At 41.3% G+C, this 115343-nt stretch carries 97 protein-coding genes and 1 tRNA gene (2 of these 98 running past the window's edge); 54 read left to right on the forward strand and 44 right to left on the reverse strand.

The window, feature by feature from the left end; translation table 11 throughout:
• The 16 genes from ilvA to bla all read right to left on the reverse strand — a co-directional run.
• On the reverse strand, nt 1-67 hold the start of the coding sequence (gene ilvA, locus SNE25_RS07715; protein WP_321564519.1) for a threonine ammonia-lyase IlvA. Its footprint begins 1184 nt before the window's first position; only the first 67 of its 1251 coding nucleotides appear in the window; it begins with the start codon at nt 65-67; the stop codon falls past the left edge of the window.
• Between the two features lie 2 nt (nt 68-69).
• Nucleotides 70-1236: a 2-isopropylmalate synthase gene (locus SNE25_RS07720; protein ID WP_321564520.1), complete on the reverse strand. Its 1167-nt coding sequence runs from the start codon at nt 1234-1236 to the stop codon at nt 70-72.
• 102 nt (nt 1237-1338) lie between these two features.
• Nucleotides 1339-2091, reverse strand: coding sequence for a methyltransferase domain-containing protein (locus SNE25_RS07725; RefSeq protein ID WP_321564521.1), 753 nt, complete (start codon nt 2089-2091; stop codon nt 1339-1341).
• Nucleotides 2092-2164: 73 nt separating this feature from the next.
• Nucleotides 2165-3241: a 3-isopropylmalate dehydrogenase gene (gene leuB, locus SNE25_RS07730; protein ID WP_321564522.1), complete on the reverse strand. Its 1077-nt coding sequence runs from the start codon at nt 3239-3241 to the stop codon at nt 2165-2167.
• Between the two features lie 91 nt (nt 3242-3332).
• Nucleotides 3333-3926 (reverse strand): 3-isopropylmalate dehydratase small subunit, encoded by a 594-nt coding sequence (gene leuD / locus SNE25_RS07735; RefSeq protein WP_321564523.1) that lies wholly within the window; start codon nt 3924-3926, stop codon nt 3333-3335.
• Between the two features lie 99 nt (nt 3927-4025).
• The gene (leuC, locus tag SNE25_RS07740; protein WP_321564524.1) at nt 4026-5444 is read right to left on the reverse strand and encodes a 3-isopropylmalate dehydratase large subunit; all 1419 of its coding nucleotides are present in this window, start codon (nt 5442-5444) and stop codon (nt 4026-4028) included.
• A 99-nt stretch (nt 5445-5543) separates the two neighbouring features.
• Nucleotides 5544-6602, reverse strand: coding sequence for a ketol-acid reductoisomerase (gene ilvC / locus SNE25_RS07745; protein ID WP_321564525.1), 1059 nt, complete (start codon nt 6600-6602; stop codon nt 5544-5546).
• A gap of 114 nt (nt 6603-6716) precedes the next feature.
• Nucleotides 6717-7322 (reverse strand): acetolactate synthase small subunit, encoded by a 606-nt coding sequence (gene ilvN, locus SNE25_RS07750; RefSeq protein WP_321564526.1) that lies wholly within the window; start codon nt 7320-7322, stop codon nt 6717-6719.
• Nucleotides 7323-7352: 30 nt separating this feature from the next.
• Nucleotides 7353-9089, reverse strand: a complete 1737-nt coding sequence (ilvB, locus tag SNE25_RS07755) for a biosynthetic-type acetolactate synthase large subunit (protein WP_321564527.1) — start codon at nt 9087-9089, stop codon at nt 7353-7355.
• Nucleotides 9090-9203: 114 nt separating this feature from the next.
• Entirely contained in the window at nt 9204-10916 is a 1713-nt protein-coding gene (gene ilvD, locus SNE25_RS07760; RefSeq protein ID WP_321564528.1) for a dihydroxy-acid dehydratase, read from the reverse strand.
• A gap of 564 nt (nt 10917-11480) precedes the next feature.
• The gene (gene atpC / locus SNE25_RS07765; protein WP_321564529.1) at nt 11481-11735 is read right to left on the reverse strand and encodes an ATP synthase F1 subunit epsilon; all 255 of its coding nucleotides are present in this window, start codon (nt 11733-11735) and stop codon (nt 11481-11483) included.
• 83 nt (nt 11736-11818) lie between these two features.
• Entirely contained in the window at nt 11819-13324 is a 1506-nt protein-coding gene (atpD, locus tag SNE25_RS07770) for a F0F1 ATP synthase subunit beta (RefSeq protein ID WP_321564530.1), read from the reverse strand.
• 163 nt (nt 13325-13487) lie between these two features.
• Nucleotides 13488-14474: an NAD(P)H-quinone oxidoreductase gene (locus SNE25_RS07775; RefSeq protein WP_321564531.1), complete on the reverse strand. Its 987-nt coding sequence runs from the start codon at nt 14472-14474 to the stop codon at nt 13488-13490.
• A gap of 58 nt (nt 14475-14532) precedes the next feature.
• Nucleotides 14533-17409, reverse strand: coding sequence for a hypothetical protein (locus SNE25_RS07780; protein ID WP_321564532.1), 2877 nt, complete (start codon nt 17407-17409; stop codon nt 14533-14535).
• Nucleotides 17410-17603: 194 nt separating this feature from the next.
• Nucleotides 17604-20021 carry an ABC transporter permease gene (locus SNE25_RS07785; RefSeq protein WP_321564533.1) on the reverse strand — a complete coding sequence of 806 codons (2418 nt, stop codon included), beginning with the start codon at nt 20019-20021 and terminating at the stop codon, nt 17604-17606.
• Nucleotides 20022-20285: 264 nt separating this feature from the next.
• A complete protein-coding gene (bla, locus tag SNE25_RS07790) occupies nt 20286-21014 on the reverse strand; it encodes a subclass B1 metallo-beta-lactamase (RefSeq protein ID WP_321564534.1) in 729 nt (242 codons plus the stop codon).
• Between the two features lie 89 nt (nt 21015-21103).
• On the opposite strand from bla, the gene SNE25_RS07795 reads away from it, so the two are divergent.
• The 5 genes from SNE25_RS07795 to gap all read left to right on the forward strand — a co-directional run bounded on the left by SNE25_RS07795 (nt 21104) and on the right by gap (nt 24536).
• On the forward strand, nt 21104-21565 hold the full coding sequence (locus tag SNE25_RS07795; protein ID WP_321564535.1) for a peroxiredoxin: 462 nt from the start codon (nt 21104-21106) through the stop codon (nt 21563-21565).
• Nucleotides 21566-21624: 59 nt separating this feature from the next.
• Nucleotides 21625-21698 (forward strand) — tRNA-Arg (locus SNE25_RS07800).
• Between the two features lie 57 nt (nt 21699-21755).
• Complete coding sequence (locus SNE25_RS07805; protein WP_321564536.1) at nt 21756-22328, forward strand: adenylate kinase; 573 nt, start codon at nt 21756-21758, stop codon at nt 22326-22328.
• Between the two features lie 109 nt (nt 22329-22437).
• A complete protein-coding gene (gene obgE / locus SNE25_RS07810; RefSeq protein WP_321564537.1) occupies nt 22438-23436 on the forward strand; it encodes a GTPase ObgE in 999 nt (332 codons plus the stop codon).
• A 101-nt stretch (nt 23437-23537) separates the two neighbouring features.
• Nucleotides 23538-24536, forward strand: a complete 999-nt coding sequence (gene gap / locus SNE25_RS07815) for a type I glyceraldehyde-3-phosphate dehydrogenase (RefSeq protein ID WP_321564538.1) — start codon at nt 23538-23540, stop codon at nt 24534-24536.
• Between the two features lie 46 nt (nt 24537-24582).
• Here gap and SNE25_RS07820 read toward each other — a convergent pair whose 3' ends face one another.
• Nucleotides 24583-25236, reverse strand: coding sequence for a hypothetical protein (locus SNE25_RS07820; RefSeq protein ID WP_321564539.1), 654 nt, complete (start codon nt 25234-25236; stop codon nt 24583-24585).
• A gap of 205 nt (nt 25237-25441) precedes the next feature.
• Here SNE25_RS07820 and SNE25_RS07825 point away from each other — a divergent pair, with 205 nt between their 5' ends.
• Both SNE25_RS07825 and SNE25_RS07830 read left to right on the forward strand, forming a co-directional pair.
• Entirely contained in the window at nt 25442-25876 is a 435-nt protein-coding gene (locus tag SNE25_RS07825) for a GNAT family N-acetyltransferase (RefSeq protein ID WP_321564540.1), read from the forward strand.
• A 101-nt stretch (nt 25877-25977) separates the two neighbouring features.
• On the forward strand, nt 25978-27168 hold the full coding sequence (locus SNE25_RS07830) for a phosphoglycerate kinase (RefSeq protein ID WP_321564541.1): 1191 nt from the start codon (nt 25978-25980) through the stop codon (nt 27166-27168).
• 101 nt (nt 27169-27269) lie between these two features.
• Here SNE25_RS07830 and SNE25_RS07835 read toward each other — a convergent pair whose 3' ends face one another.
• Complete coding sequence (locus SNE25_RS07835) at nt 27270-28496, reverse strand: endo-beta-N-acetylglucosaminidase H (protein WP_321564542.1); 1227 nt, start codon at nt 28494-28496, stop codon at nt 27270-27272.
• Between the two features lie 353 nt (nt 28497-28849).
• On the opposite strand from SNE25_RS07835, the gene SNE25_RS07840 reads away from it, so the two are divergent.
• Both SNE25_RS07840 and SNE25_RS07845 read left to right on the forward strand, forming a co-directional pair.
• The gene (locus SNE25_RS07840; protein ID WP_321564543.1) at nt 28850-30718 is read left to right on the forward strand and encodes a CocE/NonD family hydrolase; all 1869 of its coding nucleotides are present in this window, start codon (nt 28850-28852) and stop codon (nt 30716-30718) included.
• Nucleotides 30719-30773: 55 nt separating this feature from the next.
• Nucleotides 30774-31190, forward strand: coding sequence for a hypothetical protein (locus tag SNE25_RS07845; RefSeq protein WP_321564544.1), 417 nt, complete (start codon nt 30774-30776; stop codon nt 31188-31190).
• A gap of 67 nt (nt 31191-31257) precedes the next feature.
• On the opposite strand, the gene SNE25_RS07850 is transcribed toward SNE25_RS07845, so the two are convergent.
• The gene (locus SNE25_RS07850; RefSeq protein WP_321564545.1) at nt 31258-31896 is read right to left on the reverse strand and encodes a hypothetical protein; all 639 of its coding nucleotides are present in this window, start codon (nt 31894-31896) and stop codon (nt 31258-31260) included.
• A gap of 112 nt (nt 31897-32008) precedes the next feature.
• Between SNE25_RS07850 and SNE25_RS07855 the strand changes: the two genes are divergently transcribed.
• Nucleotides 32009-32431: a ubiquitin family protein gene (locus SNE25_RS07855; RefSeq protein ID WP_321564546.1), complete on the forward strand. Its 423-nt coding sequence runs from the start codon at nt 32009-32011 to the stop codon at nt 32429-32431.
• Nucleotides 32432-32442: 11 nt separating this feature from the next.
• Here the strand turns inward: SNE25_RS07855 and SNE25_RS07860 are convergent, their stop codons facing one another.
• The 6 genes from SNE25_RS07860 to SNE25_RS07885 form a co-directional block, all read right to left on the reverse strand.
• Nucleotides 32443-33759: a polysaccharide deacetylase family protein gene (locus SNE25_RS07860; RefSeq protein ID WP_321564547.1), complete on the reverse strand. Its 1317-nt coding sequence runs from the start codon at nt 33757-33759 to the stop codon at nt 32443-32445.
• A 115-nt stretch (nt 33760-33874) separates the two neighbouring features.
• Nucleotides 33875-35635, reverse strand: coding sequence for an ATP-binding response regulator (locus tag SNE25_RS07865; RefSeq protein ID WP_321564548.1), 1761 nt, complete (start codon nt 35633-35635; stop codon nt 33875-33877).
• A 636-nt stretch (nt 35636-36271) separates the two neighbouring features.
• The gene (locus tag SNE25_RS07870) at nt 36272-37222 is read right to left on the reverse strand and encodes a hypothetical protein (RefSeq protein WP_321564549.1); all 951 of its coding nucleotides are present in this window, start codon (nt 37220-37222) and stop codon (nt 36272-36274) included.
• A gap of 172 nt (nt 37223-37394) precedes the next feature.
• Nucleotides 37395-41102: an ABC transporter permease gene (locus SNE25_RS07875; protein WP_321564550.1), complete on the reverse strand. Its 3708-nt coding sequence runs from the start codon at nt 41100-41102 to the stop codon at nt 37395-37397.
• Between the two features lie 274 nt (nt 41103-41376).
• A complete protein-coding gene (locus SNE25_RS07880) occupies nt 41377-41877 on the reverse strand; it encodes a hypothetical protein (RefSeq protein WP_321564551.1) in 501 nt (166 codons plus the stop codon).
• A gap of 92 nt (nt 41878-41969) precedes the next feature.
• Nucleotides 41970-42179 carry a hypothetical protein gene (locus SNE25_RS07885; RefSeq protein ID WP_321564552.1) on the reverse strand — a complete coding sequence of 70 codons (210 nt, stop codon included), beginning with the start codon at nt 42177-42179 and terminating at the stop codon, nt 41970-41972.
• Nucleotides 42180-42196: 17 nt separating this feature from the next.
• On the opposite strand from SNE25_RS07885, the gene SNE25_RS31830 reads away from it, so the two are divergent.
• The 18 genes from SNE25_RS31830 to SNE25_RS07970 all read left to right on the forward strand — a co-directional run bounded on the left by SNE25_RS31830 (nt 42197) and on the right by SNE25_RS07970 (nt 64854).
• Nucleotides 42197-42619 carry a Mov34/MPN/PAD-1 family protein gene (locus tag SNE25_RS31830; protein ID WP_407666996.1) on the forward strand — a complete coding sequence of 141 codons (423 nt, stop codon included), beginning with the start codon at nt 42197-42199 and terminating at the stop codon, nt 42617-42619.
• Between the two features lie 504 nt (nt 42620-43123).
• Nucleotides 43124-43588, forward strand: a complete 465-nt coding sequence (locus SNE25_RS07890) for a division/cell wall cluster transcriptional repressor MraZ (protein ID WP_321564553.1) — start codon at nt 43124-43126, stop codon at nt 43586-43588.
• Nucleotides 43581-44483 (forward strand): 16S rRNA (cytosine(1402)-N(4))-methyltransferase RsmH, encoded by a 903-nt coding sequence (rsmH, locus tag SNE25_RS07895; protein WP_321564554.1) that lies wholly within the window; start codon nt 43581-43583, stop codon nt 44481-44483. Before SNE25_RS07890 ends, rsmH begins: the two co-directional genes overlap by 8 nt.
• Nucleotides 44480-44896 (forward strand): FtsL-like putative cell division protein, encoded by a 417-nt coding sequence (locus tag SNE25_RS07900; RefSeq protein ID WP_321564555.1) that lies wholly within the window; start codon nt 44480-44482, stop codon nt 44894-44896. The genes rsmH and SNE25_RS07900 overlap by 4 nt, the downstream gene beginning before the upstream one ends.
• Nucleotides 44886-47000, forward strand: a complete 2115-nt coding sequence (locus tag SNE25_RS07905) for a penicillin-binding protein (RefSeq protein ID WP_321564556.1) — start codon at nt 44886-44888, stop codon at nt 46998-47000. The genes SNE25_RS07900 and SNE25_RS07905 overlap by 11 nt, the downstream gene beginning before the upstream one ends.
• Nucleotides 46997-48457 (forward strand): UDP-N-acetylmuramoyl-L-alanyl-D-glutamate--2,6-diaminopimelate ligase, encoded by a 1461-nt coding sequence (locus tag SNE25_RS07910; RefSeq protein ID WP_321564557.1) that lies wholly within the window; start codon nt 46997-46999, stop codon nt 48455-48457. The genes SNE25_RS07905 and SNE25_RS07910 overlap by 4 nt, the downstream gene beginning before the upstream one ends.
• Before the next feature lie 200 nt (nt 48458-48657).
• Nucleotides 48658-49899, forward strand: a complete 1242-nt coding sequence (mraY, locus tag SNE25_RS07915; protein WP_321564558.1) for a phospho-N-acetylmuramoyl-pentapeptide-transferase — start codon at nt 48658-48660, stop codon at nt 49897-49899.
• A 64-nt stretch (nt 49900-49963) separates the two neighbouring features.
• Nucleotides 49964-51340 (forward strand): UDP-N-acetylmuramoyl-L-alanine--D-glutamate ligase, encoded by a 1377-nt coding sequence (gene murD / locus SNE25_RS07920; protein ID WP_321564559.1) that lies wholly within the window; start codon nt 49964-49966, stop codon nt 51338-51340.
• Between the two features lie 86 nt (nt 51341-51426).
• Nucleotides 51427-52572 (forward strand): FtsW/RodA/SpoVE family cell cycle protein, encoded by a 1146-nt coding sequence (locus SNE25_RS07925; protein ID WP_321564560.1) that lies wholly within the window; start codon nt 51427-51429, stop codon nt 52570-52572.
• Nucleotides 52573-52636: 64 nt separating this feature from the next.
• Nucleotides 52637-53788: an undecaprenyldiphospho-muramoylpentapeptide beta-N-acetylglucosaminyltransferase gene (gene murG / locus SNE25_RS07930; protein WP_321564561.1), complete on the forward strand. Its 1152-nt coding sequence runs from the start codon at nt 52637-52639 to the stop codon at nt 53786-53788.
• A 53-nt stretch (nt 53789-53841) separates the two neighbouring features.
• Entirely contained in the window at nt 53842-55200 is a 1359-nt protein-coding gene (gene murC / locus SNE25_RS07935; RefSeq protein WP_321564562.1) for a UDP-N-acetylmuramate--L-alanine ligase, read from the forward strand.
• A complete protein-coding gene (locus tag SNE25_RS07940; protein WP_321564563.1) occupies nt 55193-56059 on the forward strand; it encodes a cell division protein FtsQ/DivIB in 867 nt (288 codons plus the stop codon). Before murC ends, SNE25_RS07940 begins: the two co-directional genes overlap by 8 nt.
• Before the next feature lie 4 nt (nt 56060-56063).
• The gene (gene ftsA, locus SNE25_RS07945; protein WP_321564564.1) at nt 56064-57407 is read left to right on the forward strand and encodes a cell division protein FtsA; all 1344 of its coding nucleotides are present in this window, start codon (nt 56064-56066) and stop codon (nt 57405-57407) included.
• 225 nt (nt 57408-57632) lie between these two features.
• A complete protein-coding gene (gene ftsZ, locus SNE25_RS07950; RefSeq protein ID WP_321564565.1) occupies nt 57633-59231 on the forward strand; it encodes a cell division protein FtsZ in 1599 nt (532 codons plus the stop codon).
• A 303-nt stretch (nt 59232-59534) separates the two neighbouring features.
• Nucleotides 59535-60779 carry an aminotransferase class I/II-fold pyridoxal phosphate-dependent enzyme gene (locus SNE25_RS07955; RefSeq protein ID WP_321564566.1) on the forward strand — a complete coding sequence of 415 codons (1245 nt, stop codon included), beginning with the start codon at nt 59535-59537 and terminating at the stop codon, nt 60777-60779.
• A 173-nt stretch (nt 60780-60952) separates the two neighbouring features.
• On the forward strand, nt 60953-62689 hold the full coding sequence (locus SNE25_RS07960; RefSeq protein ID WP_321564567.1) for a phospho-sugar mutase: 1737 nt from the start codon (nt 60953-60955) through the stop codon (nt 62687-62689).
• A 240-nt stretch (nt 62690-62929) separates the two neighbouring features.
• Entirely contained in the window at nt 62930-64363 is a 1434-nt protein-coding gene (locus SNE25_RS07965) for a glycoside hydrolase family 125 protein (protein WP_321564568.1), read from the forward strand.
• A 308-nt stretch (nt 64364-64671) separates the two neighbouring features.
• Complete coding sequence (locus SNE25_RS07970) at nt 64672-64854, forward strand: histone H1 (RefSeq protein ID WP_321564569.1); 183 nt, start codon at nt 64672-64674, stop codon at nt 64852-64854.
• Nucleotides 64855-64906: 52 nt separating this feature from the next.
• Here the strand turns inward: SNE25_RS07970 and dapA are convergent, their stop codons facing one another.
• The 3 genes from dapA to ligA form a co-directional block, all read right to left on the reverse strand.
• On the reverse strand, nt 64907-65782 hold the full coding sequence (dapA, locus tag SNE25_RS07975; protein ID WP_321564570.1) for a 4-hydroxy-tetrahydrodipicolinate synthase: 876 nt from the start codon (nt 65780-65782) through the stop codon (nt 64907-64909).
• A 180-nt stretch (nt 65783-65962) separates the two neighbouring features.
• On the reverse strand, nt 65963-68413 hold the full coding sequence (locus SNE25_RS07980; RefSeq protein ID WP_321564571.1) for a DUF5686 and carboxypeptidase regulatory-like domain-containing protein: 2451 nt from the start codon (nt 68411-68413) through the stop codon (nt 65963-65965).
• 533 nt (nt 68414-68946) lie between these two features.
• The gene (gene ligA, locus SNE25_RS07985) at nt 68947-70959 is read right to left on the reverse strand and encodes an NAD-dependent DNA ligase LigA (RefSeq protein WP_321564572.1); all 2013 of its coding nucleotides are present in this window, start codon (nt 70957-70959) and stop codon (nt 68947-68949) included.
• 212 nt (nt 70960-71171) lie between these two features.
• On the opposite strand from ligA, the gene SNE25_RS07990 reads away from it, so the two are divergent.
• Nucleotides 71172-71804: a TNT domain-containing protein gene (locus SNE25_RS07990; RefSeq protein ID WP_321564573.1), complete on the forward strand. Its 633-nt coding sequence runs from the start codon at nt 71172-71174 to the stop codon at nt 71802-71804.
• An 8-nt stretch (nt 71805-71812) separates the two neighbouring features.
• Nucleotides 71813-72175 (forward strand): hypothetical protein, encoded by a 363-nt coding sequence (locus SNE25_RS07995; protein ID WP_321564574.1) that lies wholly within the window; start codon nt 71813-71815, stop codon nt 72173-72175.
• A 73-nt stretch (nt 72176-72248) separates the two neighbouring features.
• On the opposite strand, the gene SNE25_RS08000 is transcribed toward SNE25_RS07995, so the two are convergent.
• Nucleotides 72249-72470 carry a hypothetical protein gene (locus SNE25_RS08000; protein WP_321564575.1) on the reverse strand — a complete coding sequence of 74 codons (222 nt, stop codon included), beginning with the start codon at nt 72468-72470 and terminating at the stop codon, nt 72249-72251.
• Nucleotides 72471-72643: 173 nt separating this feature from the next.
• Here SNE25_RS08000 and SNE25_RS08005 point away from each other — a divergent pair, with 173 nt between their 5' ends.
• Nucleotides 72644-72886 (forward strand): hypothetical protein, encoded by a 243-nt coding sequence (locus SNE25_RS08005; RefSeq protein ID WP_321564576.1) that lies wholly within the window; start codon nt 72644-72646, stop codon nt 72884-72886.
• Between the two features lie 141 nt (nt 72887-73027).
• On the opposite strand, the gene SNE25_RS08010 is transcribed toward SNE25_RS08005, so the two are convergent.
• Complete coding sequence (locus SNE25_RS08010) at nt 73028-74770, reverse strand: DUF885 domain-containing protein (RefSeq protein WP_321564577.1); 1743 nt, start codon at nt 74768-74770, stop codon at nt 73028-73030.
• A gap of 135 nt (nt 74771-74905) precedes the next feature.
• Here SNE25_RS08010 and SNE25_RS08015 point away from each other — a divergent pair, with 135 nt between their 5' ends.
• Nucleotides 74906-75391: a DinB family protein gene (locus SNE25_RS08015; protein ID WP_321564578.1), complete on the forward strand. Its 486-nt coding sequence runs from the start codon at nt 74906-74908 to the stop codon at nt 75389-75391.
• 77 nt (nt 75392-75468) lie between these two features.
• On the opposite strand, the gene SNE25_RS08020 is transcribed toward SNE25_RS08015, so the two are convergent.
• On the reverse strand, nt 75469-76773 hold the full coding sequence (locus tag SNE25_RS08020; RefSeq protein ID WP_321564579.1) for an alpha/beta fold hydrolase: 1305 nt from the start codon (nt 76771-76773) through the stop codon (nt 75469-75471).
• A gap of 365 nt (nt 76774-77138) precedes the next feature.
• Here SNE25_RS08020 and SNE25_RS08025 point away from each other — a divergent pair, with 365 nt between their 5' ends.
• Nucleotides 77139-79487, forward strand: coding sequence for a TonB-dependent receptor (locus tag SNE25_RS08025; protein WP_321564580.1), 2349 nt, complete (start codon nt 77139-77141; stop codon nt 79485-79487).
• Nucleotides 79488-79494: 7 nt separating this feature from the next.
• On the opposite strand, the gene SNE25_RS08030 is transcribed toward SNE25_RS08025, so the two are convergent.
• The 3 genes from SNE25_RS08030 to SNE25_RS08040 form a co-directional block, all read right to left on the reverse strand.
• The gene (locus tag SNE25_RS08030; protein WP_321564581.1) at nt 79495-79710 is read right to left on the reverse strand and encodes a KTSC domain-containing protein; all 216 of its coding nucleotides are present in this window, start codon (nt 79708-79710) and stop codon (nt 79495-79497) included.
• Between the two features lie 44 nt (nt 79711-79754).
• A complete protein-coding gene (locus SNE25_RS08035; protein ID WP_321564582.1) occupies nt 79755-80138 on the reverse strand; it encodes a DUF1634 domain-containing protein in 384 nt (127 codons plus the stop codon).
• A gap of 80 nt (nt 80139-80218) precedes the next feature.
• A complete protein-coding gene (locus SNE25_RS08040) occupies nt 80219-81055 on the reverse strand; it encodes a sulfite exporter TauE/SafE family protein (RefSeq protein WP_321566212.1) in 837 nt (278 codons plus the stop codon).
• 199 nt (nt 81056-81254) lie between these two features.
• Here SNE25_RS08040 and SNE25_RS08045 point away from each other — a divergent pair, with 199 nt between their 5' ends.
• The 5 genes from SNE25_RS08045 (at nt 81255) to SNE25_RS08065 (ending at nt 89328) form a co-directional block, all read left to right on the forward strand.
• Nucleotides 81255-83099: a UbiD family decarboxylase gene (locus SNE25_RS08045; protein WP_321564583.1), complete on the forward strand. Its 1845-nt coding sequence runs from the start codon at nt 81255-81257 to the stop codon at nt 83097-83099.
• Between the two features lie 111 nt (nt 83100-83210).
• A complete protein-coding gene (locus SNE25_RS08050; RefSeq protein WP_321564584.1) occupies nt 83211-85637 on the forward strand; it encodes a T9SS type B sorting domain-containing protein in 2427 nt (808 codons plus the stop codon).
• A 104-nt stretch (nt 85638-85741) separates the two neighbouring features.
• The gene (locus tag SNE25_RS08055) at nt 85742-86437 is read left to right on the forward strand and encodes a hypothetical protein (RefSeq protein WP_321564585.1); all 696 of its coding nucleotides are present in this window, start codon (nt 85742-85744) and stop codon (nt 86435-86437) included.
• A 158-nt stretch (nt 86438-86595) separates the two neighbouring features.
• A complete protein-coding gene (locus SNE25_RS08060; protein WP_321564586.1) occupies nt 86596-87975 on the forward strand; it encodes a M16 family metallopeptidase in 1380 nt (459 codons plus the stop codon).
• Between the two features lie 18 nt (nt 87976-87993).
• Nucleotides 87994-89328 (forward strand): M16 family metallopeptidase, encoded by a 1335-nt coding sequence (locus tag SNE25_RS08065; RefSeq protein WP_321564587.1) that lies wholly within the window; start codon nt 87994-87996, stop codon nt 89326-89328.
• A gap of 84 nt (nt 89329-89412) precedes the next feature.
• Here SNE25_RS08065 and SNE25_RS08070 read toward each other — a convergent pair whose 3' ends face one another.
• The 3 genes from SNE25_RS08070 to SNE25_RS08080 all read right to left on the reverse strand — a co-directional run bounded on the left by SNE25_RS08070 (nt 89413) and on the right by SNE25_RS08080 (nt 93021).
• The gene (locus tag SNE25_RS08070) at nt 89413-89994 is read right to left on the reverse strand and encodes a hypothetical protein (RefSeq protein ID WP_321564588.1); all 582 of its coding nucleotides are present in this window, start codon (nt 89992-89994) and stop codon (nt 89413-89415) included.
• Nucleotides 89995-90269: 275 nt separating this feature from the next.
• Nucleotides 90270-91370, reverse strand: a complete 1101-nt coding sequence (locus tag SNE25_RS08075) for an AI-2E family transporter (protein WP_321564589.1) — start codon at nt 91368-91370, stop codon at nt 90270-90272.
• Nucleotides 91371-91539: 169 nt separating this feature from the next.
• On the reverse strand, nt 91540-93021 hold the full coding sequence (locus tag SNE25_RS08080; protein ID WP_321564590.1) for a glycine--tRNA ligase: 1482 nt from the start codon (nt 93019-93021) through the stop codon (nt 91540-91542).
• A 151-nt stretch (nt 93022-93172) separates the two neighbouring features.
• On the opposite strand from SNE25_RS08080, the gene SNE25_RS08085 reads away from it, so the two are divergent.
• Complete coding sequence (locus SNE25_RS08085; RefSeq protein ID WP_321564591.1) at nt 93173-93838, forward strand: FAD-binding oxidoreductase; 666 nt, start codon at nt 93173-93175, stop codon at nt 93836-93838.
• Between the two features lie 252 nt (nt 93839-94090).
• Here the strand turns inward: SNE25_RS08085 and SNE25_RS08090 are convergent, their stop codons facing one another.
• Nucleotides 94091-95329: an acyltransferase family protein gene (locus SNE25_RS08090; RefSeq protein ID WP_321564592.1), complete on the reverse strand. Its 1239-nt coding sequence runs from the start codon at nt 95327-95329 to the stop codon at nt 94091-94093.
• Nucleotides 95330-95449: 120 nt separating this feature from the next.
• Between SNE25_RS08090 and SNE25_RS08095 the strand changes: the two genes are divergently transcribed.
• From SNE25_RS08095 to SNE25_RS08130, 8 genes are all read left to right on the forward strand, one after another.
• Nucleotides 95450-96160 carry an ATP-binding cassette domain-containing protein gene (locus SNE25_RS08095; protein ID WP_321564593.1) on the forward strand — a complete coding sequence of 237 codons (711 nt, stop codon included), beginning with the start codon at nt 95450-95452 and terminating at the stop codon, nt 96158-96160.
• 259 nt (nt 96161-96419) lie between these two features.
• The gene (locus tag SNE25_RS08100) at nt 96420-96926 is read left to right on the forward strand and encodes an outer membrane beta-barrel protein (protein ID WP_321564594.1); all 507 of its coding nucleotides are present in this window, start codon (nt 96420-96422) and stop codon (nt 96924-96926) included.
• A gap of 189 nt (nt 96927-97115) precedes the next feature.
• The gene (locus tag SNE25_RS08105) at nt 97116-97679 is read left to right on the forward strand and encodes a hypothetical protein (RefSeq protein ID WP_321564595.1); all 564 of its coding nucleotides are present in this window, start codon (nt 97116-97118) and stop codon (nt 97677-97679) included.
• A 64-nt stretch (nt 97680-97743) separates the two neighbouring features.
• Complete coding sequence (gene gldG, locus SNE25_RS08110; protein ID WP_321564596.1) at nt 97744-100197, forward strand: gliding motility-associated ABC transporter substrate-binding protein GldG; 2454 nt, start codon at nt 97744-97746, stop codon at nt 100195-100197.
• Nucleotides 100198-100230: 33 nt separating this feature from the next.
• Nucleotides 100231-101355, forward strand: a complete 1125-nt coding sequence (dnaN, locus tag SNE25_RS08115) for a DNA polymerase III subunit beta (protein WP_321564597.1) — start codon at nt 100231-100233, stop codon at nt 101353-101355.
• A 114-nt stretch (nt 101356-101469) separates the two neighbouring features.
• On the forward strand, nt 101470-102162 hold the full coding sequence (locus SNE25_RS08120; RefSeq protein WP_321564598.1) for a DUF4397 domain-containing protein: 693 nt from the start codon (nt 101470-101472) through the stop codon (nt 102160-102162).
• A gap of 11 nt (nt 102163-102173) precedes the next feature.
• Complete coding sequence (locus SNE25_RS08125; RefSeq protein WP_321564599.1) at nt 102174-102920, forward strand: DUF4397 domain-containing protein; 747 nt, start codon at nt 102174-102176, stop codon at nt 102918-102920.
• A gap of 45 nt (nt 102921-102965) precedes the next feature.
• Entirely contained in the window at nt 102966-103622 is a 657-nt protein-coding gene (locus SNE25_RS08130) for a DedA family protein (RefSeq protein WP_321564600.1), read from the forward strand.
• 97 nt (nt 103623-103719) lie between these two features.
• Here the strand turns inward: SNE25_RS08130 and SNE25_RS08135 are convergent, their stop codons facing one another.
• From SNE25_RS08135 to SNE25_RS08145, 3 genes are all read right to left on the reverse strand, one after another.
• A complete protein-coding gene (locus SNE25_RS08135) occupies nt 103720-103896 on the reverse strand; it encodes a hypothetical protein (RefSeq protein WP_321564601.1) in 177 nt (58 codons plus the stop codon).
• 43 nt (nt 103897-103939) lie between these two features.
• Entirely contained in the window at nt 103940-104323 is a 384-nt protein-coding gene (locus tag SNE25_RS08140; RefSeq protein WP_321564602.1) for a phospholipase C/P1 nuclease family protein, read from the reverse strand.
• Nucleotides 104324-104392: 69 nt separating this feature from the next.
• Complete coding sequence (locus SNE25_RS08145) at nt 104393-104641, reverse strand: phospholipase C/P1 nuclease family protein (protein WP_321564603.1); 249 nt, start codon at nt 104639-104641, stop codon at nt 104393-104395.
• Between the two features lie 125 nt (nt 104642-104766).
• On the opposite strand from SNE25_RS08145, the gene SNE25_RS08150 reads away from it, so the two are divergent.
• The 3 genes from SNE25_RS08150 to rpsT all read left to right on the forward strand — a co-directional run bounded on the left by SNE25_RS08150 (nt 104767) and on the right by rpsT (nt 106270).
• Entirely contained in the window at nt 104767-105435 is a 669-nt protein-coding gene (locus SNE25_RS08150; RefSeq protein WP_321564604.1) for an HAD family hydrolase, read from the forward strand.
• Nucleotide 105436: 1 nt separating this feature from the next.
• Nucleotides 105437-105763 carry a hypothetical protein gene (locus SNE25_RS08155; RefSeq protein WP_321564605.1) on the forward strand — a complete coding sequence of 109 codons (327 nt, stop codon included), beginning with the start codon at nt 105437-105439 and terminating at the stop codon, nt 105761-105763.
• 252 nt (nt 105764-106015) lie between these two features.
• Nucleotides 106016-106270: a 30S ribosomal protein S20 gene (gene rpsT, locus SNE25_RS08160; RefSeq protein WP_076374856.1), complete on the forward strand. Its 255-nt coding sequence runs from the start codon at nt 106016-106018 to the stop codon at nt 106268-106270.
• Between the two features lie 471 nt (nt 106271-106741).
• Here rpsT and SNE25_RS08165 read toward each other — a convergent pair whose 3' ends face one another.
• The 3 genes from SNE25_RS08165 to SNE25_RS31835 form a co-directional block, all read right to left on the reverse strand.
• A complete protein-coding gene (locus SNE25_RS08165) occupies nt 106742-108511 on the reverse strand; it encodes a hypothetical protein (RefSeq protein ID WP_321564606.1) in 1770 nt (589 codons plus the stop codon).
• Nucleotides 108512-108513: 2 nt separating this feature from the next.
• On the reverse strand, nt 108514-108849 hold the full coding sequence (locus tag SNE25_RS08170) for a hypothetical protein (RefSeq protein ID WP_321564607.1): 336 nt from the start codon (nt 108847-108849) through the stop codon (nt 108514-108516).
• Nucleotides 108850-109237: 388 nt separating this feature from the next.
• Nucleotides 109238-109456, reverse strand: coding sequence for a helix-turn-helix domain-containing protein (locus tag SNE25_RS31835; RefSeq protein WP_407666997.1), 219 nt, complete (start codon nt 109454-109456; stop codon nt 109238-109240).
• A gap of 595 nt (nt 109457-110051) precedes the next feature.
• On the opposite strand from SNE25_RS31835, the gene SNE25_RS08175 reads away from it, so the two are divergent.
• From SNE25_RS08175 to SNE25_RS08190, 4 genes are all read left to right on the forward strand, one after another.
• Entirely contained in the window at nt 110052-111671 is a 1620-nt protein-coding gene (locus SNE25_RS08175; RefSeq protein ID WP_321564608.1) for a hypothetical protein, read from the forward strand.
• Complete coding sequence (locus tag SNE25_RS08180; protein WP_321564609.1) at nt 111668-112906, forward strand: hypothetical protein; 1239 nt, start codon at nt 111668-111670, stop codon at nt 112904-112906. The genes SNE25_RS08175 and SNE25_RS08180 overlap by 4 nt, the downstream gene beginning before the upstream one ends.
• Before the next feature lie 297 nt (nt 112907-113203).
• Nucleotides 113204-114703, forward strand: a complete 1500-nt coding sequence (locus SNE25_RS08185) for a glycoside hydrolase family protein (protein WP_321564610.1) — start codon at nt 113204-113206, stop codon at nt 114701-114703.
• 136 nt (nt 114704-114839) lie between these two features.
• Nucleotides 114840-115343, forward strand: partial view of a GH92 family glycosyl hydrolase gene (locus tag SNE25_RS08190; RefSeq protein WP_321564611.1) — the 5' portion only. The gene runs 1746 nt beyond the window's last position; the window shows 504 of its 2250 coding nt (coding positions 1-504); it begins with the start codon at nt 114840-114842; its stop codon lies off the right edge, out of view.

Here is a 115343-nt window from a genome sequence, read left to right on the forward strand (position 1 = left end):
TTACAACACCCTTCAGTCGTTCATTTGCCGATTCAAAATCAAGCTGGTTTTTAGTTTCAGTTTCCATTATTAATTTTTTACCAGCTTATGCGCTACTAAACTCAACAAATCGTCGTCATTTATATCAAGTTTGGCATCTGCAAGCGTTAAAAAGTTGTTATACACCTCGGCCAGTTCTTCTTTGTTCAAGTTGATACCCAAACGTTCGAGGTGGAATTTGAGTGCGTGCCTGCCGCTGCGGGCAGTAAGTACAATGCTGGCGCTTGGGAAACCCACATCCTCGGGACGTATGATTTCATAGTTCTCCCTGTTTTTCAGGAAGCCGTCCTGGTGAATGCCAGAGCTGTGGGCAAATGCATTACTGCCTACAATGGCTTTATTGGGCTGTACCGGCATGCGCATTTGCGTGCTGATCATGCGGCTCAGTTCAAAAAAGTTTTTAGCATTAATGTTGGTATGTAAGCCAAGCACCTGGTGTGTTTTCAGGATCATGACCACCTCTTCAATAGAAGTATTACCCGCGCGTTCGCCAATACCGTTAATGGTACCTTCAATCTGGCGGGCACCATTTTGCAAGCCGGCTATAGAGTTGGCGGTAGCCAAACCCAAATCGTTATGGCAATGCACCGAAATAATGGCCTTATCGATATTTTTTACGTTTTCCTTCAGGAATTTGATCTTGCTACCATACTGATCGGGCAGGCAATAGCCATTGGTATCCGGAATATTTACCACGGTAGCACCGGCGGCAATTACGGCCTCCACCATTTTAGCTAAGAATTCCACGTCGGCGCGGCCGGCATCTTCTGCATAAAACTCAATATCTTCAACGGCACGTTTGGCATATTTAACAGCTTCAACGGCACGTTCCAGTATTTCTTCGCGTGTGCTGTTGAATTTATGCTTGATGTGCATATCTGATGAGCCAATACCGGTATGGATACGCGGACGTTTGGCATATTTCAGTGACTCGATGGCAGCGTCAATATCGCCCTTGTTGGCCCGGGTAAGGGCGCATACGGTAGGTTCTTTTACAGCCTTTGAAATTTCAACAACGCTGTTAAAATCGCCCGGACTTGAAACCGGGAAGCCTGCTTCAATAATATCCACGCCCAGCAGTTCAAGCTCTTTAGCTATCTCAATTTTTTCTGGGGTTGTTAACTGGCAACCCGGTACCTGCTCGCCATCGCGAAGCGTGGTATCAAAAACATAAACGCGGTTGGGATCGTGTAACATATCTTTTTAGTTTTTTAGTTGTACGTATTACGTTTTAAGTTTTACGTTATTCAATTATTTTAAGCTATTGCACGTAAAACGTATCACGTACAACATTTAACCTTATTTCACTGCCACAAACCTTAACCTTTTATAGTCAGCGTACCATTGGCCGCCTTCATTATAGTAGGGTTCAAGCTTTTGGGTTATTTCTGTCAATATCTGCTGTTTTTCATTTTCCGGAATCGTTTCCAGGTATTGCGCGCCAAACATGGTAACCCATTTAGCTACACCCTGATCGCCATCCCGCAAAGGTGTTTTACGGTCGTAATGAACAGCGTAGCTCACTTTGAAACCATGTTCTTCCAGTTTGGTAGTATACTCTCCGATTGACGGGAAGTACCACATTTTAGCATCAGCTTGTTCATGATAGCCATGGTTTTGCAGTACCAGTTGTGTGGCTTCAATTAAACGGGCAACATTGCCTTTACCTCCCATTTCGGCTACAAACCTGCCGCCATGTTTAAGGCTGTTGTAAACGCTGCGCATCATGCCGTTTTGATCCAGTATCCAATGCAGAGCCGCGTTCGAAAATACAGCGTCGTACGGGGTATCTGTAAAAAAGTCGACAGCATTTTCTACCACGAAATCAATTTCAGGGTACTTTGCTTTTGCCTGCGCAATCATATCAGGAGAAAGGTCGGTGCCTTTTACCTTAGCACCCTTATCCTTTATTTGCTGCGTTAAATGGCCGGTGCCGCAACCCAGGTCAAGTATATATTCGCCGGGTTTAGCATCCAATAATTCAAGCACCTCCTCACCGTATTGAAATACAAAGGCGTGCTTTTGGTCGTATAAATCAGCGTTCCATTTCATGTTCTTTCAGATTGCACCGATGTTTTTTGATTACACCGATTTATTTTTCCTGCACCCCTTTAGAGAAATGGGGTTACAAATACTCCAGCACCTTTTGGCCCATTGCCTTAGTGCCTAAAACTTTGCTCCTATCAGTATTGGCATCAGCAATATCACCGGTACGGTAACCTTCTTTTAACGCTTTGTCAATAGCCGAGGTTATAAGTTTGGCTTCTTCTTTTAATCCAAAACTGATCTCCAGCATTAAAGCAACCGACAATATTGATGCCAGCGGATTGGCTTTGTCCTGCCCAGCAATATCATGTGCCGAACCATGGATAGGCTCAAAGAACCCTGTACCATCGCCAATTGAGGCTGATGCAAGCATGCCCATAGAACCGGCAATTTGTGATGCCTCGTCGGTTAAAATATCGCCAAAAAGATTGGCGGTTAATACCACATCAAACTTTTTAGGATTTTTGACCAGCTGCATGGCTGCATTGTCAATAAACATGTGTTCAGTCTCCACATCAGGGTATTGCTTGGCTATTTCCTGTACCACCTCGCGCCACAGGCGTGATGCTTCCAGCACGTTTGCTTTATCAACAGAGCATAACCTTTTGCCACGTACACGGGCCGCCTCGTATGCTTTAATGGCAATGCGTTCAACTTCGTAGCGTGAATAAACCATCAGGTCGGATGCGGTATTGCGGTCTTCACTGCGTTTTTTCTCGCCGAAATAAACATCCCCCGTTAACTCGCGGAAGAAAAGAATATCGGTTCCTTTCAGTATTTCCGGTTTCAGGCTTGATGCATCCAGCAGTTCATCAAACAGCATGATAGGGCGCAGATTGGCATACAGGCCAAGCTCCTTACGTATTTTTAACAAACCCTGCTCCGGACGAACCTTTGCTGATGGATCATTATCATATTTAATATGGCCAATGGCACCAAATAAAATGGCATCGCTGGCTTTTGCTTTAGCAAGTGTTTCATCGGGTAGTGGGTTGCCGGTAACTTCAATGCCTGCATGACCCATCAGGGCTTCGTCAAAACTGAACTCGTGACCAAATTGCTGCCCTATCTTTTCCAGAACGGCCTTACCCCATGTAGTTACTTCGGTACCGATACCATCACCTGGTATTACTAATATGTGTTTTTTAAGTGCCATTTAGCCCCCTAACCCCCTAAAGGGGGAATTTTTTGATTGTGTTAGTTATTATTTTATTATTATCAGAACCTTTTGTTCCCCCTTCAGGCGGTTAGAGGGCTGAATTTTCAAATTGTTGTATTAATTCTTTTTTGCTCAGGATGTAATCAATATCATCGTAGCCATTTATTAAACAGGCTTTTTTATAAGGGTTAATCTCAAAGCTTTCCTGTTCGCCGGTAGCTGATATGATGATCAGCTGCTTTTCAAGATCGATCTCAATTTCAGCTTTATGATCGGCATAAACGGCATCAAATATTTTTTTCAGGAAATCGTCGCTCACCTGTACTGGTAAAAGACCGTTGTTGAGCGCGTTGCCTTTAAATATATCGGCAAAAAAGCTGCTTACTACGGCGTCGAAACCATAATCCGCAATGGCCCAGGCCGCATGTTCACGGCTACTGCCACAGCCAAAGTTTTTACCTGCCACCAGGACCTTGCCGCTGAAGGTAGGGTGATTAAGCACGAAATCTTCTTTCGGATTATCGTTCTCATCAAAACGCCAGTCGCGGAATAAGTTGTTGCCAAAACCTTCACGGGTGGTGGCTTTCAAAAAACGAGCGGGAATAATCTGATCCGTATCGATGTTCTCAATGGGAAGAGGCACTACGCTGGTTTGTATATGTTTGAATATTTTGGTTGCCATGTTATTTTCTTTTTGTCATTGCGAGGAACGAAGCAATCTCACGGTGCCGGATGTTGAATTTGCATGATGAGATTGCCACGCTACGCTCCCAATGACATATTAGCTAACTAACTCTTCTTCTTTCAGAAACGTTCTTATATCTGTAACCTTACCGGTAATGGCCGATGCCGCCGCGGTGAGTGGGCTGGCCAGGAAGGTGCGGGAATTTGGTCCCTGACGGCCTTCAAAATTACGGTTAGAGGTTGATACGCAATATTTACCTGCCGGTATTTTATCTTCGTTCATACCAAGGCAAGCGCTGCATCCTGGTTCGCGAAGCGGAAAGCCGGCGGCATCAAATATTTTGTCGAGCCCTTCGCGAATGGCTTGTTCCTGTACCTGTTTTGATCCCGGAACCACCCAAACGGTAACATTATCTGCCTTGTGTTTGCCTTTTACAAATTCGGCTACCTGGCGCAAATCCTCAATGCGTGAATTGGTACAGCTGCCTATGAAAACATAATCAATTGGTTTGCCCAATAGCTGCTCATCATCATGCAGGCCCATGTATTCCAGGGCTTTTTTGTATGATCCCTGTTCTTTTGCTTCAAACGAAGCCGTTTCAGGAACATGCTGTGTAACGCCAATACCCATACCGGGGTTTGTTCCGTAGGTGATCATTGGCTCAATATCTTCGGCTTTAAAGGATAATACTTCATCAAACTGCGCATCAGCGTCAGAGTATAAAGTTTTCCAGTAAGCTACTGCTTTGTCCCACTCTTCGCCTTTAGGGGCAAATTCGCGGCCTTTTACATATTCAATGGTTGTTTCATCCGGAGCAATCAAACCACAGCGTGCACCCATTTCAATACTCATGTTGCAGATGGTCATACGGCCTTCCATACTTAAAGAGCGAATGGTATGGCCGGCATATTCTACAGCATAACCCGTACCGCCAGCGGCAGAGATCTGTGAAATAATATAGAGGATGATGTCTTTAGCGCCTACACCTTTATGCAGTTTGCCGTTAACTTCAATCTTCATCCTTTTTGGGCGCGATTGCAGTAAACACTGGGTAGCCATTACCTGCTCAACCTGCGAGGTGCCTATGCCAAACGCTATGGCACCAAAGGCGCCATGTGTTGAAGTATGACTATCGCCGCAAACATAAGTACCACCGGGACGGGTAATACCCAGCTCGGGGCCTATTACGTGTACTATACCCTGAAAAGGGTGACCCAAGCCATACAGTTCAATACCAAATTCTTTACAGTTTTTGGTGAGCATATCAACCTGGTAGCGAGAAAGTTCTTCTTTGATGGGAAGGTGCTGATCAATTGTAGGAACGTTATGATCTGCAGTGGCCACTGTTTGTTTGGGCCTGAAAACCGGTAAACCTCTGTTGCGCAAACCATCAAATGCCTGCGGACTGGTTACCTCGTGTATGAAATGTGTGTCAATGTATAAAATATCAGGAAAACCCTCGTTGCTACTGACGACGTGTGCATCCCAAATTTTATCAAATAATGTTTGTCCCATGATAGTAATTTTTAGTATTCAGTTTTGAGTGATGAGTTTTGAAATAAGTAGTGAGCTCTGAAAGAACTCACTACTTTATACTCATAACTTAAAACTTTATTATGCTTCTACAACCTGGTTTTCAGGACGTAAGCTGCGTACAGTTTTACCTGCCTGCCATAATTCGCTTTCGCGTAATTCTTTCAGTTCTGCGTCTAATTTTTCGCGGTAATCAGGCTGGCTGTTTGAATCGATAGAACGTTGTGACTCTTTACCGGTAGCAACACTTTCGTATAATTCTTCAAATACTGGTTTAGTAGCGTCACGGAATTTTTTCCACCAATCCAAAGCGCCGCGTTGTGCAGTAGTTGAACAATTGGCGTACATCCAGTCCATACCGTTTTCTGCAACCAGTGGCATCAATGATTGAGTTAATTCTTCAACAGTTTCGTTAAAGGCCTCAGATGGAGAGTGGCCTTTGCTGCGCAATACATCATACTGTGCTGCAAAAATACCCTGGATACAACCCATCAGTGTACCACGCTCACCGGTTAAATCGCTGTAAACTTCTTTTTTGAAGTTAGTTTCAAACAGGTAACCGCTACCTACAGCAATACCTAATGAAATTACGCGCTCAAATGCTTTGCCAGTTGCATCCTGGAAAATTGCATAGCTTGAATTTAAGCCACGGCCTTGCAGGAACATACGGCGCAATGAAGTACCTGATCCTTTAGGGGCAACTAAAAATACGTCAACATCTGCAGGAGGAACGATACCGGTTTGCTCGTTAAAGGTGATACCAAAACCATGAGAAAAGTATAATGCTTTACCCGGGGTGAGGTGCTTTTTAACAGTTGGCCATAATGCGATCTGTGCTGCGTCACTTAATAAATAGCAAATAACAGTGCCTCTTTGTAAAGCTTCTTCAATTTCAAAAAGTGTTTCGCCGGGTACAAAGCCATCGCTTATTGCTTTATCCCATGTTTTAGTGCCTTTACGCTGACCAACAATTACATTGATGCCGTTGTCTTTTTGGTTTAATGCCTGACCAGGACCTTGAACGCCGTAGCCAATTACTGCTACAACTTCGTCTTTTAATACTTCCTGAGCCTTTGATAAAGGGAACTCTTCGCGGGTTACTACGTTTTCTTCAGTACCGCCGAAATTTAATTTTGCCATTGTTTTATTTTGTTTGATGATTCATGATTTCACCGATTTAAAGTGATTTCACTGATTTTATTTAAGGTTGTAATTTAATTATTCTCTAACTCTCCTATCAGGGAGTCGGGGGCTTTACATAGTAAATACCTTTTCGCCCTGGTTCAGATATTCGTTCTCAATAACATCTTCACCTGGTTCAAGTCTTTCAAACTCGCGCAGTTTGCGGTTAAAGCCATCGCTATCTTTAATAATGGCTACGCGCGCGCTGCGCACAAATTCAATGAGACCGTAAGGTTGTAGTATATTGATCAGGTTATCGGTTTCCTCACGGTGACCGGTGGTTTCAAATACGGTGTAATCTTTGCGGATCACTACAGCACGGGCTCCGTTCTCACGCAATAGACGCTCAACGCTTACCTTTTCGGCAATAACATCGGTTGATACCTTATATAACGCTAATTCCTGCCAAATAACATCCTCATTGGTATGATAATATGCTTTTAACACTTCAACCTGTTTTTCTATCTGGCGTACCAGTTTGCGTACCACTTCTTCCGATTCGGTAATTACAATATTAAAGCGATGAATTTTGTCTATCTCCGAAGGAGAGGTGTTCAGGCTTTCGATATTGATCTTACGGCGTGAAAATATAATAGCAATGCGGCTAAGCAAACCTATCTGGTTTTCGGTATAAACCGTGATGTTAAATTCCTGTTTTTCTATATCTTGATTACTCATGACTGCTAATTTAAAGGTGTTGGTCTGCGCTTATTTTAACCTGATTTCTGCTACGCTGCATCCTTGTGGTACCATCGGAAACACGTTGTTCTCTTTAGTTACCATTACTTCTAAAAGATATGATCCTTTAGTGCTCAGTAACTCGTTTATGGCATTTGGCAAATCAGTACGGTCATCAATCCTTTTGCCCGGAATGTTATAAGCTGATGCCAGGGTTACAAAGTCAGGGCTCTGGATGTCAACAAACGAATAACGACGTTCGTTAAACAACTCCTGCCATTGCCTAACCATACCCAGGAAACGATTGTTAAGGATGATGATCTTAACATCGATGCCAGACTGCATGATGGTTCCTAATTCCTGTAGCGTCATCTGGAAACCGCCATCGCCAATAATGGCAACCACTGTGCGGTCTTTTGCGCCAAACTTGGCACCTATAGCAGCTGGAAGAGCAAAGCCCATAGTGCCTAAACCACCACTGGTAACGTTACTGCGGGTGTTGTTGAATTTGGCATAGCGGCAGGCCACCATCTGGTGCTGACCTACGTCGGTTACTATAATAGCCTCGCCTTTGGTAATTTCATTTAACTGTTTAATAACCTCACCCATAGTCATTTCTGGCGTAGTAGGGTTAAGTTCATCATGAATTACGGCTTCAACCTCTTTTCGAGTGTATTCATTAAATGTGTTCAGCCAATCGGTATGCTGCTTTTCCTCTACAAGCTTGGTAAGCATAGGGAGGGTTTCTTTACAGTCGCCCCATACCGGTACGGTTGATTTTACGTTCTTGTCGATCTCGGCCGGGTCAATATCCAAATGAACTACTTTTGCCTGTTTCGCATATTTATCTAAACGGCCGGTTACACGGTCGTCAAAACGCATGCCTATAGCAATCAGCACATCGCACTCATTGGTTAATACGTTAGGGCCGTAGTTACCATGCATCCCGAGCATACCCACGTTTTGCGGATGATCTGTTGGTATAGCGCCGGCACCTAAAACAGTCCATGCCGCCGGAATACCACTTTTTTCAACAAAGGCCTTAAATTCCTGTTCGGCACTGCCCAGTATTACACCCTGGCCCCAGATAATAAATGGTTTTTTAGCCTGATTGATGAGTGCTGCTGCTTCTTCAACATATTGCGGGCGTACTATAGGTTTTGGCCTGTAGCTGCGGATATGATTACATGGCGTATAACCTTCAAAGTTGAATTTTTGTATCTGCGCGTTTTTGGTAATATCAATTAACACTGGACCGGGGCGACCACTTTTAGCTATATAGAAAGCTTTGGCAATAACCTCGGGAATTTCGTTGGCGTCAGTTACCTGGTAGTTCCATTTGGTTACCGGTGTGGTGATATTGATTACGTCGGTTTCCTGGAAAGCATCGGTACCTAAAAGATGCGCGAATACCTGACCGGTTATACATACCACTGGTGTACTGTCAATCTGTGCATCGGCCAAACCTGTTACCAGGTTAGTTGCACCCGGACCGCTGGTGGCGAACACAACACCAACTTTGCCTGATGTGCGGGCATAGCCCTGTCCTGCATGGATGCCACCCTGTTCGTGGCGGACCAGGATGTGGTTCAGTTTATCATTATAATCAAACAGAGCATCATAGATGGGCATGATAGCGCCACCCGGGTAGCCAAAGATGGTATCAACACCTTCAACAATTAATGCCTCCAATAATGCTACTGATCCTGAAACTTCTACCGCTGTTTTTGGAGCGGGTGTAGTGAGTGTTTCCTGTGCAACTTCCATAGTGTTGGGTATTATGTTGTATGTTTATTATGTTTACGTATAACGTTTTACGTGATACGTTTTTATTGTTATCTTTTTTACTTGCGTACAACGTAAAACGTTATACGTATAACCTTACGGCATTTCATCAGTAACGCAACCTTCTGCTGCATTACTTACTGTTTTAGCATATCTGTATAGCAGGCCTTTGCTTACTTTAAGCGCCGGCTGCTGCCATGCAGCCTTGCGGGCGGCAAATTCTTCATCACTCAGCTTAACATTGATAGTACGGTTAATGGCATCAATCTCAATACGATCTTCGTCTTTCACAAAAGCGATACCGCCGCCATCATAAGCTTCAGGCGTGATGTGACCGACGACGAAGCCATGAGTACCACCAGAGAAACGGCCATCTGTAATTAATGCTACTGAACTGCCCAGGCCTGCTCCAAATATGGCAGAGGTAGGTTTAAGCATTTCGGGCATACCTGGTGCGCCTTTTGGTCCAACGTTGCGAATAACCACAACATCGCCCTTTTTAACTCGGCCGCTTTGTATGCCTTGTATCAATTCAAATTCACCGTCGAACACACGGGCAGGACCTTCAAAGCTGGTACCTTCTTTACCGGTAATTTTGGCTACACTGCCACCTTCGGCAAGGTTTCCGTACAGTATTTGTAAGTGGCCGGTAGCTTTTATAGGATTCTCTACCGGAAGGATGATCTTCTGTGTATCAAAGCTCAGTTCAGGTACTTCTGCTAAGTTTTCAGCAATGGTTTTGCCGGTCACGGTAAGGCAGTCGCCGTGCAGCCAGCCCTGTGCAAGGCAATATTTCATTACAGCCGGAACACCGCCAATATGGTGCAAGTCTTCCATCATGTATTTACCGCTTGGCTTCATATCGGCCAATACGGGGATGCGGTTACTTACTGTCTGAAAATCGTCCTGCGTTACTTTAACGCCAACGCTTTTGGCCATTGCAATAAGGTGCAACACGGCGTTAGTCGATCCGCCCAAAACCATGATTACTACCATGGCATTCTCAAACGCCTTGCGGGTCATGATGTCCGATGGTTTTATATCGCGCTCAAGCAATACTTTTATCGCTTTACCTGCTGCAAGGCATTCTGCTTTCTTCTCGTCGCTTAAAGCTGGGTTTGATGATGAGTAAGGTAAGCTCATACCCAATGCCTCAATAGCTGCGGCCATTGTGTTGGCAGTATAAATACCGCCGCAAGCACCGGCGCTCGGACAGGCGTTTTTGATTACGCCCATAAAATCAACATCGTCTATTTGTCCGGCTATCTTTTTACCTAAAGCCTCGAAAGCAGATACAATATTCAGATCCTCACCTTTCCAGTGACCTGGTTTAATAGTGCCACCATATACCATGATAGACGGGCGGTTTAACCGGCCCATAGCCATGATAGAACCCGGCATATTTTTATCGCAGCCCGGCAGGGTAATTAAACCATCATAGTACTGTGCGCCTGTAACCGCTTCAATTGAGTCGGCAATAATATCGCGGCTCATTAATGAGTAGCGCATACCTTCGGTACCATTGCTCATGCCATCGCTTACACCAATAGTATGGAATATAAGGCCCACCAGATCCTCATCCCAGATACCCTGCTTAACCAGCTTAGCCAGATCGTTCAAGTGCATGTTGCAGGTATTACCATCGTAACCCATGCTTGCTACACCCACCTGTGCTTTTTTCATGTCATCGTCGGTTAAGCCAATGCCATAAAGCATAGCCTGTGCTGCAGGCTGGGTAGGATCTTGCGTAAAGGTTTTGCTATACTTGTTCAATTCTATAGCCGCTGTGGTATCTGATGATGAACTCATTTTGTTTTATATGATAGACTTATTTGTAAATAATTTTGCTTGTTGTCCTGGTTTATTCTAACTGTGCAAATCAGTATTTGTAAGGTAGATATAGCGACAAAGAATAACAATAGGGGCGTATAAATTTTTCAAAAAAGTATTTTATTCTTAAAAATTACATAAAAATAATTTTTAATTCTGTTTAAATTATAAATTTAAGAATAATATATTTTATAAAATAGACCAAAGTTCAAAACGGTATTCGGTACATATTTTATGCATGCATAGTAAGTTGCTGATTTTCTTCCTGAAACGGCCACTGCTGCAATAAAACTTTTAAAAAATCGGCCTGCCGTGCCTGTAATTTCCACTTAAAAAATGTCGCTTTGCTTTATATTATTTGCCTTGAAATTTATCTTCTGTTAATTTAAATAACTTTTAGGTGTGAGTCATTAAAAAACGAGTTCACTTTGTTCACTGGCTGCCGATCTTGTTCTTTGCATGAACATCCAAGGAAAAAAAGATCAAAAAAAAACGTCCGGGGATTTATACCCGGACGTTTTTATGAGATATTGGGGTATAAGGTTATTTGTGCTGAATACCTTCAGCCAGAATAATCACCTTATTGTTCAATACTTCAACAACACCGCCTTTAATATAAAAAACTTCCTCTTTAGCGGCACTGCCACCACGTACAGTAAGCTTACCGTCCTGTAAAGTAGAGATGATAGGCGCGTGGTTATTTAATATTTCAAATAATCCCAAAGCACCCGGAACGGTTACCGATGCGGCCTCGCCTTCGTATACTTTTTTATCGGGTGTAAGAATTTCTAAAGTCATTTTTGTTTAGATTCACGAGTTAAGAATCAAGATCTAAGATTAACTCCTTTGTCTTGATTCTTGTCTCTTATGTCTTGATTCTATTAAGCGTTAGCTTCAGCTAATAATTTTTTACCTTTTTCAATGGCATCTTCAATGCTGCCAACTAAGTTGAATGCAGCTTCAGGATATTCGTCAACTTCACCGTCCATGATCATGTTGAAGCCTTTGATGGTTTCTTTGATATCAACCAATACGCCTTTTAAGCCGGTAAATTGCTCGGCTACGTGGAACGGCTGAGAAAGGAAACGCTGAACACGACGGGCACGTGATACAACAAGTTTATCTTCTTCAGATAACTCGTCCATACCCAAAATAGCGATGATATCCTGTAGCTCTTTGTAACGTTGTAAGGTTTCTTTTACGCGTTGAGCAGTATTGTAGTGCTCGTCACCTAAAATAGCTGGGCTAAGGATACGTGAAGTTGAATCCAATGGATCCACCGCAGGATAGATACCTAACTCGGCAATTTTACGTGAAAGTACTGTAGTAGCATCTAAGTGGGCAAATGTTGTTGCCGGCGCAGGGTCAGTCAAGTCATCCGCAGGTACGTAAACAGCCTGTACAGATGTAATTGAACCACGTTTGGTTGAAGTAATACGTTCTTGCATGGTACCCATTTCAGTAGCCAGTGTTGGCTGGTAACCCACTGCTGATGGCATACGACCTAATAACGCCGATACTTCAGAACCTGCTTGTGTAAAGCGGAAAATGTTATCAATAAAGAAAAGGATATCACGACCTTTACCATCTTCTTCACCATCACGGAAGTACTCGGCAATGGTTAATCCTGATAATGCCACACGTGCACGTGCACCTGGAGGCTCGTTCATCTGACCGAACACGAAGGTTGCTTTTGAATCTTTCAAAGCTTCGTTATCCACTTTGCTTAAATCCCAACCGCCTTCTTCCATAGAGTGCATAAATGCATCACCATATTTTATAATGCCTGATTCAAGCATCTCACGTAAAAGGTCATTACCTTCACGTGTACGCTCTCCAACACCCGCAAATACCGATAAACCAGCATAAGCTTTAGCGATGTTGTTGATCAGTTCCTGGATCAATACTGTTTTACCAACACCAGCACCACCAAACAAACCAATTTTACCACCTTTTACGTAAGGCTCTAACAAGTCGATAACTTTGATACCTGTAAACAATACCTCAGTTTCGGTAGATAGATCTTCGAAACGTGGAGGGGTAGCGTGGATAGGGCGACCAGCGGATTTATCTAAATTGGTAATACCATCAATAGCATCACCAACTACGTTGAATACACGGCCTTTGATATTTTCGCCAACCGGCATTTTAATAGCTGCTTCGGTATCCAGAACTTTCATGCCACGTAGCAATCCGTCTGTTGAATCCATCGCGATCGCACGTACGCGATCTTCACCTAAATGCTGTTGAACTTCTAAAATGATTTTCTGGCCATTATCTTTCGTGATCTCTAACGCGTCATAAATTTTAGGAAGATGAGCGTCATCAGCGAAACTTACGTCAACTACCGGACCAATGATCCGTGATATTTTTCCAATGTTTGGCATATATAACCTGGTGTTTTTAAAGAATTTTCCTTTTTAATAACATCTTACGTATAAATACTAAGATGCTATTTCAGAGGCGCAAAGATAAAATTTCTGTTTAAATATTTAAACACTAAGGGCAACATTTTTGCATGATATTTTCTACACGTGTATTTTGCACAGTCTATTGCTCAAAACTGAGTATGATTTTGCCAATATGGGCGCTGCTTTCCATCAGTTCATGTGCTTTGCCGGCCTCGGCTGCCGGAAAAGTTGCGTGTATTATTGGTTTTATTGCTCCTGATGCCAGTAGTGGCCAAATGCTTTTTTGCAGCTTTTGAGCAATATTGCTTTTAAACGCGGTATCCCTGCCCCGCAAAGTCGAGCCGGTAATGGTCAGTCTTCTCATCATTAGCTGCGACAGATCAATCAGTGCATCCTTGCCATTCATGGCGTTGATCATCACCAGCCGGCCCTCAACCGCCAGTGATTTTATATTGCCGGGAGTGTAATCGCCGCCTATCATATCCAGTATCGCATCAACGCCATTGCCGCCGGTTAGCTGTTCAATTACCTGGGCAAAGTTTTCTTTTTTGTAGTTGATGGCTTTAACTGCTCCTAATTGCTCGCAAAAGTTGCATTTTTCATCAGAGCCTGCCGTTACATATACTTTATGGCCCAAAGCTTTGGCCATTTGTATGGCCGCTACCCCAATACCACTGGAGCCGCCGTGAACCAGCAGGGTTTCATTACCCTTTAAATTGCCACGGTCAAACACATTGCTCCAAACAGTAAAAAAGGTTTCAGGTAATGATGCAGCTTCTATAAATGACAATCCATCAGGAACCGCCAGGCACTGCCCTTCAGGAGCGCTGCAGTATTCGGCATAGCCGCCACCTGCCACGAGGGCGCAAACTTCGTCGCCAACCTTCCAGCGGGTAACATCTGCTCCCGTTTCAGCTATGACACCTGCTATTTCCAGCCCCGGAATATCCTGAACAACACCAGCGGGTGGCGGATATTTACCCTCGCGCTGTTTTACATCGGGTCGGTTTACACCAGCCGCCATAACTTTAACCAACACTTCGTTGGCTGCATACGCAGGTTTTGGCCTTTCGGCTAACTGCAAAACTGACGGTTCGCCAGGGCGGGTTATAACTACTGCTTTCATGAAACTAATTTATAGCAATTATAACCGCTTTGCGAACTTATATGTTTGCTCAAGAAGTTTATACCGCAGAAATAACAGATGCCCCGGCATTGTTTACCGTTATTCTCCATCGATGGCCGTCCGGAGACATTAAGATCAAGCCCTTACTGGGGTCAGTTATTTCAATGTCTTTATTGTCGGTTCGCTGCATGTAAATTTCATTAATGATGGAGTTCGTGGCATTCGCGGTTTTTGAGTAATTCAATACTGCTGGATCTTTGGTAAACACACCTTTGTTAACGGTAATGTTTTTATCTATAAGCAACATCGAATTTGTATTGGGATTATCACCAATCAGCCAAATTCCATCTATATAAATCTGTATTTCAGTGGTACTTAGAGTTCCATCAATATATTTTATAGCACTGTTGCCATAATCAATAGGAAGTAATGTTTCCCAAAAATTGTTTTTTTTTACATTAACGCCATTTATTGTAATGTTTTCAATCCGTACCTCTTTTGGAAGCTTCATCGCTATTGCTTCTGCGGCACAGTTAATAATTCTTATGTTATTAAGCTTAATATTTTTGAGGAGATTATCGGCTCCTTTTCTGTAAATTCCAATTCCATATCCGTAGCAATTGCTGATGGTAATATTATCAAGGCTAACATTATCAGTGTTTGCTAAAACTATAGCACACTCTCTGAACAAACGATCATCGTCCAGTGCTGTAGGGACTTTAAAAGCTTTAAAAGGGGCAAGATTTGAAGGTGGATTTGTGTTAATGTCAACAAGTTTGTATGATGCTGATTGACTATCATAAGAAAAATCATCAATTGTGTACTGGGAATAGATTGTATCAAATTCAGCGTTAATTACATTAACAGCTGATCCATCGATGTGGATTCCTCTGCAGATGCATTCTATTGACTTAATATTAGAGAATATAGTTTTATGCTGTATACTCATATAAGTTGAACTTTCACAGCCAAATCCCCCACCTTTTCCGAACTGTGAACTTTGGCGGAAATTTCCGCAATAATAAGCTTTGCAATTATCTATGAATACATCTGATCCCAGGAATTCGCCAAATCCAAAATCGGCACAGTAATAGGCATCACAATTAGTTACCCTGATTGAATTTCTCCAACCTGCAGATTTGGAATAGTCATTATAACGAAAAACGTCCCATTCGCCCGTTGGACCAAAATGCTCCCAATTTTGATATAGATTACCGCCAATATTAACACCGTTTTGAGTAGCCGCATTCCAAAATTGACAGTTATCAACCCAAATATCCCTAACAGATGCAAGTACTAATCCATGATCAAGTGAGTTAACAAAATTAACACCTGATATTTTTGCTCCGTTAACAAAAGACATTCTTACACAACTACCCCCATAATTATTGACATCTTTAACTACCCCGCCACCTGATTCCCAATGTGCGTAGTGAATCATGTTCTTATCCATATTTGAATCAAAAGTAGTATTGTGCCCAATAATTTCTATTTTTCCAAATGGTTCTAACTGGTTTAATGTTTCATTAATGAAATTAAAAACACCAATCCCTTGTTGGTTGTGATTCTCAGGTGTGGTTTTATTACCACCAGCATCCAATACGTAACCTGTCATGTTGGTTTTAACAGAATAGACATCAGTGAAAAAATCCAATGACAAATTACCACTTTGAACCATTACAATATTGCTTAATGCACATGATTTACCGGTTTCGGATGTGAAAACAACATGAAAAATTCTTCTGTTTCCGGCAGTATTATAAGTTTTACTGAGAACATTAAAAAGGGTTTCAAAAGCTGGATAATCATCCGTGTAAGTTGTTGAGGGATTCCTACCCTGTTTTGTAAAAGTATCAATTGTAACGCCTGTAACGCCAGTATCAACAGTTAATTCTTCTATTGTTCTGTTACCTGTTGTCCGGAGAATTATATATGGATATAAAGGATCAGAACCGCCTGTGCCCTGACCAATATATTGTATGTTAAAGAAAAAATTGAGCTTGGGGTGTCTCCATAAAGCCATCCTTACTTTTCTCATAACGGTGTCATTGGTCTCATCTGCAATTACAGGAACTGTAATTATCATTTTACGCTGTTCATCCGTTAGATCCGCATAATGATAATTATCATAAGTGTCCCCCTCGGTACGTGGTCTGTTCGCGATGTAGGGTACTTCCCCAAAATCAAACATAATGTTGCCCGAAGTTGTGCAGTTTGATGGAAATCTGATTTGTATTTCTGATTTAATTCCTGCGTCATAATCAAATTTGGCACCAAACCATTGCGGATAAATTTTTTCATTGACCGGCTCAAAAGTGAAGCGGTTGGAAGTTGAATTTAAAGGAATGGGAACAAATACTTGCTGATATTCACCAATATCAAATCTGCATTTATACCTGTTATTGGGGCTGTCAGCTTTAATATATGTTCCGGGTCCTATCTTGAAAGTAACATTGGGTATGAACCAATCATAAATAGTGCCTCCAATATTGTGCGCGAAAGGTAAGAATAAAACTTGCTGCCCAAGATTTGGATTTAGCTCTATGATGACTTCAGCATCTTCAAAAGCGGTGTGAACGACATTAAATAACGCAGAAAAAGCATTGTTTTTTCTTGTTGCGCTACCCGCATCAAAGTCATACATGTCAAAATTGAAATATAACTTTTGTAAGGAAACCGATAGTTTGGCAAATAAGTTTGTTCCCTGTAATCTTATTATATAACCATCATCTGCATACAATGTCCCGGGTGTTTCTACCTGAAAGTTTGTTTCGTAATCGGAAACGGTAACTGTACGGTAAACTATGTCGGCGAAGTTTCCGGTAATGACGTCGTAGTGATAAAACCTTTGATTTTTCTCGAGGGTAATTTTGTCTCCAGGTATTAAACCAGTAGCCACTTTCAAGGCCGAAAGTGTATCAAATTTGTAATCCATAGGTATTGGCTTTAAATTAAGATAAGTAATAAGTTAAATTTTATTCATTAAGACTAATAGGCTGACTTGTTAATTTTTAGTACCGACGAATTAAAATGCCGATAAATAAAGGTCCAAAAGACCTAAAATAGGTATTAGATGACACAGTAAAATTATCAATATCCTCCACGCGGTCAATCGGTGTTTTAACGGTATTACTCGCTCCTTAAACTATCCACCGGGTTACTCAGGGCAGCTTTTATTGATTGAGAACTTATGGTGATAAAGGCGATGATAATTGCACCAAGCCCGGCTACTGCTATAACCCACCACTGTATAGCCTCACGATATGCAAAACCCTGCAGCCATTTGTGCATAGCGTACCATGCCAGCGGCGAGGCTATAATGAAGGCAATACCCACCAGCCTGATAAAATCTGCCGAGAGCATACGCATGATGTTTGATACACTGGCCCCAAGTACCTTGCGGATGCCTATTTCTTTATTGCGTTGCTCTGCGGCGTAAGCAGCCAGGCTGAACAGGCCCAGGCAGGCAATAAATACGGCAAGTGTGGTGAAAATTAAAAATAGAGAACCAGTACGTTGTTCGGTACGATATGCGGAGTTAAAATCGTCATCCATGAATGAATACTCAAAATGCTGATTAGGCGATAGGGTGTTCCATTTATTTTGAATTTGGGCAATGTATGGCTTCAAATTGTTATCATTAAACCTTACACTAAGCGCGTTATTATTATTTTCGAGCAGTATTACTACCGGGGTAATGTTATCCCGCAGCGAGCTGAAATTAAAATCTTTTACTACGCCTATTATATGATATTGCTTAACACTGTTATTAGGGCCACCATCAGGGATATAGTATAACGTTTTGTTCAACGGATCTTTAGTAAAACCGAGCATTCGGGCGGCGGTTTCGTTAATGATCATTCCTAATGAATCTGTTGGCATCTGGCTGCTAAAATTGCGGCCTTTGGAAAGAGCCATACCCATAGTTTGCAGATAATCTTCATCAACCGGCCATATTTCTGTGAATAAAGCGTTCCGGGAGTTGGGCACTTTATTGGTAAAAACTGAGTTGGGCTGTCTGAGCCTTCCGGTAGGTATAAAGCCACTCAACGAGGCATTCGCAACTCCGCTGATCCCCTTAACTTGTTGTTTAAATAGCCGGGCATTACTTAGCCCAATGGTGTTTTTTACCACCAATACGTGGTTTCTGTCAAATCCAAGGTCTTTATTGCGGATGTAGTTTAGCTGATTATAAATCACCAGAGTACCGATCACTAAAAATATTGATATGGAAAACTGCATCACTACTAAAAAATTGCGAAAGCCCCCGCCTTTAAAACCGGTGGAGAGCCGCCCTTTTAATACCTTGATAGGTTCAAAACCAGAAAGATAAAATGCCGGGTATGAGCCTGCTACTACGCCTACTATTAACATGATGAGCAAAAGTGCAGGCAAAAGCCAGCTAAGTGTTTGTGCCGATATATTCAATTCTTTGCCAGATACCTGATTAAATAGCGGCAACAGCAACCAGGCAGCAACTAACGCTATCATCGTGGCAAAAAATGTAGTCAGTAAAGATTCAGCAAGAAACTGCAGTATCAGGTTTTTTCGTGATGAGCCTAATACTTTACGCACCCCCACCTCACGAGCCCTGTTTGCCGAACGTGCGGTAGATAGGTTCATGAAGTTGATGCAGGCTATCAGCAATATGAATAAAGCTATGGCCGAAAAAGTGTAAATATACTCCATGCTGCTGTTGGGCTCAAACTCATACTGGCGATTGGAAGTAAGGTGAATGCTGGTTAGCGGGGTTAAAGTAAGACTGATGGCGTTACCGCTTTTCTCAAAGTTTTTCCAGCTAAAGCCAGGTTGCTGTGCAAAATATTTGCGAAACAGGTTATTGACCTTTTTTTCAAACAGGTTGCCATTTGCCCCTGGTTTAAGTAAAGCATAGGTAGTAAAGCTAAAGCCGTTCCAGTTGTTGCCTTTGCTTGATTCAAGCGAAGGCATAGACATAAAGAAGTCAAAATTAAAGTGCGATTGCGAAGGGATATTGCGCAGCACCCCGGTTATTTTATAATTAACGTTGCTGTTTACCAGTGTAATGTAACGGCCTACTACCTGAATACTATTAAAATATTTTTTGGCAGCATTTTCGGTCAATACAATGGTGTTTGGTTCTTTTAGTGCTGTTTTGGGGTCGCCATCTATCATGGGCAGGGTAAAAACATCAAATATTCCGGCATCGCCATAAACCACCTTATTTTCGTTAACATATTCATTGCCCTTTTTAAAGCGGATTTCTGTCGCAGCAATCATTCTTACCGATCTTTCAACCTCAGGAAATTCGGCTTTGAGCGCTGCCGACAGGGGAGGAGGAGTTACTGCATAGGAGCTGCTATTGCCACCAAATTTAATATCGGCGTTCACCCGATAAATGCGATCAGCTTTTTGATTGAACCGGTCATAACTCAGCTCATCGACTACATAAAAAACAATAAGCAGGCAGGTAGCCAGTCCCGCGGCCAGCCCTAAAATATTAATAACCGTAACTCCTTTATTTTTCAAAAGGTTTTTAAACGCAATTTTGATAAAGTTTTTTAGCATGGCTGAAAAGGTTATTTTAACGGATTGGAATTACTGATGTATCTGACATAAGCTGTTGATAAACAGTTTACAACTAAATTAAATAATGCATCATTATTAATTTGTTAAATAAAGTTAAACCGTATCAGGACTATAATCATCATCTTAATGCAAACTGATTTTAGCAGATGATCAAGACAACACATCAGGCATATCAAATATAACTAAATTTTTAGTTATAAAATATAAATTAAAATATAGCTCCTGGAATTTATGATGAGCAAATTAACCGGGTTGCTTCACTATGCTTATAGTATGGCCAAACATCAGCATATCGCCCTGCCAGCCTTGGTGACCGGGGATAAGATATCTGATATTTTTAAAGCGGTTTTTAACCCGGGTTATTGATCCAGGCCATTCGGGAATGTTGGCATCGGCTGTGTAGCCGATGCTATTGGTTTCCATGCTTTTGATAAGGCAACCGCCAAACAGTACCTTACTTTGTGGCAGCCATACCACTATATTATCTTTAGTATGGCCCCCGCCCGGAAAAAAGGTTTGTACTGCTACGCCGCCGCCAACGTTAAAAACGGTGTCTTTACTAAAGGTAAATTCGGCTTGCTTGTTGCCATGTCGTTTAGCCAGTTGATTTGTTAACACAGTTGCATAGGTTTTCACGCCATTCTTTTTCAGCAAATCAAGACCAGCGGTGCGGTCACTGTGAAAATGGGTTGATATACAAAGTTTAATCTTTTGCTTGTAACGCCGTTGTAATGTGTCTACAAGCTGTTGTGTTTGGGCTTCGTCCCAGGGCGTATCAATAAGTATGATGCCGTTGGCAGTTACAATGTATAATCCGTTGGCCGGGAAAGGTGTTTTGTCATCGGGCAAACCATACGAAACATACACGTATACATTACCTGTTAAGTGGGTAGTGCTAATCTTAAAAGGTCGGGTTTGGGCTTTACCAAAAGTGGCGCACAGAACCAGCATGGCAGACAATATGAATTTCATAAGTTGAAAATATAGTAAACGAATTAATTACCCTGCAATTACTATGAATGCCTAGTATTTTATTTTTATTTGCAGAAAACAAGAAAGCTATGTCGTTACAACCAGGTCAGGAAGCCCCTCAATTCACTTTAGTATCATCAGCGTTAAAAAGTGTATCACTTGCCGATTTTAAGGGTCGTAAAGTAGTGTTGCATTTTTTTCCTTTCGCTTTTACCGGAGTTTGTACCACACAATTGTGCACCATGCGCGATAGTTTTGGCTATTATGATGGTTTAAATGCCACTATTTTAGGTATATCTGTGGACTCACCTTTTACACTGGCTAAGTTTAAAGAAGAGAATAATTACCAGTTTGATTTGCTATCTGATTTCAATAAAGAAGTATCATCTGCCTATGGCGCCATATATGATAATTTTGTAATGGGTTTAAAAGGGGTTTCAAAACGTGCCGCCTTTGTTATCGACGAAAACCAGCAAATCATTTACGCTGAGGTACTTGAGGTGGCTACAGATTTACCCAACTTTGAAGCAATTGCAGAAAAAGTAAAGTAATTGAGAAAAAGTTTGCAGTGGATATATAAAAATTCTATTTTTGCAGTCCGTTTCAAAAGGCACTCGTAGCTCAATTGGATAGAGCATCTGACTACGGATCAGAAGGTTAGGGGTTCGACTCCCTTCGAGTGCACAACTAACGTCAAGCCTTTCCGTGTTGTAACTGAAAGGCTTTTAATTTATTAGGAGCATGCTAAATCTGGTATTGTTTGGTCCTCCCGGAGCAGGGAAAGGGACTCAGTCGCAAAAGCTTATCGAAAAACATGGTTTAATCCACCTTTCAACAGGCGATCTTTTACGCGGCGAAATTTCACAGGGAACAGCGCTTGGTTTAGAAGCTAAGAAATTGATGGATGAGGGAATGCTGGTTCCTGACGAGGTGGTTATAGGTATGATCAGCAATAAGCTGGATGCCAATAAAGATGCCGAAGGATTTATTTTTGACGGTTTTCCGCGTACAGTTGCTCAGGCCGAGGCATTGGATAATTTGCTGAAAAGTAAGGAATCGGCCATATCCGGCATGATTGCGCTTGAAGTGAATGATGATGAACTGGAGCGCCGCCTTCTGGAGCGTGGCAAACAATCTGGTCGCCCGGATGATGCCAATCCGGAGGTGATCCGTAAACGTATTAAAGAATATAATGATAAAACGGCTCCTGTTGCCGGTTTCTACAAAAATCAGGAAAAGTTTAAAAGCATAAATGGTATAGGCTCAATTGACCAGATATATGGTGCTATTGATTCTGTTATCGAAGCATACTAACAGATTTCGGATTTGGGATTTTGGATTTTGGAATTGAGATTTTGGATTTTCAAGGATTCAAAATCAAAAAAATCCGAAATCGAATATCCGAAATCTCAAATCAAAGATAATGTCGCAGGGTTCCAATTTTGTTGATTATGTGAAAATCTGTTGCCGCTCGGGCCACGGAGGGGCTGGCTCTGCTCATTTACATCGTGATAAGTTTACAGCCAAAGGAGGCCCGGATGGGGGTGACGGCGGTCGCGGAGGGCACGTTATTGTAAAAGGTAATGCGCAATTATGGACACTGCTGCACCTTAAATTCCGTAAACACGTTATAGCTGGCGACGGAGAGTCGGGCGGAAGCTCACAAAAATCCGGCAAAACCGGCAGGGACGAAATACTGGAAGTGCCGCTGGGCACGATAGCCAAAAATGCCGAAACAGGAGAAATACTGTTTGAAATTACAACCGACGGCGAAACCAAGATATTAACCGATGGTGGCCGTGGCGGCCTGGGTAACTGGCATTTTAAAACGCCAACGCTGCAAACCCCCCGTTTTTCGCAACCAGGCGAAGATGGCAAGGAAGAATGGAACGTATTGGAACTGAAAATACTGGCCGATGTAGGCTTGGTAGGTTTCCCCAATGCTGGCAAATCAACCCTGCTTTCGGTTGTATCAGCAGCCAAGCCCGAGATAGCCGATTACGCTTTTACCACCATAGTACCAAACCTGGGTATTGTATCATATCGTAATAACCGCTCATTTGTAATGGCCGATATTCCCGGAATCATCGAGGGCGCATCACAAGGTAAGGGTTTAGGTTTCAGGTTTTTGAGGCATATTGAACGCAATTCAGTATTACTGTTCATGATACCTGCTGACACCACACGGACCATAAAACAGGAATACGATATATTGCTGAACGAACTGCAGCAATACAACCCGGAGCTGGTTCATAAACCACGGGTTTTGGCGGTCACCAAATCTGATATGCTTGACGATGAGCTGCAGGCCGAAATGAAAAAAGAACTGCCCGGGGGCATACCTGCTATATTCATATCTTCGGTGGCCCAAAAAAATATCGACGGCCTGAAAGATATGCTCTGGACCGAGATCAATAAATAAGCCGCTTTTTGTAATGCCTGCGTAGTATTAGGCATTCTAAATGATCTGTATCATAATTTACCCAACATCTTCATTAACTTTGAGTGTTTTAAAAACATATAATGAAGATTGCAATAAATGGATTTGGCCGTATAGGGCGCATTTTTTTAAGGAATATTTTAGCTAAACCCGGCATACAGGTTGTTGCCATCAATGACCTTACAGATACTCAAACGCTTGCTCATTTATTTAAATATGATTCCGTTCACCGCGGATTTAAGGGCTCTGTGACCTTTGACACTGATAGTCTTTTTATAAACGATCAGCAAATTAGGGTACTTGCCGAACGCGATCCAAAGTTATTACCCTGGAAAGCCATGGATATTGACCTTGTTATCGAATCGACCGGGAAATTCACTTCGAGGCAAGGTGCTGAATTGCACTTGACAGCCGGCGCCAAACAGGTAATCATTTCGGCTCCATCAACAGATAAAAGTGTTCCAACGGTGGTATTGGCCGTTAACGATGGCGAAGTTGATCTGCTTTCGCCCATATTATCAAATGCATCATGTACTACCAACAATGTGGCTGCCATGGTCAAGATCCTTGATGATAACTGGGGTATTATTGACGGATATATCACCACTGTGCACTCCATGACCGGCGACCAAAGCCTGCATGATGCCCCGCATAAAGACCTGCGCCGGGCAAGAGCGGCTTCTGCTTCCATTATTCCTACTACCACAGGCGCTGCCAAAGCCATAACTGCTATATTTCCGCACCTGGATGGAATGCTTGGTGGCGCGGGTATCCGGGTGCCTGTACTTAATGGCTCGTTAACTGATTTTACCTGCAGCCTTAAAAAATTACCAACTATTCAGGAAATTAACCTGGCATTTAAACAGGCCGCAGACGGGCCCATGAAAAATGTACTGGAGTATACCGAAGACCCAATCGTGTCAACAGATATATTGGATAATCCTCATAGCTGCATTTTTGATGCGCAGTTAACCTCTATTGTTGGTGGGCTGGTTAAGGTAGTAGGCTGGTATGATAATGAAATGGGCTACAGCAGCCGCCTGGCAGATCTGGTAGAAAAAATAGCCCGACTGAAAAATTAATCAGCCGGGCCATGAGATATGTGATATTGATTTAGTTGAATCTGCTTTAGTCTACCTTTACGTATGATAATGGTAAAGTAGTTTTAGTAGTATCATAATTTTTCTTGTCATATATGTATGATGAAAAAGTGATGCTATCTCTATCCGCTTTTAAAATATTTGTTTGAGCTTCAACGGCCAGCGGACGTTGCTTATAGGCTTTAAAGAAAATAAACACCCTCTCCAGACTTAGCTTTATCATGGCCTTGCCATCGACGTCAACGGTTGCTGCCGTTTTTATTTTAACGTTGTTCAGATTGTCGTCTACATAATCGGTTACATAATCACCATTTCCGTTTAATGCTGCATAATGAAAATTCGCAAGGCTTGATTTTGAAAAATCTTCCTTAAAGTGTACTGCTGATGAACTTTCATATTCTTCTTTATTAAGTATCAGATCTGCCTTTTCGGTGTATACTAAAAATAGCGTATCGTGACCAACAGCTGTATTCACCATTTGCGGGGCTATATCCAGCTTAACGGTAAACGGCGAGTTAGTAGCAGGGTTGGTAGTTGAAGGAGGGTTAGTATCTGTAGGAGGATTAGTGGTCTCGCTCTGATCACCTTTATCATCACCTGATGGTTTTGGGTTATATCTTTTTGATTCCGTACAGCCCGTAAATAGAGCCGCAATAAATATTAAGTATAAAAATTTGCGCATAAGTTTTAGATTGTATCGTATTAACTTCTGTTGCATTTGCAATAAATATGCCTTAGTTATAGGTATTTTGAATTGTTTTAGCTAAATACCTGCGTAAGTTTTAATTTCACAGCGGTTTTTATGAAATTATTATTGATTACTTTTATCCGCGTAGCGTAATAACACCCCCGTTTTGGGAAAAATATTTCCGCCCCGTTTTTTACTTATGATTAAATTTATAACTGTTGAAGACCTGTTACCCATACGCAACCAGGTATTACGGGAAGGCAGACTTACCTTAGAGGAATGCCGGTTCCCAACCGACAAAATTGAGAGCGCTTTCCATTTGGGATTTTATCAGGATAATGAATTAGCCTGTGTAGCTTCATTTCATCCGCAAAATTACGATGGCTTTGAGGGCAAGGCCTACCAGTTAAGGGGCATGGCCACAACAGAACAATACCGCGGTAGGGGTTTTGGTAACCAGCTGGTAAATTTTGCCCTGGTTTACCTGCGCGGGCAAAAAGCCAATTACGTGTGGTGTAATGCACGTAAAAAAGCAGTAGCATTTTATCACCATGCTGGTTTTGAGATAATTTCACCAGAGTTTGAAGTGCCTGGTATAGGACCTCATTACGTGATGTATGTTAAAATAAGATGAAATTTAGTGCTGTTTTAAACACCTTTTTCACTTTTTCGTTAAGAATTAAGAATAAAATGTTGAATTTGCGTGCCTTACAGTAAATGACCCATATAAATTATATGAAAACAGTAGATCAAATTAGTTTTGCAGGCAAAAAAGCCCTTATCCGGGTTGATTTTAATGTGCCTTTGGATGAGAATTACAATATTACTGACGATAACCGGATGACCGCCGCGTTACCAACTATAAAAAAGATTTTAAAAGATGGCGGTAAAGTTATCCTGATGTCGCACCTGGGCAGGCCGAAAGGTGGTCCGGAAGAAAAATATTCTTTAAAACATTTGATACCTCACTTATCCGACCTGTTGGGTCAGCAGGTTGAATTTGCGGATGACTGCATCGGTCAGGAAGCAATTGATAAATCAAAGGAGCTTGAAAAAGGCGAGGTGCTTTTATTAGAAAACCTGCGTTTTTATAAAGAAGAAGAAAAAGGTGATGTAGCATTTGCCGAAAAGCTTTCAAAGCTGGGCGATGTATACGTGAACGATGCCTTTGGTACCGCACACCGCGCACATGCTTCAACAGCTGTTATTGCCCAATTTTTTCCTGAAGCAAAGGTTTTCGGTTACCTGATGGCTGCTGAATTAAACAATGCTGAAAAAATCCTGAACGGCGCTGCAAAACCTTTTACCGCTATTATGGGTGGCTCAAAGGTTTCTGATAAGATTGAATTGATAGAAAAACTGCTGGATAAGGTTGATAACCTGATTATTGGCGGCGGTATGGCATATACATTTGCCAAGGCAGACGGTGGTAACATTGGCACTTCATTGGTTGAAGCTGATAAGCTTGACCTGGCCATCAGCCTGAAACAAAAAGCTAAAGACAAAGGTGTAAAATTATACCTGCCGGTTGATAACGTTATTGCTGATGCATTTGCTAATGATGCCAAAACCGGTGTTGCCAAAACCGGCGAAATCCCTGACAACTGGATGGGATTAGATATCGGCCCAGAAACAGTAAAATTGTTCAGCAAGGTGGTTGAAGAATCAAAAACCATTTTGTGGAACGGCCCAATGGGCGTTTTTGAAATGGAAACATTTTTAGTAGGTACCAAAGCCGTTGCTGAAGCTGTAGTTGCTGCAACTGAAAAAGGCGCGTTCTCATTGATTGGAGGTGGTGATTCTGCAGCTGCAGTTGCCAAATTTAACCTTACTGCCGATGTAAGCTATGTATCAACAGGCGGCGGCGCTTTACTGGAATATATGGAAGGTAAAGAATTGCCAGGCGTAAAAGCGATTAACGACTAATCATTCTGACACTAAATAAAACAAAAGAGCCTCCCTTAACGGAGGCTCTTTTGTTTTAACCAAGGCTTATAGTGTTATTGAAATTTATAACTACTATAACTTTATTGTATTTTAACCGATGTTACCACATCGTTCGCGCTTGGGAACAAGGTTGTAAAGTTGGCTGTATTGGAGGTACGTACCCATGATGAACCGCCAAAGCTGTCGTTTTTGTACATGGTTACTGTCCACCCCGTAGGTATTTTTACTGATGATGCCCAGTTGTCTATAAAGCCATAAGCCTGTAATTGTGCCAGGGTGTAATTACCCTTCGGAATAGAAGCGGTTACTGTTCCTCCATAATTGGCATCCTGGTAAAAGGTAACCCCGGTGGCCGGTGGTGTGGTGCCGCCGGTATAAACTGTTGAAGTTCCGTAAAGCTTATTAGAAACACTTGTTAAATAAGTGTGCACATCGGTATTTGGCAAGTTGTAGTACAGGTAAATACCATAGGCGTTATTTACAGTTTGTGTAGCCAGTGACGCTGCGGTTGTGGAGCTGGTGCTCTGAATATCAATTGCTGCAGGGCCAAGGTTGCTTTTTGCCAAGCCCGGAACATTCGGTACCGAGTAAGAGCCGTAAATGGCATTCCAACTGTAATCAACTTTTGAGCCCACGGTAACACCGTTAAAGCTTAATCTTGATGATGCCGGACCGTAAAAGTAAAAAGATATGAGCTTGGTTGGCATCAGCTGGCGCAGCGCGGTCACCAGGTATACAAATGAGCTCGAGTTTGGCTGTCCCGTTCCGTTATTGCCATAATCGGCATATTCGTCATCAAAGTCGATACCATCAAGTCCGTAAGTGGTAACGGCATTGCTTAACAGCTGCGCGAAATCCTGCGCGGCTGCCTGGCTTGGGAAATTGCTAATACCGGCACCCTGATGATTTCCTAAGATAGACAGCATCACCTTAATGCCTTTTGCCTGTAACGGCTGAATATAGGTTGATGCATTGCTTAGTACATTAGTTACTTGTGGATTAAAAAACAGCTCAGCCTTTTGGGTGGTAGTATTGTAGTTTATGTTAGCTGCAAAAATTATAGCAACATCAAATAGTTGCTGCCCTGTTGACAGGGTGTAATTGCCTACGTTGCGTATATCGTTATTATTTACCTCCACATAGCAAACCCCTTTCGGGCCGCTTACACCAATGGCATTGGTGCCTAATTTTGATTTGGTATTATTATCTGCCTGAGGCGCCGGGGCCAGGTCTTTTTTACAGGCTGCAGTAAACATCAGGCCAATGCCCAATATAGCAAGGGGTATTTTGTTAAATTGTAATCTCATAAAGTTTTTTGAATTTGGTTAATAATTTTTTTCAGTGGTTAAATAAGCAGTTTGATTTATCCATAGGCAGAGGGGATTGATTTAAGGGGGTTAATCATTCAGTGAGAGATATCTTATTTAAACAGAAGTAAGATTTGCTGGAATTTATGAAGGCGTAATATTGGTTTAAAGGTTTAGATATCTACTTATACGGAAGTACTAATCCTATAGGTTACAGATTATTACGGTTGTTTAAAAAAATTATCTTCAAACTTAAAACCTCCTGTTGTGATCATAAGGCATTTAGTTTTAATGGTGTGGGTTTGCCTCTTTTATTTTATTCAGGTACATTTAAGGCTTGATTGACATTTAGAATGAAAAGAACTTTACTCGCCGGTATATTACTGATCGTGGTAGTGGTAAGTGCCTATGCCCAACCTAAAGCAACGGACGCTGATTACATAAAAGCTAATTATCAGAAATACGAATACCAGATACCGATGCGCGACGGTAAAAAACTGTTTACCTCGGTGTATGTGCCCAAAGACAAATCAAAGAAATACCCCATAATGATGGATAGAACACCTTACAGCGTTGCACCTTATGGGGGCGATGCTTATAAGGGCAGCCTGGGGCCATCATCGTTATTTACGCATGACGGATTTATTTTTGTTTACCAGGATGTTCGCGGCCGGTGGATGAGTGAGGGTATTTACGAAGAAATGACCCCTGAAAAAGAAGTTCACAAGACTAAAAACGATGTAGATGAAGGTACGGATACATATGATACCATTAACTGGCTGCTGAAAAACCTGCCAAATAACAATGGTAAAGTGGGCGTGTGGGGGATATCTTATCCGGGTTTTTATACCACCACGGCGTTACTTAGCCGCCACCCGGCATTGGTAGCGGCTTCGCCGCAGGCGCCCATTGCCGATTTGTACCGTGATGATGCTTTTCATAACGGCGCGTTTATGCTGGTGGCCAATTTTGGTTTTTATCCCTTCTTTACCAATAGGCAGGACGATAAGCCTACGCAACGGCATGCGCCTGAGTTTGACCCTGGTACCGAAGATGGTTATGATTTTTTCATGAAAATGGGTTCGGTTAAAAACTCCAACGACAAGTATTATAAAGATACTATACGTCTGTGGAACGAAATGCTTGATCACCCGAATTATGATCAGCATTGGAAAGACAGGAATGTGCTTTATCACCTGCATGATATTAAAACCGCTGTGTTGGTTACCGGTGGCTGGTATGATGCCGAGGATTTATACGGTGCCATAAATACCTATAAAACGTTGGTTAAGGAAAATCCAAAAACGCCGGTTTATTTTGCTATGGGTCCCTGGGTGCATGGTGGCTGGTCGCGCGGGGATGGAGATCATTTAGGCGACGTTGATTTTGACGGCCCGACAGGCCCTTTCTATCGTGAAAAAATTGAGTTTGCCTTTTTTAGCCATTACCTGAAAGGCACCGAACTTGATCTGGCTCCCATATCAACCTTTGAAACAGGTATTAACAGCTGGAAAACCTACAATACCTGGCCGCCGAAAGAGGCAGCCGAAAAGAACTTATATCTGCTGCGGGGCGGTAAGCTATCATTTGATGAACCTGCCACCGCGACAGATAGTTTTGACGAATTTGTATCAGACCCTAATAAACCGGTACCATTCATCAACAGCATTGACATGGATATGAAGCGTGAATATATGACCGGCGACCAGCGTTTTGCCGCTCAAAGGCCCGACGTGCTAACCTATGCCACCGATGTGCTGGATAAAGACGTTACTATTGCCGGTAATATCTGGGCTAATTTGAAAGTATCAACCAGCGGTACCGATGCTGATTGGGTGGTAAAGGTTATTGATGTATATCCCGATTCGGCAAAAAACAATAAGTGGACAGGCAAGGATGTGTACCTGTCGGGTTACCAGCAGATGGTACGCAGCGAGGCAATGCGGGGCAAGTTTCGGAATGGTTTTGATAAGCCCGAGGCTTTTGTGCCGGGAAAGGTAACCCCGGTAAACTTTGAATTGCAGGATGTGCTGCATACCTTTAAAAAAGGCCATCGTTTAATGGTGCAGGTGCAAAGCACCTGGTTCCCGCTTATTGACCGTAACACACAGCAGTTTCAGGATATTATGAAGGCAAAGGATACCGATTTTAAAAAGGCTACCCATCGGGTTTACACTTCAAAGGATAACGCAAGTTTTTTAAAGGTGAGGGTGATGGAATGATACATTGTAGCATTTAAGCCGCATTAATCGTAAATTGGTACAAAAACCTATATCTATGAAAAAGTGTATTTTGTTTCTGTTGATTATTGCCTGTTCGGCATGCAGTAAAAAAAGCCATCAGGCAGCTCCCTGCAACCCTGGTATGTGCACTATGATGTTTACTACCATAGGCATTCATTTTGTTGACAAAACCGGTAAAGACGCAGTAATAAAAGATTTCAAAGCTGTAAATCTCAGAACAAATAAAAATATCAAAACTGAACCCATCGGCGGCCCGGGGAGTAACGCAAGTTTTCATGTTATAGCTACTGATGGTAATATGAAGGAATTTACCAATGAGGGCGATGATGTAAAAATAACCGCTACAGATTCTGTAACCAATCAAACCAAATCGGTTATTGTAAAATTAGCAGGTGGTTGTGCCTGTCATATATCTAAACTGTCAGGGCCGGATACGCTGGCTTTTGATTAATATATGTGATTTAACCCCAGGAATGAGTTAAGAAATGATCCCTGCTTCCGGGCTAAATATTGTTGAATTACTGTTTAATTTTTATTGGGGTATCAACAATCACATGTGTTGGCTTGGCAGCGTTGCGTTTAGTGTATGTTGATGCTATTTGTAAAATGGCAGCCCCCGTTAAACCTATTAAACAAACTATAATATTTAAGCCTATAATAATTTTTTTGGTATAGCTGTACCCGGTTTTAGGTTTTTCTGACAGGTTTTCTTTGAAGTCGGCCCAATAGGATTTGTATCCTACATTCAACAGGTCTTCCTCAAGGTGAATTATTTCGCGCTCCCAAATATATTCCGCCACATATTTGTTATACCTGGCATTATCCTTACTGATCTTTTTATTGGAATAATTAGTAATTATACAGGAGCATATGACCAGAACAATGAATACTACCCAGCCAAGAATGGTAATGGGAGTAAGATCATCAATTACATTATTGTAAACACCGGCAATTAAACCCGTATAAATAATTGCTACGCTGGTTATTAATGTTTGAAAAATTGAAATAGCATCCTTTTTATGATTGAGCTCTGAAGTATGGTAAGCCCGCATACCCTGAAAAGCTTCGGCTTTGTTTGCTTCATGCACGCGCAAATCGGCCTTTAACGTTATGCCTGTGAAGGTGACGGGTGCGGGATTCTTTTTCCAGAAAGACATGGTTGGTGTTTAACTACCTGAAAATAAGTGTTTTTATTGAAAAATGCAATTGTTGTTAAAGTTTCTGTAGCGTTTAAAAATCAGATTCCGTAATTGATATAAAACCTTGATTATGATAAAGAAAGTACCTCTCCTGCTTTTAATAATTGCCTGTATTTCGGCATGCAGTAGTAACAAACAAAAAAACGGGTGCGGGACACAAACCTGCACGACCGAATATGCTTATATCGGAATTGCTTTTAAGGATAAGCAGAATAAACCCGCGCAGGTTAAAGATATTAAAATGATTAATTTACGTACAAATAAACCTTTAGCCCCCGTAAAATACCCTCCAAATGTTGATATTTTCACAGGATACATATACATAGCCGCAGATGAAAACATCAAGGATTTTTCTACTGACGGAGATGATGTAAGCATAACTGCCACCAGTTCAGAAACAAATCAAACCAAAACCGCTGTTTTAAAAATTGCCGGCGGATGCAGTTGTCATATATCAAAAAAATCAGGCCCTGATACTGTAACCTTTGATTAATAGTCGGGGCGTTAAGCTCCTGTTAAAACAAGCGGCAAGCCATTGGCATTAATCTGGTACAAAGTATAGGTTCCCTTGTTGTCGGTTGCGGTAGTAACCGTTTGTTTTTTACCGCCCTGTACGGCAGTCGCTTTTTTCCAGCCGGCAGGTACATAGGTTTTAAGCGTAAGCGGAACAGTATAAAAAACTTTATTAAGCGGATGGCTAACTTTTACAGTTACTTTATTGCCGCTTAAACTGCTTTGCACTTTAGCGCTTTGTCTTTCGCGCATGTATTTGGTTACATCGCCAAAGGTGGCTACCCAAAGTTTGTCCTGGTGGGTTTTAATATAGCTAAAGTATTCGTCAAGCTCCTGATGAGGTAAGGCCTCCCAGCCAATACCATCAACACCATGATGGGTAAGCACCAGCCAGGTATCATGCCTGTTCATAGTGGTATCAACCCAGGCTTTCATCATGGATAGGGGTGTTTTTGTAGTTGCCCCTCGTTGATATTGCACATACTCTTTGTCGGTATTGCCTGGAGTATCCTTGTTGCCGCGGCTGATTTCTTTTAACCATGGTTCGGGCATGCGGTTACGCAGGGCCGGATAAACTTTGGCCAGGTACGCCACCGCCCGTTCATTCTCGGTACCAAATGGGCCTTCGGCACTGAAAGTGTATTTTAGCCCCAAATGATTTAAAACATCAAGACGGCTTTTTTGGGCCTCATACATCAGGTTGGTTTCGTCAAGAGCGGCCAGACGGGGATGGGTTACCATGTGGCTGGCAAACTCATGCATTCCCGGGGCGGCATAAGTTTTAACTTGGGCCCAGGTGGTGCCATGTGAGTCTCTGTATTCATCATTATGCTGTATACCAGGTTTGAACTCGCCGGCGCGTACTTTGGCATAGCATTCGTCAATGGCCTTATAGGCAGCGTCGGTTTTGCCGGCGTCTATCAATGATCCGGCTTTGTAATGATAATCAAGAGGACCGATCAGGCCGAGATAACCTGCGGCCGAAGCGCGCTCAAAAAAATTATCTTTATTGGTTGGTATGGTAGCTGTTTCCTTAATAATGTCCTTTACAGGCCGGCCAATAAACTTACCCTGATATTGTGAGCCTGGTATCTGCCCGGTGATGATAAAAAAAGTAGCAGGCAGTTTCAGCCTGTTCAATAATGGTAATGCCACCTTAAACTGGTTAATGGAGCCATCGTCCCAGGTGATGGATACCGCGCCATTACGGCCGTATTGCCAGCGGGTTATCTGGGTTTGGCCCGGCTGGGCATTAACAAAGGTTATGGTAAGCAAAGTAACCATAGCCAACAGGAGTAGCTTTTTCATTATAAAAGAGGTTTATGTAGCTAATATAATGAGACTATGAATACATTGATAGCATTAATTACTTTGTAACGAAATAGTTAGGAAAATAAAAGCCCAAGGCCAATAATAGCTGCCTTTATCCGGCATTATCTGCAAGGAAAGGGTAGTTTAGAAGTTGTTTTTGAATACTTGACAATAATTCCACCGGCTGGAAAGGTTTTGACAGGCAATCGGCAAAACCGCTTTCAATCAGGTCTGCCAGCATTTTCTCATCTACCAGCGAAGCGGTAAAGGCTATAACAGGCATTGCGGGGTACAATTTTTTTACTTCAAATATGGCAGTGTAACCGTTCATTACCGGCATTTCCAGATCCATTAAAATAATGTGGTATGCCTGATCCTTTTTTAGCTCATCAAGCGCTTCTTGTCCGTTATATACACAGGTAATATTGGCTTTAAAATCCGACAAGCATTTCTTTGCCACCATCATATTGATCTGATTATCTTCTACCAGTAAAACTCTTATTCCTGTTAAAGAATCATCTGTTTTGGCCTGCACTGCTAAAGGTTGTTCCAGCTTGCCGGCATTGTTAAATTTAATATCGAAACTAAAGGTACTGCCAATTCCCCTTTCACTAACAAGGTTAAGTTTACTGTTCATTAATTCTAACAGCCTTACACATATAGTAAGTCCTAATCCTGTTCCATTCAGGTTTCTGGTGGCAGGGTCATAAACCTGCCAAAAGCTATCAAATATTTTAACCTGATCCTCTTCACTAATGCCAATACCGGTATCCTTAACGCTAAAAATTACCTCTGTAAATTGTTCATTTTGGCTTTTACGCACGGCCCTTAGTTCAATATAACCGCTATCGGTAAATTTTATAGCATTTGAAAGCAGGTTATTAAATATTTGTATAAGGCGCAAATCATCGGCAAGTACCAGTTTGTCCAGGCCATTGTCTATCTCTATTTTTAAGTTCAGTCCTTTTTCCCGGGAAAGTGCGGTAAAGGGCATGCCTGCATTTAGTAAAAGTTGCCGCAGGTTAAGCTCAACAGGATGAATCTCGAGCTTGTTGGCTTCTATCTTATTAAAATCAAGAATATTGTTCACCTGGTGCAGCATGTGGTCTGAGCAATATTTTAGTACCTGTATATACTCTTCATGCTGTGAAGGGGTATGGTCTTGTTTAAGCAGGTTTATTACGCCAATTATTCCATTTAAAGGTGTACGCAGTTCATGCCCCATGGTAGCCAAAAACTGGGTTCTTGTATCAATTACCCGTTGACTTTGTTCCATAAGTTCATTGATGTATTTCTTCTCAAAAAAAATGTAGGCTACGGCAAATACAATAGTCGAAAAAATGGCGACCACCCGGTTAACAAGGGCCAGTTTACCTATCTGATCGGGGCTAAAATCCTGCAATGGTGTTACGTATACGCCAATAAGGGTGCAAATACCTGCCGATATTATAATAATGGAAATGTATATAAATGATTCGCGGTATTTGGTTTGTTTCAGATCAACTATAATAGGCACAGCAGTAAGCATAGGGAAAAAATACAGGAACTGCTCGGATTGCAAACCTTCAATAGCCGCCGAAATAATTAATAAACTGCATATCAGGAATATGATTGAAATGGTAAGGTTTTTAATTACATCGTTATATTTTAATAAAATGAACATCAAAATGGCGAAACAAAAACAGGCCACCAGAAAGGATGAAACATACAGGCCGATATAAGAATCATAAATAGAAATGCCAATACCGGTAAATAAAGCTGCTAGGCCAAGTTGATATGACCTTTTAGGAACCTGCTTCATATCAAACAGCGGATTCAGGTGCTTGTCATCATCCTTTATCAGTTTATGGTATTTATCGGTAACGTTTTGCATCTATCTAACCCGCGAATGATTTACTCCTGTAATAAACTTTGTAAAACCTACAAAAGTACTTAACGCTTTAATTAATGCCTAAATAAAGATTGGGATGAGTATTTAATTAGGCTGGATATGCTTATAATGCTAAAAATAGCTTTTAATACTTTCAGAGACGGTTACAATTATTGTTCAATTAGTTACACATAAAATCTGAAGGCTGTATAAAACCATTTGTTTTATGTAAAATATTGTAAAGTCATGTTTAGGTATTAAACTTCTGAGTCGGTTCAAACAAAATGTGAATTTCAAAAAATTGCCTTTTACGCTGAAATCGTCGTTTATATACGATGTAGTCAACTTTTTGACCGTTTATGTGGTTCAAACAAATTGTGAATTTTTACAATTTGCGATATTTTTTATGTAATTATATGATTATTATATAATTGAGGTGTATTTTAAGTCACTCCTAATATTATCATGTCAATTATGAATAACCTTACTATAAAAAATCATTCGAACTTTGAAATCTGGGAGCATCATGTATTGTTTAAAATAAATTATGTCATCTTGTTTAAAACAAATAATGTCTTTTATTATTTATCGTTGTATCCAACCATTATTCGGGAGATTGAAAAAAAGTTAGTCTTTATTTTAAGGCTTTGCTTTTCCCTCAACGTGAATATTTATTAGGCTTGTGTGAGGCATATTTAACGTTTTTCCTGGAATTACCTGCAAATAATATTTAAGATAACTATTCATAACATCCTGTGATTCATGAATATAACTTTCCCTGAGTGACTCACCCAGAAAGGCAATTAAGGGTTCTCCATAATACATTTGCCCTTTCTCATCAACATATACAGAAAATGAATAATAAAAATTTGCGTATGCTTTATTGATAGTAATATTAAAGGTTGGATTAAAGTAATCATCAGAGGTATCGAAATTATTCAAGAGATTTCCTTCCGCTTTCCATTTTTCTACATTTACCGACGGACTCTTACTTATAAACGCAACTGGTTGTCTTGCCGCAAAAGCCTTTTTTAAGTCGCTATTAGCTTTAGTTACTAATGATTTGATAAACAAACTGTCTTTTCGACTTGCATGCCTAAGTGTAATTATATCACTTCGAAGCACATTTTTCACATAATTATCAGCGTAAAAGGTCATATAAATTCCAGCGCCTCTAATATCGACACTATCATTTTGGGCTTTAAGCATTTCCAGCACGAGGCTGTCTTTACTCATCTTTTTTACTTTTAGCCAGGTTCTGGCGGTGTTAAAAACAGAATCATACCCCCGTGTTAGCGGAAAATTCAAAAAGCGTTTTTTACCGGGGCTATATATACTTACCGAATCATCCGAAACAAAATTTACTTTCCATTGAGGTTCTAACTGATAACCATACTCACTAAATGAAAGACCATTTTTTTGGCGACGATTTATCTCAGTGTAGCTAATCCCTTCTATTGATTTAAAAGAGATCAGATCCTTTTCACCATTATGCTTAACTATATTAGGATTATTATTGCTGCAGCCAATAATTATAGTGGCATAGACCAATAATAGCGTAAACACGAAGGCTATTATATTTTGCTTCATAACAGTGTTTTAAATAAGATATAATATTATTTTTTGATCTATAGAGAAGCCGGTCCCGTGATGGATGGTTTTGGGGAACTGCATGTTTATGATAGGTTTGATCTTTAGGACTTTAAAATATTATATCCTTTAACAAAAGCCATGTAAGCATGATTACCCTCATCTTACCAATTTATTCATTTCGCAAACTGTTTACCGGGTTTGCCATACCAGCCCTAATGGTTCGGAAACTTAAGGTAAATAATCCTGTTAGCAGCATCCCTGCGCCACTGATAATAAATACCCACCAGCTAATAGCTACGTGGTCGGCAAAGCCTTCCATCCATTTATTTACAGCATACCATGCAATCGGTGTTACTATGACAAAGGCGAGTAAAATAAGCGATATCAGTTCGGTTGATAGCAGGGTTACTATTTGAGTAACGCTCGCACCAAATACCTTACGTATGCCAATTTCCTTTGTCCGTTGATTGGTGGTGTAAATGGCAAGGCCTAATAGTCCCAGGCAGCTAATCAATATCGATAAACCCGTTGCCCAGCTGAGCAGGGTTGATGTGTGTTGTTCCTGATCGTAGAATCTAGCTATCATATCATCATAAAAAAAGCAATTTAAGTCGAAATCATCGTCGGGATAAGCCTTCTTCCAAGCCTTTCCCATATTTGCAATTGCGGTTTTCCACTCATTACCGCCTGCGGTTTCAGGTTTCAAACTAACATGTAACGTCATCATTGGCCCAGGGATCGGACTGCCCGATGTTATGATTGATGGATAAATGGCGGAATGCAACGACCGCTGATTAAAGTCGGCAACAACGCCAATAATATTTAAATTCCGGCCTTTAATTGCAAACCAGCTCAACTGCTTTCCGATAGCATCATTCGGGTTATTAAATCCTAATAATTTAGCGTAAGTATTGTTAATGATAATGGCTTTCCCAGTGTCGGCTTCGGTTATGTTTCTGCCGGCAAGCAATTTTAGTTGGTATATTTTGATGTAGTTTTCATCACCAGACTTAACTATCACTTCTTCTGTTGTTATTTGTTTTTTTCCATCGTCATAAGTAATGCGTGTCCTATTAAATCCATCAGCTGAAGGTGGGTCATTACCCAAACCCACAAGGGCAACCTGGGGCATCGACCTAAGTTCGTTCAGCAGTATCTGGTTACTGCTGGCTTTACTGGTTTGCCAGGGCGTATTGATAACCAAAATGGCATCCTTTTTAAACCCGAGGTTTTTATGTAAGGCGTAATAAATTTGTTGGCTTACCAAAATGGTAGCCATTATAAAAAATTGGGCTACAACAAACTGCGAAACCGTAAGCGATTTACGGAGCCACGCGTTTCGCGTTTTATTGCTATTGCCCTGCACCTGATTTTTTAGTACCGATGCCGGCTTATAGCTCGATAACACAATTGCGGGATAAAAACCCGACAAAATACTGATTACAATAGTTAAAATCAGCAGGAAGAGTATGACATCCGGCCTTAGTATATTGGCATGAATATCCGGGGATATTACCTTGGCAAACATTTTTAAAATAATTGGCGCAAGCAACATCGATATGCAAACCGCAAAGCATGTTATAATAAATGTTTCGCCTAAAAACTGAACCACTAATTGTATCCGGCTGCTGCCCAGTGTTTTGAGTATCCCAATTTCTTTTGCTCTTTGGGCGGCCTGGGCGGTAGTTAAATTTACATAATTGATACATGCCAGCAATAACAAAAAAATAGCGCTGGCCAATAATCCGTAAAGTGTTGTTTTGTTGGCTGGCGATGAGAAATTAAAAATATTATAGTCTGGATTGAAATGAATATCCTCCAATGGCTGCAAGGCCAGATTCACGATGGGGGCAGGCACTTTTGTTTCGGCTGGCGGCGTATGATGTTTCCTGAAAATAGTATTGCTCTGTTTTACAACCCCGGCTGCCGGGGTTCGCCGCGTGAGCTTTACAATAACCTGCGAGCCAGAATTGATTCTACCCCAATTGTCTATAGACAGATCAGCGGCTAAACGTTTATCAGTTGTGGCGGTACTAAAGGAAATAAAGTCGTGAAAGGTAAAGTCGCTATTTTCGGTAAACGTTTCAACTACGCCGCTAACCGTTGTCTTAAGGGTATCATAAGTAACTACTTTACCAATCATTTCATGATAGGATAATGAGGGGAAGTAACGCTTGGCTTGTTGGGATGTTAATACTACCTGATTGGGTGCATCAAGGGCGTGTTTTGATGAGCCTGCAAGCCATTTATAATTAAAAATTTTAAAATATTGCTGATCGGCAAGTGTTATTCTGTCTGGGTCTTTAAAGCGCTTTTGCGCACTTTTATCTTTGTCTGCATAAACAAAATGAGGCGACAGCGTACGTAGTGGCGTGATCTCCTCTATTCCGGTGGCCTGGCTTTTAATCGCCTCAGCCAGTGGGCCGGGTACGCCACTCGAATAGTTTATGTGTCCCTGAAATGACATGTTCATCACAACGCGGTAAATCCGGTCGCTGTCCTTATGAAATTTATCAAACGTAAAATCGTAGTGTACCACAAAGTAAATGGCCAGGAAAGCGCTTATACCGATGGATAAACCGATAATGTTTATCAGTGTAAATAACCTATGTTTCCAAAATCCGCGGAATGCAATTCTAAAAAAGTTTTTTGTCATAAAGGTGCCGGTTAATTTTTTGTGCGTCCACCCCGTGAGGTTTACATGGTTCAATATTAGCGGCATCGGTTTGGTAAAACCTCTCAAGTTATAAGATGGGAGAACTTTTTGAAGGTTGTTTTTGTACTCCAAAGGGGTTTTACCTGTAAATTGCTTAAAAATACGATGAAAGCTGCTTTGTGAATTAAAGCCTGACTCATACGCAAGACCAAGCAGCGTGATATGATCATAAGATGGCTCCTGCATTTTGAGCGCAACCTCGCGAACACGATATTCATTGATGAAATCATTAAAGCTTTTTTTGAAAACTGTATTAATAATCCGGGATACTTCATGGGTATGCAATCCAAGTTTTTGAGCAAGAGAGCTTAGGCTTAATTCTGCATCCCGGTAGTACCCTTTTTCCTTTATTTCCATTTTTAACCAGGAGCCTTTTTGCTTCAGATCTGCCGGTAATAATGGCTTTACGGTAGTATCCGTCTTCTCAAAAGTTTCTGCTTTTAAATGGCTCTTTGCAGCAATCCAAATGATCAGGGATATAAAAAGGAGGTACAAAGGAAAATAATACTGTTCCCCTGATTTATCATGGTAAAAAAAATAGTTAACAGCTGTAAAAGGTATCCATAGTAACCATAGCATACTGAATGCGTTAAGTGAGCGATCCAACCATAGCAGCTCGTTCCGATAGCGATCGCCTCCATTAAATTTCAACCCACGGTAAAAGCTTCCTATTTGCCTATGCGCCAGGTAAAGGTAAATTGTGACCGAAACAAACGCCAGTAATTGGAATACCGGATTCAGTTGCTGAAAGGCCGGCGTTTCATAAGTAGCTGCACCGGTATTTATACTATCCCTAACTTCCAATGCCTGGGCACCCAATTCCAGCAGCAACGGACTAAAATGCAGCAGATCTTTAGATCGGAATTTATATTCCGGCCGAGTTATTTTAAGCACGTAAGAGAAAATAAGAGGGCCAAAAGCAAGCGAAAATTGCAGCGGCAGCCGGCTCCAATTAGTAATGTAAGTTGACAGCCCGATGTCTATGCCCAATATCCGGACTATCCACAAAACAATCGTAACTATTGCCAGGGCTAAAAACCGGTTTGCAGCCAGGTTTGTCCTTTTGGTGAACCATAAAAGCAGGATAAAGGTGAGCGCGATAAAGATCGTACCAAAAAGAGCCAGGTCGCAGGTATTGATATGGAAAGTATATGTATCCATTTGAAATATTAAAACGAGATCGCTCTTACAAACTTATAACTTATTGATATGTAAAAATCATATTGAATAATTATTAATATTTACAAATTTTATTGTAAATTATTTAAATAAGGCTCAAAAATGAAGAGTTTTATGAGATTAGTTATTTGAAAATCAATTAATTTGTTTTATCTTATACAATTGACGACACGACACTTCGTGGATAGGTTATGTTTCAAAGCAAGTGATTGCGATAAAGAGAAACCTTTCCTGACCTCACGTAACCTCGAATGACTTATTTTTTCGCTTCTGCAGGAACAAAACGAAATCTGCTTCTTTTAAAATCGATATTAGTATTAGGGTCAAAATAGTTTCTTCCTAAATAGCTCAATATCCTGCCCGATCCCATGATCAATGTATCGCCTTTATGCAACAGTACGATTGGATTGGAGTTCCAGATTGTTTCGTTTCCGTCACTTTTAAAGTTATAGTCTGCAAATAGGGTGTCACCTTTAAATGTACCGTTAACGATGTTGCCATCTGTAGATTTGCTAACCGCCATTGGATTACTTTCATAATAACTTATAAGAAGATGGCCCGTAGCCTTGCCGTAAGAATTAATTGAAAGGGTCAGGCTGGCACTATCTTTTTTAAATAGTGCCGTATATTTCTTATTTCCAGTTTTCAATTTACTGATATTAATAGTTGTGTGCTGCTCGTTTTGGCCACAACTAAATACGGATAACTGGACTAATAAGAATACCTGCAAAATAATGAGACGGTGTATTGTTTTCATTTAGATTTATATTTCGATATTGGTAAATATACGGAATATAATTCCAATTAATTAAAATTAACAAAATATAATTTCGATGTGTTCCAGGCAAATTATTTCATTCCCCGGGTGGTTTTAAAAGTAATAACAAACGCTTCCGGGCGCTCCAGGAATAAATAATAATATATATTAAAGGCCATACTGCCGGTTAGTAGTTGTTCTTTGCTAGTTTCTATGTCACCATCTGTTGGTACATACTTAAAAAGCGCTTTTTCAATACTATCAATAGGATGGTGATTAATGGCAATTACTTCATCCCCCAAATGTATGCTCGCATCGCTTGTGCTTCACGCAGCCCCGAGATATTTTAGAAAAATTCACTCAGTATAACCGTAAAGATCCCGAGGCCGGCGGAATATTGTTAGGGAAGATTATTAATGATGAAATCAATATTTTAAAGGTTTCAGTCCCGACATCGCTGGATAGAGCATCACGTACAAACTTTGAACGGAACAAGGTCAGCGCGCAAATTATTTTGGATTACGAATTTTATAATAGTAATGGTCAGTTGACCTATTTAGGCGAGTGGCATACACACCCTGAACGATACCCAACTCCATCGTATACTGATTTGCATATGCTGAAGGATCAGTTTAAAAACAATAAACTTCATACTAATTTTCTTTTATTGGTCATCAAGGGTACAGAAGGGTTATATATTCGCTTATTAGATAAAGATGGATATTATGAGTGCAAAGTATAGTTGTCGTTTACTAAGTGTGTTCTGTTTTTCTTAAAGTTTAATTTTTTGAAAGGCAATACCTCATAACAAACATTGAAGAAGCATCGCTATCTTTCATAACAGCGAAGTTCCCTGTTCGCTACACCAGTAAAGTGCTTTCACGGCATAAATTCTCCCTCGTACCTCAGTTCGATTTATTCCATGTCACCGGACAGCCTCGCTACACGTTTGGGATTGGTTGCTTAACGAAAGAATGGCAGATTATACGATATTTTAAAAAAGAGGTCACAATTCGCTTTTTCATATTTGTTTGGCAATAATTCTGATTTTTTTTGACGCGACTCACATCAAAGAAAATTTCTTTTGTTTGACGCGACTCAACTTTCCCGGTAATCAGTAACCATCTGGTTTACCCGTATAGCAGAGGCACCCAAAAGAATGTTGAAAACTTTTTGGTGGTAAAAAGTGGTAGAAAGTGGTAAAAGTACTTTACTTTTACCTATTGAATTATGCCATAGACTGAAAATGCCTTATTTAACCGGAAATTTTGAATGCAAGCTGGATCCTAAATCAAGGATGATGATACCTGCTGGGCTCAAAAAAAAGCTTCCGGAAATTGAAACAGAGGGCATTGTGATCAATTGTGGCTTTAAAAACAACCTCGTTATCTATACTAAATCCCAATGGGATAAAAGGCTGGATGAACTGGGTAAACTTAATGAATTTGACGAAGATAGCGCTGACTTTATAAGGTATTTTACCAGTGGGGCTACAGAACTTACACTTGATGCTGCCGGGAGGGTTTTAATACCTAAGTTTTTACTGGAGCATGCGGGTATTAAATCAGATGTGATGTTAACCTGCCAGTTGAATAAGGTTGAAGTTTGGGATGCGGAAGTATATAAGTCTACCTACCTTAAAATGCCAAAAGATTTTGCGGCATTGGCACAAAAGGTATTAGGAAGTAAAGCAGGGAGGGGAGATGAGTGAGTATCACGTACCGGTAATGTTGCAGGAATGCATTGATGGCCTTAACATTCAAAAGGATGGCACCTACGTGGATGTGACTTTTGGCGGGGGTGGACATTCGCGCGAGATATTAAAGCATTTGGGTGATAAGGGTACTCTGGTAGCTTTTGATCAGGATGCAGACGCTCAGCAGAATTTAATTGATGATGAGCGTTTTGTTTTTGTTGACCAGAATTTCCGCTATCTCAAGAACTTTTGCCGTTTACACGGGGCTATCCCGGCCGATGGCATACTAGCAGATCTGGGTGTTTCGTCCTATCAGTTTGATCAGGCCGAACGGGGGTTCTCCATTCGTTTTGATGCCGAACTTGATATGAGGATGAATCAATTGGGTGAGCTTACCGCTAAGGATGTGGTAAATAATTATACTGCTGCCGAACTGCACCGCATTTTTGGTATTTACGGTGAAATACAAAACGCTAAATCACTGGCCGAAACTATTGTGACCGCACGTTTGAACGCGCCGATAGTGACCATTGCCGATCTGAAAAATGCGATAAGCAACCGTATTCCTAAGGGTAAAGAAAATAAATACCTGGCACAGGTATTCCAGGCATTACGTATAGAGGTTAACCAGGAGCTGGAAGCCCTGAAAGATTTTTTAACCCAATCGGCCGAAGTATTGGCTGTTGGTGGCAGGCTGGTGGTAATGTCATACCATTCGCTTGAAGACAGGCTGGTTAAAAATTTTATAGCCAAGGGTAAGTTCAGCGGAGAGCTGGAAAAAGACTTATATGGTAATGATAACAGGCCGTTTGACGCCATAAGCCGCGGGGCTATAACAGCATCAGCAGATGAAATAAGTAATAATAACAGGGCACGGAGCGCTAAATTAAGAATAGCTGTAAAAAAATGACAAATCGTTTGCGTACAGAAATTCGGGAGGATGAAGAAGCGGAAGAAAATCTTATCGTTGAGGAAAAACCAGTAAGGGAAATTCCTGATAATTTTTTCACCCAGCTTTTCACCAAAGGCATTCTCTCAACAGAGCGGGCTACCAGTGCGCTGCCATTTGTGCTATACCTGGCTTTGCTGGGTATGATATACATAGCTAATATGCACCTGGCCGAGAAAACGATACGTGACATTGATGATCTGAATAAAGAAGTAAAAGAACGGGGCTGGGATTATAAAACAGCAAAAGCCGACATGGCTTTTAAAAGCACATTAACAGAGGTAGCCAAACGTGCCGATACCCTTGGGGTGAGGCAATCGGTTGAGCCTCCTCAAAAAATAACAGTAGAGGAGGAAGTACGGGATGGGAATTAGAACCAACATTCTGCTGCGGGTGTATATCGCTTTCGGGCTAATATTGTTATTTGCGTTTGCTGTTGTGGTGCAGCTTTGTCGTGTACAGTTTGTGCAGGGTGAAAAATGGAAAGCCATGGCTGTGAGTATGTCTGCGCAATACAGGGATGTTGAGGCGGCACGCGGCAATATTTTTTCTGTTGACGGCAGTTTGTTGGCCACATCAGTACCGGAGTATGAGCTGCACATGGATATGCTGGCAGGTGGTATAGCTGAAGATAGCGTTTTTAATGATAATATTGATTTGCTTGCGGCAAACCTGTCAAAAATGTATGGCGACAGGTCGGCCCGCGAATACTCCAGGATATTGCGCGATGCACGCAGAGAGGGCTCACGTTACCAGCTTTTACGTCGCAGGGTATCTTATCAGGAATTGAAAAAGATAAAAGAGTTTCCGATGTTTAAAAACAGGAAAACAAAAAACTGTTTAATAGTACTGCAGCAGAATAAGCGTATACGGCCTTTCCGCTCACTAGCCGCACGTACCATTGGTTATAAAAATGAGAATGTTAAAAATCCTGTTGGCCTTGAAGGGGCCTATTCGTCTTATATCAATGGCGAAAACGGAAGGCGTTTAATGCAGCGCATACCCGGAGGTATCTGGATGCCCGTGAATAATGACGATGATGAGATAGCAGCAAAAGACGGCGCCGATATTATATCAACCATCAACGTGAATTTTCAGGATGTAGCCCAGGATGCCCTTAAAAAGCAACTTATAAAAAGTGAGGCCGACCATGGTTGTGTGGTGCTGATGGAAGTATCAACCGGTGAGATTCGCGCTATTGCCAATTTTACCCGTAACAAAGACGGCGATTACGAGGAGAAAATGAACTACGCCATCAGTAATGCCATTGATCCGGGTTCAACTTTTAAGCTGGCTTCGTACATGACACTGCTTGATCAGCATAAAATTGATACCAGTAGTATTATAAATGCCGATGGAGGGAGATATAAATTTCCGAAAGGGCCAACCATTACCGATACCGAACACGACAATTACGAAATGAGCGTTAAACGCGCCTTTGAAGAATCCTCAAACGTAGCAGCGGCCAAACTGGTTACCAGATATTATAGTGGTAACCCTTGGGAGTATATCAATAAGCTTTACAGCTATCATTTAAATGAGAAACTGGATCTGCAAATTGCCGGCGAAGGCAAACCAGTAATCAAGAACCCATCAAACCGTAGCTGGAATAAAAACTATACCCTGCCCGAAATGGCCTATGGCTACGAAATGAACCTTACACCGTTGCAAATGCTGGCTTATTATAATTCGGTGGCTAACAATGGTAAAATGATAGCGCCCATTTTTGTGCGGGAGATACGCCGGCTGGGTAATCCTATTGAGCAGTTTCAGGCCCGGGTAATTAATGAAAAAGTATGTTCAGATGCTACATTGGGTAAAGTAAGAGGGATGCTTGAAGGGGTAGTGCTCAACGGTACCGGAAAAAACGTGATCAAAAACAACCTGTATAGTGTGGCCGGTAAGACCGGTACTGCACAGATTGCCGACGGAAGAAAAGGCTACACCGCTCATAAAACATACCAGGCCTCATTCTGCGGATATTTTCCGGCAGATCATCCTAAATACTCCATGATTGTGGTGATCAATAATCCAACTGATGGTGTTTACCTGGCAGCTAAAGTAGCTGGTCCGGTTTTCAGGGAAGTAGCAGACAGGGTTTATGCCAATGATATGGAGATAAACCAGACCCCGGCAACACACCTGGTAGGTAATACAAGCCTGCCAAAAGTGAAGCAGGGTAATTTAAAGGCACTAAAAAGAGTTTATACCAAATTGGGCGTAAAGCCATTGTACGCATCGGCAAATGCCCGGGGCAATGGGATTGATACCAGTAACGGTATTCCTTTTGAAGAAGTGAAATATAAAAACGGTACGGTTCCGGCAGTAACCGGAATGGGGCTTAGTGATGCCTTATATGTTTTAGGAAATGCAGGTTATAAAGTAACGGTACGCGGCAGTGGTACGGTAACTACACAATCGGTTACCGGCGGCAGTTTAATACCAAAGGGTTCACGCATAACAATAGAACTGGAATGAAGTATTTAAGCGAAATATTGGATGGGCTGGCCTTCACCGAATTGCAGGGAAGCGCCGATGTGGAAATTACTTCCGTAACTTTTGATTCGCGGCAGGTAAAGCCCGGATCATTGTTTGTTGCTGTTAAGGGTACATTGGTTGATGGACATGATTATATTGATCAGGCCATTAAAAACGGTGCTATTGCTGTTATTTGCGAAGAGCTGCCAGCTCGTACAGCAGCGGAGGTCGACTTTCTGATGGTAGCCGATTCGGGCAAAGCGTTAAGTATTGTTGCTGCTAACTTCCATGATAATCCGTCCAAGCAATTAAAATTGGTTGGGGTAACCGGTACTAACGGTAAAACTACGGTTGCAACCTTGCTTTACCAATTATTTCGCGACCTGGGTTACAAATGCGGGTTACTTTCAACCGTCGAAAATCAAATCAATGATAAGGTAATTCCATCTACGCATACCACTCCCGATCCTATCGAACTTAACCGTTTGCTGGACGAAATGGTGGCGCAGGGCTGCGACTATTGTTTTATGGAAGTGAGCTCACACGCGGTTGCACAGCACCGTATTGCTAACCTGCATTTTTCGGGGGGTATATTCACTAATCTTACACATGATCATTTAGATTATCATAAAACATTTGACAGCTATCTGAAAGCCAAGAAAGCGTTTTTTGATGGTTTGCCTAAAAGCGCGTTTGCACTTACCAATACTGATGATAAAAACGGCAACGTGATGCTGCAAAATACGCAGGCCCACAAAAAATCATACGGACTTAAAACCATGGCCGATTATAAGGCTCGTATACTGGAAAACCAGTTTGGTGGCCTGCTGCTGCATATTGATAACGAAGAGGTATGGTTTAAAATGGTAGGCACGTTTAACGCCTACAATTTATTGGCAGTTTATGCTACCGCCATGTTATTGGAACAGGATAAGGCAAAGGTATTAACCAGCCTGAGCAAGTTAACAGGTGCTGAAGGTCGTTTTGAATATATAGTTGCCCCTAACAAGGTAATAGGTATAGTTGACTATGCCCACACGCCTGATGCGGTACAAAACGTGCTGAGCACAATTCATGATATACGCAAGGGTAATGAAAAGGTAATAACCGTAATTGGTTGTGGTGGCGACAGGGATAAAACCAAACGCCCTATTATGGCACGTGTGGCCAGCGAGTCAAGTGATAAGGTGATATTAACTTCTGATAATCCCCGTTCGGAAGACCCCTCACAGATTATAAAGGATATGGAAGAAGGGGTGGACCCAGCCTTTAAAAGGCACACGGTAAGTATAATTGACAGGCGAGAGGCTATTAAAACAGCTTGTATGTTGGCTAACCCTGGTGACATCATTTTAGTAGCCGGCAAAGGCCACGAAAAATACCAGGAAATAAACGGAGTGAAAAATCACTTTGATGATATGGAGGAATTGGAGAAACAGTTTAAAGATATGTTGTAGATGTGAAGATTTAAGGATTTGTAAAATCAAGCGATCCTCTAAATCAAGTATCACGCAATACATCAACCAGTTAGAATAAAATATAAAATATAATAAATAGAGAAGAAACAATAAAAATAGAATCGTACAGTGCCAATTTCAAATACGTACATCAGCTTATCTGCACATTTGGAATCTGCACATCAGCACATTGAAAAAAGATGTTATACTACCTGTTTACATATTTAAGTAAAAACTACAGCATTCCGGGCGTGGGGGTATTTCAATATATCACGTTCCGTACTGCTTTGGCTGTTATAACATCGTTGGTGATCACTACGGTGTACGGACGCCGGCTTATCGATTACCTGCGTTTTAAACAGGTTGGCGAAACCGTAAGGAACCTGGGACTTGAAGGGCAAATGCAAAAATCAGGTACACCTACAATGGGTGGTATCATTATTTTACTGGGCATATTGGTGCCGACGTTATTGTTTGCCAAGCTGAGTAATGTATATGTTATTTTAATGCTAATTACAACGGTGTGGCTGGGTGCTATTGGTTTTTTAGATGATTATATCAAGGTATTCAGAAAAAATAAAGAGGGATTAGCCGGCAGGTTTAAGATCATTGGGCAGGTTGGGCTTTCACTCATTATCGGCTGGACAATGTATTTCAATACCGACATCGTGATCAGGCAGGAAGTAAGATTGCCGGTAAAGGTTGATGCCCCCGTCGAGTTCCATATGAAAAAGAACGTGCCGGTTTATACACAGGATGTGCGATCAACCAAGACTACCTTGCCTTTTTATAAAAATAATGAATTTGATTATGCCAAGGTACTCAGGTTTTTAGGCCAGGGATACGAGCAATACGCATTGGTTGTTTTCCTGTTTTTTGCTATCGTGATCATCACTTTTATATCAAACGGGGCCAATATTACTGATGGTATCGACGGGCTTGCTACAGGTACATCTGCAATTATAGGTATTACGCTGGCTATACTGGCCTATGTATCAGGTAATATAGCAATGGCCGATTATCTGAACATTATGTTCATACCTAACTCAGGCGAGCTCGTGATTTTTGCCGGTGCTTTTGTTGGGGCATGTGTGGGCTTTTTATGGTACAATTCGTACCCGGCACAAGTGTTCATGGGCGATACGGGCAGTTTGGCTATAGGAGGCATTATAGCAGTATTTGCTATCATGATACGTAAAGAATTGTTGCTCCCTGTGTTGTGCGGTGTGTTTTTGATCGAAAATATATCGGTTATTATGCAGGTAGGCTGGTTTAAATACACCAAGAAAAAATCAGGCGAGGGCCGCAGGATATTTTTAATGGCGCCACTGCATCACCATTATCAAAAGAAGGGTTTTCATGAAGCAAAAATTGTAACCCGGTTTTGGATCATTGGGATTTTGCTGGCCATTATAACGATAATAACATTGAAGTTGAGATAGGGCAAGTATCAAGTAGTTAGTATCAATCATCAAGATAAAGCGTATAGAAAAGGAAATAAGTGCAATGAACCAACAGGAACATAAAACTCAAAACTCATCACTCGCAACTCAGCGTTTAGCCATTCTTGGCGCGGGCGAAAGTGGTGTGGGTGCTGCATTCCTTGCTCAGCAGCAGGGCTATGATGTTTTTGTGTCAGACTTTGATGTCATTGCAGATCATTACAAAAAACAGCTGCAGGATTGGAATATCCGTTTTGAAGAGAATCAGCATACAGAGGCAGAGATATTGAGCGCTGTTGAAGTAATTAAAAGTCCGGGGATACCTGAAAAGGCGCCGATTGTTAAAAAACTAAGAGAAAAAGGCATTCCTGTTATATCAGAGATAGAATTTGCCGGTAGGTATTGCGATGCCAAAATTATAGGTATTACCGGTTCAAACGGAAAAACAACAACAACAAGCTTAACCTACCATATCCTCAAAAACGGGGGATTAAACGTGGGCCTGGCGGGCAACATTGGTAAAAGCTTTGCTTACCAGGTAGCCACCGAAAAATTTGAATATTATGTGCTGGAGCTAAGCAGCTTTATGCTGGATGACATGTACCGGTTTAAGGTAGACATTGCTGTTTTGCTCAATATAACGCCTGACCATTTAGACAGGTATGATTATAAGCTGGAAAACTACGCGGCGTCAAAATTCCGCGTTACGCAAAATCAAACAGCGGCCGATTATTTTATTTATTGTGCCGATGATCCGGAAACCATAAAGGGTATGGCCGGGCGCAGTTTTGAGGCGCAGCAATTACCATTTTCAATAGAAACTAAGATTAAACCGGGAGCATATCTCGAAAACGACAATATTGTCATAAACACACATCAAGAACATTTTCAAATGTCAATTAAAGAACTGGCCCTGCAGGGTAAGCACAACATTTACAACTCCATGGCATCAGGTATTGTAGCAAAGGTGCTCGAATTGCGCAATGAATCGATGAGGGAGAGTATGGGCAACTTTAAAAATATCGAGCACAGGCTGGAGTCAGTTGGTAAAATATCCGGCATTAGTTTCATCAATGATTCTAAAGCCACCAACGTTAACTCAACCTGGTACGCGCTCGAAAGCATGACTACCGATGTGGTTCTGATTTTGGGTGGTGTCGACAAGGGTAACGATTATAGCATGCTTAAGGAGCTTGTGAAGCAAAAAGTAAAAGCTATTGTGTGCCTGGGCAAGGATAACAAGCGTATTCACGATGCTTTTGAAGATGATGTGGAAGTAATTGTGAACACAGGGTCGGCGCAGGAAGCTGCTCAGGTAGCATTTCATCTGGCCGAAAAAGGCGACACCGTGTTGCTGTCACCGGCTTGTGCCAGCTTCGACCTGTTTAAAAACTATGAAGATCGTGGCAATCAGTTTAAGGCTGCGGTAAGGGAATTGTAAAGGATGTGCAGATGATCGGAAAATTGAATTAATGAACACTAAATAAAAAGTCTCACCCTTTAGGGGGAGATTTAGAGGGGGCTATAATGCATAAGATACTCAGTAATACAAAAGGCGATCGCTGGATATGGCTCATAGTCATATTGCTTTCGGTTATATCCTTGTTGGCTGTGTACAGCTCAACCGGTACGCTGGCCTATAAACGTGGTGTCGGGGTAGAATCCATCCTGATGAAACACCTGGCTATGGTGGTGGGGGGTATTGCGCTCATGTATATTTCACACAAGCTCGACTATCGTTACTATGCTGGTATTTCCAAGATCATGATGATTGTGACCATACCGTTATTGTTATACACGCTGGTATTTGGTAGTCACATTAATAATGCCAGCCGGTGGATCAATATCCCGGTAATCGGTCTTAGTTTCCAGACATCGGATCTGGCCAAACTGGCGCTTATTACTTACCTGGCACGTACCCTGTCGCGTAAGCAGGAAAACATTAAGGATGTAAAAGAATCATTTTTGCCTATTATGGGTTCGGTTTGTTTGGTGTTTATACTGATCGCGCTGGCCAACCTTTCAACCGCGCTGATGTTGTTTGGCGTAAGCATTTTACTGCTCATTATAGGGCGTATCAGTATTAAGCAGATAGCGGTGGTTTGCGGCGCAGGTTTTGTATTGTTATTGTGTGTGTTGTTTTTAGGTCCACGCAGGCACATGTATGCTACGCGCGTGAGTACGTTCCTGCATCCGGATCAGGCTAAACCCGATAAGTCGTTCCAGTCTGATCATGCCAAGATAGCCATTGCCAGCGGAGGACTTTTTGGTAAGGGACCAGGAAATAGTACTGAAAGAAATTACCTGCCTGAATCATACTCCGATGAAATATACGCCATTATTATTGAGGAGTATGGACTGGTAGGAGGTATTGCCCTGGTCGGTATTTATTTGTTTTTATTATACAGGTGTATAAAAATTGTGACGAGGGCGCCAAAGGCATTTGGGGCATTACTGGCCTGTGGTTTAAGTTTTAGCTTAACCATACAGGCGTTTGCCAATATGGCTGTGGCAGTTGGCTTAGGCCCGGTAACAGGTGTTCCCCTACCGTTTGTAAGTATGGGGGGTACATCGCTTTTGTTTACCAGCGTGGCTTTTGGCATCATATTGTCGGTAAGCAGAGATATTGAAGAACCCAGGAAAGTAGTGGTGGGAGAGATAAGGACGGCGTAAGAGCCCCCAGCCCCCTGAAGGGGAACTATGGTAGAATGAAAAAATGAAAGATAAAAGCAAGAATATGAAAGAGACCAATCAAAAGCACCCCCTTCAGGGGGTGGGGGGGGCTCGTCGTATTATCATAAGTGGTGGCGGAACAGGAGGACATATCTTCCCGGCCATTGCTATTGCCAATGCTTTAAAAAATATTGATCCGGCTATCGAGATACTGTTTGTTGGTGCCAACGGGCGCATGGAAATGGAAAAAGTACCTGCGGCCGGTTATAAGATCATTGGTTTGGACATTCAAGGTATACAGCGTAAATCGGTTTGGAAAAACGTAATGTTCCCCGTTAAGTTGATTAATAGTGTACGCAAGGCCATTAAAATCATTAGGGACTTTAAGCCCGATGCCGCCGTTGGTGTGGGTGGGTATGCTTCGGGCCCTTTATTGTACGCCGCATCATTAAAAAATATACCATACCTCATACAGGAACAAAACTCTTATGCGGGTATTACCAATAAATGGCTGGGGAAAAACGCAAAAAAAATATGTGTAGCTTTTGATGGTATGGAGCAGTTTTTTCCTGCCAATAAGATCATCAAAACCGGCAATCCTATCCGCCGCGACGCGGTGAATGTTGCAGGTAAACATATGCAAGCGCTGGAACTGTTTAAGCTGTCGGCATTTAAAAAAACCATACTGGTAGTAGGTGGCAGCTTGGGCGCACGTACATTAAATAACAGCATAGCGGCAGGTTTGGATAAGCTCATTGCAGCCGATGTGCAGGTACTATGGCAAACCGGTAAGTTTTATTATAAACAGATCATCGAAAAACTGGGCGAGGATCACCACCCGGATGTGAAGATCAGGGAGTTTTTAACCCGTATGGACCTGGCTTACGCGGCAGCCGACGTGATTATATCAAGGGCTGGTGCAGGTACCATTGCGGAGTTGTGCATGGTTAAAAAGCCTGTGATCCTGGTGCCTTCGCCAAATGTTGCCGAAGATCACCAGACCAAGAACGCGCTGGCGCTGGTGCAGGAAGAGGCAGCCGCGTTTTTAGCCGACAGGGATGCCGAAGAAAAACTGGTTGACAGAGTGCTTGAATTATTAAACGATCGGGATTTACAAAAGAAACTGGGCACTAATATTGGTAAAATGGCCATGCCAAATGCCGATGAAGTTATTGCACAGGAGCTATTAAAAATAACAATAAACAACAACAATTAAAATTATGGTCCTCCTTCTCCCCAAAGGGGAGGGCCTTTTTTAAAACAAAAAAAATGGAACTTAGCAACATACAAAGGGTTTACCTTATTGGTATAGGCGGCATCGGGATGAGCGGCCTGGCCCGTTATTTCCATCATTTAGGTTGTATTGTTTGCGGTTATGATAAAACCTCTACGGATCTGACAAACGATCTGCACAATGAGGGTATTCAAACTATTTTTGACGACCGGGTAGATTGGATCCCCATGAGCTTTCAAAAACCATGCAGTGATACCCTCATCATTTATACACCGGCAGTTCCTAAAGATTCGGCCATCTTTAATTATTTCAAAAATAAAGGTTTTGAGTTATTTAAGCGCTCACAAGTTTTAGGCTTGATTAGCAAAAGCTCATTCACTATTGCTGTTGCCGGTACACATGGTAAAACCACCACTTCAAGTATGGTAGCGCATATCCTGAAAGATTCGGGCAATGATCCTTCTGCATTTTTGGGTGGCATTGCATCCAACTATCAGAGCAATGTGCTGTACGGTAAAAGTAACGTAATGGTAGTTGAGGCTGATGAGTATGATCGCTCGTTCCTGACGCTATATCCTGATGTGGCTATTATTACTTCTATGGATGCCGACCACCTGGACATTTACGGCGATCATGAGCATTTAACCGAGTCGTTCAAGCTATTCGCTTCACAAATAAAAAGCGGAGGTACACTGGTGCACAAAAAGGGCCTGCCGTTGGATACCGGTTATACCTACGCGCTTAATGATAGCTCGGCCGATGCTCATGCGGCAAATATCCATATAACAGATGGCGACTTTTATTTTGATTTTATAAATGCCGATCTATCTATCCCGAATATAAAAATGGGGATAGCCGGTACGCACAACGTAGAGAACGCTGTTGCCGCTATAGAAGCTGTTTTAAGGCTTGACGTAAGCGCCGACGCTATAAAGAGTGCGCTGGCATCATTCAGAGGAGTTAAGCGCAGGTTTGAGTATATCGTGAAAACACCACAGCATATTTATATAGATGATTATGCCCACCATCCCGAAGAATTGAGGGCATGTATATCATCCATAAAGAAACTGTACCCGGGTAAAAAGCTGACCACTATTTTTCAGCCCCATTTATATACCCGCACACGTGATTTTGCCGATGGCTTTGCCGAAGTACTGAGCATGGTTGATGAACTTATTATGTTGGATATATACCCGGCACGTGAGCTGCCTATTGAAGGGGTTAACTCAGATATGCTGCTGAACAGGATGACACTGCAAAACAAACGTAAACTGAACAAACAGGAAGCGCTTGATGCTGTGAAAAATGAAAAGCCCGAACTGCTTTTAACTGTTGGGGCGGGAGATATTGACACATTGGTACACCCATTAAAAGAGATATTAAGTAATGGATAAGAAACTCCTTTGGAAGCGCCTTTTGATCGGTTTTGCCTGGGTAATTTGCCTGGGTGGCCTCATTGCGCTTATGAGTTTCATTGAAGTAAAAAAGGCCGGTGTTATTTGTAAGGCCGTAAAAGTAAATATACCGGGCAGCCAGTACTTTATTGACAAGCAAGAGGTTGACCAGATATTGCAAACCACAAGCCACACCCTGATAGGCCGAAAACTTGAAAATATCAACATCCAGGACCTCGAAAACAAACTAAAGGCAAATCCATTTATTGAGTTTGCTAAGGTTTATACCGAAATGGATGGTGTGCTAAGAGTTGAGGTAAGCCAGCGTCAGCCCATACTGCGTATCATGAACCGGTATGATATGGATTTTTATGTAGACCAACATGGGTTGAAAATTCCGCTGTCGCCAAACTTTACCGCAAGGGTACTGGTAGCTAATGGCTTTATTGAAGAATTATTTGCCAACCATGTGGACTCATTGCATACTAAACTGGCTAAAGATTTATACGTGACGGCTGATTTTATACGTAAAGATTCGTTATGGGATGCCCAGGTGGCGCAGCTGTATGTAAATAAAGACCGGGAAATTGAACTGATACCCCGGGTGGGCAATCAACGGGTGCTGATAGGCAATGCCGACTCATTACAGGTTAAGTTTTCAAACCTGCTGGCATTTTATAAAAATGTACTGCCACAGGTGGGCTGGAATAAATACCGCATGATTAATATAAAATATACTGGTCAGGTGGTTGGTATTAAAAATGAAAATATGAAAGCAGATTCAATTAAGGCAAGCAAAGCGGCAAGCCAGGATCAGGATTCTGCGAAAATGGAAAAAGACACATCTCAAATTAATTAGGAATATGGACAAAAGCTCAACTCAAGACAAAAGTTCGCCAATTGTAGTAGGATTGGATATCGGGACTACCAAAATATGCGCCATTGTTGGTCGCAGGAGCAAGAATGGGAAAATTGAGGTATTAGGAATTGGCAAGGCCGAATCTGCGGGTGTTACCCGTGGAATGGTATCAAATATAGATAAAACAGTGCAGGGTATAACCCAGGCGGTTGATGTGGCCGGCGCACAGTCAAATGTTGACATTAAGGTAGTGTTTGTAGGTATAGCGGGCCAGCATATCAAGAGCTTGCAGCACCGGGGTTTGATAACCCGTCGTGACCTGCAATCAGAAATTGGCCGCAAGGATATTGATAAGCTGATTGAAGATATGTATAACCTGGTAATGCCTCCGGGCGAAGAGATCATTCACGTATTACCGCAGGAGTTTACGGTAGATAACGAGCCGGGAATTAAAGACCCTATAGGTATGGCAGGTGTTAGGCTTGAAGCCAACTTTCATATCATATCGGGCCAGGTTACGGCTATAAAAAATATTGTGAAATGTGTAAATAAGGCCAGTTTAGATAGTCAGGACCTGATACTGGAACCATTGGCTTCTTCTGAATCTGTTTTGAGCGAAGAAGAAAAAGAAGCCGGTGTGGTATTGGTTGATATTGGTGGTGGTACTACAGATGTGGCTATTTTCCATGAAGGTATTATACGCCATACCGCAGTGATCCCGTTTGGTGGTAATAGCGTAACTGAAGATATACGCGAAGGTTGTTCTGTAATGCGCAACATTGCCGAGCAGTTGAAAGTGCGTTTTGGATCGGCCCTGGCAGATGAGAATAAAGAGAACGAAATTGTTTGTGTACCCGGTTTACGAGGCCGCGAACCCAAAGAGATTTCGGTAAAGAATCTCGCATATGTAATACAGGCCCGTATGGAAGAAATTGTAGAACATGTGTACTACGAAATTAAATCATCAGGCTATGAGAAAAAGCTGATAGCTGGTATAGTAATTACTGGTGGCGGCGCTCAGTTAAAGCATTTGCGTCAGTTGGTGGAATTTGTTACTGGCCTTGATTGTCGCGTAGGTTACCCTACCGAGCATTTAGCCAAAAACGAGGTGCTGCCAAAAAATATTTACGAAGAGCTGCAAAGCCCAACTTTTGCCACCGGTATAGGTTTGCTTATAAAAGGTATTCAGAAAACAGAGTACATGGGTGCGGCATTGGGCTCGGAAGCAAAAGCAGAGAAACCGAAGTACGAACCTAAAACGAAAGAAGGTGGATTATTTGACAGGTTACTGAAAAAGAGTATCACCTTTATTAAGGACGATATAAATGATGAGGATTTTTTAAAGTAGTTTTTAAGTAACAAGTAGTTAGCATCAAGTATTAAGACAGTTAGTGGTTTTCAAAAATCTTGCTACTCGGTACTAACTACCTGATACCAAAACATAATAATTATTCACAAAAACCAACTTTTCCACATTATAGACATTTGTGGAAAACCTTTGTGGAAAAAGTACTATTATTACGTTGGTAAAATCTAAAATTGGTTGAATCACATATAGCTGAAAACGAAGATTATGCAGTTTGAGATGTTAAAAGAAAAATCGTCAATCATCAAAGTAATTGGTGTTGGCGGTGGCGGCGGTAACGCGGTAAACCATATGTACAGGCAGGGAATAACCGGTGTTGACTTTATAATTTGCAACACTGATGCCCAGGCGTTAGAGTTGAGTCCTATACCTAACAAGGTACAATTAGGCGCCAGCTTAACTGAAGGAATGGGTGCCGGTTCAATACCCGAGGTAGGCAAAAACTCAGCTATTGAAAATATAGATGATATTAAGCAAATGCTGGGCGTAAATACCAAAATGCTGTTCATTACAGCTGGTATGGGTGGCGGTACCGGTACAGGTGCCAGCCCCATAATTGCCAAAGCGGCGCGTGAAATGGATATATTAACGGTTGGTATTATAACCACTCCATTTTCATTTGAAGGTAAACGCCGTAAAATGCAGGCTGATGCCGGTTTGGAAGAATTGAAAAAATATGTCGATTCGTTCCTGGTAATATCAAACGACAGGCTTCGCCAGATATTTGGGAACTTAACCATGAGTTCGGCATTTGCGCAGGCCGATAATATATTAACCACTGCCGCCAAGGGTATTGCCGAGATCATAACCTTACCAGGTTATATCAACGTTGACTTTAAGGACGTGCGCACTGTAATGAAAGACAGCGGCGTGTCCATCATGGGCAGCTGCACTGCCGAAGGAGAGAGCCGTGCTTTAAAGGCTGTTGAAGGCGCGCTGGCATCACCGCTGTTAAAGGATAATGAAATTGAAGGTGCACGTTATATATTACTGAACATTAGCTCCGGAACCCGCGAGGTAACCATGGATGAAGTAAGTGTTATTACCGATTACATACAGGAAGAGGCCGGTTTGGCTGCCGATTTGATATGGGGTAACTGCGTTGATGAAAACCTGGGCGACCAATTATCTGTAACCATCATCGCTACCGGTTTCCAAACTAAGGACGAGCGCGAAAAAGAGAACAACAACAAAAAGATCATATCTATGCTGGAGCCAGAGGCTAAACCTTTGGTAAAACCGGTAAATGAATTTATTAATCCGGTAAAAGCTAACGCCGCAGCCGAACCTTACATTAAACAAAAGGATGAGCCAAAACAAACCGGCTTGTTTGATATGTTTGCCCGCTCCGAAGAAAAGGAAGAGGTAGTAATGCGGTATAACCTGGACGAAGAGGAAGCTGAAGAAGAAAATGAGCCGGATACCGCGGGTTTCACCTTTAAAATGAGCGAACCTGAGTCGTATGCGCCGGTTAAAGAAGAAAGAATGCCCGAACCACCGGCACCGGCTCCAGAGCCAGAACCGGTAATTGGCGCCGATGATCATAAAACAAATGAATCAATTGAGGAGCAGCTGAAAAAATCGCGTGAGCGTATCATGCGCCTTAAAGATCTGAGCATGAAACTGCGCAGCGGCAACATACAAGAACTTGAAAACGTGCCGGCTTATAAGCGTAAAGAGATAGCATTACAGGAAACCCCGCAATCTGACGAAAGCCAGATCTCCAGGTTTAGCCTGATGCCTGATAACGAAGGCAATACTGAGATCCGCAAAAACAATTCGTTTTTGCATGATAATGCGGATTAGTGTGGAGGGCCAGGACTGTTAGACTTAAGAATCAAGAAACAAAACCACAACAATAAAGACAGGAAAGTTATCATGAGAAAAATCTTAGATAGCTTTCCTGTTTTTGTTTAAAGTGAATGGTATTTCTAAAAGCCGTGATTCTTTTATCTGATAATCTTGTTTCTTTATCCTGATTCTTGATTCTAATAGTCTTGAATCTTTCCCATAAGTTATAAGCTATTCTAAAAAGTTATAGCTATTGTTGCAAGCAGGATAAACGGCTATATTTGTATTTTTAATAACTATCTAAAAAAGCGTACAATTTTGGATTTATTTGATAAAATAACAAAAAGTTTGGGTGGCCCTATCGGTCAGCACCAAAAATGGTCACATGGTTATTTTTCATTTCCTAAGCTGGAAGGGGAGATCGGGCCGCATATGCAGTTTAATGGCAAAGATCATTTGATCTGGAGCCTGAACAATTACCTGGGTTTGGCCAATCATCCCGAAGTAAGGCAAGCCGATGCACAGGCTGCAGCCGATTATGGAATGGCTTATCCTATGGGCGCCCGCATGATGTCTGGTAACTCTGTGCATCACGAAGAGCTGGAGAACAACCTGGCTACTTTTGTGGGTAAACAAGCCGCTTTTTTACTGAACTATGGTTATCAGGGCATGGTATCAATCATTGATTCGCTGGTTGACAGGAATGACGTGATTGTATATGATGCCGAATCGCATGCATGTATTATTGATGGTGTGCGCTTGCATATGGGTAAACGCTTTGTTTACCAGCACAATGATCTCGAAAGCTGCGAAAAGCAACTGGAACGCGCTACCCGTTTAGCCGAACAAACCGGCGGCGGCATATTGCTGATTACCGAAGGGGTTTTTGGCATGTCGGGCGTACAGGGCAAACTGAAAGAGATTGTTGAACTTAAAAAGAAATTTGATTTCCGTTTACTGGTTGATGATGCGCATGGTTTTGGTACCATGGGTAAAACAGGCGCCGGTACCCACGAGGAGCAAGGTTGTATTGATGGTGTGGATGTGTACTTTGGTACTTTCGCAAAATCAATGGCTGGCATTGGCGCTTTTGTGGCTGCCGATGAACAGATAATTCATTTCCTGCGTTATAATATGCGCTCGCAAACATTTGCAAAAGCTTTGCCTATGCCAATGGTAATGGGGCTAAAAAAGCGTTTTGAACTGCTAAAATCAAAACCTGAGCTGCGCGAGAAACTTTGGTTAATCGCAACCACACTGCAAAAAGGTTTAAAAGAACGTGGTTTTGATTTAGGTATGAGCAATAGCATGGTTACCCCGGTATTTTTAAAAGGCGACCTGTACGAGGCTACCAGCCTTACCCGCGACCTGCGCGAGAACTATGGTATATTTTGCTCCATAGTAATTTACCCGGTTATTCCTAAAGGCTTAATTGTACTGCGTATAATACCTACCGCCGCTCATTCGTTGGACGACGTACAACGCACCCTTGATGCTTATAGCGAAATGGCTGAGAAACTGAAAGCAGGTTATTACAAAGAAAATAAACTGGAGATAGCATAATTGCTATACACTAATAAAAAAGAAAGGTCCCAATTTTTGGGGCCTTTCTTTTTTAATGATATTTGGTGAAAAAGCCTCAGAATATTTTATTGTTCAATTGTGCTCACACTTTTTATTACCATATTTGTTATCAAACAGACTTAGACAATTTCATCTATTAATATAATATAAGCATGCAAGAATTAGACCCCTCCGTTCTACAGAAAGTAAACACATGGCTTCATGGAAATTACGACGCTGATGTTAAACAGCAAATTCAAAAACTGCTTGACGATAAAGCGTATACAGAATTAACCGATTCCTTTTACCGGGATCTTGAATTTGGAACTGGTGGTCTGCGTGGTATCATGGGACCAGGCTCAAACCGTATTAACAAGTACACCATTGGTGCTGCTACCCAGGGTTTGGCAAACTATCTGAAAAAAACATATCCCGGCGAAAAAATTAAGGTGGCTATTGCACACGACAGCCGTAACAATGCCGATTTTTTTGCGACCACTACTGCCGAGGTTTTTTCGGCAAATGGTATTCATGTGTATTATTTTGAAGCTCTGCGACCTACGCCGGAGCTTTCTTTCGCGGTGCGCCACTTGGGTTGCAAAAGCGGTGTAATGCTTACTGCATCGCATAACCCGAAGGAGTATAATGGTTATAAAGCTTATGGTGCCGATGGTGGCCAGTTTGTTGCACCGCATGATAAGGCCGTAATGGACGAAGTAGCCGCCATCAGCAGTATCGACGAGGTGAAGTTTAATCGCGTTGATGAAAATATTGAGGTAATTGGTAAGGAGATCGATGAGCTTTACCTGACTGAGATCACGAAACTTTCCGTATCGCCCGAAGCTATCAAAAGGCAAAAGGATCTTAAGGTTGTTTACTCCCCAATTCACGGTACCGGCATTACCCTTACGCCAAAAGCGCTGGAGCTTTTCGGTTTTGAAAACGTGATCCTGGTTGATGAACAAACTACGCCAGATGGTAATTTTCCGACCGTAGTATATCCCAACCCCGAAGAAAAAGAAGCTTTAACACTGGCTCTTAAAAAAGCGCAGGAAGTGGATGCCGACCTGGTACTGGCAACTGACCCGGATGCCGACCGTGTGGGTATTGCGGTTAAAAACACCGAAAACGAATTTATATTGCTTAACGGAAACCAAACCGGGAGCATGCTCATCAATTACCTGTTAACTGCCTGGCAGGATAAAGGTAAACTTACCGGTAAGGAATATATTGTTAAAACCATTGTAACCTCAAACCTGATTGATGCTATAGCGAAAGCCAAAAATGTTACCTGTTTTAATACATTGACAGGCTTTAAATATATTGGCGAACTGATGACTCAATTACAAGGTAAGCAAACCTTTATAGGCGGTGGTGAAGAAAGCTACGGTTACCTGGTAGGCGAGCTGGTACGTGATAAGGATGCCGTTGTTTCAAGCGCGTTCATTGCCGAAATGACTGCCTATTATAAAGATAAAGGCAGCAGCCTTTTTGAAGCTCTGATTGATACTTATGTACAATATGGTTTCTACAAAGAAAAGCTTATCTCTATTACCAAAAAAGGAAAAACCGGTGCCGAAGAGATTGTGGCGATGATGGAAAAATTCAGGACCAACCCGCCAACTACACTGGGTGGTTCGAAGGTGATTACTTTAAAAGATTACGAAAAACGAATAGAAACTGATCTGAACACCAACACTACCAAGGCTATCGAACTGCCAACATCTGATGTGCTGCAATTTATAACCGAAGATGGCAGCATTATTTCTGCCCGTCCATCAGGCACTGAGCCAAAAATTAAATTCTATTGCAGTGTGAACGGAAAGCTGGCCAGTAAAGAAGCTTATCAGGAAACAGATAAGCAACTGGAGGCAAAAATTGACGGTATTATGAAAGACCTGGGAGTTTAAACATATCTCCGGTATAAAACAAAAAGGCGTTCCGAAAGATCGCCTTTTTGTTGTTTTTGAACTTTTCTGGTGCCATCATGCTGAGCGTCGTCGAAGCATGGTGCATGGGCCTCTACACACGATCCTTCGACAAGCTCAGGATGACGGCCGGCCCTGCTAAAACCTTTTAAAAATAAATTTTAATATCTTTCGGATAACCAAAGCCTTTTATATTTTTACAGTTACCATTAACAAATCTGTATGCTTACCAGAAGACACTTTATAAAATTAAACGGCATTGCAACTGCGGGCCTGAGCCTTGGGCTTACGCCATCGTTGTTTGCCAGTACTTTACCTGCATTTGAAAGCCAGCGACCAAAACTGGCCGACCGTAAATTCACCAGCAAAGCGGTAGAGGCCATTATACAAAAAGTAAAAAAGGATATTAAAGATCCGGAACTTGCCTGGCTTTTTGAAAACTGCTATCCAAATACCCTGGATACTACAGTGAACTATTCAGAAGAGGGCGGTAAGCCTGATACCTTTGTAATTACAGGCGATATTAACGCCATGTGGATGCGCGATTCATCAGCGCAGGTTTGGCCCTATCTTCCGCTCATCAAGACAGATCCGGCGCTTAAAAAGCTTATCCAGGGGGTGCTGAGCCGCCAGGCGAAATGTGTGCAGATTGATCCTTATGCCAATGCCTTTAACCAGGGGCCGACCGGCAGCGAATGGGATACCGACCGCACCGATATGAAGCCCGAGCTGCATGAACGCAAATGGGAAATAGATTCATTATGCTACCCGGTAAGGCTTGCCTATAACTATTGGAAAATAAGCGGCGACACTGGATTCTTTGATCAAAGTTGGCAAAAGGCAGGTAAAATTATACTGAATACTTTTAAAGAACAGCAGCGCAAAGAAGGAAAAGGACCTTATCATTTTCAACGTAAAACCGAAACCGCATCAGATACTGCCCCTAACAGGGGGTATGGTAACCCGGTTAAGCCAGTTGGGTTAATCTGCTCCATATTCCGCCCTTCGGATGATGCAACTATTTATCCGTTCCTTATCCCGTCAAATTATTTTGCGGTTACCAGCCTCAACCAGATGGCCGAAATGTATGCTACCATCGGTAATGATAACACTACGGCGGCCGCCTGCAAAGCGCTGGCAACTGAGGTTGACGCTGCGCTGAAAAAATACGCGGTGGCACAGCACCCGAAATATGGCCAAATTTTGGCTTTTGAGGTTGACGGATACGGTAACCAGCTTTTTATGGACGATTCAAACGTGCCGAGCCTGCTGGCGCTGCCATATCTCGACTCCTTGCCGGTAACTGATGTGCTGTACCAAAACACGCGCAAGTTTGTTTTAAGTGAGGATAATCCATACTTCTTCAAAGGCAAAATAGCCGAAGGCATTGGCGGCCCACATGTGGGTATAGGTTATATATGGCCTATGGCTATTATTATGCGTGGATTAACATCAAATAACAAGGATGAGATTACAGAATGCCTTAAAATGTTAAAAACCACACATGCAGGTACGGGCTTTATGCATGAGTCGTTTAATAAGGATAACGCATCTGACTTTACACGTAAGTGGTTTGCATGGGCCAATACTTTATTTGGAGAACTGATTATAAAAATACATCAGCATTACCCCGATATATTGCAAAAAACCATTTAATAGGTTTTAATATATGAATATTGTTGAAATGTGATTTATTTAAGTTTAAAATATATGAAATATTATTTTTAAATAAGTTATTTAATTTATTGTAATTATTAATAAAATATTATTGAAAGTATTTTTAAACTTAATGTTTTTAATATGATATAACTTGATAGTAAATACTGTTAAAGCTTGTAAAATGTGGAAAAAAAGCACTTTTAAGGCAGTATTTTTTTACTTCAAAAATTTTTAATTAAAAAAAAACATTATAGATTAGCTTAAATTAAAACAATAAACCTCAATAATTTAAAAGGAGTAATTAAATGAAAAAATTTACTGAAGTAAAAGAGCTCGTAGCATCTTTGGAAGCTGACGCCGACAAATTCTACAACAAAGGAAACAGCGCTGCCGGAACCCGTGTTCGTAAAGGCATGCAAGATCTTAAAAACCTGGCACAGGCTATCCGTCTGGAAGTGCAGGAAGCGAAAAATAAAGAAGTTAAGTAAGATTTTTCTTATTCCAATAAAAAACCCGGTTAGTGATAACCGGGTTTTTTATTTAAAACTTTTTTGTTTCCTGTATAATGAGCTCTTCGGTGGCGGCGCTTACAGGCACCAGCGGCAGCCGTAAATGATCGCCGCAAACACTCAGATGTTTTAATGAGCATTTAGCGCCGGCAGGGTTACCCTCAACAAACATAAGCCTTGTAAATTCAATAAGACTGGAGTGTATTTTTTGAGCTGCTTTATAATCGTTGTTAAGCAGCAACTGTACCATTACCGATAGTGGTTTGGGTAAAGCATTGCCAATAACCGAAATTACCCCCACAGCTCCCAGCGCCATCATAGGCAGGGTAACCGGATCGTCGCCAGAAATTACCAAAAATTCTTCCGGTTTATCGCGCATCAGTTGGTTAAACAAGTCGAAATTACCCGAAGCTTCCTTAATGCCTATGATATTCTTAAAATCGCGGGCCAAACGAACGGTAGTAGCTGCACTTACAGTGCTGCCTGTACGGCTTGGTACGTTATATAAAATTATAGGAAGCGGTGTAGCCTGCGCTATAGCTTTATAGTGCTGGTAAATACCCTCCTGGGTTGGCTTATTATAATGCGGGCTTGATGATAGTATAGCATCATAATCGGCAACGTCAAATTCTTTTACTTGTTCAACTACCTCATGAGTATTATTACCACCTATACCGGCAACCAGTGTTACGCGCTTATTTACAATCTTTGCTGTAAATTCCCACACTTGCTTTCGTTCGCTGGCATTCAATGTGGCGCTCTCGCCTGTTGTACCTAATGATACAAGGTATTGCACCCCGCCATCAATCAAATGTTCAATAAGATTTTTTAAACCTTCGAAGTCAATTTGCCCATCCGCCTGAAAAGGGGTCACCATGGCTACCCCTGTTCCGTAAAATTTATTCATGATTAAAATTAAAGGATGCTAATATAGTGAGATAGTATCAAGTAGCCGGTATCAAGTATCAAGATTTTGAAAATAGTATCGAATAGCCAGTATCGGGTAGCAAGATTTTAGTATCCGCGGTAATAGAATTTCCTGTTACCGATAGTGGAGAACGAAGCTGGTCTTGATACTAAAATCTTGTTAAAAATTAATCCCGAGTCTGAAAGCTGAATTTACTTTGCTGCCACTATTATATGATATGCCGTACATGGCCCTGATGTTGATGTATTGTAGCCCAAAGCCCAGCTCGGTATAGTTTTTTAGGGTGGGGGTGTACAGGTAGTTAATATTAATAATTTCCTGTAGCTTAAACTTTCGGATGATGGGTATTTTATTGGTGATAAAGCCCATGAAGTTATGCTCAAGGTGCGCTTCGAGGTATTTATCGGGCGTGCTGAAATTATAATAATCTAAAAGCAGGAACCGGTTGATGCCGGGTGTATAGGCCAATAATTGGTTGCCGTTAAATTGTTTATAATCCGGATAGAACAGCTTGTTGTTATTTAAAAACTTGCCTGCACCAACAAAGAATGATGTTTTGCCATAAAAGCCCATATCAATGGCCGATTTTGATACATCAAAGCTCAGCAAATCATAATCAACATCAGACCCAAATACGTTTTTGATCCCCTTTACATAGTTTATACCGATGGTAGGGTATTTAGAAGGCAGGTACCGCCGGCCCGATGGATAAGTCTCATATTTATTGCTAAAATCATAACTGCCGCGCAAACCTACCCTAAAAGATTGATTTTCGGGGAACAGCGGAACATCCTGATCAGGCACCAGCGGATTGTTGGACGTGAACTGGTGATTTTGCGGACTAAAGAAACTATAAGTAGTTGAGTTAGATAATGGTCTGCGGTTGGCCCATTCGGCATATATACTGCCCTGCAAACCACCCGTTACCCGGCCCGATAGAGACGCCGATGCGAATTGCTTTTGATACAGTTTTTGATAATTCTGCCTTTCAAACAAAGTGTACAAGGAATTTACAAGTGTTGATACCGGTTGCTGATTGTTCAGATCTGTAATGTCTGAGCCGCCCGTTAGGTTTAGTGTAAACCGTTTTATGGGAATGGCTACCCCGGCTGTTCCGTTAAGTAAATGATTGGAAAAGCCGTAGCGCACCTTGCCGTTTACAACAAGGTAACGGTGATCAACGGTATCAACCATTTTACTGTATGATGCGCCGTAATTAATGGCAAATCCCTCAATCGTATTATAAAGCATTGAGCCGAGCAATCCGTCGTAATGGTATGATTCCTTTTTGTAGCGGTTACGGGTATTCATCCCGGTTAACAGCAAATCGGTTAATTTTATTTTGTTGTTTGCCTTATCCAGCGAATCGAGGTAGGCTTTCGACTGTCGTTTTATAGCCAGTTTCTCTTTATTCCTATAATCAGTTTTTTCCTCCTCCGTAAGCGGTATTGGCCGCTCCTGGTTCCAATATACCGAATCTTTGTTCACCCCTTTGTCTATGTGCAGTACCTCCGCAAAGTTTGTTTTGCCAAAATCGGGATTAAGATCATAGTTTTTGTACATCAGAATATAATACCCGCCAACCTTAAAGCCCAGCAGGCCACCGGTAAATTCAAACTTAATATTGGCCGGCATCCAGGCCTTGTTATTTACAGGGTAAAACTGCTGGTTTACCTTCAGGGTATCAACAAAATTAATATTCGCTTTTTTGGTGATGTAAAGCTGCAGTCCCGAAAGTCGCCAGCTGTCTTCCAGTATATAAATGTAACCTTCAAAACACGGGTCGTGGGCACGTTTTGGGCTCACCTGTATCTTGTTAATGGTTTCACCGTTTTCAACGGATATCCCCATCCATTTATAGTTGTAATAAAATAGGGCATTATCAGCAATGGGCGACACCAGGGGCCGGTTACTTAACCCATCCCACGTTTCAAAGTTTTCATAAAAGTTAACGGCCATATCCGAGGCACGGTTAAAGCTGAACGCCTGGTTGTTCCCCGATACCTTTGACGATACCTGAACTTCGTGTACCTTATCAGGCCTGATAAAGCTGTATTTTGACTCAGATTCTGATAGGTAAACTATTCCGGTGCGGTTAGAGTCGAGCCCGGCTTCATTTGTAGTTTTCTGCACATCAAAAATCAGGAATTTCTTAGGGGCGGCCAGCAGCTTTTGCAGACCCTTGATGTAGATGTCGCAGGTATAGGCGTTAACCTCGTTTAAATAGGTTTTTCGTTTTTTAATGGCTTTACGGATAATAGCATAAGCAGGATCTTCGCCGCCTGCACGTATGGATATGGCCTTTAATTGGTAGGTTTCTGTTTGAAGTGATATGTTTATTACCTCGCTGCTTGTAAGCTCAATATGGCGGCTTTGCTGACTATAGCCTACAGCCTTATATTGCAAATCATAAGTTCCTGTAGCTACCTGGAGCTGATACACGCCCTCGCTATTGGCAGATACGCCTTTAGTGGTGTTTTTTATATAAACGGATGCAAAGGGGACAGGTTTATTGTTTTCATCGGTTATTTTGCCGCTGACACTAATTTGCTGGGCAAACACGTGGGTACCCGATATACAAATCAGGATAAACAATAAGGTAGACTTCATTTAGCAGATGGTTTATGCTAAGATGGCGCATATCTGCTAAATGTTACAATGGAAATTTGTTAAATAGTGTGAAATTGAATCGGATATTCATCAATTTACGCCAAAAACTGAATACAAAAGACACAAGAAAACGATGCTTTTGATCAGGATGCTTTTTGTGGATTTTTAGCGTTGCCGAGCGGTGGGTGTGTTTTATTTTTTAAGTTCCAGTCGTCGATATTAACTAATCCAGCTTTAGTTTTGTAATGCGATTTATCATTTGGGCATCGTACCGCAAAAGCTCCTTTTATTTGCTCAATTACAGGCCTTGAGCCGCATTCTTTGCAAGGTTCACAAAAAATGTTTGCCTGTATTGCGATGAAACGTGCCATTTAATACTATTTAATGATTAGGTATAATTAAAATAAACTCACAAAATTGGTAAGTAATATAACGCAGAGATAGCTAATCAGTTTTTAATTTGTCGAATAAAAACACGGATAAATGTACATATTTTTTATAAACCCAATTATCTTTTGATGAATTTTAAAAAATTAATAAATCATAGCCAGTAGTTCTTCATCGCTAATGATCGGGATGTTTAGTTTTTGAGCTTTTTCCAATTTAGCCGGTCCCATGTTATCACCAGCAACCAGGTAATTTAATTTTGCCGATATGCTGCTTAATATTTTACCACCATTTAGCTCAATCAGGTCTTTCAACTCATCACGCGAAAATTTTTCAAATACACCTGATATGATAAAACTTTGACCTGTTAATTTTTCGCTGGCCAGCTTAACTTCTTTTTCCTCAGCTACAAATTGAAGGCCCAATTCTTTTAGTTTTTCAATTTCCTGCCGGTGTTTTTCGTTGCTGAAATACTCAGTTATACTTTGGGCAATGCGTTCGCCAATTTCTTCGGCGGCTGTCAGCTCTTCCTGGGTAGCAGCCATCAGGTGGTCTATGGTTTTAAAGTGCATAGCCAGTTTTTTTGCAACCGTTTCGCCTATATAACGTATACCCAAGCCAAACAGCACTTTTTCAAACGGCATTTGTTTTGACTTTTCAATACCATCGAGCATGTTGGTAATAGACTTATCACCAAAACGTTCCATTTGTTTTAATTCTTCGGCGCGGTCATGGAGTTTATAAATGTCACTGATATGCCTGATGTATCCACGAGTGTATAAGGCTTCAATGGTTTCATCGCCCAGGCCATCAATGTTCATGGCTTTACGGCCTATAAAATGTTGCATTTTACCTACTATTTGCGGACGGCAGCCTTCATCATTTGGGCAATAAAATGCGGCTTCACCTTCTTTACGCTCAAGATGAGTATTGCAAACAGGGCAGGTGGTTCGATATACTATAGGTAAGCTTTCTGACTTTCTTTTATCAGGATTTACGCTGATGATCTTTGGAATGATCTCACCGCCTTTTTCAACAAAAACGGTATCCCCCTCATGTAAATCGAGCCTGAGGATCTCGTTGGCATTGTGCAGGGTAGCGCGTTTTACTGTAGTGCCTGCCAGTAACACTGGTTTTAAATTGGCAACCGGAGTTACAGCACCGGTACGGCCCACCTGGTAGCTTACGCTAATCAGTTCGGTTTCAACGCGTTCGGCTTTGAATTTATAAGATATGGCCCAGCGCGGCGATTTGGCAGTGAAGCCGAGCTCCTGCTGTTGCGAGTAGTTATTTATTTTTATTACTATACCATCAATATCATAACTCAAATCAAACCTGTCTTTATCCCACTTGGCTATAAATTGTAATACTTCATCAATGGTGCCACACAGGCGGCTGTGGTCGTTAACATGGAAGCCCCAGGTTTTAACAGCTTGCAGACTTTCCCAATGGGTTTTAAATAATGGTTTCTCGGTATATAAAAAATAAAGGAAGCAGTCAAGCGGGCGCCGGGCCACCTCAGCCGAATCCTGCATTTTTATGGTACCAGAGGCAAAGTTACGCGGATTGGCATAAGCAACCTCTCCGTTCTCCAAACGTTCGTTGTTGAGGCGCTCAAAGGCTTTGCGGTGCATAAAAACTTCGCCGCGAATATCAAAATAGTCAGGATAGTTGCCTTCATGCAGGCGTTTGGGTATGGTGTTAATGGTGCGTACATTGGTCGTAACCTCATCACCCTGTACACCATCGCCGCGGGTAACTGCACGTACCAGTTTACCTTGCTCGTAAGTTAAACTCATTGACAAGCCATCAAACTTAAGTTCACAAACGTATTCAAAATTATCGCCTATGGCCTTGCGGATGCGCTGGTCAAATTCAAGCAGTTCCTGCTCGTTATAAGTATTGCCTAATGATAACATGGGCCAGCGGTGCCTCACCGTTACAAATTCCTTGGTGATATCACCACCTACTTTTTGGGTTGGCGAATCGGGATCGGCAAACTCAGGGAATTCCCTTTCGAGCTTGTTCAGTTGTTCCAGTTTCTTGTCGAAATCAAAATCGGAAATGGTAGGCATGGCCAGCACATAATAATTGTAATTGTGCTGTTTTAATTCGGTGGTTAATGCCTGGATTTGTTTTTTAGCTTCGGCTGCTGACATAAGTGCGAAGTTAAGAAATTACTTTATTTGATACTTTAATCGGAGAGGTATTAATGTTATGATGTTATTAGCTTATTAAGAAATTGTGAGTTGCGAATTGGTAAGTATAAACGAACAGAACGAATTAACTATAGCTTAAAAATAAATTCCGAATTTCGTTTTGCGAAAAGTATTTCTCGTGTTATTTTTACCGAACTTAAACCAATGACAAAATGAAACAACTCAAAGTTCTGCTATTAGCAGTGTTGTTTGTCCCTTTCCTGGCAAAGGCTCAACAACAGCAATCAAAAACAACACATCATCATTCAGCAAGTTCAAAACATCATGCAAAAAGCAATGGCCTTGTAAGGGGAGTGACTTTTAATGATTTTAAAGCATCAGTATCGGACTTTGCCGACAGTACCAAAAAATTGCTTGCAGATACGGCCTGGAAGCTTTGGAAGCAAGAAAGATGGGGCGAACTCGAAAAGTTTTTTACAGCTAATAACCTTAATGGCGGATGGCCTCCGAACCGTGGTGCGGTAAATTTAAAAATAGTTGTTCTGAAAGCCGGCCTGGAAATTGATCGTTATGGAGGTTACTATGACGCCGATAGCGTTTTTCAGGATAAAGGAACTTTTGTGTCGTTAAAATCGGTACCTTTTCCGCAGCGGGCATTACCTGATAAAACCCTGAGTTCACCTTACCGGGTTTACAAGGTTTTAAAACCAATTCCGAATGTAAGGGAAGGTAAAATTATTCCGTGGTTTAGTAAACCAGGCTTAGGTATCCAGGATGAATTACCTTATACGGTTAATGATCTGAAAAAAGAAGGTTATATTGAAGAAGAAAAAGTAAATAAATAAAGGGCAGGATGATCGAAAAATATGTAAAAGGAAAGTCATTGATCTTTGATGGGTCGCAAGCAGAAATTTTAAACAGGGCTTTTGATCCGGACATAAAAGTAGATATTGAAGGGGCTATAACATTTAATGACTTTGCCAATAACAATTTTGAGGATCTGCGTCAGATCATTGATGGTCATGATTTTGAAACCATTGTATCAACAGGCAATTTTACTACCGATGGCGGATTTCTGAATTTATACAGGGGTAGTGATAACTTAAGATTATACTTTTGCACCAGGAACAATATAGTTATTGTTTTTGCTTTTGGTGAGTTTCAGCCCACCCGATACAAGCTTTATATTGAAGGCGCCTGGGTAATCGGTTCTTGAAAAAATTAAGAGATTGAACAAATAAATAATCCCTGGCAGGCAAAACCTTCAGGGATTATTTATTTGTAATCATTTATTTATCGGTGGTAACAGATTCATTTACCACACTCATTGGGAAGGTAATGCCTCCAGGCACTTTGGTATTGTCTTTTATTTCAACTGTGCCGCTGATCATCTGTTTCGTTTTTGATTCGCTGATCCACCCCGTAGCTATATTATAAGTACCGCCTTTGGTTAAGTGTAAGGTAGGTTTTAGTTTTTGCCCCTGGCAAACGGTACATAAGGTTAATAGCAAAAAAGGTTAAATATGTATTTCATAGCATAATTATTGCAGGCTAAAGGTATTATAATATTTACACCAAAAAATGCATTAAAACATAACAATTAATTAAAAGTTATTTCGTTAACTTTATAGTAATCAATGCTCTTGGTATTAATTAATATATTTTAACTACGGAGGCGTGTTTTATGTTACGGCAAATAGCATTTATACCACAACACCAGTTTCATGTGTTGATCAATTTTAAGGATGATGAACGTATTTTAGCAATTGTACCCAACGAGGCAGGGAGATTCCGCGTGATTGATCAGGGTAAGGTTATTGCCGAAGTTGATTATAATAATGAACACCATTTTATTTGTTGCCGGGGCGAATTGGATGATAATATAATTGTCCAGCTCGAATACCAGATAAAAAATCGTTACGCATAATAGTAAATAAGACTTTGATAGTTCATGGGTAGTGGGCTTATGGTTCATAGTCCATGGGTTTTGTTACTCATGGGCTATCTCTTTTTATGAGTATTAGTTATTCCCTCCGATTGTCATTTTAATCAAAAAGAAAATCTTGTATTAATTTTTACTCGCGGGTGGCTTAGCCAGCATGGCCTCTTTTATAAATTTAACCGGTGCGCTTCCATAGCTTAAAAACTTTTCGTTAAACTCTTTTAATTTAAACTTATCGCCCATTTTCGTTTTGTAAGCATCGCGCAAGTCAATGATCTCTTTATAGCCGGTGTAGTAACTGGTTAACTGTACACTGCTTACGCTTACTCTTTTCCACTTACCTTCGGCTTCGGCCTGTTGCTGAAAAGCCTCGGTAGTGAGCATCTTAATAGCTTCATCTTTAGTCATGTTACCGTTGTGCACGCTATAATCTAATATGGTATTACAAACCGAGCGCAGGTGCCATTTATACCACATCAGTCGCATTTCGGGCTCTTTATTACCGTAGCCGCTGTCGAGCATCATTTCTTCTGCATATACGGCCCAACCCTCGTTCATGGCACCATTACCAAACACCGATTTAATAATGCTTGGCGCTTTATTGGCATACACACCCTGTACATAGTGTCCTGGTATAGCCTCATGAATGCTTAGTATTTGTATAATGTACTGATTGTATTCGCGCAAGTAACTTTCGGCCTTTGCCGGGCTCCATCCGGCTAAACTGCCTACGTTATAATAGGAATTTCCGCCTTTATCATACGGGCCAGGGCCGCTCATAGAGGCACCGGCAACTCCAGCCATGTATCCGGGTTCCTTACGTATAATTAATGGTTTTGAGGGATCAAGGGTAAGCAGGTCCTTAGCTTTCACAAAAGCATTAAGCTTAGGAATAAGTTGCACAATGGCCGATTGAAACTCGTCTGGTTTAACATGTTTGGACGACAAGGTGTCAATCATGGCGCTAATGAGTCCAAGAGTATCTGTTGGGATAGTTCTATTGCCAAAGTATTTTGGCCATAACTGGCGGCTTATTTTAGCCATTTGACCATGCAGGTATTTTTTGCGCTGAACTGCGGTATTATAAACCTGTTGCGCGGAATTTGCCGCTACTATCTCATATTTGAATTTATCTTCATACAAATCCTTACCCAATCTGAAGCTGCGCGGATGATCATTCTTTAATGCTTTTAACCAATCGGCATAACCTTTAATGGCCTGAGCGCACTGGGCGGCCCTGTCGGTCATTAATTTTTTTTCGGCTTTAGGAATATCTGTTTTCTTTAATGAATCGGCAAAATCTTTCTCAATCACATCCAGTCCGCCCAGATTTTGTTCAATGGCCAGACTCGTAAGCTCGGCAACCGGGTTTTTTATTTGTTTTTCGGCATCTTTATAATAAAGCGGAACATTGGCCATTCGCTGATAAAAATTACGCAGGCGCTTGGTCAGGGGAGCATAGTGTTCGTTCAGGATATAAGCAAAGGTACTTATCACGTTGTATGATGAAGGGTCCCACTCGTAGGCTTTTAGCCGCTCAATTTGCCATTGAGAATAATCGAGCTGGTTTTGCATTATTTTATAATCTATACGGTTACCTTCGTTTAGTGTATTAGCTTCAAAACGGCTCAGTGAATCTACTTGCACCTTTATGAATTCTATCATTTTCTGGCGGCTTTGTTCATTGGGGATATACAGCAGGCTGTCGTATTTATGATAGCCTACAGAAGTTGCCCAATCCGGGTCTAATTTCCATAAAGCATCAAGGAAAGAATTTTCATAAATAGCGAACGCTGCATCGTCTTTACCCATTAACGGTCCACTGCCGCTCCCTCCCATATCTTTTTTGCAGGCAGTTAAAAAAGCCATGAAAATTATAACGGCCAAAGCCATCTTTATGAATATATTTTTTATCACGTGTTTAATGAGATTATAATACCGATAAACTTAAAACATTTAAGGCATATAAATCAAACCATAGATTAATTTGTTACTTTATTTACTATGAAAACACAGTATAACGAACACGAAATTTTAATAGATGAACTGGTACACCTGCTAAACGGTGGTAATGCCCATGCCGATTTAACAAGAGCATTAGATGGCTTGCCGTCTAACTTGCGAGGAGTTAAACCCGATAAGTTGCCTTATAGCATTTGGCAGTTGGTTGAGCATATCCGTATTGCACAATGGGACATGCTGGAGTTTTGTAAAGATGGAAGTCATGAATCGCCCAACTGGCCTGATGATTACTGGCCAAAGGAAACCAGCCCTACAAGTGACGAGGCATGGAATAAATCAGTTAGGCAAATAAACAAGGATACCGATGAGTTGATGGGTTTAGCAAAAACTGGTAACCTGTTTGAAAAAATACCACATGGCGATGGGCAAACTATTTTGCGTGAGATTTTGCAGGCGGCAGATCATAATGCCTATCATCTTGCCGAAATTATCATGGTCAGGAGACTGCTTGATGCCTGGAATAATTAAAAAAAACGGATAGGCCATTAGGAGATTATTCAATTGTTCTGCTCCTGGTCTGTTTTTATTTGATTATATTTCTTGTGCTATTTTTCCTTGTTTAAGAAGCTTATAAGGGCTTTTACAAACTCGGGTTTAAGTGGCAGGTCGGGTTGATTATAGGTAGCTATATTCGCAGCCTTATCTGCAGGTGCCTCTTTTAAAACGTGGTTCATGCCGGGTATTATGGCAAGCACGGCGTCTGACTTTGCTTTCTTTAATTTGTCGGCATCAGCAACGGTAACCTGAAGGTCGGTAGTGCCCTGTACAATTAAAATGGGGATCTTTATTTTTTTGATTTCGCGAGTGGGATTATATCTAAACCAGGACATCAGGTACTTTTGTACGCTTGGCCTGGCAACTGAATACAAGGCCGGATCAATGTTATCTGTTGTTTTACCTCGTTTTAGGCTATCGAGCATTCGGTTAAAACCATCAGCAATCCATTGTGGCTGCGATTTCATTTGTTCGGTCATGATTTTATCGGCCGAGTCGCCTGCGCCAGCTACAGATATAAATGCTTTTATGGGTTGCTCATAAGCGGCCATCATGCCTATTAACGAGCCTTCGCTATGACCCAATATGATGATCTTTGAAAATCGCTGGTCGTCATTCAATAAATTAATCAGACCAACCGCGTCCTCAATATAATCTTCAAAGCGCAGCTCACTTTCTTTGGTTGAACTTACGCTCTGGCCAACAAGGCGCTTGTCATAACGCAACGAAGCAAAACCATTTTTACCCAATTCATTGGCTATCATCTTATATGTATTGGCAGATAGCCCCAGTTTAGGGCTATTACCATCGCGGTCGGTTGGGCCTGAGCCCGCAATAATCATAACAACAGGTATTTTGCCGTTGACATTTTTAGGCATGGCCAGTGTTCCAGCTATGGAGCCCGATAAGGTTTTTAATGATACCGGTGATTCTGTTATTGAGGGATCAGTTGGTAAAGTTGAAACAGCTGACTCGGTAGTTTTTGCAGGCGCCTGGTAAGGTTTTAAAAGCAAACCTGTAAATTGGTTTTTTGAGTTTACGGATAGGTTCAATAAAAAGGTGTTTTTCTGAAAAGTAGCTTTGTAATAGGCAAGTGGAGCCTCATATTTCATGAAATCGGCATCCACTAAATTGCCAAGCTGTTCTTTTAATTGTATAGTGGTACTCTTGAAATTATCGGCAGGTAGGGCGGCCTTCATTTCAGGGCTAAACATATTGTAGATGCTATCGGGCTGGTTATTGTTGTACAATTGTTTAAACTTGTTTAAAGCGGTAATATAATTAGCCGGTTCTGACTGGGCATTTATTTTTGTTGCAAAGCAGATGGTAAGGATAAAAAGGCTTAATTTCTTCATATTTATGGCTCTCAAAATGATACAGTGATCCGTTGGGCCGAAATTAAATAAAATTGATTGCTTTTGCTTTAATTGAATTTACAAATGCATCATGGCGTTTTATACATATATAAATGCCGAATTAAATAAATTAAGGTCGGGTTAACAGTTATTATTATATATCGTAAATTGTCAATACGTATTTATTTGTTTTCTATATATTGTTACTATATTGCGTTACAATTTCAAATCGGAAAATATAAGTTTTTCTATACTAACTATTAATGAGGGTTTTATTCGGGAGCTTGTTCTCAGTGCTTTTGACTGGGATGTGTTGTTTTTCATTTGCGCAAACAAAACCTTCGGCAATTCAGGGTAAAGTTTTGATGGAAAATAATGAAGCTGCTGAGGCTGCTACTGTTGTTTTACTCAAAGCTGCCGACTCATCAGTGGTAAGATCAAGCCTGGCCAACAAAAACGGCGTGTTTGACTTTACCGGTATCACTGCCGATACTTATCTGCTTTTAGCTACAAGCATAGGCTGCAACAAAGTTTATTCAGGACCATATAAAGTTTTGAATGGCCAAAGTGTAATTGCCCCAAACATGTTCCTGAAACTAATTAACAACCAGTTGCAAGAGATTAAAGTGGTAGCGCGAAGGCCCTATATTGAAGTAAAACCCGGAAAAATAGTCCTTAACATGCAAACCAGCATAACTGCTGAGGGAAATTCAGTGTACGATGTGCTGAGGCAATCGCCGGGAGTGCATGTAAACAGCGGCAACGACGCCCTGATTATCAGTGGCCGGCAGCCTGCTTTGATAACTATTGACGGAAAACCTACAAACTTAACCGGAGATGACCTGGTAAATTTGCTGCGCGGTATGCAAAGCAATAATATTGATCAGATAGAGATGATTACCAGCCCATCGGCAAAATATGATGCATCGGGTGGTGGCATTATAAATATTATACAAAAAAAGGGAACCAATATAGGTACCAACGGAACTTTTACTGCCGGAGCAGGTTATGGAAAATATTATAAAAGCCGGGCCGGTGTTATTTTTAATAACCGTACTGATAAGCTCAATGTATTTGGCAATTACACTTTTGAAGGTAATAAAACTAATCGCTACATTAACACCAACAGAAATATTAAGTATAATGATACTTTAAGTAATTATAATGTTGATTATAATAATATTCAAAAATCATTTATACACAACTTTAAATTGGGGGCCGACTACGCTATATCTCCCAAGCAAACCATTGGTTTTTTGGTAAGCGGCATTTTTCGGCAAGATGACTTTCTGAAGGATAATAATTTGAAAATATCAAATCAGAACAGGCTCGATTCGGTGATTATCGCTAAGTCTGACCTTGATCGGGGCACCAGTTTTTTAAATTACAATATCAATTATAATGGGCTGCTTGATAAGAGCGGTAAAAATCTGTCGGCCGATGTGAACTATTCAACATATAATCGCCACTCGGACGAGTATATAACCAATAATTTTTATACCCCTACAGGTGCCCGATATCGCGATTCGTTGCAACTGGAGAATCTTTCCCCTTCAGATATTCGTATCTGGACTTCAAAAATAGATTATGTAAACCCTTTGTCAAAAACGGCAAGGCTGGAAACAGGAGTAAAATATAACCATATACAAAGTAATAATAATTTGATATTTGGCCCGTTGGTGAATAGTGTTTACCAGGCTGATCCTAATTATACCAATCGCTTTATATATACCGAAATTGTAAGCGCGGGTTACTTAAATTATATTAATAAAATAGGGAAGTTTGATATTACCGCCGGCTTACGGGCCGAAAAAACAAATTCAAAGGGGCGCTCAATAGGTATAGCGGGAGCGCCATCTGTAACAAACCAAAATAGTTACTTTAACTTATTTCCGCAGGCACAGCTAAATTATCAGCTTAATAAAAAAAATGCATTTAGCTTAAGCTATAACCGGGGCATACACCGGCCGGACTACCAGGATATTAATTCATTTTTATATTATACTGATCTTTATGATTATGTGTCTGGTAACCCCAATCTAAAACCAGAGTACACCAGCGCTGTACAATTATCACATACCTATAACGATACCTTTATAAGCACATTGTATTATAATGTTACTAATGATGCTTATGATTTTCCGGTATATGAGCAAAATGATTCCTCTAAAGTTAATATAACCATTCGTAGAAATTTTGGCAGGATATTCGTTTACGGGGCTACTTTTTACGCCCCCGTACAGTTTAATAGCTGGTGGAATGCCAGCTTTAACCTGGATGCCTCGTATCAGCGTTACGTTGCTTACGCGGTAAATGGAAATTTTAACAAAGGGATGCAGGATATTATTTTTAATACTACACAGAATTTTACACTGAACAGTACCATTTTAGCCGAGCTCTCCGGAAGGTACGAGTCCCCAACCTTGTATGGTGTTAACCAGATCAGGCAAAGCTATACTGTGAACGCGGGTATTAGTAAACAAATTTTTAATAAGCGGGGCAGCTTAAAATTGAACGTTATTGATATTTTTAATACCGATCGCGAACGATACAGGATACTATATCAGAATGTTGACCTCTCCGGTCTAAATAAAAGAGAAACCCGCAGAGTGATGCTTAATTTTACCTATCGTTTTGGAAAATCATCAATTAAATCGGCCAGTAAACATAATACCGGTAGCGATGATGAGGTAAGAAGAACCGGCAACCAATAATATTTAGTTACATAATGCGAAGCTCCGGATACCTGCCTTTAATTTTGGTGACAAAATAGTGGCCCAATGATTCGGAATTCATGAATTTTTTGTAGGCCCTTGACGTAAAGCCAAAGTATTGCCACACTCCGCCGCTATCCCTGAATTCTACTTCTAAAATTTTGGCCGAGGGATCATAGCCTAAGCTATTTAATGCCGATGACTCTACCATACGCCTTTGCATACAATATTATAATATATGCAAAGTGAAAATTGTTTTAAAAATATTTAACCTGCATGACCACTAAGCATGCTTGCTGTAATAATAAGTAAAACAAACAGCGTAATACCGGTGTATAGATAGTCTTTCTCGAGTAAAAATCCGATGGCAGAAAATACTACCCTTACTACTGGCGTAGCAATTAATAAAACTATGCCTGCCTGTATAATGGCTCGTCCTCTTAAGGCAATAATGCCATTGAATATTCCGGAAGCATTGTGAACAAAATCGGGGATGCCATTAAAAGTAGCATAGTTAGCTGGTGTATGTCCGTGCCTGTACAAGTAAATTACACCACCAATAAAAATAATGATCATGGACAGCAATACACCAAGGCGTAATATCCACCCGATAACTATCTGCATATCAGTATCTTTAAAGTTCTTGTTCATTAGCGTTATTTGGGTTAATTAATAATCATGTTTTTATTCATATCACTCACCAATTAATTAACGACACCAGTGAACACTAATTATATTTTTCCAATAAAGCCGTTATATATCATTTGCGATGCCAGGAAGGTTACTACAACAGCAAATACCCATCGCAACCAGCCTGATGAAGTGGCGTGCACCAATATTTTCGACCCGCTTAATGCGCCAAATAAAACACCTATAGCCACTGGCATTGACAAGCCCGGGTCAATATAACCACGCTGCAGGTAAACAACCGCACTGGCTGCTGCAGTAACGCCTATCATAAAATTACTGGTTGTTGTTGATACTTTGAAGGGAATACGCATAACGGTATCCATAGCCAATACTTTTAAGGCTCCCGACCCTATGCCCAGCAATCCTGATATAACACCGGCAAAAAGCATCATGAAAAAGCCACCACCAACATTTTTTACACTGTAGGTTACTGCCCCGTTAACGGTTGGATAACTGCTATTCAGTTTTAATTTTTCGGCCAGCTTATTTTTTTCCTGGTTTATTTGTTCTGCTTTTTTAACTAATGAAAGAATGGCCGACATAATAAGGATTATACCAAATAAAATAGCTATGAAATTTGTTGGTATATAAACGGCTATTAAGGCGCCTACCATTGCACCCGCGGTAGTGGCAATCTCCAGGAACATGCCCAGCCTTATATTGGTAATACCTTCTTTTACATATGCGGCTGCAGAGCCTGATGAGGTAGCGATAACCGAAACGAGTGATGCGCCAATAGCGTAATGAATGTCAACCCTTAATACCAAAGTTAACAGCGGAATAATAACAAAACCACCGCCTAAGCCCGTTAATGAACCCAATAAGCCCGCGAAATACGAGCCTATAAATATGATAAGCGTAAATACAATCACCGACATCATTAACAGCCAACTTGAATTGCTAAAGTAGCAATAATTTGTTCATTGGTTTACCTGTTCAGTAGTTTATTGGTCTTTAATAAACAAAACCGGCTTCGGACGGATGTATTAACCGGCAAGCATATCTGTTATATGTCAATTATACTAATGAACCAGCATCATCCGTAACCTGATAAATCAAATATTCTTACTTTCGTGCATGGGTTATAAAAGTTTACAGGCTTGTATTGCCGATCTTGAAAAGAATGGTCACCTGGTACGCATTAAGGACGAAGTTGATCCTTACTTGCAAATGGCCGCGATTCATTTGCGCGTATTTGAAAACCAGGGCCCGGCCATACTTTTTGAAAATATTAAGGGCAGTAAATTCCCGGCGATATCTAATTTATTTGGTACGCTTGAGCGGTCTAAGTTTATTTTCAGAGATACGCTCGACAAGATTAAAACATTGGTTGAACTCAAGAACGACCCCCTTAAGGCCATAAAACATCCGTTTAAATATGCAAATGTAGGCCTTACAGCCCTATCGGCACTACCTATGAAGAGTAGAGCCGGCGCTCCGGTTAATTTTGGGCGTTGCAAAATAAGCGATATCCCACAAATAGTGAATTGGCCAATGGATGGCGGCCCTTTTGTAACTATGCCACAGGTATATACCGAAGATGCAGATAAACCCGGTATTATGAATGCCAATCTGGGCATGTATCGAATACAACTGGCCGGCAATGATTATATTTTAAATCAGGAAATTGGCTTGCATTATCAAATACATCGCGGTATTGGCGTACATCAAACAAAAGCAAATGCCAGGGGATTGCCCTTAAAGGTGAGCATATTTGTGGGCGGCCCGCCGTCGCACCCGGTTGCGGCAGTAATGCCTCTGCCTGAAGGCCTGTCAGAAATGACATTTGCCGGGGCCCTGGGTAACCGGCGCTTTCGCTATTTTTATGACGATGAAGGTTTTTGCATTTCGGCAGATGCTGATTTTGTGATTACCGGAACAGTAATGCCTCATGACAATAAGCCCGAGGGGCCTTTTGGCGATCATCTGGGTTATTACAGTCTGATACACCCTTTTCCGCTGTTAAAAGTTCATAATGTTTATCACCGTAAAGATGCGGTATGGTCATTCACGGTAGTTGGTCGCCCGCCGCAGGAAGATACAAGTTTTGGGGCGCTTATTCATGAAATCAGCGGGGCAGCTATTCCAAAAGAGATACCTGGCTTACATGCCGTTAATGCTGTTGATGCGGCCGGTGTGCACCCATTGTTATTTGCCATAGGTAGCGAACGTTATACGCCTTATATCCAGGAGCGCAAGCCACAGGAGATACTGACCATTGCCAATCATATATTAGGTAAGAGCCAGCTGAGTTTGGCAAAATACCTGTTAATTGCCGCTAAAGAAGACGACCAAAGTTTAGATGTAAATAACATCCCGGTATTTTTAAATCATATCCTGCAACGGGTTGATTTTACCCGCGATCTGCATTTTTATACCCGTACCACCATTGACACACTTGATTACAGCGGCAGCGGACTAAATTCGGGCAGCAAAGTTGCTATTACCGTTGCCGGTGATATTAAACGCGAATTATGGGCTGAACTACCATCATGGTTTGATTTGCCGAGGCCGGTTAACAATTACAAAATAGCCCTGCCCGGTGTGCTCATGGTAGAGGTTCCGAAACATATAAACCATAAGGATATTGATAACATTGTAAGCATTATAGAATACCGGCTTAAGGAAGAAGAAGATGATCTGAATGGCCTTGCGTTAATTGTGCTATGTGATGATGCAGGCTTCGCTGCCGAAAACGTAAATAATTTTGTTTGGGTAACCTTTACCCGCAGTAACCCATCGCACGATATTTATGGCATTGGCAGCTTTACCGAGCATAAGCATTGGGGATGTACCGGGCCACTTATTATCGATGCCCGTATAAAGCCGCACCACGCCCCCGTATTAGAAAAAGATCCCGAAGTTGAAAAATCGGTTGATAAAATGGGAGCAAAGGGCGCCGCCCTGCACGGCATTATTTAAAAAGTAATCGATTATATATATATATTTAATTGGTTGAAAATATTTTTAATTGGTTGAAAATATTAGGGACCAATGAGGTAATAATTATATTTACCACATAATATTTAACCCTTGCCTTACCTTATTACATTCCCTTTTAAAAAGGGAGCACTTCTTGTATTTATATTAGTCTTTTTTTCTTTTGTTAAAGGATATGGGCAGCAATTTTATGTTGCAGCATACGGCGTTCCTCTGCAACGTGTTACCTTAACTCCAAATGGTCCCGTATCGGTATCAGTTGGAGGGTGTGGGGCCAATGATTTTTTTTCGATAGCCATATTGGGCAATAAGCTATATTATAGTAATGCTTCTTCGATGTTCGTTGGTGATATAACGGGGGGAGATTCTCCTACAATTACCAATTGTACTTTTTTAGGGGCTGCTGATTTTGGCAATGCACTTACTGTTGACAAACAAGGTATTTTATACTACGCAAGAGGTAACCTATTGTATTCATTTAATCCAACTAACAAAAAAAATGTTTTTATAGGAGCTATGCCTTATACGGCACAGGGGGATCTGGTGTTTTATAATAACGAACTATATATGGCTGCAGCTGAGGGTATAGCTAAAATAAATTTAGCAAATGTTGCGCTTAGTAAACTTTGGGTATCTATACCCAATGAAAGCATTTACAGTTTAACAGCCACATCAGTAAACGGTGTTATTAAGGTATATGCTTTTACTGAATATCCTGTAAGGCAAATTTATGAACTTGATATGCAGAAAAGGGTTATTAAAGCAATTGTAGGTGTTTTACCGTATCAAACTCTGGATGCCGCAAGTGATTCGGAAGCAGGTGCTGTGAAGTATATCGAGATTGATCATGTAAAAATAAGTCAGGAATGTGATGTGTTTAATAAAGGTCGAGTTGAGATTGTTGCTAAGCCACATATCAATAATTACAAATATACTTTAAACACGGGGCAAATTAATCAAACAGGTATTTTCGATAACTTAAGTCCTGGTAATTATACAGTGACTATTAGGTCAAATGGTACGGAACCCCCCAATCCGGTTAATTTTAACGTCCCTGATTATAGTATTGGTAATCCGGTTATAATTCCCGAAATAAAAAATCCTGTTTGCTCGATTAAGGGAAATATTAAGCTTAGTGCAGGAACAGCAAGTGCCACACACCGTATTAGGTTTAATGATCAGATATATGATTTTGATCATACCTTTACTGATTTGTTAGCAGGTACATACCATTTTACCATACTTAATGAAAATGGCTGCGTTACTGATGAAAAGGATTATACACTAACGCAGGGTTACTGCCCTCAAATATCCATTACCAATATACTCATCCAGCCAGAATGTGATATTTTCAATCGTGGAAATGTAAAAGTATCTACTGCTCCTCATGCCGCTAATTACAAATACACTTTAAATGGGATAACTAATACTACGGGCGTTTTTGATAATCTGTTTCCTGGTAATTATGTCTTAACTGTATCATCAGATGGTATCGAAGAACCTATTAGTGAGGATGTCGTAGTACCTGATTATTCAAACAATAGTCCAACAGTAACTTTTATTACGATTAATCCATTGTGCGATATTAAAGGTTCTATTAAACTCGATGCCGGTGCAGCTAACACATCCTACAAAATAAGATACAATGGCCAGGTTTTTGGCTTTGACCATACTTTTAACGGTTTAAATCCAGGGAGTTACCACTTCACCATTTTAAGGCCAAACGGATGCATAGCCGATGAAAAAGATTATATCCTGCAGCAGGATGATTGCCCGCCAATAATTATTAATAATGTAGAGGTGCAGGCTGAATGTAATGCTTACGGACAAGCCAGTGTGAAAGTAATTACCCAAAATCATCCGGACACCTATACCTATACCTTAAATAACGTGAGTAATAATACCGGGATATTTAATTTTTTAACACCCGGCACTTATACGGTGACAGTTAGTTCATCGGGCGGTGATCATAAAGAACAGCAGGTAACGGTTCCTGATTTTACTTTAAATAAACCTCACTTAACTTATAAAGTTAAAGCAGCCGTATGCACACTGCTTGGCGAAATAAAGTTTAGTGTAAATGGAAATGGCGAAGGTGCAGTGAAAGTAAGGCACAACAATGGCTTTTTTTCAATAAGTGAAACTATTAAAGGCTTAACTCCGGGTGCTAATCACTTTACAATACTTAACCAGCAGGATTGTATTTTAGATGAGATCGATGTTAATGTAACGCAGGATAAATGCGAACCTGTAGTGTTTCCTAATGCTTTTACGCCTAACGGAGATGGCATAAATGATCTTTTCAGGCCCAACCAGGAAAGTAACCCGCTTAACTTTAAGCTTTATATATATAATCGTTGGGGTAGCCTGATGTTTCAGTCTCAAAGTATCTATAACGGATGGGATGGTACGGAAAAAGGCAATCAGGTTCCTTTTGGTGTTTATTATTGGATTGCTACCTATAATATGCCCGATGGTAAAAGTGCACGTCAAAACGGAACAGTTACACTAATCAGGTAAAACAAATTTTTTTCGTGATTCGGATGATCAATCAAAACAGCCAATCCAGAAAAAATCAGCATAATCAACGCAATCATCCAAATCAACGGTTAACTTTGCGGCGTATGAAGAATTTTCTGTTTTGTTTTATAATAATGATGGTGGCCTTTGGCTGTACAAAAAAAGAGGTGCCGCATTACACCATATCAAGGGTGGTTAAAAGCGATACGGCGAGTAAGCTTACCGTTAACATTAACGGTCGCTTAAGCCAGGCCGACCTGTTAAGCATCACTTCTAAAATTAAGGCTGATAGCTCTGCATTGCCAAACCTGCAGCTTTGCTACTTGCTGCCAGGCCATAACGATAAAAGTACTGCCGCGAATAATTTTTATGCTATAGCTAAGTATCCCAATACCGCTGTGGTAACCATGCAGGATACCCTGAAAGATGCCGACGGAAACGTGGTACGACTAAAAATTAAGGGTTTATCTGATAAAGCGGCGAAGGAACTACTGGCTTTAAATCCCAAAGAAATACAAGGGAAAAATATCCTGGGGCGGTTCGTTGACGATAATAACCAAACTGTTATTATTCCTTTTACCGAACCCAATGATCCTAAGAAAGAACTTTACATTATTGAGCTGGATTCCACAGGTAAAGTAGTTTCGGCAACGGTACCGATGCTTGATAATAAAGATGGGGTAGAAAAATGGGTAGTGTCCCATCGTGGCGATTATTGTACCTTAAAAGATAGTGTACTAACCCAATATTCTATCGACGATTTGGGCTTACCTTATAATAGTATTAAATCGGGTATTTAATACTATTAACCTTTTTATAGTGAACAGGCAGAGGTGTAAATGTGCGAAAATCACTTTACGGTTAATCCTGTGCTAAAAAACGAATTAAGGCGGATTAAAACATTCACGTTTTATAGAATATACCGATATATTTATAGTGTTTAAAATATTATAAGTATATGACCCGAAACTTTACCAAAATTTTAGCACTAAGTGTTGCGGGGGTATTTAGCTTTTGCTGTGCAATTGCGCAACCCCACCTACCGGAAGGTTATTTCTGGAAAAAGCTTTCAAACGGATTGGAAGTTGTAGTTATTGAAAACAGCAAGGTGCCACTGGCAACCATTGAAATTGCTGTAAAAAACGGTGCGTACACGGAAGGGCCTGAATATAGCGGCCTGTCGCATCTTTTTGAACACATGTTTTTTAAGGCGAATAAAGACTATCCAAATCAGGAAGCCTTTTTAAAACGTACACAGGAGTTGGGTGCCATCTGGAACGGTACAACCGATGTGGAAAGGGTTAATTACTTTTTCACCTTTGACAGAGACAGCCTTAAAGCCGGTTTAAAGTTTATGAATGCGGCCATCCGTTTTCCAATATACCGTGAAGAGGATATGAAAAAGGAACGCCCTGTGGTAGATGGCGAGTTTCAGCGGGCCGAAAGCGATCCGGGTTTCCAGTTGTGGTATGGTATACAACAAAAACTTTGGGGCGATTTGATTACCCGCAAAAATCCTATCGGGATTCATGAGGTGATCAATACGGCTACGCCCGAGAAGATGATGATCATCAAGGATAAATATTATTTCCCTAATAACAGCTTGCTTACCATTTGCGGCGACGTAAAGCACGATGCGGCCTTCGCCCTTGCCGAAAGTATATTTGGCGACTGGGCTAGCAGTGGCTTTAATCCTCATGAAAAATACCCTATACCTCCATTTAAACCACTGACTAAGAGCGAATATTTTGTAAAAGAAAGCACTATAGCGCAAACGCCGTATATGCAGCTCTCATGGCAGGGGCCTTCGTACTTAACAGATTCGGCATCAACTATCGCTGCTGATGTGTTTTCAACCATATTGGGTTTGAATTCATCTAAATTACAACAGGCACTGGTTGATAAGGGCCTGGCAAGTGGTGTTTATGTAAGCTACACCACCAGCCGTTATGTTGGTCCGGTTGATGTTACTGTTGTACCAAATCCCAATAAGCTAAAGGAATGTTACGATGAATTGATGAACCAGGTAAGCCAGTGGGCCAAACCCGATTACTTTACCGACGATCAGTTAAAGGACGCCAAAGCTATTTTACTGCGCAACAGTATCCATCAAAAGGAAAAGCCATCTTCATTGGCCAGCCAGATGAGTTACCAGTGGTGCAGTACCTCGCTTGATTTTTATACTAACCTTGATGGTAATTACCAGAAAATTACAAGGGATGATATTCAAAAATATCTGAACACTTATATAATTGGTAAGCCTTACGCGGCAGGTATTATTATAGCACCAGAGTTAAGTAAACAACAAAATGTAGCTTCATTTTTTGTAGCTAAGTAAATTTAAATCTTATCAACGATGAAGAAATATGTGTTCACCCTGCTGATTGCAGCGGCGATAGGAAATATAAAAACAGTACAGGCACAAAATAAAGCTTATGAAACCACTGTTGATGGTGTGAAGGTAATTGTGCAGCCAAGCGGCAATGATATAGTAGAGATACAAACTATTATAAAGGGCGGCGTGCAAAACTACAGTGCCGCAAAAATGGGTATCGAATCAATGGCTATTAACGCACTCACAGAGTGCGGAACGTTAAAACACGATAAAAACAGCTTTAAAGACCAGTTAGACAAAGTAAGTGCTACTGTTTATGGTACCAGCAATAAAAATTATTCAGTTTTAAGAATGAATTGCATTAAAGGCGACTTTGATGTGGTTTGGCCTTTGTATGTGGAAGCGTTAACTCAGCCTAAGTTTGATGCTAAAGAGTTTGCCCGCATAAAACAGGATGCGATAAACAATATAAAACAAGCTGATTCACAGCCTGATAACGCTATTGATAAATATGCTGATAAAACCGCATTTGCAAACCGCGATTATGCTAAAGACCCAAATGGTACGGTTGATATAGTTTCTAAACTAACTCCCGAAGAAACTAAAGCTTATTATCAATCAATATTGACCAGATCACGTATGGTGATTGTGATAGTGGCTGATTTAGACAAAGCAGTTATTGAAGCTAAAGTTAAGGCTATGTTGGGCGGCATTAAGCAAGGCGCGCCGTTTGAGTTTAAAAAATCATTCTTCAGGGTATATAAAAATTCATTCAATGCCGAATCAAGAGATCTGGCTACCAACTATGTAGAAGGCATTACCAGCGGCCCACAGCCGGGGACAGCCGATTTTGACGCCTTTAATGTGGCCATGCGCATTTTTGCTAATCGCCATTTTTTAGATGTACGCACCAATAATGGTTTGTCATATGCGCCACAAGCGTGGTTTAGCGTTGGACAAACATCAGTTGCCAAGTTTTCGGTATCAACAACCCAGCCCGATAAATATATTGCCGTATTTGATAAACTGGTTGACAAAATTAAATCTGAAGGATTTAAAGCCGACGAGGTTGCCAACATGAAGATTACTTATCTTACCGGTTTTTATTACAAAAACGAAACCAACAGTGCGCAGGCATCATCTATAGCCTCAAATGAAGTGTTATTTAATAACTGGAGACGTTCGTTAACGCTGGTTGATGATGTTAAAAAACTAACGCTTGAACAGGTAAGTGATGCTTTCCGTAAGTATATCAACAACATCGTTTGGGTTTACCAGGGCGATCCTAAAAAAGTGAACCAGATATTGTATATCAACGGCACTTTAAACAAAGGCGATAACCCGGTAAGTCATTAATATTTGATATTTCAGGCTTAAAACGAGTGGAAATTAAAAAGGCCAGGTGCATAGCGCCTGGCCTTTCCCGTGAAAAATGAACATTTATTTCATGTCGCTTTTTACTTTATTGGCCGTACTTTGCCCTGGCAAATATATCTGGAAACCGAAGTTAAGCGTAAGGCTGTGCTGATACGCTGAACTGCCAAAACCAACAACCCCGTTGTATTTTAACAGCGCTTCCAAACCTATGCTTGGTGTTACAAAGTAGGCAAATCCAGGCCCAAAACCTAATTCCAGCCCATTTGTTGAACCGCCCGGGCCACGCAGATTTTGACCACCAAGACCAACGTTCGCTTCGCCAAATATGCGACCGTGTTTTAATACTTCAACATCCGACCCTGTATAATAACGGCCCAGTGCGCCAATACCATATCTTACATCTGATCCGGTACCTTTTTCGGTAGAGATGCCAAAACGACCGTATGCACCCAACGCGACGTTATCTTTTACAAACCACGCTGCTTTTGGTGTAATATCGGCAGTGAAAGTACTTGGGCTGTTTAAACCCAGTGAAAGGTTGCCTATATCGCCTCCCATCAAAACGTTACCTTTTTGAATTTGCGCGCTCGCGGTAAACCCAAATCCAATACATGCCAGAATGGCTAATAGTGTAAACTTTTTCATAGTCTTTTTTTAATGTTTAACCTTTGGTGTATTTAATAAGTATTATTAGCAACAATAGGTGTGCCATTGGAAATAAAATATCGTTTAATGTAATTATTTTCCATTTGAGAATTTGTTTAATTTGCTGACAATAAAATGTTTACAGTAATTATGATCAAATACTAAGAATATTTTATTATAAATGAATGCCGTGGCTAATTAGCTATATACACAGAAGTTTTGTATACAAAATAGCTATATCTGTATATTATGATGAGGTTTTAAATGGATGAAAGTTATTTAGGAGGCAATACAGCTTTTTTCCTGCGCCCCCATATTTCCCCCTTATATTGGGTTGGTACAGTGTCGCCAAGGAGTTTACCCCAGGGTTTCAGGTTATCTATACGGTCAAAAATGATCTTGAGTACTGCTATGAACGGTATAGACAAGAACATGCCCGATAATCCCCACAACATGTTACCCAAAAGCACCACTACAATTGATATAAGCGCATTTATCTGCACCTTGGATGATACAATACGGGGTACCAATATGTTATTATCAATAAACTGAATGATGAGATAAGCCAAAATAACCCCTAATTGGGTCGAATAACCATCTTTAGTAACGGTAGCCATGAGCACAGGCAGCGCTATGGCAATAATACCGCCAATATAAGGTAGCAGGTTCAATATAGCGCCGATAACACCTATCAGGATGCCATACTTTACACCAAGCAGCATCAGGGCTGTTGAATTGAGTATGGCTACAATAACCATTTCTATTAATAAACCTTGTATATAGCTTTGTATGGCCATTTTAGTTTCCTTTAACACCTCAGCCACCTGTTTAGAATTTTCCTCAGAAAATATTTCGAAAAGGAAATTAAGGATCAGGGTTTTGTAAAACAGGATTAAAAAGACGTACACTGGTACTACAAATATTAACCCGAATGTTCCCAGCACAGAGCCCAGTGTGCGGCCTACCAGGGCCTGACTGTTATTCATAGCATCCTTGATCATTTGGTTTTGCTTTTCGATAGATAAATTGAATGTGGAGGCAACCCATTCTTTAACGGTAACAAACAATTCCCCGAACTTTTTCTGCAGCATAGGCAACGAATCGCCGAACTGAATGATTTGTGTAGAAAGGAAATAGAATAGCCCTGCCAGGGCCACGGCCCCAATGAACATGGTGATAATAATAGCCAGTATTTTAGGTGTCTTTTTGCTAAGCAGCCAGTTACAGATAGGGTTCAGCAAAATCGCAATAAAAGCGGCAAATGCAAGCGGTATCAATACATCGGCTAATTGAGCGAAAACGTAAACCAGCAAAATAAGCCCAAACAGGATTACAGTATTTTTCAAATAAAAGGGGTACTCTTTAACAGCAGGCATTGACTGGGAATTTAGATTTAACATTAAGGAGTAAAAGACGGAATTGTTTTAATAGTCAATATTCCTCCTTTTTAGAGGGTAAAAAGGCCATCAAAACTATCCTAAAATAGCAAAAAAGCCCACAATTTTGCGGGCTTTTTTGCTATTTTAACAATTATTGCTTCAATTTTTACTTCAATAAGTTTCTCCAGCTAACAAAGTCGCTAATGATCTTATCAAGTTGATCGGCCGGTACACGTTCCTGCTCCATGCTGTCGCGGTGGCGGATGGTAACGGTGTTGTCTTCCAGGGTTTGGTGGTCAACCGTAATGCAGAATGGGGTACCGATGGCATCCTGCCGACGGTAGCGTTTGCCAATAGCGTCTTTTTCTTCGTACTGAATATTAAAATCGATTTTTAGGCGGTCCATAATTTCGCGTGCTTTTTCGGGCAAGCCATCTTTTTTGGTAAGCGGGAAAATAGCGGCCTTAACCGGGGCAAGGCAGGGGTGCAGGCGCAGTACGGTGCGGCTGTCCTGTTTCTCCTCGGTGCTCAGGTCTTCTTCTTCATAAGCATTGATCATGGTGAGCAGGAACATCCTGTCTAAACCAATGGAAGTCTCAATTACGTAAGGAATATAGTTTCCGTAAGGCTTATTGGTATCCGGATCAAGTTCAGGATCAAAATACTGCATTTTTTTACCTGAGTACTGCTGGTGCTGGCTCAAATCGAAATCCGTGCGGCTGTGTATGCCTTCTACTTCCTTAAAGCCAAACGGAAATTCAAATTCAATATCATAAGCAGCATCGGCATAATGTGCCAGCTTGGTATGTTCGTGGTAGCGGTATTTGGCAGCATCGGTACCCAGGGCAAGGTGCCATTTCAGCCGGGTTTCTTTCCACCGGTTAAACCACTCTTTTTGTGTACCCGGGCGAACAAAGAATTGCATCTCCATTTGTTCAAACTCACGCATACGGATAATAAACTGGCGCGCAATTACCTCGTTACGGAATGCTTTACCAATTTGCGCTATACCGAACGGAATTTTCATCCTGCCCGATTTTTGTACGTTCAGGTAGTTTACAAAAATACCCTGGGCTGTTTCAGGGCGCAGGTATATGGTATCGGCATCATCAGCAACGGCGCCCATCTGGGTGCTGAACATCAGGTTAAACTGACGTACGTCGGTCCAGTTGCGGGTACCGCTTATAGGGTCGGCTATTTCATGCTCAATGATCAGTTCTTTCAGGCGCGGCAGGTCTTCAGCTTTTAGCGCTTCGTCCATGTCGTGCTGCAATTGCTCCGCTTTATCCGTTTTTCCGTCCTTATCGTAACGGTCAATCTTATCTTCCAGCAGCTGATCGGCGCGGTAACGTTTTTTGGAGTCCTTATTATCGATCATCGGGTCGCTGAAACCATCAACGTGCCCGCTGGCCTTCCATATTTTAGGGTGCATAAATATGGCCGAATCAATGCCGACAATGTTATCATTCATTTGCACCATGGCTTTCCACCAGTAGGTTTTGATGTTGTTCTTTAATTCGGCGCCAAATTGTCCGTAATCATAAACAGCGCTTAAACCATCATATATCTCGCTCGAAGGGAAAACAAAGCCATACTCTTTGGCATGTGATATAACATTTTTAAAAAGTTCGTCGGTTGATTTGCTCATAATAGCTGCAAAGATACAATTTAGGCGGAAAGGATAAAGGGGAAAGGATAAAGGTATAAAAGCTAAAATATAATGCTTAAATTACGTTAGTTAAAACCAAAAGGCCTATTATTCAATTACTACTAAAAAACCAATTATTATCGCAGTAACCATGGAACAGATTGTTAGAATATTGGATATACACAACGTTACCCACAACGTAAAGCAGTTTATTATTGAAAAACCCGATGATTTTACCTTTACACCGGGGCAGGCAACCGAAATATCTATCAATCAGCCGGAATGGGCCGATAAAAGGAACCCTTTCACCTTTACCAATTTTACCGACGACCATTTTCTGCAATTCACCATTAAAATATATACCGACCACGAAGGGGTTACCAATCACCTTGGCGAGCTGAACGTTTGCGATGAGCTCATTCTGCGGGAACCCTGGGGAACCATTGAATATAAAGGCCCGGGATACTTTATTGCCGGCGGCGCGGGCATTACTCCCTTTATCGCGATACTTAGGCAGCTTAACCGCGAGGGTGTTTTGGCTGATAATAAACTATTCTTCTCCAATAAAACCGATGAGGATATTATCCTGGCCGATGAGTTGAAAAGCATGCTGGGCGAAAACGCCCATTTTGTAATAAGCAATCAAAAAGATAGTGTGCACGACCAGCGCCGTATTAATGAGGAGTTTTTAAAGGCCGAAGTGAAAGATTTCAGCAAGCACTTTTATGTTTGCGGCCCCGATGCCATGGTTGCTGAACTAACCGAAATTTTAACAAAGCTTGGCGCTAATGCTGATGCGGTTGTTTTTGAAAGATAAGGGGGTAATTCTGAGCGACGCAAAAAAACTATTCACCCCGAAAGCTTATCTGCTGACCGGGAAGAAAAATAGGAAAACTATGTCATTGCGAGGAGGAGCAACGAAGCTATCGCGAACATTACAGAGTGACCCCGTGCAGAAGACTCACCCGATCTGCGCCTCGCTGAATCATCCTCCCTTCGCTTTCGGCGCAAAGAGGGTTGGCGGTCATAATCTGCATCCAACCGGAGAAAAGTTTTTGGTATATTTTACTCACACCCTGATAAATATTTTACGCCTATACATCCAGTAAAGTATGAGCCACAGGCAGAGCAACGTCAGGCTACCGCTCACAATAGTGCTGTAAGCCACTCCAAATAACCGATCATAGTGCTGCCCCAGATGTACATGCAGGTTATCGCTGATATATCGCCTTAAGCCACCGTCGGCCATTACATAGGCAGCAATAGAATTGGCGCCTATTACCGTGAGGAAGAAAAATGGTTTTTTGTAATGTTTCAGGTCAACCAGCCAATAGCAGAAAGCCAGAAAGACAAAACATATTCCGCCGCTAAAAATCACCCATGCGGGTGTCCAAATCCTTTTTACAATAGGGTTGATATTAGTAAGCTGTAACACTAATCCCAATGCCATGAGGATTAACCCGGCGATAATAAAGTATTTCAATTTTTCTTTATCTGTCCGGCTATCCCTCAAAACGCCACCTGCCAATAGCCCTAATATCATGGTACCTAAGGTGGGGATAAAGCTTAGGGTTGAATAACCGCCTCCATTAAACAGGAAGGGGCTGCTGCGCGGAAATAAATTCAGGAACCAGCGGTCTGCGGCCCAGGCCAGGTTTGTATTTTTATTCCAATGGGCGGCAAACCCATGCAGGTTATGTTCCCAGTTGGGAGATACGCCCGCCGTTGTATAATCAAAGCCGGCCTTGGGCAGGGGATAAAGGGCAAACGCCAGCCAGTATCCTACCAAAATGATTACCAATACGCCAAGCTGCACTTTTGGTCGGCAAAAACCTATCATTACCAGAAAAGTATAGCCCATACCAATTTGCGTAAGGGTGTCTTCAAAAGTGAAATTAGTACCATCCGCACCCAATGACCTTAAAAAGAAGCCGAGGAAGATCAGGATCAGCGACCGGCGCAAGGTATGGTTAAGGAGTGTATTGAAGGTAGCACCCTTGTTTTTTCTGGTGGCGATGGAAAACGGAAGTACCACACCAACCAAAAATGTAAAAGAGGGCTGGATCATGTCATGGAGACTTAGCCATGTCCAGGGCACATGCGATTGGTTAAAGGCTAAAATTTGCCAGAATTGATTGTCGGGAAGCGCGGCTGCTACATTTTGAAAAGATAATACTTCTGCCATCATCAACAGCATAACCAGGCCCCGGTAAACATCAACCGAAGCAATTCTGCCGGCAGGTATTTGAGGATTCACGGCTGCTGCTGCCGAAGGCAGGTTGGTGGCTGCAATAGTACCTTTTTCCATGTTGAAATTTAATGCCTTTAAAATAGTGTTTTTTACTTGTATTGTAGTATGGTTCAACTGGTTTTGAAGACATCGGATATTTCTTTCTCAAATCTCATATCTAAAATCTATTTTTACCGCATGAGTATCCGGGTACAGGCATTAACAAAACTTTACGGCCAGCAAAAGGCGGTTGACGGCATTAGCTTTAGCGCCGAACCGGGGGTGCTCGGTTTCCTGGGACCCAATGGAGCGGGTAAGTCGACCACCATGAAAATACTCACTTGCTTTATTCCGCAAACGTCGGGCACGGCATCGGTATGCGGATTTGACGTGATTGCACAACCGCTGGATGTACGCAGGCACATAGGCTATCTGCCCGAAAGTAACCCACTTTATCCGGACATGTATGTAAAGGAGTCGTTGGGCTTTATTGCAGGTATCCACAAAATTCATGAGCCTGAAAAACGCATTGCTACCATTATTGAGCAAACCGGCCTTGGGCCTGAGCAGCATAAAAAGATAGGGCAGTTATCAAAAGGGTACCGCCAAAGGGTAGGACTGGCGCAGGCTATACTGCACAACCCAGACGTACTGATACTGGACGAACCTACCTCCGGGCTCGACCCTAACCAGCTGATCGGTATCCGCCAGTTGATCCTCGATCTGGGTAAAACCAAAACCATCATCCTGTCAACCCACATTATGCAGGAAGTGGAGGCGGTTTGCAACAGGGTAATTATTATTAACAAAGGCAAAATAGCAGCCGATGATACCCTGCAGGGCCTGCGCCAAAAAAATAACAATAACACGCTGGAACAGATATTTATCTCGCTTACCGGGAGTAATTAATATTTTCCATATTAAAAATAATCTGTTGGCTTTGCCAAGCCTAATTATCATTTACCGTATTAAATAAGCGATAGGCCCCGTATGAGCGTTTGGGGGATTATTTATTTCCATCTATTGATTCATTGTGTCGATATTATTAAAAAAAAATATTGCGCATATATGTAACGTTTTGCAATATCAGGCGTCTATATGCTCAACAAAACCACATTGCGGGAAGGGCCCGTTATGTTTTATTGAAAATCACAACAATCTAATCATTATGAAAAAATTACTATTAGTTTTAGCCATTGTAGGTGGCACAGCGTTCTCTAGTTTCGCACAATCATCCGGCCCAGCCGATGCGCCAAAATTCAGTGTAGGGGTTGAAGCAGGCTTACCAATTGGTAACATTAAAAACGGTTATAACTTTGTTATAGGGGGCTCTCTTAAATATGAGCTTCCTATTGCAGAGAGTACCATGTTTACCATTTCAGCTGGCTATAATTCTTTTTTAGCGAAAAGCGAATTTAAGGATATAGGTGGGGAGTCTGCCGGCTTTATTCCCGTAAAAGCTGGTATTAAATATTATTTAAACCAGGGCTTCTTTGCTGAGGGGCAATTGGGTGCTGCATTTGGTACCAAAAGCGGCGAAGGTACTGCATTTGCTTATTCACCGGGTATAGGCTATACATTTGACGGCGGTTTTGAAGCAGGCGTTCGTTACGAAGGTTGGTCACATGACGGCACCGTTAGCCAAATCGGCCTGCGTTTAGCTTACCGTTTCTAAGAATAATAATTTTTAAGTAAAGGCCCGGGGATAATATCTCCGGGTTTTTCTATTTATAATAATGTTGTTAATAAGTGTTAAATAAGTATATCAGAAATAATATCAGGTAAAAATATACGTCAATACTGCAAACGGGAAAAGTAGTGGTACCCTGCTCTCCCGTCAATTTAACTTTACACAACATTAAACATGAAAAAAACCTTATTGGTACTGGCCGCAGTATGCGGTACAGCCTGGAGCAGCTTTGCCCAAACAACAACAACTACATCATCTTCGTCATCCTCACCTGCAGACCATGCTCATTTTAGCACGGGGCTTGATGGCGGTGTAACTTTAGGGGGTATCAGACCCTATTCAAAAGCCATCGCAGGCGCGTCTGTACAATATGAAATGCCTATTGCTACAAATACTTTATTCACCGCATCGGCAGGTTATAGCTATTTATTATTTACCGATGCAAAAAAGCGACTGGTGAGGGCCTTTGATGATCCTAAATCAGGCGCCAGTTTTATACCTATGAAAGTTGGCCTTAAGTATTATGTTAGCAATGGCTTTTTTGTAGAGGGCCAGGCCGGTGTTGTATTCGCCCTTAAAAGTAAATCGGCAAATGCCAATTATGATACGGCTTTTGCGTGGTCGGGTGGTGCAGGTTATACGTTCAAAAATGGCCTCGAATTGAGCGCCCGGTATGAAAACTGGTCAAACAGTGGTGTTATAAGCCAGGCTGCCTCACGGGTGGCTTATCGTTTCTAAAAGTAAATTATAATAAAGCCTGCAGGTAATGCCTCCGGGCTTTTTACTTAAATGATCTTTTGCTTTGGCGCAGGAATATTGTAATTTCGGCGCTCAACACCTGATAAAAGCAGTGCTAAGCATCCTCAAAAAAGAAATAAACTCCTACCTCAGTTCGCTGGTGGCTTACGTGGTTATAGGTGTATTTTTATTGGTGCTGGGTTTGTTTTTATGGGTATTCCCCGATTCGAGCATTTTAGATTATGGTTATGCCGGGCTGGAAAGCCTTTTCAGCACCGCGCCTTACCTGTTCATGTTCCTGATACCGGCCATTACCATGCGCTCACTGGCCGAGGAACGAAAAGAGGGCACGTTTGAGCTCCTGTTTACCCGCCCCCTTACCGACTGGCAAATAGTATTGGGCAAATATTTTGCAAGTGTACTGCTGGTGCTCTTCGCCTTGCTGCCTACGCTGTTTTACTATTTTTCGGTAAGTACACTGGGTACGCCGCAGGGTAATATTGATACCGGCGCGGTTATAGGCTCGTACATCGGTTTGTTTTTATTAGGGATGGCCTTTACCGCTATTGGTTTGTTTGCCTCATCGGTAACCAAAAACCAGATCATCGCTTTCACCATAGCAGTTTTCCTGTGTTTCTTTTTTTATAGCGGATTCGATTCTTTGAGTCAACTGTTGTCGTTACAGGACCTTGGCCTGCAAAACCTGGGTATTACAGAACACTATGAATCTGTGAGCCGTGGCGTGCTCGACACCCGCGATCTGGCCTATTTTATTATTGTTACCGGTTTATTCATCGGACTTACACTGTTTGTAATTAGCAGCCAGCGTAAAAGAAAGCTGTTTACTGCTACTATGCTTGGATATATAGGCGGGTTAGTATTTATAGCCCTGCTTTCAGGCATTGCTTTTACCCGTTTTGATTTTACTTCCGAAAAACGATATACTATATCGCCCATCAGCAGGCAGATTATGGATGGTTTGAATGAGCCGGTAAAGGTTACCGTTTACCTGCAAGGGAACGGTTTTCCTGGAGATTTGAAACACTTGCAAAATGCTACAAAGGATATGTTAGCTGATTTGAAATCATATAGTCATGCCAGGTTGCAATTTGAATTTGTGGATTTGTTAGCTTCTCTTAAAAATCTTTCTCCAGCATTACAAAAACAGACCTATGAAGACATGGCGTTTAAGGGGATATTGGGAGAAGAAAAAAGTTGGAAAACTGAAGATGGAGTGTCTCAAAAATTAATATTTCCGGAAGCACTTGTAAAATCTGGCGATAAGGAGATAGTAGTTAATTTAATCCAAACAAGGATTGGCCTTTCTTATACAGAGCAGCTTAATAACTCTATCCAAAACCTTGAATACGCGTTTTCATCGGCTATAAAGAAAGCTACCACTGGCGGCAAACCGCAAATTGGCTTTACCGAAGGACATAACGAGTTAACCGATCTGCAGCTGAATGATGCCATGAAGTCCCTCGCAGATGGATACGAGGTTGGTCGCGTTAACCTGAATAGTATTCCGTTTGATAGCCTGCAGAAAATAAAACTGCTGGTGATCCCCAAACCGGATAAAAAGTTTACCGAGCTGGAAAAATTCAAGCTCGATCAATATATCATGCGTGGCGGCCGGGTAATATGGACAATTGACCAGGTAAATGCCGAGTTGGACAGCCTTCGCGGGCATGGCGGCGAGCAGTTAGCTTTCCCCAAGCAATTAAACCTCGACGATCAGCTTTTCCGTTACGGCATTCGCATAAATTATGATTTGATTGCCGATATGAACTGCTCGCAAATACCGGTAAGCACCGGCAGTATGGGCGGGCAGGCACAGATACAAATGCTGCCCTGGCTGTTTTACCCGGTATTTATCCCCATGTCAAAACACCCGGTGGTTAAAAATCTGGATGGCATCAGCAGCGAATTTGTGAGTACTATTGATTTACTCGAAACCAAAAACATTAAAAAAACGGTGTTGCTCACTTCATCGCCTTATAATAATAAGATAACAGCCCCGCATATACTATCGTTACAGGCATTGGAACAGGAGCCTAATCCCAAAGATTTTCAAAGTACACCAAAAACCGTTGGCGCATTGCTGGAAGGCAAATTTATATCCAACTGGCGCAACCGGCCCCTGCCCGAAGGTTTAACCGAACAAGTAACTATTCAACCTGAAAGCAAGCCTACCAAAATGATTGTGATAAGCGATGGTGATGTTTTTAAAAACCAGGTGGCTACAGATGGTTCGCCATACCCGCTGGGATATGACCATTATACACGTCAAACCTTTGGTAATAAAAACCTGCTGCTCAACATTGCCGATTACATGACCGACGACTCTGGCCTGATTGCCCTGCGTACCAAAGAGATAAAAATGCGGTTGCTTAGCCGCGCCCGTATCCGGAATGAAAAAATGTACTGGCAGCTGGTAAATACCGCCGGACCGTTGATTTTAGTGTTAATATGTGCTATTTTTCAACATTACATTCGTAAACGAAAGTATGCCCATTAAATTTTATATTTTTGATTGATTAAATAGACCCATATGAGATTTATTGTTTCTACATCAACATTACTCAAACAATTGCAGGCAGTAAGCGGCGCTTTAAGTAACAGTACCGTGTTGCCGATACTGGAAAACTTTTTGTTCGAGATAAAGGATGGAAACTTAACCATTTCTGCAACCGACCTGCAAACCAGCATGACCACCTCTTTAACTGTTGAAGCTAAAGAGAACGGTCGTATTGCGATACCATCGCGTATTTTGTTAGAGACTCTAAAATCGTTACCGGAACAACCCGTAGCATTTTCTGTAGATGATAACACGTTTGCTATTGAAATTAACGCAGGTGACGGAAAATACAAACTGAGCGGAGAGAATGGTGAAGATTTTCCGAAAATACCCGTAGTTGAAAATGCTTCGTCGGTAAATTTACCGGCCTCAGTTTTGGCCGAAGCTATAAACAAAACCATTTTCGCCGTAAGTAATGATGAGCTGCGCCCGGCTATGACCGGTGTTTACTGCCAGTTAAGTACCCAGCACCTTACCTTTGTAGCCACCGATGCGCATAAGCTGGTACGCTACCGCCGGAAGGATGCCAAAGCCGCGAGCACTACATCGTTCATATTGCCTAAAAAGGCGTTAACATTGCTTAAATCGTCATTGCCAACTGATGACGTGAATGTATCTGTTGAGTATAACTCTACCAGCGCGTTTTTCAAATTTGGTAATATTAACCTGGTTTGCCGCCTGATTGACGAGCGTTACCCTGATTATGAAGCGGTAATACCGCAGGTTAACCCTAATAAATTAAGTATAGACAGGCTTACTTTTCTGGGTTCATTAAACCGTGTGGCTATTTATGCCAACAAAACCACCCACCAGGTAAGGCTGAAAATTAACGGCAGCGAACTGAATATATCATCAGAAGATATTGATTTTGCCAACGAAGCGCATGAGCGTTTAAGCTGTCAGTATGAGGGAGATGACATGGAAATTGGCTTTAATGCACGTTTTTTAATAGAAATGTTGAAGAATTTAAGTTGCGAAGAAGTATCTTTGGAAATGTCGACACCTAACCGTGCCGGATTATTGCTGCCACAAGGTGGTGATGAAAATGAAGATGTGCTGATGCTGGTTATGCCGGTAATGCTCAATAGCTATGCTTAAGTGTAAACTTAAATTATAAATCCAAAACTAAGTCCGGCTTTTAAAAACCGGACTTTTTTGTTCGCTGCGAATACCAAAAATTACGGCATGCAGTTATATAGCTTATAATTATATATGGATATCAGGATTAAAATTTTGTTCATTGTTGCTGTCGGTTTGTATTTGTCGTCCTGTAAAAAAAATGATGACAGGCCTCAAGCCAGATTAACTACAAATCTTAACGTGGTTAATGTGTCAAATAATACCATAAATTTTTATCAGAACGGTACCAGGCTTAATAATACGGGTAGTTACATTCCCGGTGGGACATTGGGCTACATACCCGTACTGGCAGGAACACAGAACCTTCAGATTAAAGTTGCTGGAAATTCAGATCCGCTGTTCTCGTTACCATTAGCGCTTGATACAGGTAAACTATATTCACTGTACATAGGGCCAACCGCCGGAGATACTTTCTCAACTACTGATGTTTTCGAATCGCCGGGGCCAGATTCAATAATGGTTAGGTTTGTAAACGCCTCGCCGGATGCGGGGTTGCTTGGTGTCTCGTTCCACAGTAGCGACGCAAACAGCACGGTTATCACACCTTCTGAGTTTAAAGACGTAGAATATAAAAAAACAACCAATTTTATAGCAACACAGAGCGGAGAACTTATCCTGAATGTTTACAAATCATCGGCGCCCGCAGATCCTAAAATAGATACCTTAACGTTTAATAGCGGGGGCATTTATACTATATATAGTTATGGAACATTGGGCTCAGGAGGTATCGCAAATCTTAATACCAGATTGGTAAATAATCAATAAAATATTCTTTAATGGCTACTCAAAATAAAAGCGGTTTATTGGTTTCATTGTTTTTGATTACAGTGGGTATTGTACTGCTCCCATTTATATCGTCATGCGGTAAAGGCGCAAATGCCAATCCCTCCGGATTAAATACACAGCTGCAGATTTTAAATTTAAGTCCGGATGTCGGGCCGTTAAACCTGTATCTGAATTTTATAAAGGAAAGTACAGCTATTTACAGTTACCCTACCAATTCGGGTTATTTTTTCATTTCAACGCTCAGGCCGCCGATGGAGATGCGTACCTCCGCAAATGCTCCCGTGAGGGTATTAATTATCGATTCGGCATTAAAAGCTAATGCCAAATATACCCTGTTTATTACGGGTTACAGGAATGATAAAGATACCTCTATAAATAATTCTATTCTATCGCTTGATACAGTGACCCTGCCCGCAATAGGACGGGGTAAGGTTAGATTTATAAACGCTTCCCCGGGTTCGCCAAGTCTCGATCTGCGGGCTAATGATACGGTGGCGTTTAACACGGTGGCTTTCAATAAACTAACTTCTTATATTCAGCTCCCAGTGGGTAATTATAATTTTACGATAAATGCCCACGCTACGCCCGGGAAAATTGAATACACACTCCCCAATGTGACCATACAAGATGGTCGTGCCTATACCATTTATACGCAGGGCCTTGTTGGGCGTTCAGATTCGGTTGCATTTGGCGTGAATGTATTAACCAATAATTTGCTCGAAAAGATAACACAATAGCCTCCGTTACTTTTATATTCCTATTTTTGGGCAAAATTTAAAACTGTGGAAGTAATCAAAACCATCATCGATTTTATTTTGCATATTGATGTGCACCTGAGCCAGATCACCAGAGATTACCAAGGATGGACATACCTTATCCTGTTTGCTATAATTTTTGCCGAAACAGGTTTTGTAGTTACTCCCTTTCTGCCCGGCGATTCATTATTATTTGCTGCCGGCGCCCTCATTGCCACAGGACAAACCGGTTTGGATATTTCTTTAATCGCCCTATTACTGGTGATAGCCGCATTTGTGGGTAATACCGTTAATTACCTGCTGGGTAATTATTTAGGGCCCAAAGTTTTTAAAGAAAATAATAAAATATTAAAGTTAGAATACTACCTCAATACCAAAGCCTTTTTTGACAAGCATGGCGGCAAGGCTGTAATATTCAGCAGGTTTTTGCCTATCATCAGGACTATAGCACCCTTTGTGGCAGGGGTGGGGCGCATGCCGTTTATGCGTTATAGTTTATATAATATTATAGGTGGCACTTTGTGGGTGCTTAGCTTTTTGTTTATCGGGTTCTTTTTCGGGAACATACCGGTTATCAAGCAAAACTTTACGCTGGTGGTGATGGCCATTATACTTGTATCAGTAGTCCCGCCAATTTATGCGGCTATCAAGAGTAAGGCAAATAAAAAGGCTACCGCTAAGTAATTTCTGTAAACTGACTTACATGTTCCATTAGGAGCTGCATGTTTGTAGAATGTTATTAGAGTAATCATTTGCTCCGTAGGTGCAACCTTTAAATGATTTACTGGGTTATCTGGTAAGTGCATTTTCCGGTTCGGTATAACGCTTCCTCTCTTTGCAGGTTGATTTTTTCATCAGGAGCGAGAGGCTGTTTTATCAGTTTACCCAGATCGGGCTGCCCCGCGTCTACCCAGGCCGAATACCAGAAACTGCCTATCGAAAGTATCGACGAACGCATTTACTGCTCTACCATTCCCTTCAACATTTTTTGGTAGGCCAGACTATAAGCAATGGAATAATCGGTAATTGCTCGTTTTCCTATGTTGCACAAGGTTATATTTTTTGTCGGCCGGGAAAGTTTTGTTCAGTATGCGCTCAAAACGTAATACGGTATCAACGCTCTTAAATGATGTCCCGCAAATTTTAAAGGCTTCGGCCAATTGGTTTTCAATGTAACGGGCTCTGTCCACAAAATAATTATAGCGGTTGCCAAATAGTTCGGGTATACGGCTTTCCCACAAGGTATGTATACCTGTTTGGCCGGTAAGCTGCCCATTATAGTTTTCGGTAAGATGAAGCGGTACATGGGCGTCGGCAATGTAATGACCCAGGTTGGCCGAGGTATTGAGTATTGCCGTAGTATCATGAGTTTTAAAGGCGCGCACCAGCTTGTAATATTGTTATTGAAGGTCCATGGTACGGTGCCATATTTATCTAAAGTATCTGCCGAATATTTAGTAGCGGCATCTGTCCATCGCTGGGGCATTGGTGGCAAAGGGCTTTTTGCCATAATGATCGGCATCAAAAAAATGACGTGGGGCCTCAGTAGAGTCAACATAACGACGTTTGTCGGCACTCACGGCGTGTTCTGTAATATAATCATTGGCCTTGTAAAAAACCGACATAGCCTTAGGTAGCGTAAAAACTGCCAGCCGGTTAATGCGGTAATGCGCAAAGAATCCCCATGATGAACACAGTAGCATGAAACAAATGCCTGATAAACTTAAAATAATGCGAGTTTCATGGACATAAATATGGCCTTTAGTTTTGAGTTTCAAATTAATTAAATAACAAAGTTTATAACTTTACTATCTAAACCTAATTATAAATGGCTTTGAAAGCTTTATTATTTGACCTCGACGGTACATTAATAGATTCTGAGTTTTTTCATTTTGAATGCTGGAACGAAATTTTAGAGGAATTTGATGCCAAATTAACATACAACGACTGGCTGGATAATTATGCCGGCGTTCCGATGCCAGCCAATGCGGGCCGCCTTATCAAAAAGTTTGGCATTGCAACTCCGCTACAGCAGATCATTGAAAAGCGCGAGAAGCTAACCCTTGAACGCCTGAAAACAAAAGATGTTAACCTGATGCCTTATGTGGCTGATGTACTGGAATATTTCCACAAAGAGGGTTTAACGCTGGCGTTGGTCACCTCAAGTCCGCGGCAGGATGTGGAAGCTATCTTTGAAAGAAATGGTTTAGGTAGGTATTTTAAATTGATCATTACCCGAACGGAGGTTGCCAAAAGTAAGCCCGACCCTGAAAGTTACCTGGTATGTGTTGAAAAGCTGGGACTGCAAAAAGAAGAATGTCTGGTTTTTGAGGACACTATAAACGGCGTTAAATCGGCAAAGGCCGCCGGCCTAACCTGTTTTGCTATTCAAAGCAATACCAATGAGCATCACAAATTAACCCTTGCCGATAAACTATTCCTTGATTTTAAGCAGGTAATGGAGCATTTGATTGAAAGTGGTTTGATGGGCCGTTAAAATGGAAGATATAAAATTTAAGCTTTCACTGATCCTGTCTATGCTGCCTGTGTTTGCGTATGCCCATGGTGAGGAAGCTTTAGTTCCGGTTTTTCTGCAATTGCTTTCATTTATTGTATTTGCAGCATTAATGGCCGTCATAAAAATAAGCGGAAGACAGAAACTGAAGTTAACCGGCATATATATTGGTATTACTATTTTAACATGGTGTATTGCCGGAATCATTCCTTATGGGGATAATATGGTTGGCATTAATTTTCTTATCGCTGTTATTCCCCTGGCCATCGTGTTAATATTGATATCTAAACTAAAAAGAAACCAACATTAGGTTACATTAGCGGCTTTCCATGGTATTTTAAATGGAAGAAATTATAATGCGTAAGGCTTAATCTTCAGCAGGGATTGCTGGCAAGCAATTAAAATAGCCTGATTACCTGATAATAACTATATCAATGCCATGCAGGTAAACACAGTTTATATAACTTTGAAATTTTAATAAAAAACCACTTGCATAATTAAATTTATCAACCTATATTTGCAGTCCTTAAAATAAATAGAAAAAGAATAACAAAGCTATACAATGGCAAATCATAAATCGTCTTTAAAAAGAATCAGGTCAAACGCTGCGAAGCGTCTGCGCAACAGGTACCAGGCTAAAACAACCAGGAACGCTATTAAGAAATTAAGAAACACCACTACCAAAGCTGATGCATCTGCTCTTTTAGGTAAAGTGATCTCTATGTTAGACCGTTTAGCTAAAAAGAACGTTATTCACAAAAACAAAGCTTCAAACAATAAATCAAAGCTTACTAAATTTGTTAATGGCTTAAGCTAATCATAGCTATAAAATATTAAAAAAGGGATTGTACCGCAGGTATGATCCCTTTTTTTGTGCATCCGGCACGGGTAGACAAAACGAACGCTCCTTATTCTCTTTTCTGGAGTCTTCGGATTACACCAGTGTTGCGAAGTTTATGACATCCAATGCGCCATTTTATAAGTTGGCGTCGATTTATGATTATCTCAATTTTAACTTTTATTCATTTTTATCATCCAAATACAATCCGGATTTTGCTGCTTGGAACAGGATTCGTTATGCTATGGAGGCAATTTAGCGTCAGTTCGATCAAAAAGTAAACGACTACATCAAAATTGTCAAGGCGATGGGCCTGCTCAATATTTTTGCAGCAGCCGGATTCAAACCAGCGCATAGATCAACAACAGTAATAATATATAAAATGAAATCCACGCTCCGGCTGCTCATAACAGTCTAAAAAATAAACCTATTTTTTACAAACACCACAGGTTATATATAAGTTATAAGACATGCACCGATTTTAGCATTTACCTGATTTGCTATATCCCTGATTATAAAAGATCTGTTAGCTGTTGTTACGCTGATAAAACGTGTCGCTTCGTTGTTATTGTTAACCGATGCATCAGTACCGGAAAGCGACAAAATAATATTGCCAGCTCCATCTTCCAGGTTGTAATTATAACTATCAGTAACCGTATTTCCTTCGATATATAATACGACATTTCTGATTCTTGCGCCAAGAGGCAGGTCGATTCCCAGTACGCCATTCGTAAAAGGAAGCTTTTTATCTGCTCCGGTAGCACAAACAATATGTGGACGGATATTGGCTCCTGACATTCCTATCGCATTATAATTAGCATTAATCGTATAGATCTTATAAGCTCCGCTTGATGTTTTAGTAGTTGTTGATTTACTGTCCTCTACAACCGCTATCCATTGCGTTCCTATGGTTGAAGAGCCGCCAAAGACAAACCGCGAATCCAAGTTATTAGTCAATTCAAAATTACATCCCTTATAATATGCTATACTGGAACCTGCCGCAGAGTAATTCGGACCAGATATTCTATCGTACTGATGTCTGCCGATTAAAGAACAGTTGTTAAAAGAAACAATCGGCCCTCCTGTAGTACCCGGATTGAAATATACCTGAGTTGTGTCGTTGATGCCGGTAACCAAGCTGGCCTGCGAGCCACAATCCACATTATCAAACGTTACATTGCCTATATTCCACTCACAATACATCAGGCTGCTATAGATCGTTTTATGTTCAAATCGCCCATGATGGATAGTAAAGCTGCATACACCCCGCGCTCTTGTGTTTCCTAACAAGTTAAACAAATAAGAAGTATTTGCCTCAACTGGCTTTTCAGGAGTCAGGCCGCTCCAATCACAACCCCAAAAAGCAAAATGTCCGCCTTTAGTACATCTGATATGTTCGCCGTCACTCAGCCAAAACTTACATTTCGATGCCCAGAAATTCAAAAACTGATCACTATCCGCTATATCCCACAGCGTTTTGCAATTCAGTGAAAAAGCGCAGGCTTCAAACTTCCATTCGCTGTTATTATTAGCTCCATTAGATCCTCTTACTTTAATTTGATTTTTCCAGGTTCCAAAAAAATCGCAATCGTGAAACATATAGTCCTGAGCTCCACCGTTGGCAGAACTGTAAAGCAACACATGCTTGGCATTGGTACCTATAAACTTTAATCTTTCAAACCGTACATACTGGAACTGATTTCCATTATACATCAGGATAACGTCTTCGTCTGTATTCGCGGGGGCTGATTCCGGGGCATCGAACTTAATTGCTGTTCTGTTGTCGCTGAAATATCGTAACCCAATCCTTCTGCCTCCACCAATGGCTACCGCCTGAGCCATCATTTTCTGTGGCTGGGCAATTCTAAAAACACCTGTCGGTGAATTGCACCGGATAGATAAGGTAATGGCGTCAGTACTGAGTCCTTCAATCGTGTTTTTATGACGGCCAACCCATTCGATCACTTTTGCAAAAGCTTCACTGTCATCTCCGCTGGGAGATCCGGTAGCACCGAATTGCATTACATCGAGTACCGGTATCCCCGCTGCCCGAAAATATTCCGTAACACCATTGGTTATAAGCTTTTTATATAACACCCCATCACATTTGGCATCGGTCATACCAGTTCCATCTGTATCAGTGGTTACTTTTTCGTAAGTTGTATAATCACCCGTATACCGATCCAGTACATCGTAAAGTGTATCGTTTGCTCTTTTCATTGTTAAATATCGAATACTTCATTTGAAAATGTTACCCTATTTTCATCCAATTGATAGTAAACAAGAGATACATCTGTATCATGCCCTGTTAACCCAGAAATATAAACCGTCTGCGCGCTATCAAACGCCTGGTTTATGGAGAAAAAATTTGCGGCTGTTCCATCAAGTGTAAAATCCCCAATTTCACTACCACCTGATGTAGTGCCTATATGAATGGTAAACACGACTAAGTCGCGGTTATCAAGCTGGATTCCTACCAGGGTGCTGAACTTTTTAAACACATCGGTGCAGACTATATCTGCACCGTTCAGAAGATATTGTTTTGATGCTATAATCATTTTTCTATCGTTTATGTCAAGTTGCCCAGAGAACAGGACAATTTTAATTTCATATGAATAAAGTTGACTTATCTACCATTTGAAAAAAGAAACACTTTTTGAGAAAACTATTATTAATTATTAATAGATGCAATAGGTATTTTCACTTAAAACCTGCCGTTTGATTAATTGCATGGTTTGCCCTCAATATAGGTTCAGGTGCTGCCGAATCGTTCCGTCTGAGAATTTGTGATCGTGAGCATCAGCAGGGTTTGTATTCCCGTTTGTCTCAGTCTAAATTCCGGATTGCAGTAACTTTCAGGGAGATCGGGCAACTGCGACAAGAACTCAAGTGTGTGTATACCGCAGTAGCTGCTCGGGTCCAAACGCCCGTACAATGCCTTTATTTTCAAATACTATACCATGCAAAACTCACGAAAACCGATTTGATTCGATTTTGCTTACTTAAAGCGTCCATCTGATAATTGATACGATTGAGCAGATATTGCCGGACCGCATCCTGCAATCCATCGATGCCGTACCGACGAAAACGCTGACGCCACTTATTGACTACCGGGCGGCTTAGACCAGTGAGTGTTATGATTTCATCAAGGCTCTTACCAGCCATGCCATCTTTAATGTCTGGAATATTGATCCATCATCGTCATTTCGAAAACTTTGGATCATTCCAATAAATTCATTGAAATGGCCCGTAAGAAAAAAACGAGACTAATTGAATTTGTGAATAGTTTGCAGGAGTTGACATATGGAGGGGAGGAATACAAATTTGCGATAATTGCAAACCACGAATATAATAGTTCTTCATTTTTTGACCTGGATAAGAAATAAACCCCCACCTGTTTATTTGAATCCTTCAACCTTTTTGGTCCTCATACTGCTCTTATTTAAGGCAAACTGCTTCGGATATCGGCCTGCAAAACGGGTTGTATCCGAAGAATTTTATTTTGATATCGCTTCACCCTTTTTTTAAGCGAGAAATCTCTATAATATAACCAACTATAAAGTGCCGTTGTAGACGAAACAGGAAGTCAACTATTGCATCAAATAAATAATCATCTTATTCGCTCAAATATTTATTTTTTAACCATGGAAGAACCAAAAATACCAGAAATTAAAGAGTCAGCATTGAATGATGTTCAGCAGCAGGGAGATTGTTGCGAACCGGTTTTATCAAATGATCCTGAATTTTTTGAAATTTAGTTATGACAAAAGTAATTTTTAAAACAGACGATATTTATAGCAATGTCCTCGATTCAAGTACTGGCGAAGTAGTCTCTTATTTAGAAACTTCGGTATATGCTGATGGGACTCCAATGGATGACAGTAAATGCGATGGAGTGCTATTCAAAAAACTTGTTGACGGCACCTATATCAGAAGAGCTATAAACAAAAATGAAATTTTACAAAAAACTCTGGATAATATCCGAGGTTCTTCTAACGCAGAAGTTGAGGTATATAACTATATAGCGTCAAAAGATAGCGAGCAGGAAATCATGTGGAAATTTGATCCCGCAGATACTACATCTGTGGATGACGGCATTCACATTATAATTACAAATACCGGCAAAAGGCTAAAAAGGGTTTCTTCAGTTAACATCGGAGATTACCATAACGATAGCGATATTGAGTATATCGATAGCCCTAATTTATTGGACCCAGGGAATGTATTACCCAATACGGGTATTTTTTCCGGAGGTGTGGGCGCAAATTACCCGACCCCCGCAGCCGGATATATTTGTGTAAACGACCCTATCCCGGTGGAGCCCGGTGAATATTATACAAAAAGTTTTCAGACGTATGATGCACCAATTTTTGGGTATGATGCAAACGGGGTATTTGTGGGAGTTATTACACCGGTCAAAACAACAACTGCAAGGACCATACTTATAGATGATGACTCTACCATAAGGGGTGTAAGGTTTGTTATTGCAGTTATTGAAGGTACCTGGTCAAGGGTAAATACCTGTCAGTTCGTTAAAGGGCAGGTACTTCCAGAACTCGTTATACCCTATCGCGGAGTCTCGAAATTTGAGGTGAAAGAGAAAACGTTTACAGACGACGATTACACACCAAATGGAACTGAAGAAACCGAGCCAACGATCGAAGGCTTCGTGGAATCATACTCTTTAGATAAACAGGCTTTTACAAATGGCGTATTCAAAGGACTTGAAAGAACTGCAGCCAACATAGGTTTCCATTCGTTTTCTTTTGGCGACAGGGCCGTTGCCTTAAAAGACTACGGCGTTGCTTTTGGAAAATATACCGCTGCCGGGAGGTATGCATTTACGGCCGGTATAGATAATAATGCTGAGGGTGATGGCTCTTTTACAGGCGGCATGAGAAATGCGGCGTCTGAAGGTGCAGCAACTACATTCGGAAAACAATCTAACGCTACCGGAGATGGTGCGTTTGCTGCCGGGGAGAACGCCAGGGCAAATAAAAGAAGAGCGGCCAATTTTGGATATAATACCTTATCAATAGCAGAAACAGCTTTCACGGCTAATGACGGTAACATAACGGAGAGTTACGCGGGCGCCACTTTTGGAAAAGGTAACATAAACAGGTCGGCAAGATGTTTTGTAGCCGGAAGTTATAACGACCCCATATTAACAGAGCCCGATATAGAAGATAGTCAAACGTCCGATAAGCCGCTTTTTATCATAGGTAACGGCACTGACGGCAGAAACAGGAAAAATGCGGCTGTATTGTATGCTAACGGCGATCTCAATCTTGAGGCAATAGTATTAAAATCCCCTAACGGAAGTAAATATAGAATTTCAGTAGACGATTCAGGCACTTTAAAAACAACTTTAATATCATGAACAAACCTAGATTAAGGTGGTTATGGGATAGCCCCTATTATGGATATTTAACTTATCCTCACTACAACGGTTTTTTTGGAGGCGGCAGATACATGGTTATCAGAAAGCAAGTCAATATATCTGATTCATCCCCATCTTTACATGTATACGATTTACAAAGGGATGTGTTTACCTTGTTTCCTAATTTGCCAAACGGAAACACTCTGATCGGGGGCTATTGGGATGTTCATTACGAGTCCGGATATTTCGTTTCTCCCGAGATAGAAGATCATGCCGATGAGCCCAACCAACGGATATGGGGTATAAATATCATGGATTTTATCACCACTGGTTTAATAAATTGGGAAATAATTTGGGAGGCCGTGCCTATAGGCCAATTTAAACCTACTATACCAGATAGCGCGTGTTCAATACATCCCAATGGCGCAAAGATAGCGTTCTCGTTAAATGTGCCCAAGCAAGCGGGAGATACGTACAGGCGACAATTGATCGAAGTAGATCTGATCAGAAAAACTCAAAAAACATGCTGTGAAGAAGCCTTCAATTTAAATCATGTCCATTATATGTCTTATGATCCTAATTGGATAATGTTTAGTAAAGATGAACCTTTTCTGAATCCTCAGCCCCCGCATGAGCGCGAGAACACACAAAGAGTTTGGGCGTACCATAGGCTAAAAGCACCCAATGGAATAAATTATATGCCGCAAGTATATCCAAGTTCCACCCGGATAACGCACCTGTCTCATGAAAAGGCAGGATACAACAAAGAAACTGTTGTTGCGATCACTTATGATGGGGTGGCAAATCAAAGGGGTGTTATGAAAAAGAATACTGATTATTTGTTTGCCAATAGGATAGCAGGAGGTAGATATCAACATGTAGACATCAGCAGAAATGGCAGGTGGACGGTAGCCTCAACTGATGAGGCATCACCGACCGGGGTCGGCAGTGGGTTTGATGTGCAAATTATAGATAATTTACTACCCAATATTATTTATGCCAATAAAGATACGGTTATATTGTCGGGAGGTGTAGACCAAAGATATTTAAATGTTGCACACGGCGAGGCGCATCCAATTTTTAGCCCGGATGGCAGATATGTTTTATTTCAGGCAGCAGGTGATTTTACCGATCCGATAAAAGCAAAGGGTCTGAAAATTGGAATAATCGACACCAGGAACGGTGATTATGACAGGGAGTTCGATCCCATAGCTTATGGAAGCCCAAGTGTTTAAGTTTAAAATACTTAATGTACCGATAGTCAAGCATTTATTATTAAAATATAAGTGCTTGATTATTTGGTGTGAAATAGATAAGAATATTTACAAGTCAGTAAGAGGCCTCATGTCCACTAAAAATGGTGCATGAAATGCGTATTTTGGAGTACAAGGCTTAACATTTGGTGCAAATCGGAACCGGCGGAGAAAATTTCTCTGCTGTTTTTTTATTTCTTATCAATCAATAATTGATCTATAAATTTCAAAAACGTGGTATTGAATAAAATTGCATTTTATGTGATATTTTATTGCATAATGTTTCCGGTGATAGGCAATACACAATCTTTAATAACCTATCCAGAGCCTGTAGCCAATTTCGAAAAAAAATCAGATCTGTATAAAGTTTCGGTGAGCAGAAATGGCATTACAAAAAATAGCTTTGTTTATGTAAGTCAAGCATCTGTTGGGGCCCCAAAATGGGAGTGGCAGGGGCAGGAAGGCAAATCTTTTCATTTTACTACTTTTTCATTTTCAGGTAAAGTAACTATATCGGTTACGAAAGTTAATTCCAACGCTACGGCTGCAACTATTCGCCCATATAGGGTGGGCCTTGGGACTATTGCCACCATTAAAGAGGCATCCGGGAGTAAGGTGACATTTACACTTAACCGATCGCGGAAAGTTTCGGTCGAATTTAATGATGATCCCCAAAACCGGCAGGTGTTAATGATCTTTGCAGACACCCTTGAACAGGCTTCCACCATTCCTGTGCAAACTTCTGCTAATGTTTATACCCCAAAGCCTGCCGATTCTTTAATTATACCTGCCGGCAAAAATGTAGTATGTTTTGGTCCCGGCGTTTACAATATTAAATACTTTCGCGTACCGGCAACGGTTAAGCAGATCTATATAAGTGGAGGAGCTTATTTGCGAGGGTATATTTTAGCCAATCGTACAGGCAATTCTGCATTGAAAATTAATGGCCGCGGGATTATCTCTAATGATCAATGGGCTTTTCATTACCCCGAAGTTGCCGATCCGCGTATCTCGTTATCAGGCGGCTGGTATAAATCTGTTGTGATAAATGGCGGTAAAGGGCATGTGGTTGAAGGGATAGCCCTGATTGATGGTTCGGCTTTCAACTTGGTTATGGCTGCAGATAGCTCCATTGTTAAAAATGTAAAAATACATGGGTTTAGGTATAACAATGATGGAATAACAATAGCCGGTAAAAATGATACCATAGATGATTGTTTTATAAGGGTTGGTGATGACGGGATTGTTGCCAATGGTAGCAGCAACTATAAGATTGAAAACTGTATTTTTTGGCATTTACGCGGTGGAAGTTGCATTCAATTAGGGTGGCGGCCTCATAATATTAATGGTAACAACATCATTCAAAACTGTGACGTCGTACATGCAGAATGGAGTGCGCCACAAACACAAAACTCGGGCTTTATAAACTATATGGGCAATATAGCAGGAGTAGCAGGTTATACCATTGAGAATTTCTTAGTTAAAGACATTTACTTTGATACAGAAGTTTTTAAAGTATTTGATATAAGAATGAACAGGGGGGCTGTGCGCACCCCTTTAAAGATCAATAATTTCGTTTTTAAAAACATTTATGCAAAAATCCCTGCGAAGCTGCCGGGATATGCTGTCTACCTGAACGGGTATGATGCTGACAACAGGATGTCGGGTATAAAATTTGATCATTTTTATATCAACGGTAATTTAATACATCAAAATAATTATAGACAGCAAGGCTATTTTAAGGTGGGGGATTTTGTTGACTCCCTGGTTTTTAATTAAGTTAATACATACCTGTCACCCGTACTATTAATTTTAATTTAATATGCTTCACCCTTTTTGTAAATGAATATCATCTAATAAGAACAAACTACCCTGGCAGGCCCGCTATACGGCGGTTTGATATGGTAAATAAATCATGAAGTATATAATACTAACATTTTTACTAGCCTTTGTTTTCTGTAACAAAAATGTATTAGCGCAAAAAAAGCAGGCTGTAGATTATGTGAATCCGCTTATTGGTACGCCGGCTGCAGGAAAGGGTGGCACAATGCCTAGTGTTGGTCCGCCTTACGCCATGACCAATTTTACCGCACAAACCCGCGCCAATAAAATGAAGGCCATGCCTTATGTTTATGAGGATACTACCATACGGGGGGTTATAGCTACCCACCAGCCAACAGTTTGGATGGGCGATTATGGCTATGTGTCCATAATGCCGCAGGTGGGCAAACTTGCTGTACAACCCCAACAACGGCAAATGAAATTCACACACCGGGACGAAGTTTCAACAGCCGCTTATTATTCGGTAAAAATGAATAACCAGCAGGGAGCGTCAATAAAAGCAGAAGTTGCAGCTACAGCAAGGTGCGGTATCATGAAATTCACCTACCCGGCTTCGGCACAAAGCCACCTTATTATC

Source organism: Mucilaginibacter sabulilitoris (assembly GCF_034262375.1).
Lineage (GTDB): Bacteria > Bacteroidota > Bacteroidia > Sphingobacteriales > Sphingobacteriaceae > Mucilaginibacter > Mucilaginibacter sabulilitoris.

Coding starts and splice junctions, on each gene's coding strand:
- obgE (WP_321564537.1), top strand. CDS start 22,438: ATGTCGCAGGGTTCCAATTTTGTTGATTATGTGAAAATCTGTTGCCGC.
- SNE25_RS08155 (WP_321564605.1), top strand. CDS start 105,437: ATGGAAGATATAAAATTTAAGCTTTCACTGATCCTGTCTATGCTGCCT.
- SNE25_RS07855 (WP_321564546.1), top strand. CDS start 32,009: ATGATAAAGAAAGTACCTCTCCTGCTTTTAATAATTGCCTGTATTTCG.
- SNE25_RS07725 (WP_321564521.1), bottom strand. CDS start 2,091: ATGAAATGGAACGCTGATTTATACGACCAAAAGCACGCCTTTGTATTT.
- ilvD (WP_321564528.1), bottom strand. CDS start 10,916: ATGAGTTCATCATCAGATACCACAGCGGCTATAGAATTGAACAAGTAT.
- SNE25_RS07980 (WP_321564571.1), bottom strand. CDS start 68,413: ATGAAGTCTACCTTATTGTTTATCCTGATTTGTATATCGGGTACCCAC.
- SNE25_RS07805 (WP_321564536.1), top strand. CDS start 21,756: ATGCTAAATCTGGTATTGTTTGGTCCTCCCGGAGCAGGGAAAGGGACT.
- SNE25_RS07835 (WP_321564542.1), bottom strand. CDS start 28,496: ATGAGATTACAATTTAACAAAATACCCCTTGCTATATTGGGCATTGGC.
- SNE25_RS07905 (WP_321564556.1), top strand. CDS start 44,886: ATGGGAATTAGAACCAACATTCTGCTGCGGGTGTATATCGCTTTCGGG.
- SNE25_RS08150 (WP_321564604.1), top strand. CDS start 104,767: ATGGCTTTGAAAGCTTTATTATTTGACCTCGACGGTACATTAATAGAT.
- SNE25_RS08135 (WP_321564601.1), bottom strand. CDS start 103,896: ATGCGTTCGTCGATACTTTCGATAGGCAGTTTCTGGTATTCGGCCTGG.
- SNE25_RS08120 (WP_321564598.1), top strand. CDS start 101,470: ATGGATATCAGGATTAAAATTTTGTTCATTGTTGCTGTCGGTTTGTAT.
- SNE25_RS07990 (WP_321564573.1), top strand. CDS start 71,172: ATGAAACAACTCAAAGTTCTGCTATTAGCAGTGTTGTTTGTCCCTTTC.
- SNE25_RS08060 (WP_321564586.1), top strand. CDS start 86,596: ATGACCCGAAACTTTACCAAAATTTTAGCACTAAGTGTTGCGGGGGTA.
- dnaN (WP_321564597.1), top strand. CDS start 100,231: ATGAGATTTATTGTTTCTACATCAACATTACTCAAACAATTGCAGGCA.
- SNE25_RS08075 (WP_321564589.1), bottom strand. CDS start 91,370: ATGCCTGCTGTTAAAGAGTACCCCTTTTATTTGAAAAATACTGTAATC.
- SNE25_RS07970 (WP_321564569.1), top strand. CDS start 64,672: ATGAAAAAATTTACTGAAGTAAAAGAGCTCGTAGCATCTTTGGAAGCT.
- SNE25_RS07720 (WP_321564520.1), bottom strand. CDS start 1,236: ATGTTACACGATCCCAACCGCGTTTATGTTTTTGATACCACGCTTCGC.
- rpsT (WP_076374856.1), top strand. CDS start 106,016: ATGGCAAATCATAAATCGTCTTTAAAAAGAATCAGGTCAAACGCTGCG.
- ilvC (WP_321564525.1), bottom strand. CDS start 6,602: ATGGCAAAATTAAATTTCGGCGGTACTGAAGAAAACGTAGTAACCCGC.
- ligA (WP_321564572.1), bottom strand. CDS start 70,959: ATGTCAGCAGCCGAAGCTAAAAAACAAATCCAGGCATTAACCACCGAA.
- SNE25_RS07795 (WP_321564535.1), top strand. CDS start 21,104: ATGTCGTTACAACCAGGTCAGGAAGCCCCTCAATTCACTTTAGTATCA.
- SNE25_RS08095 (WP_321564593.1), top strand. CDS start 95,450: ATGAGTATCCGGGTACAGGCATTAACAAAACTTTACGGCCAGCAAAAG.
- SNE25_RS08065 (WP_321564587.1), top strand. CDS start 87,994: ATGAAGAAATATGTGTTCACCCTGCTGATTGCAGCGGCGATAGGAAAT.
- SNE25_RS07775 (WP_321564531.1), bottom strand. CDS start 14,474: ATGAAAGCAGTAGTTATAACCCGCCCTGGCGAACCGTCAGTTTTGCAG.
- SNE25_RS08005 (WP_321564576.1), top strand. CDS start 72,644: ATGTTACGGCAAATAGCATTTATACCACAACACCAGTTTCATGTGTTG.
- leuC (WP_321564524.1), bottom strand. CDS start 5,444: ATGGGACAAACATTATTTGATAAAATTTGGGATGCACACGTCGTCAGT.
- SNE25_RS07890 (WP_321564553.1), top strand. CDS start 43,124: ATGCCTTATTTAACCGGAAATTTTGAATGCAAGCTGGATCCTAAATCA.
- SNE25_RS08070 (WP_321564588.1), bottom strand. CDS start 89,994: ATGAAAAAGTTTACACTATTAGCCATTCTGGCATGTATTGGATTTGGG.
- ilvB (WP_321564527.1), bottom strand. CDS start 9,089: ATGGAAGTTGCACAGGAAACACTCACTACACCCGCTCCAAAAACAGCG.
- SNE25_RS08105 (WP_321564595.1), top strand. CDS start 97,116: ATGAAAAAAACCTTATTGGTACTGGCCGCAGTATGCGGTACAGCCTGG.
- SNE25_RS08030 (WP_321564581.1), bottom strand. CDS start 79,710: ATGCAAAGGCGTATGGTAGAGTCATCGGCATTAAATAGCTTAGGCTAT.
- SNE25_RS08010 (WP_321564577.1), bottom strand. CDS start 74,770: ATGGCTTTTTTAACTGCCTGCAAAAAAGATATGGGAGGGAGCGGCAGT.
- leuD (WP_321564523.1), bottom strand. CDS start 3,926: ATGGCAACCAAAATATTCAAACATATACAAACCAGCGTAGTGCCTCTT.
- SNE25_RS08175 (WP_321564608.1), top strand. CDS start 110,052: ATGACAAAAGTAATTTTTAAAACAGACGATATTTATAGCAATGTCCTC.
- murC (WP_321564562.1), top strand. CDS start 53,842: ATGGAACTTAGCAACATACAAAGGGTTTACCTTATTGGTATAGGCGGC.
- ilvN (WP_321564526.1), bottom strand. CDS start 7,322: ATGAGTAATCAAGATATAGAAAAACAGGAATTTAACATCACGGTTTAT.
- rsmH (WP_321564554.1), top strand. CDS start 43,581: ATGAGTGAGTATCACGTACCGGTAATGTTGCAGGAATGCATTGATGGC.
- SNE25_RS08085 (WP_321564591.1), top strand. CDS start 93,173: ATGGAACAGATTGTTAGAATATTGGATATACACAACGTTACCCACAAC.
- SNE25_RS07940 (WP_321564563.1), top strand. CDS start 55,193: ATGGATAAGAAACTCCTTTGGAAGCGCCTTTTGATCGGTTTTGCCTGG.
- atpC (WP_321564529.1), bottom strand. CDS start 11,735: ATGACTTTAGAAATTCTTACACCCGATAAAAAAGTATACGAAGGCGAG.
- SNE25_RS07880 (WP_321564551.1), bottom strand. CDS start 41,877: ATGAAAACAATACACCGTCTCATTATTTTGCAGGTATTCTTATTAGTC.
- SNE25_RS07865 (WP_321564548.1), bottom strand. CDS start 35,635: ATGCAAAACGTTACCGATAAATACCATAAACTGATAAAGGATGATGAC.
- SNE25_RS07995 (WP_321564574.1), top strand. CDS start 71,813: ATGATCGAAAAATATGTAAAAGGAAAGTCATTGATCTTTGATGGGTCG.
- SNE25_RS07925 (WP_321564560.1), top strand. CDS start 51,427: ATGCATAAGATACTCAGTAATACAAAAGGCGATCGCTGGATATGGCTC.
- SNE25_RS07830 (WP_321564541.1), top strand. CDS start 25,978: ATGAAAACAGTAGATCAAATTAGTTTTGCAGGCAAAAAAGCCCTTATC.
- ftsA (WP_321564564.1), top strand. CDS start 56,064: ATGGACAAAAGCTCAACTCAAGACAAAAGTTCGCCAATTGTAGTAGGA.
- SNE25_RS07785 (WP_321564533.1), bottom strand. CDS start 20,021: ATGCTAAAAAACTTTATCAAAATTGCGTTTAAAAACCTTTTGAAAAAT.
- SNE25_RS08080 (WP_321564590.1), bottom strand. CDS start 93,021: ATGAGCAAATCAACCGACGAACTTTTTAAAAATGTTATATCACATGCC.
- SNE25_RS07965 (WP_321564568.1), top strand. CDS start 62,930: ATGCTTACCAGAAGACACTTTATAAAATTAAACGGCATTGCAACTGCG.
- SNE25_RS08100 (WP_321564594.1), top strand. CDS start 96,420: ATGAAAAAATTACTATTAGTTTTAGCCATTGTAGGTGGCACAGCGTTC.
- dapA (WP_321564570.1), bottom strand. CDS start 65,782: ATGAATAAATTTTACGGAACAGGGGTAGCCATGGTGACCCCTTTTCAG.
- SNE25_RS08055 (WP_321564585.1), top strand. CDS start 85,742: ATGAAGAATTTTCTGTTTTGTTTTATAATAATGATGGTGGCCTTTGGC.
- SNE25_RS07910 (WP_321564557.1), top strand. CDS start 46,997: ATGAAGTATTTAAGCGAAATATTGGATGGGCTGGCCTTCACCGAATTG.
- SNE25_RS08185 (WP_321564610.1), top strand. CDS start 113,204: ATGTTTCCGGTGATAGGCAATACACAATCTTTAATAACCTATCCAGAG.
- mraY (WP_321564558.1), top strand. CDS start 48,658: ATGTTATACTACCTGTTTACATATTTAAGTAAAAACTACAGCATTCCG.
- SNE25_RS08045 (WP_321564583.1), top strand. CDS start 81,255: ATGGGTTATAAAAGTTTACAGGCTTGTATTGCCGATCTTGAAAAGAAT.
- SNE25_RS08170 (WP_321564607.1), bottom strand. CDS start 108,849: ATGATTATAGCATCAAAACAATATCTTCTGAACGGTGCAGATATAGTC.
- SNE25_RS07870 (WP_321564549.1), bottom strand. CDS start 37,222: ATGAAGCAAAATATAATAGCCTTCGTGTTTACGCTATTATTGGTCTAT.
- gap (WP_321564538.1), top strand. CDS start 23,538: ATGAAGATTGCAATAAATGGATTTGGCCGTATAGGGCGCATTTTTTTA.
- SNE25_RS07875 (WP_321564550.1), bottom strand. CDS start 41,102: ATGGATACATATACTTTCCATATCAATACCTGCGACCTGGCTCTTTTT.
- SNE25_RS08025 (WP_321564580.1), top strand. CDS start 77,139: ATGGAAAATAATGAAGCTGCTGAGGCTGCTACTGTTGTTTTACTCAAA.
- ftsZ (WP_321564565.1), top strand. CDS start 57,633: ATGCAGTTTGAGATGTTAAAAGAAAAATCGTCAATCATCAAAGTAATT.
- SNE25_RS07780 (WP_321564532.1), bottom strand. CDS start 17,409: ATGGATTACAAATTTGATACACTTTCGGCCTTGAAAGTGGCTACTGGT.
- SNE25_RS07825 (WP_321564540.1), top strand. CDS start 25,442: ATGATTAAATTTATAACTGTTGAAGACCTGTTACCCATACGCAACCAG.
- SNE25_RS08020 (WP_321564579.1), bottom strand. CDS start 76,773: ATGAAGAAATTAAGCCTTTTTATCCTTACCATCTGCTTTGCAACAAAA.
- murD (WP_321564559.1), top strand. CDS start 49,964: ATGAACCAACAGGAACATAAAACTCAAAACTCATCACTCGCAACTCAG.
- SNE25_RS08180 (WP_321564609.1), top strand. CDS start 111,668: ATGAACAAACCTAGATTAAGGTGGTTATGGGATAGCCCCTATTATGGA.
- SNE25_RS07960 (WP_321564567.1), top strand. CDS start 60,953: ATGCAAGAATTAGACCCCTCCGTTCTACAGAAAGTAAACACATGGCTT.
- SNE25_RS07820 (WP_321564539.1), bottom strand. CDS start 25,236: ATGCGCAAATTTTTATACTTAATATTTATTGCGGCTCTATTTACGGGC.
- SNE25_RS08015 (WP_321564578.1), top strand. CDS start 74,906: ATGAAAACACAGTATAACGAACACGAAATTTTAATAGATGAACTGGTA.
- SNE25_RS08125 (WP_321564599.1), top strand. CDS start 102,174: ATGGCTACTCAAAATAAAAGCGGTTTATTGGTTTCATTGTTTTTGATT.
- SNE25_RS08040 (WP_321566212.1), bottom strand. CDS start 81,055: ATGTCGGTGATTGTATTTACGCTTATCATATTTATAGGCTCGTATTTC.
- SNE25_RS08090 (WP_321564592.1), bottom strand. CDS start 95,329: ATGGAAAAAGGTACTATTGCAGCCACCAACCTGCCTTCGGCAGCAGCA.
- leuB (WP_321564522.1), bottom strand. CDS start 3,241: ATGGCACTTAAAAAACACATATTAGTAATACCAGGTGATGGTATCGGT.
- SNE25_RS08165 (WP_321564606.1), bottom strand. CDS start 108,511: ATGAAAAGAGCAAACGATACACTTTACGATGTACTGGATCGGTATACG.
- SNE25_RS07900 (WP_321564555.1), top strand. CDS start 44,480: ATGACAAATCGTTTGCGTACAGAAATTCGGGAGGATGAAGAAGCGGAA.
- SNE25_RS08145 (WP_321564603.1), bottom strand. CDS start 104,641: ATGCTACTGTGTTCATCATGGGGATTCTTTGCGCATTACCGCATTAAC.
- atpD (WP_321564530.1), bottom strand. CDS start 13,324: ATGCCAAACATTGGAAAAATATCACGGATCATTGGTCCGGTAGTTGAC.
- SNE25_RS07840 (WP_321564543.1), top strand. CDS start 28,850: ATGAAAAGAACTTTACTCGCCGGTATATTACTGATCGTGGTAGTGGTA.
- bla (WP_321564534.1), bottom strand. CDS start 21,014: ATGAAATTCATATTGTCTGCCATGCTGGTTCTGTGCGCCACTTTTGGT.
- SNE25_RS08035 (WP_321564582.1), bottom strand. CDS start 80,138: ATGAACAAGAACTTTAAAGATACTGATATGCAGATAGTTATCGGGTGG.
- SNE25_RS07860 (WP_321564547.1), bottom strand. CDS start 33,759: ATGAAAAAGCTACTCCTGTTGGCTATGGTTACTTTGCTTACCATAACC.
- SNE25_RS07850 (WP_321564545.1), bottom strand. CDS start 31,896: ATGTCTTTCTGGAAAAAGAATCCCGCACCCGTCACCTTCACAGGCATA.
- murG (WP_321564561.1), top strand. CDS start 52,637: ATGAAAGAGACCAATCAAAAGCACCCCCTTCAGGGGGTGGGGGGGGCT.
- SNE25_RS31835 (WP_407666997.1), bottom strand. CDS start 109,456: ATGGCTGGTAAGAGCCTTGATGAAATCATAACACTCACTGGTCTAAGC.
- SNE25_RS07845 (WP_321564544.1), top strand. CDS start 30,774: ATGAAAAAGTGTATTTTGTTTCTGTTGATTATTGCCTGTTCGGCATGC.